This is a genomic window from Mesorhizobium sp. M4B.F.Ca.ET.214.01.1.1 (assembly GCF_004791545.1).
In the GTDB taxonomy this organism is placed as follows: Bacteria; Pseudomonadota; Alphaproteobacteria; order Rhizobiales; family Rhizobiaceae; genus Mesorhizobium; species Mesorhizobium abyssinicae.
Genome location: NZ_SRUX01000012.1, coordinates 1 through 109,006 on the forward strand (window position 1 = coordinate 1; position 109,006 = coordinate 109,006).

A 109,006-nucleotide genomic window follows, 5' to 3' on the forward strand; every position below is an offset into this window, starting at 1 on the left:
AGGCCGCCAGGGATCGACACGGCGACGCCGACATCGGCGTGCTTGTGCTTGACCATGGCGCTGTCGGTCCACGAGGCATTGGCATCCGGCACCGCCATCAGCGCCATCGCCATCGCCTTGATCACCATGTCGTTGACCGAGAGCTTGTAGGCGGGAACCTCGCCCTTCTCGGTCTTCTTCACCGGTGCCGCCGCATTGAGCTGCGTGCGCAGCGCCAACAGCGCGTCGAGCTCGCAGTCGAGCGTCAGGTAGAAATGCGGGATGGTTGACTTGGCCTCGACCAGGCGGCGCGCGATGGTCTTGCGCATATTGTCGTGCGGCACGAGTTCGTAGGAGCCGTCGGCAAACAGCTTCAGCACCTGGTCGTCCGACATCGCCTTCGGCGCTGCAGCCGGAGCTGCCGCCGGAGCACCGGCAGGCGCCTTGGCAGCGGGCGCGGCCTTCGCGCCGCCGCCGGCAATCGCCGCCTCGACATCAGCCTTGACGACACGGCCATGCGGCCCCGTTCCCGTGACATTAGCCACATCGACGCCGGCATCCTTGGCGATGCGGCGGGCAAGCGGCGAGGCGAAGGTGCGGTCGCCGCCAGCGTGGCCATTGGCGGCCGGAGCAGGCTCTGCCTTCGCCGGCGCGGGCGCCGCCGCGGCTGCCGGCTTCGGCGCTTCCGCCTTTGGCGCTTCGGCTTTCGGAGCCTCGGCCTTGGGCGCAGCATCGCCACCACCCTTTGCGGCAGCGCCGGCATCCTCGCCTTCGCCGGCCAGGATGGCTATCAGCGCGTTGACCTTGACGCCTTCGGTACCAGCCGGAACTACCAGCTTGGCGACCGTGCCTTCATCGACGGCTTCGACCTCCATCGTCGCCTTGTCGGTCTCGATCTCGGCGATCACGTCGCCCGGCGAAACCTTGTCGCCCTCTTTCACGAGCCACTTGGAAAGATTGCCTTCTTCCATCGTGGGCGAGAGTGCCGGCATGGTGATGTTGATTGGCATGTTTCCCTCCCGCCCGGCTCAGCGATACGTGACGGCTTTGACCGCCTCGACGACCTCGCCGACATTGGGCAATGCCAGCTTTTCGAGGTTGGCCGCGTAAGGCATCGGCACGTCCTTGCCGGCGATGGTGATGACCGGCGCATCGAGGAAGTCGAAAGCGCGCTGCGACACCTGGTTGGCGATATGGTCGCCGACCGAGCTCTGCGGGAAACCTTCCTCGACCACGACCAGGCGATTGGTCTTCTTGACCGAGGCGATGATGGTGTCGAAGTCGAGCGGACGGATGGACCTCAGATCGATGATTTCGGCGTCGATGCCCATGCCGCGCAACTCTGCTTCGGCCTTGACCGCGTAGGTCATGCCGATGCCGAAGGAGACGATGGTGACGTCCTTGCCCGGCTTATGAATGCGCGCCTTGCCGATCGGCAGCACGAAATCGTCGAGCTTCGGCACATCGAAGGACTGGCCGTAGAGAATTTCGTTCTCGAGGAAGATGACCGGGTTCGGATCGCGGATCGCGGCCTTGAGCAGGCCCTTGGCGTCGGCCGCCGTGTACGGCATCACCACCTTCAGCCCGGGAACATGGCTGTACCAGGCGGCGTAGCACTGCGAGTGCTGGGCGGCGACGCGGGCGGCGGCGCCGTTCGGTCCGCGAAAGACGATCGGTGCGCCCATCTGGCCGCCCGACATATAGAGCGTCTTGGCGGCCGAGTTGATAATCTGGTCGATCGCCTGCATGGCGAAGTTGAAGGTCATGAACTCGACGATCGGCTTCAGGCCAGCCATCGCGGCACCGACGCCGACGCCGGCAAAACCGTGCTCGGTGATCGGCGTGTCGACGACGCGGCGCGGTCCGAATTCCTGCAGCAGGCCTTGCGTGATCTTGTAAGCGCCCTGGTACTCGGCGACCTCCTCGCCCATGACAAAGACGTCGCCGTCGCGGCGCATTTCCTCGGCCATGGCGTCACGCAGCGCCTCGCGCACCGTGGTCGACACCATCTCGGTGCCGGCCGGAATGTCCGGATCGGCGGCGACTTCCGCTCTCGGCGCTGCGGCGACCGGTGCCGCGGCCTCGCTCTTGGCCGCAACAGACGCAGGTGCTGCCGCCTCAGGCCTGGCGGGCTCCTCGCCGATGCCTTCGCCGGCCTTGTCGACGTCCTCGCCGTCAACCGCGATCACGGCGATCACAGCGTTGACCTTGACGCCTTCGGTACCGGCGGGAACCACGATCTTGGCGAGCGTGCCCTCGTCGACGGCTTCGACTTCCATCGTCGCCTTGTCGGTCTCGATCTCGGCGATGACGTCACCGGCGACGATCTTGTCGCCCTCGTTCTTCAGCCATTTGGAAAGATTGCCCTCTTCCATCGTCGGCGAGAGAGCGGGCATGAGAATTTCGATCGGCATGTCCTTGCCCTCCCTTTACAGTACGATGTCGGTCCAGAGCTCGGACGGATCCGGCTCGGCGTCGTTCTGGGCAAATTCGGCGGCGTCGGCGACGATGTCGCGGACCTCCTTGTCGATGGCCTTGAGCTCGTCCTCGCTGGCCCATTTCTTGTCGAGCAGCCGCGCCCTGACCTGCTCGATCGGGTCATGCTCGGAGCGCATCTTCTGCACTTCTTCCTTGGAGCGGTACTTCGCCGGATCGGACATCGAATGGCCGCGATAGCGGTAGGTCTGCATCTCCAGGATCAGCGGGCCGTTGCCGGCGCGGCACCATTCGGTGGCGAGATCGGCGGCGGACTTCACCGCGCGCACGTCCATGCCGTCGACCTGGATGCCGGGGATCTTGAAGGATGCGCCGCGATGCGAGAAATCGGTCTCGGCCGAGGAGCGCGACACCGAGGTGCCCATGGCGTAGCGGTTGTTCTCGATGATGAAGATCACCGGCAGCTTCCACAGCGAGGCCATGTTGAAGCTTTCGTAGACCTGGCCCTGGTTGGCGGCGCCGTCGCCGAAATAGGTCAGCGAGACGTTCTTGTTCTCGCGATAGCGGTTGGCGAAGGCGAGACCGGTGCCGAGCGACACCTGCGCGCCGACGATGCCGTGGCCACCATAGAAATGCTTCTCCTTGGAGAACATGTGCATGGAGCCGCCCTTGCCCTTGGACAGGCCGCCCCGGCGCCCGGTGAGCTCCGCCATGACGCCGCGAGGCGACAGGTCCATCGCCAGCATGTGGCCGTGGTCGCGATAGGCGGTGATCATCTGGTCGCCTTCGATCAGCGCCATCTTCATGCCAGTGACGACAGCCTCCTGGCCGATATAGAGGTGGCAGAAGCCGCCGATGAAGCCCATGCCGTAGAGCTGGCCGGCCTTTTCCTCGAAGCGGCGGATGAGCAGCATGTGCCGGTAGGCGGCAAGCTCATCGTCCTTGGTGAAGTCGGCAGGCTTCGGGGCGGAGAGCCCTTGTGATTTACCGTCGTTTTTGGATTTGGCAGGCGCTTTTCTGGCGGCGGTGGCCATGCATCACTCCCTGTTGGCGTCTCTTCGCGGACATTTAGAGCAGGATGAAATCCGCTCCGAGGGAGATCGTCTCTCCCCACCGATTTATACGAGGCTAACACGCATAAAAGCATTGCGCCATGCCGAAAAATGCATGGCTGGCATGCGTCTAAGCAATTAAAATCATTGAAAATAAAGACGATTAACTGGAATTCAGTTATTTCGCTGGAGCCGGCAGCATGATGGTGATTTCGTCGGCATGCGAGAGATTGAGCGCCTTGCGCGCCTGTTCGTCAAGCATGTCCTTTTCCAGCGTGCCCTCGTGCATCAGCTGGACACGCCGCTCGAGATCGACCCGGCGCGCCTTGACGGCATCGAGCTGCCCCTGCAGTTCGACTGCCCGGGCTTCGAGCTGATATTTGGAATAGATGCCGAATTCGCCGTGATAGGCATGGAAGCCGAAATAGGCCAGGAACAGCACGCAGAGCGAGGGGACGATCAGCCGGCCGGTGTTTCGCTGCTTGTGCTGACGTGTCCACATGATCCAGATCCTCGTGGCCGCGAACCCGAACGGCCCAGGCTCTTTTTCGCTCCATTGTGCTTAATGGACGGTTACGGACGGGCGTACGCGAAGCCTCAAAACGAAAAAGGGCGGGGAACGCCCCGCCCTTCCTCGATATCCCGATTGGTTGCCGGATCAGCCCTTGACCACCGACTTGCCGGCGTAGCGGGCCTGCTTGCCGAGCTCTTCCTCGATGCGGATCAGCTGGTTGTACTTGGCCATGCGGTCGGAGCGCGACAGCGAGCCGGTCTTGATCTGTCCGCAATTGGTGGCGACGGCGAGATCGGCAATGGTCGAATCCTCGGTCTCGCCCGAACGGTGCGACATGACGGCGGTGTAGCCGGCCTTGTGCGCGGTCTCGACGGCGTCGAGCGTTTCGGTCAGCGAGCCGATCTGGTTGACCTTGACCAGGATCGAATTGGCGACGCCCATGCGGATGCCGTCGCGAAGCCTGGCCGTGTTGGTGACGAACAGATCGTCGCCGACCAGCTGTGTCTTCTTGCCGATGAGGTCGGTCAGGATCTTCCAGCCCTCCCAGTCGTCTTCGGCAAGGCCGTCCTCGATGGTGATGATCGGATAGTCGGATGCGAGCTTGGCGAGGTACTTGGCCTGCGCCTTCGGATCGCGAGTCTTCTTCTCACCCTCATAGACGTAGTTGCCGTCCTTGAAGAACTCGGTCGCGGCGCAGTCGAGGCCGAGAGCGACGTCCTCGCCCGGCTTGAAGCCGGCCTTCTCGATCGATTCCATGATGAAATCGAGCGCCGACGGCGCGCTCTTCAGGTTGGGAGCGAAGCCGCCCTCGTCACCGACATTGGTGTTGTGGCCGGCGTCCTTGAGCTTTTTGCGCAGCGTGTGGAAGATTTCCGAGCCCCAGCGCACGCCGTCGCGCAGCGTCGGCGCGCCGATCGGCAGGATCATGAATTCCTGGAAGTCGATCGGATTGTCGGCATGCGCGCCGCCATTGATGATGTTCATCATCGGCACCGGCAGCACATGCGCCTTGGCGCCACCGACATAGCGGTAGAGCGGCAGGCCGGCCGCTTCAGCCGCCGCCTTGGCGACCGCCAGCGACACGCCGAGGATGGCGTTGGCGCCGAGCCGGCTCTTGTTCGGCGTGCCGTCGAGCTCGATCATCGTCTGGTCGATATGGATCTGGTTCTCGGCCTCCATGCCGCCGATCGCCTCGAACAGCTCGCCGTTGACGGCCTCGACCGCCCGCAGCACGCCCTTGCCGAGATAGCGCGGGCCACCATCGCGCAGCTCGACCGCCTCATGCGCGCCGGTCGAGGCGCCTGACGGCACGGCGGCGCGGCCCATCGAGCCGTCTTCCAGCACCACGTCGACCTCGACGGTCGGATTTCCACGGCTGTCCAGGATTTCACGCCCGATTATGTCGACGATGGCGGTCATTGCAATGTCCCCGATTGATCGATTGAAGCGTCGCGCCCCTCTTAGCCAAAGTGCCGCAAAAGGCAATCGGGGCGCCCGCAAATATTGCCCGCCCGCCGATTCACGAAGCGCAAATTTCTGTCATCATAAGTCATGCGCGGCGCGCAACGTTCTGGTCTATGATTCTGCTTGCGCGGGGCGAAACAGGAGGAGTTTCGCCATGTCCCAGTTGAGCGGTATCGTGAGTTTGTTCCTGATCGCGGCTGCGTTCCTGACGTCGTGCGACAACCAGCAGCCCCAGCAGGGCGCCGCGCAACTGTCGACACTTCAAGCAGCGCAGTAGGATCTTGCAGAAGAAAGGCCCTCGCATGTGCGGGGGCCTTTTTTGATTCCGCTCCGGGCTGGCCGAACGCTTCAGTGCCAGTAGGGCTCGACCCGGTAGTAGCTGTACGACTCGTCGCGTGCCGCCTGGCCGTCGGCGCCCGCCAATTCGTTGATCGAATAGGCCGGCGCGGCCTGCAACTGCTCTTTGGAGAACGGCACGACATAGCCGCCCCTGTCCTCGTCATAGTCGAGGCTCGCCCACGGGATGGCGTGGTACTTCTCGCCAACGCCGAGGAATCCGCCAAAACCGATCACCGCGAACATGATGCCGTTCGAGGTCTTGTCGAGCATGATGTCTTCGACGCTGCCGATGCTCTTGCCTTCGGTGTTGTAGACCGATGTGCCGATGACGCGCGAGGCGGCAATGGCTTCGGTGTGCCCGGTCAGGGTGCTCATGGTGGAACTCCTCTCGATTGAATGCCTGCATGGACAATGAGAGGGGCGGACGAAGGTTCCCGACTTTGTTTTTAGGCAATTCCGGACGGAAAACCGCTACGCACTTTTCCTGAAATTGCTTAGTTGTCGGTGAGGATGAAGGTGACCTTCATGTTGACGCGGTAAGCGGCGATCTTGCCGCTCTCGACGACGATCTTCTGGTCCTGGATCCAGGCGCCCTCGACGTTCTTCAGGGTCTTTGCGGCGCGCGCGATGCCCTTTTCGATGGCATCCTGAAAGCTCTTCTTGGACGATGACGTGATCTCTGTGACGCGGGCGACGGACATGGCTTCCTCCTGCCAGGGCGCTCAGTTGCGGCAGGAGCCTACAGCCGGCGGTTGCCTGCGACAAGCCGATGGGACGCCGAGTCGGGTCAGCGTCCCTTGGCGATGCGATCGAATGCCATCAGCCGTTCCAGCAAGGCTGGCATGTCCTTCAAGGGCACCATGTTCGGGCCATCGGAAGAGGTCGAGTTGTCCGGATCCTGATGCGTCTCGATGAACACGCCGGCGACGCCGACCGCGACCGCGGCGCGCGCCAGCGTCGCGACAAAGCGACGTTCGCCGCCCGAAGAACCACCCTGCCCGCCAGGCTGCTGGACCGAATGCGTGGCATCGAAAATCACCGGCGCCCCGATCTCGGCCATGATCGGCAGCGCCCGCATGTCGGACACCAGCGTGTTGTAGCCGAAGGAGGCGCCACGCTCGGTGGTCAGCACATTGGCGTTGCCGGAACCGGTGATCTTGGCGACCACGTTCTTCATGTCCCAGGGGGCGAGGAACTGGCCTTTCTTCACGTTGATCACCTTGCCCGTCCTGGCCGCCGCGACCAGCATGTCGGTCTGGCGTGAAAGGAAGGCGGGGATCTGCAGGACATCGACATGCGGCGCGACGATCGCGCACTGCTCCTCGGTGTGGACGTCCGTCAGCACCGGAAGGGAAAACGTCTTCCGCAGATCGTCGAAGACCGGCAGCGCCGCTTCCAGCCCGGCGCCTCGCGTGGCCGACAGCGAGGTGCGGTTGGCCTTGTCGTAGCTGGTCTTGTAGACGAGCCCGATGCCGAGCCTGTCGGTGAGCTCCTTCAGCGCGCCGGCCATGTCGAAGGCGTGCTGGCGCGATTCCAGCTGGCAGGGGCCGGCGATCAGCGACAGCGGCGCGGCGTTCGAGAAGACGACGTTGCCGACGGTCACGGACGGATTGGGCGCCAGGGGTTTGTTCATTTTGTCTCCCGGAAGATGAAGGCGGCGCCCTGCCCGGGCGCCGGCCTGACGACAATATCATTGCCGCTCATGTGATGTGCGATGGCGTTGGCCGCAAGCAGGCGCGCTGCGATGGCGGCGCTGCGGACCGAGAAAACGATGGCGGCAAAGCGCAGATGCGGCGACGCTCCGGTCGGAAGGTTGCAGCGCGAGGCGAAGGCCGCCGGCTCCAGGACGGTCAGGGTTGCGTTCGGCAATTCGATCGCATCACCTTGCGCAGCTTGCTTGGTGGCAGCCGTCGAGAGCAGCCCGACCTGGCCAGAAGGCCTGTCGCTGACAGCGACGACTTCGATGATGCCTGTCACGCCGTTGGCATGGGCCTGCAATGCGGTACGGTCGATCTTCGGTCCATTGATGCGCTCACACGCGAAAAGGAAAGCCTCATCGGCATCCTTGCTGGCGCAGAAGGCCAGCTTGAAGGACGCCAGGTCGCTCTTGCCGCTCGTATCGGTGAAAGTGCGCGAAAAACTCAGCATCTCCCCCGCCGACATCCCGGCCCCGACGTAACGAACGTGGTCGGCATCGGCATCGCCGGTTCCGAGCACGACAGCGGAAAAGCCCTCGTCGCCGAGGTTCTGCCGGTAGAGACGATCGCGCGCGACGAACACGTTGCCTTCGCCTATCGCCAGGTCCGCGTCCTGGTCGTTGCCAACCGCCAGCGGCTCCAGATAGGTGCCATCGGCGAAAAAGACACAGCAGTTTTCGGTGCCGAACGGGTGGATGCCGGTCGGCGCGACGACGAAGCCGAGTGAAACCAGCCGCGCCCGCGCGGCATCGAGGCGCGCTGTCGGCAGCACCAGATGGTCGAGCGGATGAGCCTGCGTCGCTTTGGTCATGCCGGCGCGGTGTGCATCATTCCGGAAGTCGGTTCAAGGGGGCTCGGCCAACCGCCCGGCGGGCTTTGGCGGTCTCGATCTCGGCGGCGTGTCCTTGTCGTCGAACGAAGCCACCCTAACTTACAACCATGGGAAGAACTGTGTTCATCGCAATGACGATTGCGGCGATTGCAATTGTCGCCGCGCTGGTGCTGGTCGCGCCCAAGCGAGGCGGCGTCGACCCGGCCGAGACTTCGGCCGTTCAAACAGAGTAAGGCCGCCTGGCGCGCCTGCGTTTCTTGCGAATACAGCGGTATTGCTGATATACGAATTTCGCTTCAGTTTGATGTCTGGCAACGTTTCGTCACCGACCGTATGGGCTAACGGCTGATCGCGCATCGCAACATGGTCGACTTTCGCTGGGCGGCAAAGGCCGGCTTCTGCCGCACTCGACCCCTTACGCACGAGTTCCGCCGGTGACAGTCTCGCCGAATACCTTTCCAGTCGCGCAGGGAGCAGGCGTCACCCCCCGGCTCGCCGTCGTTATCCCGGCCAGGAACCGCCGCGGCAGCCTGCCCCGCACGCTGGCATCGGTCCTGTCCGATCCGCGGCCCGATATCGAACTGGTGGTCGTCGACGACGGCTCCGAGGACGATACCGAAGCCTATCTTGCTTCGCTCGCCGATCCGCGCCTGGCCTGGCGCCGTTTGCCGGTGCCCTCCGGCGCCAACCGGGCGCGCAACGAAGGCGCGGCGCTGACCAGCGCGCCGCTTATTGCGTTTCTCGATTCCGACGATGCCTTCTGTCCCGGGCGCATCGAACGGCTGATCGCCTTCTTCGATGCCAATCCGGATGTCGCCTGCACGATCGACGGTTTCAAGGACGTTGCCGACAGGCGCCAGCGCCTGCATCGATTGCCCGACCCGACGCCTGACGCGGAGCGACTGCGTCGGCTCCTGCTTTGCCACTGCGTGCCGCTGACCAATTCGACCGTAACAGTGCGCCGTTCCGCCTTCGCGTCGATCGGCGGCTACGATGACGGTTTGTACCGCCATCAGGACCGTGAGTTCCTGGTCAGGCTGGGACGGCAGCACCGCATCGCCTTCGGCAAGGCCGTCGACGTCCTCAAATACCGCGAAGCCAATTCGATGTCGCGCAGCCATGCCGGCTACATCGCCGGGCTGAGCGATTTCGTCGCCCGCTGCGAGGACTATCAGACGCCGGATTACGCCACGATCCTCAGCTACCTGACGCTGCGCGGCGTCCTGAAGGCTCTGGCGCAAGGCAGCTTCGGCGTGGCGCTGGCGGAAATCATGGCGTGGCGCGGGGCGAGCAACCTGCCCGGCGGCTTTCGCGTGGTGACTGGCTATTTCGCCGGGCGGCGGCAAAGGCGCCAGCTCGAACAGTCGCTCGCTCAGGCGGCCACGACGTCGGCCGAATAACGCAGTTCACGCAACGGTTTGACCCGGCTGGTCGTCTCGGCATAGAGCGGATGCGCCTTGTAGGCGGCGAGCGCGGCGTCATCCTCGAATTCGGCGTAGACGACGACGTCGATCGCGTTGGAGAACAGATCGACCTTGGTGTTGAGAGTAACTTCGAAATGCGTCGAATACGGGATCCTGCCCAATTCCAGCAGGCCCGATCGAACGGCCTCCACATCCTCCTTGCGTCGCACGCTGAAGAAAACGATGTGCCGGATCAATCCAGCCTCCCTGATCGTCAATTCAGGCGTGTTTTGTGGGAGCAAGGGCGCAGCGTCAACCGGCAACGATGTCGCGCCCGCCATGCGCGGCGTCAGACCGCGCCGGTGACGTAGCGCACGATACGCGATACCTCCCTGACCGTCGTGTCGAGGTAGCGGCCCTGGTTGTAGAGACCGTCCCAGATCAGGGCGAAGGTGATGGTGATGATGACGATGACATAACGCATGACTAAAGTTATCGCATGCGGGTGGCGGCAACCATAGAGATTCCAAGGGCCGAGGACATTCTCCTCTGGATTTGTTGGCTCCAGAACCGACTTCGCCTGCCTCTTGAAGTTGACCCTGATGCCGTGGAAGATTGTGTCGGGAACTCAACGGAAAATGTAGCCGCGGCTGCATTTGTGCCGGATGAATGAACCTCAAGAGGGGTGCGGGGTCGGCCATGTGTGCTGGCCTCCTGAAAGTCGGGGGCAGGAAATGGCTTTCAAGCAAGACTTGGGTGTTGCGCCCGGCGACGCGGTGCTGCTTGACGAATTGAACTTCGCCGAGATCGTCAAGGGCTTGCCGGCAAAGGCGCGCCTGGTGCTTTCGGCCGCCATGGGCCTGCCGCGCGGCTCGCTCAAGGTCCGGATGCCCGACGGCCGCGCCGTCCTCGTCGGCGGCAAGGCACCCGGCCCCGACGCCGAACTGGTGCTGAAGAATTGGCGCCTGCCGGGGCGCGCCTTTTCCGGCGGCACCATCGGCCTCGCGGAATCCTACATGGACGGCGATTGGGACAGCCCGGACGTCACCAGCTTCCTCGAACTGTTCGTGGTCAATTCAGCCCTCGGCGAGAAGGTCGCCGGCGGCGCCAACTGGCTCATCAACACCGTCCAGCGCATCCGCCATTGGTTCAACGAAAACACGCATACCGGATCGCGACGCAACATCTCGGCGCATTACGATCTCGGCAACGCCTTCTATGAGAAATGGCTGGATCCGAGCATGACCTATTCGTCGGCGCTGTATGCGACGGGCGCCAACGATCTCGAAAGCGCGCAGGCCGCCAAATATCGTGCACTGGCAAAAGATACCGGCATCGGCAGGAAGGACCATGTGCTGGAGATCGGCTGCGGCTGGGGCGGCTTTGCCGAATTCGCCGCGCGCGAGATCGGTTGCCGCGTCACCGGATTGACCATCAGCCGCGAGCAGCATGATTTCGCGAAAGCGCGTATCCAGAAAGCCGGGCTTGCCGAAAAGGTCGACATCAAGCTGCAGGATTATCGAGACGAGACAGGCACTTACGACCGGATCGCATCGATCGAGATGTTCGAGGCGGTCGGAGAGAAATACTGGCCGGTGTTCTTCGGCAAGATGAAGACCTGCCTGAAGCCCGGCGGCACGGCCGGCCTGCAGATCATCACCATCAACGAGGCCGCCTACGAGGCGTATCGCGCGCGCCCCGATTTCATCCAGCGCTATGTCTTCCCTGGCGGCATGCTGCCGACACCCTCGATCCTCAAGGCTCTCGGCAAGGATCACGGCCTCGCGCATCTGCGCGAGCGCGTCTTCCCGCAGGACTATGCCCGCACCCTCGCCGAGTGGCGCCAGCGTTTCTGGGGCTCGTGGGAAAAGATCGTCCCGCTCGGCTTCGACGATCGCTTCAAGAAGCTCTGGGAGTTCTATCTGCACTATTGCGAAGCCGGCTTCCGCGCCAGCTACATTGATGTCCGCCAGGTGGTCTACAAGGCCTGAGTGTCTGGCCGGCAGAGCCGGCCCGACCCGCGTCAGAGGAGGATGCGGTATCTGGCGAAGCCCGCATCGCCCTCACCCGCCGGCTCGATCTTCAGCGACCTCACGTCCGCGATGAAATCCTTTGCCCTCGGGCCGGTGTCGAACACCACGCTGGTTCCGGGCAGCGGCGCGAACGACCAGTTGTCGTCCGCCGACGGGTTGATCGTGCCCTCGCTGATGACGTAGCGCACGATCACGTCGCGGTTGGTGTCCGGTGCCTCGTAGATGATCTTGGAAGCGTTTATGTCCGGGAAATTGCCGCCGCCGCCGGCGCGGTAGTTGTTGGTCGCGACGACGAATTTCTGCGCGGGATCAATTGGTTTGCCGTCGAACATCAGATCGACGATGCGGCTGGAGGCATTCGCCGGCCCGCCCTTGGCATCGTATTTCGGCGGTTGCGAAAGGTCGATCTTGTAGGTGACGCCGTCGATCACGTCGAAATTGTAGGACGGGAAGTCGGTGTTGATGAGCGGCTGGTCGGCCTTGCCGGGCTCGATCCGGTTGAAGATGCCGGCCGACATCTCCAGCCATTCCTTGACCTGCGCGCCGGTGATTTCGACGGCTCGCACAGTGTTGGGATAGAGATAGAGGTCGGCGACGTTTTTGATGGCGATGTCGCCCACCGGGACGTCGGTGTAGTAGTCGGCGCCGCTGCGCCCGCCCGCCTTGAAGGGTGCGGCCGCCGACAAAAGCGGCACGTCCTTCCACTGCGTGCTCTTCAGTATGTCCTTCAGGTACCAGCTCTGCGCCTGGTTGACGATCTGCACCGACGGATCATCGGCCACCAGCGCGAAATAGGAATAGAGCGGCGCCGAGGTCTTGCCGACGGGACGGCGCACATAGGCGAGCGTCGCCTCATGGTCCTGCTCGAGCGCGGCGATGATGCGCCTGTCGTCGCCGACGGTCGCCTTGTTCTTGTTGTCGACCCGCTCGTAGATCGGCCGCGCCTCGGACGTCGCGGAAACCACCCGCCACTTCGAGCCGTCGCGCTCCAGAAGCAGATCGATTAGGCCCATATGCGAGCCCCAGAAGCCGCCCATCACCGCCGGCTTGCCTCGCAGCGTGCCCTTGCCGGTGTCTACGCCATCGAGCGCCTGGAAATCCTTCTTGCCGGGGAAGACGAGATGCTGATGACCGGTGAAGACGGCATCGATGCCCTCGACGCCGGCGACGAAGAAGGAGGCGTTCTCCATCATGTCGCCCTGCTTGATGTCGATGCCGGAATGCGAGAGCGCGATGACGATGTCGGCGCCCGCCTCCCTGATCTCAGGCACCCACGCCTTCGCCGCCTCGACGATGTCGCGCGTCTTCACGTTGCCTTCGAGGTTCTTCAGGTCCCAGACCATGATCTGCGGCGGCACGAAACCGATGATGCCGATCCTGATCGGCTGCTCGGCGCCCGACCCGTCCTTGATCTTCCTGTCGAGGATGACATAGGGCTTGAGGTAGAGCTTGTCGTCGCGCGGGTTGGCGGCAAGCGCGGTGCCGCGGATGAGATTCGCGCAGACGAAGGGGAAATTGGCGCCGGCCAGCACCTTGTCGAGGAACGACAGGCCGTAATTGAACTCGTGGTTGCCGAGCGTCGAGCACTCGTAGCCGAGCAGGTTCATGCCCTTCATGATCGGATGCAGGTCGCCGTCCTTCAGGCCCTTCTCGTAGGCGATGTAGTCGCCCATCGGGTTGCCCTGCAAAAGGTCGCCATTGTCGATCAGCATCGCATTGGTTGCCTCCTTGCGCACCGCGTCGATCAGCGAGGCGGTGCGGGACAGGCCCATCGTGTCGTTCGCCTTGTCGGCGTAGTAGTCATAGGGCAGCACGTTCACATGGATATCGGTCGTCTCCATGATCCTGAGATGTGCCTGGTTGGCCTCGGCTCGAGCGGAGAAAGGATGCAGCATGATCAGCGCCCCGGTGGCGGCGGCACCGGCCAGGAATTCGCGACGGGAGACGGGCAGTCGTGACATTGTTTTCTCCTCTTCGACAACGCGACACCCCTGCCAGCGAGCGCGGAGCTTGCCGGTGAAAGACGCATGAGTCCATGTCCGGCGAAATGCCTGTCGATCACGACAAGGTGACGTGTCGATGAAGCGAGACGAGGCGCGCGATGTCAGCCCTTGTCGTCGTCGCCCTGGGTGATCAGCCGCGCGCTGCGCTGGCCAGTGAAGTAGATCCATAGCCAGCTAAGCGAGACCGCGAGCCGGTTGCGGAAACCGATCAGGAAATAGATGTGGGCAACGCCCCACAGCCACCAGGCAAGCCAGCCGGTGAGTTTGATCCAGCCGAAGTCGATCGCCGCCGCGCGCTTGCCGATCGTCGCCAGGTCGCCGGCGTGTTGATAGCGGAAAGGACGCGAAGTCGTATCGCCGGCGAGCCGCGCCTTGATCGTCGCCGCGACGTGGCGCCCCTCCTGCTTGGCGGAAGGCGCCACGCCAGGCACCGGTTTTCCATCCGGGCGCAACACATGCGCGGTGTCGCCGATGACGAAGATTTCCGGGCTGCCCGGAACGGTGAGATCGGGCTCGACCAGCACCCTGCCCGCCCGGTCGGCGGTCGTTCCCAGCCATTCCGCCGCCGGCGAAGCGGCAACGCCCGCGGCCCACAGAATTGTCTTTGCCGGCAGGCGCTTGTCGCCAAAGACAACGCCATCCGCATCCAGTTCTGTGACCGCCTGGCCGAGCTCGACCGTGACGCCGAGCCGCTCCAGCGCCTTCTGGGCATAGGCGGAGAGCTGCGGCGCGAAGTTGGCGAGGAGGCGATCGCCGGCCTCGATCAGCACCACGCGCGTCTGCCTGGTGTCGATGTTGCGGAACTCGTCGCGCAGCGTGTCATGCGCCAGTTCCGCGATGGTGCCGGCAAGTTCGACGCCGGTCGGTCCGCCGCCGACGATGACCAGCGTCAGCAGCGCCTGGCGCCTCGCCGCATCGGTTTCGCGCTCGGCCTGCTCGAAGGCGAGCAGGATGCGGCGCCGAATCGTGGTGGCATCCTCCAGCGTCTTCAGCCCGGGAGCGAACGGCTCCCATTCGTCATGGCCGAAATAGGCGTGGCGCGCCCCGGTGGCAAGCACCAGCGTGTCGAAGCCAACGGCGCTGCCATCCTCGAGCAGCACGCGTTTGCCGGCGCGGTCGACGCCAGTGACGTTGCCCAAAAGCGTCGTCACATTCTTGCGCTTGCGCAGCAGATGGCGGATCGGCCAGGCCACTTCCGAAGTCGCCAGCGATGTCGTCGCCACCTGGTAGAGCAGCGGCTGGAACAGGTGATGGTTGCGCTTGTCGATCATGGTGATGCGCACCGGCGCGCCGGCGAGCGCATGGGTCAGTTCGAGGCCGCCGAACCCGGCGCCGACGACCACGACATGATGGCTGGCTTCGTTCATTCACTTACCTCGCCAAGCAAATCCACCGGACCCAATCTAGGTATTATTGTGCATTGCAGCAATAGCGGGAAGACCGTCCAATTGCCCGGGACTCGCCGCCGGATGTCGTGAATGCACATGTCGACCGGTTTGCACGAGGTATAGCGTCACTGCCGGAATACAGGAGTGAAGCATGGCTGATGATCGTGACGAGCAGGGCCCGGCCCAATACGCCTCCCCGCCCTGTTTCATGCATGAACTCGATCCGCAGTTCTTGGCGCCGCTGACCGACTGGACCGATGTCAGACGCTGGCGCAAGGCCGAGCGCGAACGGTTGATCTCAGCGCGGCTAGCAATCACCGCCGATGCCCGCGCGGCAATGTCGACGCGCATCGCCGAGGGCCTCGACGCTTTGATTGGCGACATTGGCGGCCGCATGGTCAGCCTCTACTGGCCCTTCCGCGGCGAGCCGGATCTGCGGTCCTGGATGGCGTCGATCAACGAACGTGGCGGGCGGACCGCACTGCCGGTCGTCATCGAGAAAGGGCAGCCACTGGTGTTCCGCGCCTACAGACCGGGCGACCGGTTGGAGAAGGGCGTCTGGAACATCCCGATCCCGGCGGAAGGCGATCCGGTGCTGCCAGACATCGTCATTTCGCCGATCGTCGGCATCGACCCCGGCAAATATCGTCTGGGTTACGGCGGCGGCTTCTTCGACCGCACGCTGGCGGCGATGCCGTTCAGGCCGCTGGTGATCGGCGTCGGCTACGAACTGCAGCGCATCCCGACGATCTACCCGCAACCGCACGACATCCCGATGAGCGAGGTGGTGACGGAGGCCACAGGCGCTTAGCGGCGCCTAGGCCATCTCCGGCCGCAAGCCGACCGCTGTCCGGTCGACGATCTCGCGCAGCGCGAAGGACGAATTGATCTTCGTCACATGCGGCATCGCCGACAGCCATTCCTTGTGGATGCGCTCATAGTCGACCAGATCCTTCGCGGCGATGCGCAGGATGTAGTCGTATTCACCCGACATCAGGTGGCAGGACAGCACGTTCGGGCAGCGCTTGATCGCCGCCTCGAAATCCGACAGCGTCTTCTCGAACTGGCCCGACAGCGATATATGCACGATTGCCGTCATCTGGTGGCCGAGCGCGGCGTTGGACAGCCGCGCGTGATAACCGCGGATAGTGCCCGACTTCTCCAGATTGTCGAGCCGCCGCGAGCAGGCCGATTGCGACAGGCCGACCTTCTCGGCAAGCGCGGCGTTGGGTATCCGCCCGTCTTTCTGCAAAGCCTCCAGAATGGCGATATCAATCCTGTCGAGCGGCATTCTTCGTGTTTCCTGCGAAAATAGTGAGATTTCGCGCAACGATTATCGAAGTGCGCCCGTTCTCGCAAGCGCATTCGCAAACACTTGCGGGCCGATTCATGGTTCACTCCGCCAATACAGGGAACGCGCCCGCAAAGGGCCGGATCAGGAGACAGAAAATGCGCGTCGGTTGCCCCAAGGAAATCAAGAACCACGAATATCGCGTCGGCCTGACGCCTGGCTCCGTCCGCGAATATGTCGCGCATGGCCATGAAGTGCTGGTCGAGACCGGCGCCGGCGCCGGCATCGGCGCCGACGACAACGCCTACCGCGCCGCCGGCGCGACCATCGCCAAGACGGCCGCCGACGTGTTCGCCAAGTCCGACATGATCGTCAAGGTCAAGGAACCGCAGCCCAACGAATGGGTCCAGCTGCGCGACGGCCAGATCCTCTACACCTATCTCCATCTCGCTCCGGATCCGGACCAGACCAAGGGGCTGCTCGCTTCGGGCGTCACGGCGATCGCCTATGAAACCGTCACCGACGACCGCGGCGGCCTGCCGCTGCTTGCGCCGATGTCGGAAGTTGCCGGCCGCCTGTCGATCCAGGCCGGCGCGACCGCGCTGCAGAAGGCCAATGGCGGCCGCGGCGTGCTGCTCGGCGGCGTACCCGGCGTGCTGCCCGGCAAGGTCACCGTGCTCGGTGGCGGCGTCGTCGGCCTGCATGCGGCCAAGATGGCGGCCGGCCTCGGCGCCGATGTCACCATCATCGACCGCTCGATCCCGCGGCTGCGCCAGCTCGACGACATTTTCGGCGGCCGCGTCCACACCCGCTACTCGACCGTCGAGGCGCTGGAGGAAGAGTGCTTCTCCGCCGACATCGTCGTCGGCGCCGTGCTGATCCCGGGCGCCGCGGCGCCGAAGCTGGTGACGCGCGAAATGCTGTCCGGCATGAAGAAGGGTTCCGTGCTCGTCGACGTCGCCATCGACCAGGGCGGCTGCTTCGAGACCTCGCACGCCACCACCCATGCCGAGCCGACCTACGAGGTCGACGGCGTCATCCACTATTGCGTCGCCAACATGCCGGGCGCGGTGCCGGTCACCTCGGCGCATGCCCTCAACAATGCGACGCTGCATTACGGCCTGCAGCTTGCCGACAAGGGCCTCAAGGCGCTTGTCGACGACCACCATCTGCGCAACGGCCTCAACGTCCACAAGGGCAAGATCACCAACCGCGCGGTCGCCGAAGCGCTCGGCTACGAGCTCGTCGAGCCGAAGGCGGTCCTCGCCGCCTGACAGGCACGCGAAGAGAGTTCCTCCTGTCGCCCGCCGGCTCCGTCCGGCGGGTTTTTCTTTGCGCGGAACAATTTAGCCAACAAAAAAGCGGAGCCAAAGCCCCGCTTCCTCGACGTTGAGACGTGCCGCCGGTCCATCCGCGGTCGGCAATCGATCAACACTTGCCTTTTAGCAAGTAATTGCGACGGCTATACGACAGTCTCGCCCGACATTCACGCAGATCCGTGGTGCCTTTGTGAAGCACTTCACATTCGGCATTCGAAAACCATGCCTAGTCGCATCGGCCTGTAGGCGGCTTTCTCTTCTGTCGCAGGCTTTTTCCCCAACTGCCCGCCAGCCTATCGGCGGGCATATTTTTTGGAACGCGTCAGGCGCGTTCGATGCGGCACTGGTAGCAATTGTTGCGCGCCGAGCGGACATGGATGTAGGCGATGTCGTCGCGCTCGAGCAGCGTTTCGGCGCGAGCTGCGATGTCCGGCGTCGCTATGACCCCGCCGCTGCCATAGACGATGCGGTCGTTGCGGCCATAGCCACGCACGATGTAGTCGCTGCTCTCGAGCATTTCGGGAAGCGCCGCGTCCTCCGGCGCGCGTGCGCATTCCTGCGCATGCAGGAAGATCGGCCCGGTCTCGGCATAGGGCTGCAGCTCGGGAAACGGCCGGTAGGCCAAAACGAGATAGGCATCGCCCGCGGCGACGTTCTTCAGGCAGTGGCGGCAGGGCACGCCGTCGCCGTCGGAAACCTGGCGCTCCGGCGTATGGCCGTACGCGTCCGCCCCGCCGCGCTGCAGGGCTCTCACATTGTCGGTCGGCAGCGCTTTGAACTGGATGGTCATGGCATGTCTCCGCTATCGCTGACCGGAAATTACGCGGTCCCCGGCACGCTTCCCACCCGATTCCTGCCAAGCAGCGTCAGTCGATGAGCGCGTCGAGCCCGCGCACCAGCGCCTTGCCGGCCCAGCCGGTCGCGCCGGCCATTATCACACGTATCGCCATCGTCGGATCCTCTTGCGCGATCTTCGTTGGCCCTGGACATCAAGCGATATGGAAAGAGCCGGCTCATTCAAGCCGGGCTCTTCCAGGCGAAGGCCTGACGCGGGCGCTATCGGATGAAGTCGTCGAAGCGGCGCAAGGTCACCCTGCGGTTGCGCCAGTTCTCCTGCTGTGTCGGCACCAGCAGGAACTCCTCGCCATAGCCGACGGTTTCGAGCGCATGGCCGGGCACGCCGAACTCGCGCACCAGCGTCCGCTTCAGCGAGGCGGCGCGCTGCTCCGAGAGGATCTGGTTCGACTGGAAGGAGCCGACCGCATCGGTATGGCCCTCGATCAGGATGCGGGCGCCGCGATCGCGCCGCAGGATGCGGTGCAGCGCATCGGCGATGTTGTCGATCTTGCCGTATTGCGACTCCGAGATCGCAGCCGAGCCGAAGGCGAAGTTGATCGACTGGATGTCGATCGAGCGCGCCATGCGCCTGAGATCCGGCCGGCGCTTGAATTCGCGGATGGTGACGCGCTGATTGGGGCGCAGCTTCACCCGGGGCGCGGCCTCGAGCTGGCGCTCGATCGTCGCGGCGGAAGGCGTGGTGGCCTGTGCAAATGCAAGGCTCGGCATGGCAAGTGCCGCAATCATGGCAACGGCAAATGTACGTCGGGTCAGCATGTCTTTCTCCTTCGGCCCGTCCTTCTGACGGGCGCGTTGATCTTGCCGACACCTTGGCAAAGTCAGCCTGAAGCGAGGATGAACGAACAGATGCCAAGTTTTCCGACTGGCCAGACATGTCGCTCCGCGCCATGATGCTCCCGGACGAACGCGGCGCGGTTGAGGGGCCTGGCGAGGATCCGAGCATGATCACCGGAGGATGCCTGTGCGGCGCAGTCCGCTACGAAAGCAGCGCGGAGCCGATCACCACGCGCCTTTGCTGGTGCCGCTTCTGCCAGTATGTCGCGGCCGGCAACGCGGCGGTGAGCGTCTGCTTCCTGACGGCGCGGATCAAGATCGCCGGCGAGACGCGCGACTATGAGAGCGTGGCCGATAGCGGCAACAGGATGCACCGGCGCTTTTGCCCGGCCTGCGGCGTGCATCTCTTCAGCGAGGCGGAGTCGCGCCCGCATCTGATTTTCGTGCGCGCCGGCACGCTCGACGATCCGAATATGATCAGGCCCGCGGCGACGATATGGACGGCCAAGGCGCCGGCCTGGGCCTGCATCGACACTTCGCTTCCGACCTTCGAGGGCCAGCCGCCGCCGGTGGCCTAGGCGGCATCGACACTACGGCCGCATGACGCTCGCCGAACGCTCGGCGAAGGAAAGCGGGTGCACGATCTCCTTCTTCTGCGCCACCGGCGTGAAGCCGAGCTTCTGGTAGAGCGGCAGCGCCGCCGGGTGGTCGAGCGTGCAGGTCTGCACAGTCACCCGCTTCGGGCCATGCGACCAGGCAGCCGATATCGCAGCGCCCAGGAACCAGCGGCCGATGCCTTGCCCTTGCGCATGCTCCATCATGCCGAAATAGGCGAGTTCCACCTCTTCCGGCAGATGCGGCTTGAGATCGAAGAAGCCGGCCGGCGCACCGTCGAGATAGAGCACCCTGATGTCGCGATCCTCGCGGTGGAGGCCGGCCGAAAGCTCCTCGTCGCTCAGCCTCAGCACGTTCACCCAATGCCATTTGCGCCCCACCCGATCCATCAGGTAGCGGTAGAAATGCAGCGGAATATCCTTGGTCTTCAGGAGCGCGATCTGCCGGTTGTACGGGACAGGCGGCGACGCGGCCGGCGGCGCATGCATTTCGAGAAACGTTACCGTGACGTCGATGTCCTGCAGCGCTCCGTTTTCCATCACGGTCATTCCTTGCCCGTCACCACGGGCGTATCGGCAAGCCCGCCCCATTCGGTCCATGAGCCGTCGTAAAGCCTGTTGTCGGTGTGGCCAAGCGTCTCCAGCGCCAGCGTGATCGCCGCCGCCGTTATGCCCGAGCCGCATGACGTGACGACCGGCTTCGACAGATCTATGCCGGCATCCTCGATCACCTTGCGCAAACGATCCCTGGGCAGAAGCTCGCCGTTCTCGGCCAATGCCGTGACCGGCACGCTGCGCGCGCCCGGCATATGGCCGGAGCGGATGCCGGCGCGGGGCTCCGGATCGGTTCCGGCAAAACGGCCGGCGGATCGTGCATCGGCGATCTGGCTTTCCCGGCCGTCGACGATGCGGCGCATTTCGGCGAGGCCGACGACGCGCGCGGCATCGAAGTCGGCGTGGAAGATGCAGGGCGCGATCTTCGTCGGCTCCGCCGTCACCGGGCGGCCCTGCGCCTTCCAGCGATCGAAGCCGCCGCTCAGTATGTAGACCTGGAAGACGCCCATGACCCGAAACATCCACCAGCCGCGCGGCGCCGAGAAATAGCCCGGGCCGTCATAGATCACGATCGTGTCGTCGGCCGAAACGCCCATGGCGCCGACATACTGCGCGAAATTTTGCGGCGACGGCAGCGTATGCGGAAGCCCGGTATCGGGGTCCGAAATGGCGTCCTGATCTAGGAAGCGGGCGCCGGGAATATGCGCCGCCTCATATTCGGCGCGTGCATCGCGCTTTTGCGCCGGCAGGTACCAGGAAGCGTCGATGATCGTCAGGCCGGGCTCGCCAAGGCGCTGCTGCAGCCAATCCGCGTCGACGATGAAAGGACTATCTTCGGCCATTCTTTCTCCTCCCATCTCGCAACAGTGTCGTCGATCAGATCGCCGGCATCGGTCCGAAGCGGATGCGGAAACGCCGGTTCTCGCGGCCCTTCTTCTCGATCTTGCCGATATGGATCTCGCCGACCTCGCCGGTGCTCTTCACATGGGTGCCGCCGCAGGGCTGGCTGTCGATCGAGGCATTTTCGCCGATGCAAACGAGGCGGATCCTGCCGGTACCGACAGGCGGGCGCACATTCTTTGACTTAACAAGACCGGGATTGGCCGCCAGTTCCGCGTCGTTGATCAGCCGGGTGAAGATCGGATGGTCGGCACGCACCAGTTCCATCAGCCTCGCCGTCACATCTTCCTTGGTGAAATTGGCATCGGGAATGTCGAAGTCGACGCGGCTGTCGTCCTCGGAAACGGCAGCGCCGGTGATCGGGAACGGACACACGACGGTGAGCAGGTGGCAGGCCGCGTGCATGCGCATCAGAAGATGCCGTCGCTCCCAGTCGATGGCGAGCTTGAGCCGCTCGCCGATCGTGGGTGCCGCTTGTCCGGGCGCCGGCACATGGATGATCTCGTCCTTGGTCTCGCCGGTGATGGTGGCGGCGATCGCGACCGGGCTGCCGTCGGCACGCTCAAGCCTGCCGGTGTCGCCGGGCTGGCCGCCCGAGGTTGCGTAGAAGATTGTCCGGTCGAGGATTATGCCCCCGCGCTCGTTGATCGCGACAACCGCCGCCTCGCTCGCCTTCAGGTAGGCGTCGTCACGAAACAGAGCTTCCGTCCGGTGCGCCATCACGCGACCTTTTCGAAGGGCACCGAAATGTCGGCCTTCTCTTCCATCCAGCCCGGCACCGGCAGGTTCTTCTCGCGCAGGAATTCGGGATTGAACAGTTTCGACTGGTAGCGCGTGCCGTAGTCGGCAAGGATCGTCACGATGGTGTGGCCCGGTCCCAGCTCGCGTGCCAGCCGGATGGCGCCGGCGATGTTGATGCCGGTCGAGCCGCCGACGCACAACCCCTCCTCCTGGATCAGGTCGAAGACGATCGGCAGCGCCTCCTCGTCCGGGATCTGGAAGGAGAAGTCCGGCTTGAAGCCTTCGAGGTTGGCGGTGATGCGCCCCTGGCCGATGCCTTCGGTGATCGAGCTGCCCTCGGCCTTCAATTCGCCGCTGGTGTAGAAACTGTAGAGCGCGGCGCCCAGCGGATCGGCGAGCCCGATCTTGACTTGGCCGCTCTTGGCCTTCAGCCCGAGCCCGACGCCGGCCAGCGTCCCGCCGGAGCCGACCGCCGAGACGAACCCATCGACCTTGCCGCCGGTCTGGGTCCAGATCTCCTCAGCCGTCGTCCTGATATGGCCGTCGCGGTTGGCGACGTTGTCGAACTGGTTGGCCCAGATCGCGCCATTCGGCTCGGTGCGCGCCAATTGCTCGGCCAGGCGCCCCGACAGCTTCACATAGTTGTTGGGGTTCTTGTAGGGCACCGCCGGCACCTCGATCAGCTCGGCGCCGAGCAATTTGATCGTGTCCTTCTTCTCCTGGCTCTGCGTGTCCGGAATGACGATCACCGTGCGATAGCCGAGCGCCTTGGCGACCAGCGTCAGGCCGATGCCGGTGTTGCCGGCCGTGCCCTCGACGATGACGCCGCCCGGCCTCAGCAATCCGCGCTGCTCGGCATCGCGGATGATGAACAGGCCGGCGCGGTCCTTGACCGACTGTCCCGGGTTCATGAACTCGGCCTTGCCCAGGATCTCGCAGCCGGTTGCTTCCGAGGCCTTGTTGAGGCGGATCAGGGGCGTGTTGCCGATCGCGTCGATCACAGAACGGGGCATCAAGGATTCCTTGTATGAGCGAGGCGAGACCCTAGAAACCCAAAGGCCCGGTTTCAAGGCAAGAATTCGCCTGGACCAGTCGCATTTCGGGCATTGCAATCTCCTGAATTCAGATGCCGTGTTCCGGCACGCATTTCAACCTTGCGCCGAAAAGCGCTCTTTTCATTCGATTCCTTCGCCGCTAGAGCACTACCGACACACTGGCAGGACTTAGCATGACACTCTATCGGGCCAACCCGAAGCATGGCGTCGCCTGGATCACGGGCGGCAGCAGCGGCATCGGCCGCGCACTGGCCAAGGATCTCGCCTCGAAGGGCTACGCCGTGGCGGTGAGCGCGCTCGCGGACGATCCGATCGACACGCTGATCGTCGAGACGGCGCAGATGCCCGGGCATGTGAAGTCGTTTCCTTGCGACGTCACCGACGAGACGGGGATGGCAAGGACGGCCGCCGCGATCGAGAAGGACATGGGGCCGATCGTGCTCGCGGTCTTCAACGCCGGCAACTACATCGCCACGCCGGGCGAGCATCTCGTGGTGCGCGATTTCCGCCGCTCCTTCGACGTCAACTATTTCGGCATCGTCAACGGCCTGGTGCCTGTCGTCGAGCATATGCGCGTGCGCGGGCGCGGCCATGTCGTTCTCGTCGGTTCGGTCACCGCCTATTCCGGCTGGCCGACCACCGCCGCCTATGGCGGCACCAAGGCGGCGATCAACATCCTGGCGGAATCGCTGAAATACGACTTCGACAAGATGAACATCAGGGTTCAGGTGATGAACCCGGGCTTCGTCGACACCCCGCTGACGGAAAAGAACACGATGCCGATGCCGGGGCTGATGCCTGTCCACCGCGCATCCCGCCGCATGGTGCGCGGCATCGAGAAGGGTGGCTTCGAGGTCACCTTCCCCTACCGCATAAGCTGGCCGCTGAAATTGCTCGGCCTCTTGCCGCGACCAATCTGCCGCTGGGTGATCGGCATCACGACCGGCTGGAGGGCGCGGCCGCTGAATTTCGACCGCAAGCTGCCGGGCGTGGCCGACCAGGCGTCGGACCAGGCGAGCTGATCTGGCGAACGGCGATTGCCTGTTACACGGCACGGCCATAGGTTGAGAATTGTTGCTTGGAGCTTCTGATGGGGCGGCGGATCGTGCTTGCGGTACTGGGGCTCGCTGTCATCTTCTCCATGGCCTTTGTTCTCGGCCCACGCGTGTCCGTCGACACGAGGATCCGTTTCGACCCTTCCATCATTGGCGACGATCCGCAGGCCTATCTGGCGCGCGAAGAGGCCGCCGTGCCCAACATCCGCGACGGGCTGGAAAAGGAGATCATCTGGGCAAATCCTATGGTTCACGCCAAGACGCCGCTGGCCATGGTCTACATCCATGGCTTCTCGGCCTCGAAGGGCGAGGTCCGGCCGCTGCCCGACGACGTCGCCGATGAGCTTGGTGCCAACCTGTTCTACACGCGCCTCACCGGCCACGGCCAGGACGGCGCCGCGATGGCCGAGGGCAGCGTCAATGCCTGGATCAACGACTACGAGGAGGCGCTCGCCATCGGCCGGGCGATCGGCGACAGGGTGATCGTCATTGCCACCTCGACGGGTGGCTCGCTGGCGGCATGGGCCGCGACAGAGCCGCGCGCCTCGGACGGGGTTGCGGCGATCGCGTTTATATCGCCCAACTTCGGCGTCAAGGCGTCCGGGGCGGAACTGCTCACCAAGCCCTGGGGCAAACAGATCGCCGAACTCGTCGGCGGCAAGGAGCGCAGCTTCCCGACCCGCAACGCGCTGCATGAAAAGTTCTGGACCCACCAATACCCGATGGCGGCGACACTGCCGATGCAGGCTCTGACCGAACTCGCCTATGCCGCGCCTGTGGAAAAGGCGACCATCCCTGCCCTCTTCATCTTTTCGGATTCGGACAGAGTGGTGCGGCCAGACCGCACCCGCGAGATCGCCGGGCGCTGGGGCGCGCCGCACGAGCTGGTGCCGGTCGACGACACCGGCGACGCCGACAACCACGTCATTGCCGGAGACGCGCTGTCGCCGTCGACAACAGCCGTCCTCGCGGAGCGGATCGTCGTCTGGGTCAAGGCGCTGACCGGGCAGTAGCCGTCACAAGAAAAAGGGCGACCGAAGCATCGCTACGATCGCCCTCGCATTCACTGGTCGGCAGTCAGCTTAGGCAGGCTTGCCGAACCGCAGGCTTCAAGCCGCCCGCGTCGCCGGCCGCTTGCCGCCGAAGCGGCGCTTGTTGTTGCCCTTGAACGACTTGCGGCCCTCCGGACGCTCGCCTTGCGGCTTTGCCGCAAACGGCCGCTCGCCGTTCGGCTTGCCGCCGAACCGCTTCTTGCCGGAGCCGTTGTTGCCGCCGCCCGGACGCCGGCCGTCGCGGCGACCATTGTGGTCGGCACGATCATTGGCCGGCTCGAAATGGCGCTCGTTCCGTTCCTTGGGATCGCGCTGCGGATCGGGGCTGCCGAGATGGTCGGCAGCGATCGGCAGCTTGGCGCGGATGATGCGCTCCACCTGGCGCAGCTTGGCGTTCTCGGATGGATCGCAAAGCGTGATGGCGATGCCGTCCCTTCCGTTGCGGCCGGTGCGGCCGATGCGGTGGACATAGCTCTCCGCCTCGTCGGGCAGGTCGAAGTTCACGACATGGCTGATGCCGGGAACGTCGATGCCGCGCGCGGCGATGTCGGTCGCGACCAGGATGCGCACCGAACCCTCACGGAAATCGTTGAGCGCCTTCTGACGGGCGTTCTGCGACTTGTTGCCATGGATGACGGCGGCCTTGAAGCCATCACGATCGAGATCCTTGGTCACCCTGTCGGCGCCATGCTTGGTGCGCGAAAAGATGATGACGGACTTCATCGCTTCGTCGGCGAGCATCTTCGACAGCACCTGGCGCTTCTGCTTGGTGCGGGCAAGGACGACGCTCTGGACGATCTCAGCCGCCGCCGTGCTTTGCGGCGCGACTTCGACGCGAACGGGGTTCTTCAACAGGCCTTTGGCCAATTCGGCGATCTCGTCCGGCATGGTCGCCGAGAACAGCGCCGTCTGGCGGTCGGGCGCGGTCGCCTTGGCGATGCGCTTGACGTCGTTGATGAAACCCATGTCGAGCATGCGGTCGCCTTCGTCGAGCACCAGCCATTTGGTGTCGGCGAGGATCAGATCGCCCTCACGCACCAGGTCGGTCAGCCGGCCGGGCGTGGCGATCAGGATATCGACGCCGGGCGCGATCTTCTTCACCTGGCTGAAGCGCGAGACGCCGCCGAGCACCAGCGCGGTCGAGACATGCGCGCCCTTGGCGAGGATCTTGATCGTGTCCTCGATCTGCACGGCGAGCTCGCGCGTCGGCGCCAGGATCAGCGCACGTGTGGTCTTCGGCCGGCGCTTGGTGCCGAGTCCGATGATCTTCGAGAGGATCGGCAGCGCGAAGGCCGCGGTCTTGCCCGAACCGGTCTGGGCGATGCCGAAAATGTCGCGGCCTTCCAGCTGCGGCGGGATCGCCTGGACCTGGATCGGCTTTGGATCCGTGAAGCCCGCGGCATGAGTGGCCTTGAGCAGCGCGCCGGAGATCCCGAGCGCGGCGAAACCATTCTGTTCCGCTGTGTTTTCGTTGGTCAAAATAATCTTCTTTCACGCGGCCTTCTGGCCGCAACATCGATGGCGGCAGGGCGCAACCTGCCGTCGAAAAATTGTCATGGAACGACAAGGCGGCGGACGGAACGTCCGCGCGGCTGCGCTGTCGTGCCCGCAAGCATCATGCCTCGGGGCTTTTTCGCCACTTTGTGATGTACCGGAAAGAGGGGCCGATATACCGGAAAGAGGGAAAACAGACGCAACCAGTCTCATTCGTCGAGAAGGCCGGACAATGCCGGCCCAAGCGCCTATGCCGCCGCATATGGACGAATTCGCCTCGGAATGCAAGGGCTGCATGCTGCAATGCAGCAAAACGGTGGCGAAAGCGGCGCTTGCACTCCCCTGCCCGCATCATTTACGACAAACGCACCTATCCGTTTGGGGGACCGGCGATGAAGGACGTGCTGAAGGAACTCGAGCGCCGCCGCGAGATCGCCCGCATGGGCGGCGGCAAGGCCCGCATCGACGCCCAGCACCAGAAGGGTAAGCTCACCGCCCGCGAGCGTATCGATGTCTTCCTCGACGAGGGCTCGTTCGAGGAGTTCGACATGTATGTCGAGCACCGCTCGACCGATTTCGGCATGGAGAAGACCAAGATCGCCGGCGACGGAGTCGTCACCGGCTGGGGGACCGTCAATGGCCGGCCCATCTACATCTTCGCCAAGGACTTCACCGTGTTCGGCGGCTCGCTGTCGGAAGCGCATGCCGAGAAGGTCATCAAGGTGCAGGAGATGGCGCTGCGCAACCGCGCGCCGATCATCGGCCTCTACGACGCCGGCGGCGCCCGCATCCAGGAAGGCGTGGCGGCACTCGGCGGCTATGCCGAAATCTTCCAGCGCAATGTTCTGGCCTCCGGCGTCATCCCGCAGATCTCGCTGATCATGGGCCCTTGCGCGGGCGGCGATGTCTACTCGCCGGCGATGACCGACTTCATCTTCATGGTGCGCGACACTTCCTACATGTTCGTCACCGGGCCGGATGTGGTGAAGACCGTCACCAACGAGACGGTGACCGCCGAGAGCCTCGGCGGCGCCTCGGTCCACACCACCAAATCCTCGATCGCCGACGGCGCCTACGACAACGACGTCGAGGCGCTGTTGCAGATGCGCCGGCTGGTCGATCTCTTGCCTGCCTCCAACACCTCGGAAATCCCGGAAATCGAGTGCTACCAGTCGGTCACCGACCACGACCTGTCGCTCGACCGGCTGATCCCCGACAACGCCAACAAACCCTACGATATCAAGGAATTGATCCTTAAAGTCGCCGACGAGGGCGACTTCTTCGAGATCCAGCAGAGCTTTGCGAAAAACATCGTCACCGGTTTCGGCCGGGTCGAGGGCCGCACGGTCGGCTTCGTCGCCAACCAGCCGATGGTGCTGGCCGGCGTGCTCGATTCCGACGCCAGCCGCAAGGCGGCGCGCTTCGTGCGCTTCTGCGACTGCTTTTCCATTCCGATCGTCACCTTCGTCGATGTCCCGGGCTTCCTGCCCGGCACCGCGCAGGAATATGGCGGGCTGATCAAGCATGGCGCCAAGCTACTGTTCGCCTATGCCGAGGCGACCGTGCCGAAGATCACCGTCATCACCCGCAAAGCCTATGGCGGCGCCTATGACGTCATGGCGTCGAAGCATCTGCGCGGCGACATGAACTACGCCTGGCCGACGGCGCAGATCGCGGTGATGGGCGCCAGGGGCGCGGTCGAGATCATCTACCGCAAAGACATCGGCAATGCCGAAAAAATCGCAGCGCATACAAAGGCTTACGAGGACCGCTTCCTGTCACCCTTCGTTGCCGCCGAACGCGGTTATGTCGACGAGGTGATCATGCCGCACTCGACCCGCCGCCGCGTCGCCCGGGCGCTGAGGATGCTGCGCAACAAGGACATGCAGAACCCCTGGAAGAAGCACGACAACATCCCGCTGTGACCTGAATGCCGCGCTTCATCATCAGCGCTGGGCGGCGGTTCGGCAGGTTCGCGGTGCTGTCCGCTGCGGCGCGAGATCATGGGAGCCTTGCGACCGCCTCGACCGCCGCTTGCCCGCCTTCTGGAAATGGCCGCAGACTTGTCGCAAAGCCAGTATTTGAATGGTTGCGCCCAAAGGGCGTGGGAACGTCCGGATGACGGCAAGTCGACACACCCGTCATGGGCACAGCGTCTGGCCGCGCTGGGATACGTGGAGACGCCTGAGATCGAACCGATACGGCGGACAGCACTCTCCACGCTGCTTAACCCAGAGACGGCCGAACAACAGATCGCCGGGTTTAACAACAGATGGACCGAGCGGATGGAGGACTATCTCCAGCGCTAAGCGGCGGTCCTACTCGTAGTTTTCGTAGGATTTTTCCTCGATTAGGGAGGAGCTGAGCAACACGTTTATCTCGCGCTTCAGCGCGGCGCGGCGGTCGTTGGTTCGGTAGACGCCGCGGGCGAGTTCGATGAAACGATCACCGAAGCGCTTGTTGAGTTCTTCGACGCGGATATCGTCCTCGATGACCCAGAGCGCCTGGTTGACGGCCTTCAGTTCCGCGTAAAGGCCGGCCAGCGTCTCCGACGCCGGGAGGTGGTCGTCGCGAACGCGCGATAGCTCCTCCAGTTCGTGCTGGACGTTGGCCAGTTTGGACGCGTCGGCGATGCTTGCCGCCTTGATCTCGAGGATCGATATCTTGTCCAGCAGTTCGCCGGGGGCGATCTCGACGCGTATGGGGCGGACCATGCAATTGCCCTTTTCTGATGAGCCTTGTCAAACATCGCCGGCGGGGAATATGGACCCACCGGACGGAGTAGCGGCAATAGGCAGCCGAAACGAGCCAAGTCAATCTCCTGGATGGCGGCGGCTGCGCCGACGCCGATGAATTGAAAGGTATGCGTCTTGGATCCAATCCTCTTGGTCGGCTTTCCGGCGGTCGGCGATTTCGTCCGCTGTCATTCGGCCATCCGCATCCTCGCGGAGCGGTTTCCCGAGCGCCCGATCGACGTCGTGACCTCGCCCGGCAACGTCTCTTTTGCGCGGTTCATGCCGCATGTCCGCAAAGCGTGGCCCCTAAAGAAGCGTCATATGGAGCTCGGCCTGGCGGAGCGCCGCAGCCTGGTGCGCGAGCTTCGCCAGCAGAACTATGGCTCGGCCTATCTCATGACGAGCACGATCAAGGCGGCCCTGATACCGTTCATGGCCGGCATACCGGAGCGCATCGGCTACCCGCAGGAGCTGCAGTTCGGGTTGGTCAATCGCTTCCCAGCCGGCTGGCTGCGCCATTTGTGGGCGTTCGGTCCGCGCAAGACGCGTCTCTATGAGGAGGTTTGCTCCATCGCCACCCTAGACGCGAGGCCGGCCAACGTCGATTGGCCAGCGCCGCAGCTGGTCATCCCGGCCGCGGAATTGGATGAATGGCGCAGCCGTGCCGGGGTCGAGGCCGGCAAGCCAGCACTGGCAATCTTCACCGGAGACATGACCAGCTCCCGATCGTGGCCAATGGAGCGCTTTATCTCGGTCGCCAAGGACCATTCCAATCGCGGCTGGGCGGTATGGATCGTCGGCGGTCCTCGCGAACACGATGCGGCGAACCGAATTCGCGCCGAGCTGCCGCAAGCGGTCGATTTCACCACGACGCCGCTGCTCGACGTGATGTATCAGCTTGGCGCGTCGGCGCTGTTCCTTGGCGTCGATGGCGGCATGTCTCATGCTGCCGCGGCCTTGAATGTTCCCTGCGTGCAGATCTTCGGCTCGAACCTTTCCTACATACATGGGCCGGTCAACGACCATGTTCGCTTTCTCGAGCCGCCCATTTCGACCCCGAGCTGGATCGAGGATACATCGGGGGTCAGCGAGGAACGGGTGCGCGAGGCGCTGGCCGCTGCCTTCGCGGAACCGCGCCGCCAGCAAGGCGCCTGATATCAGCTACTCCTCTTGCGCCGCTCCGAAACCCGCACCCATGGTGGCGCGTGCCGCGCTCGCCCAGGGCGTGGCGTGATTGTCGATGCGCATCTGGAAGATGAAATAGGTCGGCGAGCAGAAGCCGATGCCCTTCACCTTGGCGGCGCCCGGCGTGTCCGCCGGCAGCGACTGGCACATATAGTCCTCGCGGCAGAAATGGTCCGCCGAGCAGGCCGGCCGGTTGCCGCGATTGACGGCGCCGCCGAGGCACTGGTCGAAATTGTTTGTCGCCACGCAGGTATCGAACTTCTTGCCGCCGACCAGTCCGCAGATCTCGTTCGGCATCGGCTTGCCGGCCTTGAAGGCGGCGAAGCTGCGGTCCTTGTCGTCGCAAGCTCGATAGGCGATGCCTGCCGGCACGCCGATCTTCGGCGGCCGGCAAGTGTAGGCGGTCCGTGAAATGTCGGAGGCGAACGCCGCAAACTGCCCGGCGATTGTGTAGCGGTCGTTGAAGGGCTGCGCTTCATTGCTGGCGATCGAGCCGGCCAGGCACGGATGGCCGGAAAACATCGCCTTGCTGTCCTTGGGCAGCAGGCATTGCGCCAGCGTGGTGCGCACGCCCGAAGCCGTGGCGAGCGGTGTGCAGATGGTGCCGCCGCCGCACTGCCAGGTCTGGCCGAAGCGGGCGGCGTCCTCGGGCCCCAGGCACGGCATCGCCATCTCGGCCGGCGCGTAGGCGACTTCGCCGGCACCCCTCCATTCGGCCGGCGGTGCGAATGAGAGCGGGCGGAAACGGTTCGGCTCCTTGCCCTCGGTCACGGCGCGCAGCCAGGCCTCGCGGCGCGTGATCTCGGCATGGAGATGCGGCGAGATGCCGACCTCGATGCGGTTGAGCGGCGACGTCGTCTTGTCGTCGAGGCCGATGAAATGGAAGCCGGCGGTGGAGCCTGCCTGATGGCAGCCCTGGCAGGCGCCATTGTCCAGCCGTTCGACCAGCGCCTCCGGCGTGCGCGCCAGCTTCAACCCGGAATAGTCGAGCCCGGCGAAATCGGTAGGCTCGAACAGCGACGTGAACGGATGGTTGGCCTGCCTGGCGCTGCCGAAGGTCGACCATGAGATGACCTTCTTCGCCAGGAACTCGTCCGGCATCTCATAGACGCCGAGATCGACCGGGCCGACATTGGCCCGGACATAGTCGGCGAGCTTTTTCTTGAGCACGGCATCTTCCGACAGCCGCGCGACGTCAGGCGTGTTCTCCAGCGGCTTTTCGCTGACCGTGGCGCCACCGATCCCAAAAATCCGCATGAGGTAGGCGGCCTGGCCGCCGAACTCGGTCTCTTGGCCGGAGGGAAAGCGCACCACTTGCGCGTTGAGTTCGAGCTGCTTGAAGGTCAGTTCTTCCGGCTCCAGCGGCCCGCCGGCCAGCCAGCCGGCATCGACGGCCTCGTCGAGCTGCGGCGTCCAGCGCCCGGCAACCCCGACGCAACCGCCGTCGGCATCCGGAGCGACGCTGTAGACGGCATTGAAATTGAACGGCAGGCGCGAGGCCAGGACCTTGCCGTTCTTCCTGAAACTGTAGGCCAGGCGGTAGATGAAGCGCACCTCGCCGCAATTCTTGTCGCCGCTCAACGCGGCGAAGTCGCGCCGGTCGAGCCGGTTGACGACACCGACCAGCCGGAAGCGCGCCGCGTTCGTCTTCAGCCAGCGCATGTCCATGATGCGGCCGACATTGCCGTCGGTCACCTCGTAGAGGGTGCGCCCGCCGGCTTTCATCTCGGCCCTCAGCGCGGCGACGTCGGCTGCCACCGTCTCGACGATGGCGTGATAGGCGGGCGCTTCCTGATAGAGCGATTTCAGGTCGTCATCGCCGTCCATGGCGAAAATGCCGGCGAAGCCGAAGCCCTTGGCATCGAGGGCCGCGAGGACCGCCGGATCGTCGACGATGGTCACAGGCTGCTGAGCGCGCGCGCCGCACGGCACCAATAGCGCGACGACAGCCGCAATGACGAGAGCGAACCGCTTCATCAGGTGGCATCCGCCTGCTGTGCTTCAACCAGTTCGTGCAGCACCGGCACCATCGCCAGCGGCAGGTCCTCGGCGATCAGCCCGGGACCGAAGCGGCTGCCGGCCTCGGCGTGGATCCAGACCGCCGCCGCCGCCGCTGCGAACACTGCCATGCCTTGTGCCAGAAGTCCCGCGATGATGCCTGCCAGCACGTCGCCCGACCCCGCCGTGGCAAGCCATGGCGCGCCGTTGCCGTTGATGGCCGCGAGGCCGTTCGGTGCCACAATCACCGTATCGGCCCCCTTGTAGACGACGACCGCATTGGCTCGCTGGGCGGCTGCGCGCGCCTTGGCTAGTTTGGAGAGATTTTTGTCTGCGGCAATGTCCGGAAACAGGCGAGCAAATTCACCTTCATGCGGTGTCATCACCAATGCGGGAGCGTGCGGCTCGTGAGTTGCTTCAAAGAGGCTCGCAGGCTCATCGCGAAACGAGGTGATGCCATCGGCATCGAGGACCAGCCCGCCGATCCCGCTGGCAGCGCCTTGCCGCCCGGCTCGCAGTATCGCCAAGGCAAGATCCCGTGTCCTCTCGCCGACGCCGAAGCCAGGTCCGAGAACAAAGGCCGAAGGCCGGCGCTCGCCGATGAAGTTGTTCAGGTCGGCTACGGTGTCGGTCCTGCGCAGCATGATCGCGGTCAGGTGCGCGGCATTTATCTGCATGGCGTCCGCTGGCGACAGCACGGTTACCGCTCCTGCCCCTGCCCTCGCGGCGGCAAGCGCCGACAACCGCGCGGCGCCGGTTGTCGACGGCCCGCCGGAAAACACCCCGGCATGGCCACGTTTGTATTTGTGCGCGTCGGTGGCTGGAACCGGCAAGTTCCCGAGCCAGAGAGCCGGCTTATTCTCGAACGTTCTTGGAATGAGGTCGTTGACGACACTGTCGGGGATGCCGATGTCGGCAAGCACGATCTCACCGCAGAGTTCGCGACCTGGCAGCAGCAGATGCCCGGGCTTTTTTCGAGCGAAGGTAACGGTGATGTCGGCCCGAAAAGCTTCTTCCCCAAGCACTGCACCGGTATCGCCGGAGACTCCCGAAGGCAAATCGATCGCAACAACCGGCAAGAGCAGGGATTTGGCAAAATCGATGGCGTTCGTAGCGTCGACGGGCAGCGACTTCGACAGCCCTGCCCCGTAGAGCGCATCGACGACGATTGAGCCGAAATCAGGGGCAAATGTCGTCAGCGGTCGGGGCGCGACCGGGCACTCCGCCGCGGCAATCGCGGCGTCGCTGCCGGCCCGCGGCTTGCCCGATACCCACACCGCGACATCGACGCCGGCCTCGGCCAGCAACCGCGCCACGACATAGCCGTCGCCGCCATTGTTGCCGGTGCCGCACAGCACATGCACGCGCGTCGCGGCCGGGTAACGCGCCAGCACAACGGCTGCGACCTCCGCGCCGGCCCGCCGCATCAGGCCGTAGCCGTCGAGCGGGCCAGCAGCGATTGCCAGCCGGTCGGCCTCGGCCATTTCAACCGGAGATAAAAGTTCGTTGCTCATGGATTGCCGTCCGCCCTCCGGTGAAGCATTGTCCAGTTTTCGGTTTGAAGCAAACAGCGAACACTGCCATTGCCTATAAAGGCATCGTTCGATGCGATGCGCCAACGGGCAAAACTGCCTGCAGATTGCGCTATTTGCCTAATTATTGTGCGGACGGGAGGGTCAGCAATGTATAGGCTTCGAGCGTCGATGACGCTTCCAATGCAGCGAATGACGCGAATGCGCATCGGGACGCGGCATGGTAGTGAAATCGCCCAATGGCGCTTCGAATCCGTCCGGACTGGCACAGTTCGTGCTTGATCGAAGCCGCAAGCGGGGCACAAAACCCGTCTTTTGGCAGTGGAGGCCACGTTTTACATGAAAAAGATCGAAGCGATCATCAAGCCATTCAAGCTGGACGAAGTGAAGGAAGCGCTTCAGGAGGCCGGACTGCAAGGCATCACCGTGACCGAGGCCAAGGGCTTCGGCCGGCAGAAGGGCCATACCGAACTCTATCGCGGCGCCGAATATGTCGTCGACTTCCTGCCCAAGGTGAAGATCGAGGTGGTGCTGGGCGACGACGCCGTCGAAGGCGCCATCGAGGCCATCCGCAAGGCGGCGCAGACCGGCCGCATCGGCGACGGCAAGATCTTCGTCTCCAACATCGAGGAAGTCGTGCGCATCCGTACCGGTGAGACCGGGATGGACGCCGTCTGACGCCTTTCTGCAACGTCATCATCAAAAAAACGTCACACAGGGATACATGACATGACGACAGCCAAAGACATCATGAAGCAGATCAAGGACAACGACGTAAAGTTCGTCGACCTGCGCTTCACAGATCCGAAGGGCAAGCTGCAGCACGTAACCATGGATGTCGTCGAGGTCGAGGAAGACATGTTCGCCGACGGCGTCATGTTCGACGGCTCCTCGATTGCGGGCTGGAAGGCGATCAACGAGTCCGACATGGTGCTCATGCCCGATCCCGACACGGTGCACATGGATCCGTTCTTCGCCCAGTCGACCATGGTCATCCTGTGCGACATCCTCGATCCGGTCTCCGGCGAATCCTATAACCGCGACCCGCGCGGCACCGCCAAGAAGGCCGAGGCCTACATGAAGTCGGAAGGCATCGGCGACCAGATCTTCGTCGGTCCGGAAGCCGAGTTCTTCGTGTTCGACGACGTCAAGTACAAGGCCGATCCCTACAACACCGGCTTCCGCCTGGACTCCACCGAACTGCCGTCCAACGACGACACCGACTACGAGACCGGCAATCTCGGCCATCGCCCGCGCATCAAGGGTGGCTACTTCCCCGTGCCGCCGATCGATTCCGCCCAGGACATGCGCTCGGAAATGCTGACCGTGCTCGCCGAAATGGGCGTGCGCGTCGAGAAGCATCACCATGAGGTCGCCGCCGCGCAGCACGAGCTCGGCATCAAGTTCGACACGCTGGTGCGCAACGCCGACAAGATGCTGATCTACAAGTACGTCGTGCACCAGGTCGCCAACGCCTACGGCAAGACCGCCACCTTCATGCCGAAGCCGATCTTCGGCGACAACGGTTCGGGCATGCACGTCCACCAGTCGATCTGGAAGGGCGGCAAGCCGACCTTCGCCGGCAATGAATATGCCGGGCTGTCGGAGAGCTGCCTCTACTACATCGGCGGCATCATCAAGCACGCCAAGGCGATCAACGCCTTCACCAACCCGCTGACCAACTCCTACAAGCGCCTGGTGCCGGGCTACGAGGCGCCGGTGCTGCTCGCCTATTCGGCGCGCAACCGCTCGGCGTCCTGCCGCATTCCGTTCGGCTCGTCGCCGAAGTCGAAGCGCGTCGAGGTCCGCTTCCCCGATCCGGGCGCGAACCCCTACCTCGCCTTCGCCGCCATGCTGATGGCCGGCCTCGACGGCATCAAGAACAAGATCCACCCGGGACAGCCGATGGACAAGGATCTCTACGACCTGCCGCCGAAGGAGCTGAAGAAGATCCCGACCGTCTGCGGCTCGCTGCGCGAAGCGCTGCAGAGCCTCGACAAGGACCGCGGCTTCCTCAAGGCCGGCGGCGTCTTCGACGACGACCAGATCGACAGCTACATCGAGCTGAAGATGGCCGAGGTGATGCGCTTCGAGATGACCCCGCATCCGGTCGAATACGACATGTACTACTCGATCTAAACTTCTGATCGGATTGAGATTTGAAGCCCTCGGAGGTCTCCCTCCGGGGGCTTTTTCATTGTCGTCCATGGTGATTATGCGAGCTATCGCGAGCCGGTGCTCAATAGGCGACGCGCACGTTCGCCGTCAGCGTGTTTCGCCACGTGCGCGATTTCTGTGCCGCCGCTTGGGCGATCTCCATGCAAAAAAGCCCCGGCGTTTCCGCCGGGGCCTTCTGGTCGCAGAGTATTCTGTTGCGGCGCGAACGCGCGCCGAGCGGATCAGGCGGCAGCCGAAACCTGGCCGCTGGCCGGGACCGACGCGATCGTCTTCAGGATCTGCGAAGCGATCTGGTAGGGGTCGCCCTGCGAGTTCGGACGGCGATCTTCCAGATAGCCCTTGTAGTCGTTCTTGACAAACGAGTGCGGCACGCGGATCGAGGCGCCGCGGTCGGCTATGCCGTAGCTGAACTTGTTCCACGGCGCGGTCTCGTGCTTGCCGGTCAGACGCTTGTCGTTATCCGGGCCGTAGACGGCGATGTGATCCATCAGGTTCTTGTCGAACTCGGCCATCAGCGCTTCGAAATAGGCCTTGCCGCCGACTTCGCGCATATAGGCGGTCGAGAAGTTGGCGTGCATGCCCGAGCCGTTCCAGTCGGTGTCGCCGAGCGGCTTGCAGTGGTACTCGATGTCGATGCCGTACTTCTCGGTCAGGCGCTGCAGCAGGTAGCGGGCCATCCACATCTGGTCGGCGGCCTTCTTGGAGCCCTTGCCGAAAATCTGGAATTCCCACTGGCCCTTGGCCACCTCGGCGTTGATGCCTTCATGGTTGATGCCGGCGGCGAGGCACTGGTCGAGATGCTCCTCGACGATCTGGCGCGCGACCGAGCCGACGTTCGAGTAGCCGACGCCGGTATAGTACGGGCCCTGCGGCGCCGGGTAGCCGCTCTCGGGGAAGCCGAGCGGACGGCCGTCCTTGTAGAAGAAATACTCCTGCTCGAAGCCGAACCAGGCGCCCTCGTCATCGAGGATGGTGGCGCGCTTGTTGGAGACATGCGGCGTCACGCCATCGGGCATCATCACTTCGCACATCACCAGCACGCCGTTGGTGCGGGCCGGATCCGGGAACACGGCGACCGGCTTCAGCACGCAGTCGGAACTGTGGCCTTCGGCCTGCTGGGTCGAGGAGCCGTCGAAGCCCCACAGCGGCAGCTGCTCGAGCGTCGGGAACTCGGCAAACTCCTTGATCTGGGTCTTGCCGCGAAGATTGGGGACCGGTGTGTATCCGTCGAGCCAGATATACTCGAGCTTGTATTTGGTCATTCTAGAGCCTCTCGTTGCTTGATCACCGCGCAGGGCGACGACGCATGGCCGGGCCGAGCCGACCTGCCGCGTCTTAAAAAGCAATTCGTGTGCCACTCCGGCAGTGGAGGGTGCGGCAAAATGGTCGTCACAAAGCGCTGAATGTGCTGAGCCGCCTCAGCGATGCGTTCAGATCGATCAAAAGCATAGTTTGCACAAAAATAGTGCAAATACTGATCTTTTTGTGGGCATATTGCCTAAATGAGTCGCAACCACTATCTTGGAAAGTAGATGAATCGACAGGCTCCTGGAGAAGAAGGGAGATCGCCAATGCAAGTCACCCCGTCCCGTCCGTCGGCAAAGATTTTGATGTTCCCCCTGGCAGGGCGCAAATCTGCCTCAAATTTAGGCGCAAAGGCCAAGTTCGCGGCAGAGCTTGCCTCGCTGCGCAACACGCATGCCGATTTTGATGGCTGGTACCACGAGGCGGCGATTGAGGAAGAGAGCACGCAGCGCAAGAGCTGATCGAGCCCTCCAGGGATTTCAGAATGGGAAAAGCCCGGCGTGATCACTCACGCCGGGCTTTTGCTTTGAGCGCCTGAGCAGCGCCTACTGCTTGGTGTTGAGGTCGGTTCCCAGCGTATCCCTGACGAAGATCATGCCGATGATCAGCGACATGGCGGCGATCACCACCGGGTACCAGAGGCCGTAATAGATATCGCCCTTGTAGGCGCTGAGCGCGAATACCGTCGCCGGCAAGAGACCGCCGAACCAGCCATTGCCGATGTGGTAGGGCAGCGACATGCCGGTGTAGCGGATGCGGGTCGGGAACATCTCGACCAGGATCGCCGCGATCGGCCCGTAGACCATGGTGACGAACAGCACGAGGATGAACAGGATGCCGATGGTCATCGGCCAGTTCACCGCCGCCGGATCGGCGAACATGGCAAACGCGCCGCCGCCCGGAATGCTGTAGACGGTGATCTCGGGCGCACCCGCCGCCTCATCCTTGGTCAGCAGCTTGTCTTTGACGGCCTGGTCGACAGCAACCGTCGTCTTCTCGCCGCCGCGGATCGCCGCCGCGTCGAGCTTGAGCTCGGGATTGGCCGCGACAAAGGCGTCGAGCTTCTGGTCCGGCACCTTGGCCGCCGCGCGCTTCAGCGGATAACCGCCGTCCCGCAACGACATGTTGACCGCCTTGACGAAGGCAGCGTCCTTGGCCTTGGCCTGATCGCCGGCGGCGACGGCGTCGTAGGACTCCACCGTCTCATTGCCGATCTTGACCGATGCGGCCGTTCCGGGTGCCGCCGTCGTGACCACGTCGTAAGGCACCGAGTTCTTGGTCAGGAACGAGGTGGCGATATCGCAGGACGTCGTGAACTTCGCCGTGCCGACCGGGTTGAACTGGAACTTGCAGTCGCCGGGCGCCGCGGTCACCGTCGCACGGGTGTTCTGCTGCGCGGTGGCGAGCGCCGGATTGGCAGCCCAGGTCAGTGCCTTGAACAGCGGGAAGGTGCAGACGATGCCCAAGGCGAGGCCGGCCATGATGATCGGCTTGCGGCCGATCTTGTCGGATAGCCAGCCGAACACGACGAAGAAGATCGAGCCGATCGCCAGCGCCACCGCGATCATGATGTTGACCGACTGCGGGTCGACCTTCAGCACGTTCTGCAGGAAGAACAGCGCGTAGAACTGGCCGTTGTACCAGATCACGGCCTGGCCGGCGGTGAGGCCGAGCAGCGCCAGCAGCGCGATCTTGGCATTCTTCCACTGGCCGAAGGCTTCCGAGAGCGGTGCCTTCGAACCCTTGCCTTCCTCCTTCATGCGCTGGAACGTCGGCGACTCCGAGAGCGAGAGCCGGATCCAGATCGAGATGGCGAGCAGCACGAAGGAGACGATGAAGGGAATGCGCCAGCCCCAATCGGCATAGGTTTCCTTGCTCATCGACCCCTGCACGATGAGGATGACGATCAGCGACAGGAACAGACCGAGCGTCGCCGTCGTCTGGATCCAGGAGGTGTAGAAGCCGCGGCGATCGTCGGGGGCATGCTCGGCGACATAGGTGGCGGCGCCGCCATACTCGCCGCCGAGCGCCAGGCCCTGCAGCATGCGCAGCCCGATAAGGATCACCGGCGCGGCGATGCCCCAACTGGCATAGCCTGGCAAGAGACCGACCAGGAAGGTCGACAGGCCCATGATCGTCATGGTGACGAGGAAGGTGTATTTGCGGCCGACAAGATCGCCGATGCGGCCGAACAGCAGAGCGCCGAAGGGGCGGACCAGGAACCCGGCGGCGAAGGCGAGCAGCGCGAAGATGTTGCGCGTCGCTTCCGGCGCCGAGGAGAAGAAGGTGGCGCCGATGAAAGCCGCCAGCGAGCCGTAGAGATAGAAGTCGTACCATTCGAAAACGGTGCCGAGCGAGGAAGCGAAGATAACCTTCTTCTCCTCCCGCGTCATGCCGCGGCTTGTTCCGCCGGCGGTCGATGCCATTGCCATTGAAAAGTCCTCCCGTGAGATCCCGTCTGTCCGCGATGGCTGCGCGCCATCGTCCACCTCTCCTCCGAGAGCAGACTCAAAGACGCAGCCACAGGTAAAAAGTGGCAGAAAGCGCCGGCGAAAGGCACCGCGACGATGGGATTATGACTTTCGTATTAGGTGCAGTGCGAAAGCGGAGCGCTGCGCTCAGGCTTTCAGCGCCTCGAGCAGGCCGATGGCCGCCAACATGTCGCGCTTGCGGGCCGAGCGGCGCGCCACGGCCTCGGCGTCCTGGCCCCAATGCTCGATCTGCCAGTCCTCGTCGACATGGGCTGCGGCCCAGGCCGTTTCGCCATCGAGTTCGCCGAAATCGACAGCCATGGCCAGCAGCGCCGATCCGGTCAGCGAGGTCATGACATGGATGGCGGCGAGCCGCAGCGGCTCGTTGCGCTGCGCAAGATGGGCGCCGAGCACGGCGATGGTCTCGCGCGGCTGCTCGACATGAACGATGCCCTCGGCGAGAAGGAAGCGGGCGCCAAGCGCGCCGCGCGCCCAATCGATGACCGGGTCCCAAAGCTGGTTCTGCCGGTCTACCAGCCCTTGCGGGCCATCGGCGCGGTAGCAGAGCAAGTCGGACGAGGCGAAGCGCAGGATATCCTCCAGCACCGCCTGCGGATCGCTGGCCACGCCGTCGATGGCGGTGTTGACGAGGCGCATGACCGGCATGGTGACGGGGTCGATGACCTCGCCTTGCGCGTCGAACTCGCCGGCAACCAGGGCCGCCGCCTTTTCGGTTGGCAGCGCCAGCAGTGTCTTGCCTGGCGTGCGTACCGGCCTGCCGTCGAGATGGACGGCAAAGCCCTCCTCAACCGGCGCGAGCGAGACGGTCTTGTAGAAGCGCTTCGGCAGCGGCGTCTTCATCTGGATCTGGGCGCGGCGCACGGGATCGGGATCGGAGAGCTGCTTTCCCGCTTCGAGGTCATTGAGGATGTCGCGCATGTCGAACTCCTTACGCTGGAACCTGCCTGCGCGGCCGGTTGACGATGATGAGGCCGGCGGCGATCAGGCCGAGCGCCAGGAAGATCCTGACTGTCGGCGGCTCGCCCAGCAGCACCGCGCCGCACAGAACGCCGAAGACCGGGGACAGGAAGGCGAAGCTCGACAGGCCGGCCGCCGGATAGCGCGTGAGCAGCCAGAACCACAACACATAGGTGAATGCGACGATATAGAAAGACTGGAACAGCAGCGCCAGGGTCGGCAAGGCGGTGACCGCGCGGATGGGCGGGCCGGCGAAAGGCATCACCAGCAAACCGACGACAGCTGCGCCAGCCAGCTGGTAGAGCAGCAGTTTCTCGGCGCTGGTCTCGACCAGTTTCGACCGCTTGATGACGATGCTGGTCATCGCCCACAGGATCCCCGACCCGAGGCTGAGCAGATCACCGGTGAGTGTGGCAGTGTTGCCGGCAACGATGCCGTCGGAGAAGACCGCCGCAAGGCCGCAGAAGGCCAGAACCAGTCCGCCCAGCTTGCGCGCGTTGATGCGCTCGCCGAGCAGGAAATGACCGCCGATCAAGACCCAGAACGGCATGGTGTTGACCAGCAGCGTGTTGCGGGCAACGGTTGTGTATTCCAGCCCGATATAGAGGCACAGGAACTCGACGCCGAAGAGCACCCCGACAATGATGCCGGCGACAAGCGTCCCGTCCGCTTCGAACAGCTTGATGCCGCGGAGCCGACACCATCCGAGCACGCAAAGCCCGCCGAGGATCGAGCGCGCGATCGAGACGAAGACGGGATCATAGCCGGCGTAGGAGACCTTGGCGGCGACATAGTTCAGCCCCCAGGAGAAGGTCAGCCCGACCATGATCGCGGCGGCCGCCATGTCGACCGCATCCCGGCGATCGAGCGCGCCGGTGGCGCCGCTCACCCCTCCTCCTCCGCGCTCTGCTCATCGAAGCCGATCAGATTCCAGCTCTGGCGCATATGCGGCGGCATCGGCGCGGTGACGTCGATGACGCCCTTGTCCGGGTGCGGGATGAGGATGCGGCGCGCATGCAGATGCAGTCGGTTCTGCATGCCGCCCGGAAAATCCCAATTGGTATCGGCCTCGAAATATTTGGGATCGCCGATGATAGGGCAGCCGATATGAGCGGCGTGGACGCGCAGCTGATGGGTGCGGCCGGTATAGGGCTCCATCTCCAGCCAGGACAGCGATTGCGCCGCTTGCTCGACGACGCGGTAGTAGGACACCGCATGGTCGGCGCCCTTCTCGCCGTGTTTGGCGATGCGCACGCGGTCGCCGTCCGGCGTCGGCTCCTTGATCAACCAGGTCGAGATCTTGTCTTCGCGCTTCGGCGGCACGCCCTTGACCAGCGCCCAGTAGGTCTTCTTGGTCTCGCGCGCCCGGAAGGCTTCCGACAGCTTCATCGCCGCAAGGCGGGTGCGGGCGACGACCAGCACGCCGGAGGTGTCGCGATCGAGCCGGTGCACCAGGCGCGGCTTCTCGCCCTTCTGGTTGCGCCAGGCCTCCAGCATGTCGTCGACATTACGGGTGACGCCGGAGCCGCCCTGCACGGCGAGCCCCGCCGGCTTGTTGAAGACGAAGACCTTCGCATCCTCGTGCAGAAGCATCTTGGCGAGCACATCGGCGTCGCCCTGGTTGCGGATCGAATGGCCGGTGAGCGGCGCATCGCCCTTCTTGTCGACGTCGAGCGGCGGAATGCGGACCGTCTGGCCGGGCTCGACGCGGGTGTCGGCCTTCACCCTGCTGCCGTCGACGCGGATCTGGCCGGAGCGCAGGAGCTTCTGCAGATGGCCGAAGCCGAGACCCGGAAAATGGGTCTTGAACCAGCGGTCGAGCCGCATGCCCGCCTCGCCGGCCTCCACCGTGATCTGTTCAACGCCTGCCATTTGTCTCGCTTTGCCTCTTCGGAAGCGGGGGCAATAGCACTAATGCATGTCGCCCAAAAGTGTCTGGCGGTTTTGGGACAACGACATGCATGAACAAACCTAAGGCAGGCTTCTTGCGAGCCAAAGACCCAGAAACAGGGCGAGGATCGCGCCAATGACGCTGGCGAGCGCGTACCCGAACGCCGGTAGCGTCGCGCCGCGCTCCCAAAGCGTGGCGAAATCGAGCGAAAAGGCCGAGAAGGTGGTGAAGCCGCCGAGGATGCCGGTGGCCACGAACAGCCGCACTTCGTTCGAGCCGCCGCGCCGCGCGAGCACGGCGATGAACAGACCCATGACGAACGAGCCGAGGATGTTGATCGCCATCGTGCCCCAGGGATAGTTGGGGCCGACCAGGCGCAGGGTGCCCATATTGGTCAGGTGGCGGATGCCGGCGCCGATGCCGCCGCCGATGACAACGAGAAGTAGATTGGCCATGGCGGCTTTCTGCCGTTGCCGGATTGCCCGGTCAATCCCTCTCGATGGCGGAGGGAACCGTGCAGATCGTCGAGCGCGTCAGAAACCGCCTCTCGCGGCCATTGTCGAGCGAGAACATGCCGCCTCTGCCCGGCACCACGTCGATGATCAAATTCGTGTGTTTCCAGGCTTCGTACTGTGAGGCGCTATATAGACCGGCGTGTCGCCGATCTCGCCCAGCATGACGTCGCCGTCGCCGACGATGAAATCGCCGCGCGGGTAGCACATCGGCGAGGAGCCGTCGCAGCAGCCGCCGGACTGGTGGAACAGGACCGGGCCGTGATCGGCGATGATGTCGGCGAGGAACGCCTCTGCCTCCGGCGTGGCGGACACTTTGCCCAGCGATTTCTTGTCCAAGATGTCCTCCCCCTGTTTGAAGGGGGGACGCGGCGAACCGCGCCCTCCCCGCACCTCGGGAGTCGATCAGAAGAAGCCGAGCTTCTTCGGGCTGTAGCTGACCAGCATGTTCTTGGTCTGCTGGTAGTGGTCGAGCATCATCTTGTGCGTCTCGCGGCCGATGCCGGACTGCTTGTAGCCGCCGAACGCCGCATGCGCCGGATAGGCGTGGTAGCAATTGGTCCACACGCGACCGGCCTGGATGGCGCGGCCGAAGCGGTAGCAACGGTTCGCATCGCGGCTCCAGATGCCGGCGCCGAGGCCGTAGAGCGTATCGTTGGCGATCGACAGCGCCTCGTCATCATCCTTGAAGGTGGTGACCGACACCACCGGTCCGAAAATCTCCTCCTGGAAGATGCGCATCTTGTTGTGGCCGCGGAACACGGTCGGCTTGACGTAGTAGCCGCCGGCAAGGTCGCCCGGCAGGTGGTTCTGTTCGCCGCCGGTCAGCACCTCGGCCCCTTCCTGGCGGCCGATGTCGAAGTAGCTCAGGATCTTTTGCAGCTGCTCGCTCGACGCCTGCGCGCCGATCATCGTGGCGGGGTCGAGCGGATCACCCTGGACGATCGCCTCTACACGCTTCAGCGCCCGCTCGATGAACCTGTCGTAGATCTTCTCATGCACCAGCGCCCGGCTCGGGCAGGTGCAGACCTCGCCCTGGTTGAGCGCGAACATCACGAAGCCCTCGATCGCCTTGTCGAAGAAGTCGTCGTCCTCCACCGTCACATCCTGGAAGAAGATGTTGGGCGACTTGCCGCCGAGCTCCAGCGTCACCGGGATCAGATTCTGGCTGGCATATTGCGAGATCAGCCGGCCCGTCGTCGTTTCGCCGGTGAAGGCGATCTTGGCGATGCGTTTGGACGACGCCAGCGGCTTGCCGGCCTCGAGCCCGAAACCATTGACGATGTTGAGCACGCCCTCCGGCAGAAGGTCGCCGACGAGGTCGGCCCACAGCATGATGGTCGCTGGTGTCTGCTCGGCCGGCTTTAGCACCACGCAATTGCCGGCGGCGAGCGCCGGCGCCAGCTTCCACACCGCCATCAGCAGCGGGAAATTCCAGGGAATGATCTGGCCGACGACGCCGAGCGGTTCGTGAAAATGATAGGCGACGGTGTCGTGGTCGATCTCGGAGATCGAACCCTCCTGGCTGCGCAGGACGCCGGCGAAATAGCGGAAATGGTCGATGGCCAGGGGCAGGTCGGCCGCGGTCGTCTCACGGATCGGCTTGCCGTTGTCCCAGGTCTCGGCCAGCGCCAGCAGGTCGAGATTCTCTTCCATGCGGTCGGCGATGCGGTTGAGGATGAGCGCGCGGGCGGCTGGGCTTGTCCTGCCCCAGGCCTCCTTGGCCTTGTGCGCGGCGTCGAGCGCCGCTTCGATGTCGCTGGCGTCCGACCGGGCGACCTCGCCCAGCGGCCCGCCGGTCACCGGCGAGATGTTCTCGAAGTACTTTCCGGAGAGCGGCGCCACCCATTTGCCGCCGATGTAGTTGTCGTAGCGCTTGGCGAAGGGAACCTTGGCCGTGCGGGAAAATTCCACCTTGTTCATTGTCTGCCTCCCAGCAAAACAGCGCCACGGAATGTGTCGCGTCGCGGGAGACAGTCGCGGATGGCTTTTAGCTTGTCAGCCCGGGGTCGGACGATCGCAGCCGCCGAGTGTCGCAGAACTGCGACAGGTCGGGTCCGGGAAAATCAATGGGTGCGGTGGATGCCGAAACGGGCGAGCTTGCGGTGCAGCGTGGCGCGGGAAATGCCGAGGTTCTGGGCCGCGGCGGAGACGTTGCCGCCGGTGCGTGCAATCGCGCGCTGCACCACACCGCGCTCGGCATCATCCAAATCCTCGGAGGTCTTGGCTGCATCGCCGAGGAGATCGGCGGCAAGCAGCCCCTTGGCAAGGGCTTCTCGGGTTATGCCGAGCGCAAGACGCGCGGAGCGCGTCGCACCGACAACCAGATCGTCGGCATCGACGGCAATGAACGCGCCGGCGCCGCGCTCGGCGACCGGAGCGAGCAGGATGCGGGCGTTGGAGTACACCATGCGGAAATTCTCGGCCTCGATGCGGCGGGCGGCGTCACCGACCGCAACCGCGATGAGCTGGACAAAACCTTCCGTCAGATCCGACCGGCAGGACGACACGTCGAGCGCCGCCGCCAGATTGCCTTCGTGGTCGTAGACCGGCGCCGTGGTGCAGCTGAGCAGCGTGTTGCGTGAGAAGAAGTGCTGGTCGCGATGGATGGTCAGCGCCCGCTGGTCGGCGATACAGGTGCCGATCCCGTTGGTGCCTTCGCTGTCCTCGCTCCACACCGTGCCGGTCCACAGGCCCCATTCGTCGAACGTCTCGTCGTCGGCGACGGCGCCCCTGCGCTCGATGGGGATGCCATTCCGGTCGGCTAGCATCACACAGCAGCCGACGCCGCCGACTGCGAGATAGAGCCGGTTGAGACTTGCCTCGGCGGCGCGGGCCAGTGGCTCCATGCGCTGCCTGGCCAGCATCAGCTCGGCTTCGGTCAACCGCTTCGGCGCCTTGCGCTCGGCCGGATCGAGACGGTGCAGCTGGAGAGAACGCCGCCATGAGGCGACCAGCGCCGAATGGGCCGCGTCGCTCCTGGCGATCGAGGCCTGGACATGATCCGCATGCACGACTGATTGCCGACCGATCAACCTGACCCTCCCGTGAGCGAGACCTCCTCCCGCTCAGTCGTCATGTTGGCTAGAACATATTCGACACCCAAGGCAGTTCAGCTTCGATAGAACGCTGACCCCGAGACGTATTTGATTTTGCGCAATTCGGGACGGAAAATCGCTACGCAATCGTCCCAGAATTGCTCTGGCGTTCTAACGGTGGCTGCCGGCCGGCGCCATTGGACGTTGGTTTAAGACCGATTGGCGAGATCCTGTCGTAGATCAGTTCGCCCCGGCCTTCTTCGGTTTGCTGGAGCCGATCATCTTCCAGTTCTTGTAGAACATGGCGTTGACGCGCTCGACGCTGACCGAGACGACCGCGAGAAGACCGGCGATCAGGCCCGGGAACGGGGACGGACGGATGATGTCCATGAAGACGCAATAGCGTCGCCCGTCATACTCGTTGACCGAGCGGTGCAGCAGCGTGTCGTCGAAAATGTAGAGCGGATTGTCGTGCCAGTAGTTCCTGGCGTCGTTGCACTCGACGAAAACCTCGGCCTTCACCGGCAGCAAATTGTAGAGAATGCGCAGGCTGAGTCGAAGCGGACCGAAATGCCAGGAGGTCGATTCCTTGCCCCTGAAGACGGACACGGCGATGGTCTTAATGTATTTGAAATCCTTGTTGAATTCCGCCACGTTGTCGATCTTGTGCTTGCCGTACCACTGATAGACATACATGCCACGCCGGCCGGTGCCGAAATTGGCGTCGATATCGGCGATGATCTCGTCCTTGCGCGCCTTGAAGACGTCGAGAACCTCGTTGACCTCTCGCTGATAGTCGGCGGGAAACTGCTCCAGCTTCCAGACGCCAGGGTTCCGGTAGCAAAGCAGGTCGACAAGCAGGTTGAACGGCGACAGCAGCCAGGTGAAGAGGCCGTTGCCGAGAAAATAACCGCGGAACAGCGACAGGGTCTTGTTCTTGTTGCGCAGCACGTCGATCAGGCCGCAGACGATCCAGATCGTCGTCAGGATCGGGATGAAGTAGAAGCCGAGCGCGAGAAGCGGAACCGCTATGATCAGCTGGCGGAGGGATTTGCGAAGGGTTTTTGTCATTGGTTGCTCGCGCCGGGCGCGATTCCTGTTCCGAATGATTATCGCCAAAGGCTCTTGGCCGCGACCACCACCCAGGTCGTGCGCCTTGATAAGGTCTTTTGTTGCTCGGCACAATGCCGTCGCATACGGCCCGAATGGTCGACGGCTGTTGCCAACAAGAATATTTGGAGTCGGCCGCTCCACTTAAGGTCAATGCGCTGCCGGCAGGCCGAGGTCGTCCCATTTCGTCTTCGGCACGACATCGCCGACCGGGAATTCGATGCGTCGGCGCTTCGCCTCGCTTGGCCAGCCTCGCGCTCGCTGTCAGCACCATGAAAAAAGCCCCGTTTCCGGGGCTTTTCGATCGTGGGGGCCCTCAGCCCTTGCGCGGCAACTGGGGCACAAGGCTGCGCTTGCCGCCGTCCTTGCCCTTCGGCTCCGGCTTCTGCGCCACCGCCTTCTTGGCTGCGGGTTTCTTTGCCGCCTTGCGGGGCTTCGGCGCTTCTTCCGGCTCTTCCTTCTTCGGCTTCACCGGCGCTTCGTCGGCCAGCGATTCGAGCTTCAGGCCGGTCTCGCCGGTTTCCTTCTTCTCGACGGTGACGCGCACCGTGCCGCCCTTCTTGAGCTTGCCGAACAGCACCTCGTCGGCCAGCGGCTTCTTGATGTGCTCCTGGATGACGCGGCCGAGCGGACGGGCGCCCATGCGCTCGTCATAGCCCTTGTCGGCCAGCCAGGCGATCGCGTCCGGCGACAGGTCGAAGGTGACGCCGCGCTCGGAGAGCTGGGCCTCCAACTGCATGACGAACTTCTGCACCACCTGATGGATGACCGGCACCGGCAGCGAGCCGAACGGGATGATCGCATCGAGGCGGTTGCGGAACTCCGGCGTGAACAGCCGGTTGATCGCCTCGACATCGTCGCCTTCGCGCTTGGTCGAGCCGAAGCCGATCGCCGCGCGCTGCGCATCCGACGCACCCGCATTGGTGGTCATAATCAGGATGACATTGCGGAAGTCGATCTGCTTGCCGTTGTGGTCGGTCAGCTTACCGTGGTCCATCACCTGCAACAGGATGTTGAACAGGTCCGGATGCGCCTTCTCGACCTCGTCGAGCAGCAGCACGCAGTGCGGATGCTGGTCGACGCCGTCGGTCAGCAGGCCGCCCTGGTCGAAGCCGACATAGCCGGGAGGCGCGCCGATCAGCCGCGAGACGGTGTGGCGTTCCATGTATTCCGACATGTCGAAGCGGATCAGTTCGACGCCCAGCGAGGCGGCGAGCTGCTTGGCCACTTCCGTCTTGCCGACGCCGGTCGGGCCCGAAAACAGATAGGAGCCGATCGGCTTTTCCGGTTCGCGCAGGCCGGCGCGCGCCAGCTTGATCGCCGAGGTCAGCGCGGTGATCGCGGTGTCCTGGCCGTAGACGACGCGCTTCAGCTCGACGTCGAGACCCTGCAGCACCTTCTCGTCGTCGGCCGAAACCGTCTTCGGCGGGATGCGCGCCATGGTGGCGATCGTGGCTTCGATTTCCTTGATGCCGATCGTCTTCTTGCGCTTGGCCTCAGGCACCAGCATCTGCGACGCGCCGGTCTCGTCGATCACGTCGATCGCCTTGTCCGGCAGCTTGCGGTCGTTGATGTAGCGCGCCGAAAGCTCGACCGAGGCCTTGATCGCCTCGCTCGTGTAGCGGACCTTGTGGAACTCCTCGAAATAGGGCTTGAGGCCCTTCATGATCTCGATGGCGTCCTCGATGGTCGGCTCGTTGACGTCGATCTTCTGGAAGCGCCGCACCAAAGCGCGGTCCTTCTCGAAGAACTGGCGGAACTCCTTGTAGGTGGTCGAGCCGATGCAGCGGATGGCGCCCGACGACAGCGCCGGCTTCAGCAGGTTCGACGCGTCCATAGCGCCGCCTGACGTGGCCCCTGCCCCGATCACGGTATGGATCTCGTCGATGAACAGCACCGCGCCCGGGTAGTCCTCGAGTTCCTTGACGACCTGCTTCAGCCGCTCCTCGAAGTCGCCGCGATAGCGCGTGCCGGCAAGCAGCGTGCCCATGTCGAGCGCGAAGATGGTGGCGTTGTGCAGCACTTCCGGCACGTCGCCCTCGACAATGCGCTTGGCCAGACCCTCGGCGATCGCCGTCTTGCCGACGCCGGGATCACCGACATAGAGCGGGTTGTTCTTGGAGCGGCGGCATAGCACCTGGATGGTGCGGTTGATCTCCGACTCGCGGCCGATCAGCGGATCGATCTTGCCGGCCTTGGCCTTGTTGTTGAGGTTGATGCAGTAGGCCGTCAGCGCGTCCTGCTGCTGCTTCTTCTTGCCGTTCTCCTCCTGCGGCTCGGCGCCGTTCTGGCCGCCCTGCTCGTCATCGGCGCCGCGCGGGGTGCGGCTCTCCGACGCGCCGGGGCGCTTGGCGATGCCATGCGAGATGTAGTTGACCGCGTCGTAGCGGGTCATCTGCTGTTCCTGCAGGAAATAGGCGGCGTGGCTCTCGCGCTCGGCGAAGATGGCGACAAGCACGTTGGCGCCCGAGACCTCTTCGCGGCCAGACGACTGCACGTGGATCACGGCGCGCTGGATGACGCGCTGGAAACCGGCGGTGGGCTTGGAATCCTCATCATAGCCGGTGACGAGATTGTCGAGTTCGGTGTCGATATAGGTGAGAACCGTGTGCTTCAATTCGTCGAGGTCGACGTTGCAGGCGCGCATGACGGCGGCCGCCTCGGTGTCGTCGATCAACGCGAGCAGCAGGTGTTCGAGTGTTGCGTATTCATGGTGCCGCTCATTGGCGAGCGTCAGCGCCTGATGTAGCGCCTTTTCCAGGCCTTGGGAGAAAGCCGGCATGTTACCTCACTTCTTCTCCATCACGCATTGCAGCGGATGCTGATTCTGTCGGGCGAAATCCATGACCTGGGACACTTTGGTCTCGGCCACCTCGAATGTATAGACCCCGCACTCGCCCACTCCATGATTGTGAACATGAAGCATGATGCGTGTGGCGGCTTCGCGGTCCTTCTGGAAAAAACGCTCCAGCACGTGAACCACGAACTCCATGGGCGTGTAGTCGTCGTTGAGGATGAGGACCCGGTAGAGACTGGGCTTCTTGGTCTTGGTTTTGGTGCGCGTGATGACGGCCGTACCGCGACCGGCCTCGTTGCCGTCGCCTTCACTCTGCATCCGCACCACGCCTGCCGTGGCAGTCAAACCGATCGTCACGTAGTCCTGCCTTTTTCGAATCCCCATGCGAGTTCGACATGTAGGTGTTCGATGGACGATTTTAAGCCCTTCTGTTTAGCTGACAATATGGCTAGGTGGGCAAACTTCAGCGATTTTCGCAATCGTGAAGGCAGCAAAGCCGCCGGATTGAAGCGAACATGAAAAAACCCGGCCGCGCATCCGCGACCGGGTCTGTCATGCAGGCCGGCTGGCCTAATTTCAGTGCCTTGCGGCGAAATTACTTCGCCTTGGCGACGATCGATTCGAACGGCTTGTAGGCTTCCTTGGCGAGTTCGGCATAGAGGTCGCTGATCTTGGCGGCCTCGGCGACGAAGCTCTCGTAGCTCTGCTTGGCGTAGTCGGACTGGATCTCGATCGCCTTGTCCAGCGACTTGGCCGAGAACAGCTTCTCGAAGGCGGCGCTGCCGGCCTCGAAGCTCTTCTTGGTGTACTCGCCCGCTTCGGTGGCGATCGCCTGCGCGCCCTTGGTGAGCGAAGCAAAGCTCTTCAATCCTGTGTCGGCAAATTCCTTGCCGTATTTGCTGAAGTCCTCGTAGGTCTGGGCCATTTCACGCTTCCCTTCGTGGTTGAAACGCCCTTTTGCCCCGGGCGCCCTTGTGCAATGCACCGTAAATATATTGTGCGATGCACAAAAGTCAAGTTTTTGCCTGTTTGCTGGGCATAGGCGGACGGGAAGAGTCCAAAATTCGAATAAAAAGCGGCTCAAATCGCCAGAAAATGGTGAACGCGGCGGTTACCATAAACGGATTGGTAACGCTGCCCGCGATAGCTTGACCGGAAGCGAGGCAGGCTCACGCCGCCGCCTCCGGGGCAACGAAAATTCAGGGAAGTATCAGTGCGTCAGGCGTTGTCGGGCTTCGTCTCCAAATCCTCCTCATTCCTCAAGGCGGCCACGATCGTCGCCCTGGCGATGGGCGTCGTCGTCGCCGATGCCGCCTCGTCGATGGCGGCGAAGTCGGCCGCCATCGTCATCGACGCCAAGACCGGCAAGGTGCTGTATTCCTCCGACGCCAATGGTCGGCGCTATCCCGCTTCGCTGACCAAGATGATGACGCTCTACCTGACGTTCGAGGCGCTGGCGAAGGGCCGGATCTCGAAGAACACGCCGGTGCCGTTCTCCGCCCACGCCGCGGCCGAGCCGCCGACCAAGCTCGGCGTCAAGCCCGGCGGATCGGTGTCCGTCGACACCGCCATCCTGTCGATGGTCACCAAGTCGGCCAATGATTCCGCGACGGCGCTGGGCGAGCTGATCGGTGGCAACGAAGCCAATTTCGCCCGCATGATGACCGCCAAGGCGCGTCAGCTCGGCATGAACGGCACGGTCTTCCGCAACGCCAACGGCCTGCCCGATCCCGGCCAGTTCACCACGGCCCACGATATGGCCATGCTCGGCATCGCGCTGAGGGAGCACTTCCCGCAATATTACGGCTACTTTTCGCAGCGCTCCTTCCTGTACGGCCGCCAGCGCATCAACGGCCACAACCGCTTGCTCGGCCGGATCAAGGGCGTGGACGGAATCAAGACCGGCTACACCCGCGCTTCCGGCTACAATCTGGTCTCGTCGGTCAACGACGGCGATCGCAAGCTCGTCGCCGTCGTGATGGGCGGCGCCTCGGGCCGCTCGCGCGACAACCAGATGGCCGGTCTGATCAACGCCTACATGCCGCGGGCATCGACGCGCGGTGGTGGCGCCCTGGTCGCCAAGACCGGTGGCGGCAATCCGATCAGCGCCCTCGCCAAGGTGTTCCTGCCGAAGCACGATGCACCGACCCCGGACGAAAAGCCGGCGGTCGAAGACGAGGCGACGGTCGCCTCCGCCGACGACAGCGCGCCCGTTGTCGAGGAAACCGCCCCGGTCGTCGAGGAAACCACGCCGGTCGTCCAGATCAAGAAGGTCAAGACCGTGGCTGTCGCCGCTGTGGCTGCGGCCCCGGCGCCGCAGGCCGTCGCCGCCTATGCCGAACCTGAGCCGGCGCCGGCGGTCGATCCGGTCAAGACGGCCTCGGTGCCGTCGGGCTGGGCGGTGCAGGTGGCGTCCTCGCCGAAGCAATCGGAAGCCCAGGCCTTCCTCGACAAGACGAGCAAGCAGGCGCCGAAGGTGCTGGCCGATGCCTCCGCGTTCACCGTCGCCTTCGACAAGGACGGCGTCACCTACTACCGCGCCCGCTTCGGCGGCTTCTCGTCGAAGGACGCCGCGTGGAATGCCTGCACCGCTTTGAAGAAGAAGAAGATCAGCTGTTACGCCGTCCAGCAGTAGGGCGGCATTGGAATCTCCCGGGAAATTTCTGCGTCGAAGGAGACTAGTTGTGGTTGGAGAGCAAGACGTCCTTGGCTTCATTGATCCGCGCCGCAAGGAACGACGTGCCGCCGATATCGGGGTGCAGGCGCTGCATCAGGCGGCGGTGCGCCTTGCGGACATCCGCCGCGGCGGCCCCCGCTTCAAGACCAAGGATCTTGTAGGCCTCCTCCTTAGTCATGGCGCCCGCACCTGGCGCAACACCCAGCCCTTCGCCACTGTCCGGCTCTGCGTTTTTGCGCCAGACGGGAAATCGGCCGTCAAGATACGTCTCTAGCAGCTGGCGGCTCTCCGGATCGCCGGAGAGCTCACGATAGAGGTGCTGCAGCTCGGCCAGGTTCATCGCGCCAAGCATCTTGCCTTCATGGCGGCCGGCCAGAACGAGCCCTTCCAGTCCGCCGGTCTTGTGATCGAGCTCCATTTCCAGCGCGGCAGTGCGCACGGTGGAGCGTTTTCGCGGCGGTGGCTGCGCCGGTCGGTTAATGCGCATCGTACCGTACCAGGCTGCCGCGCCGACCAGCATGATCCCACCGAGGCCGCTGCGCCCGACGGCGAATATCGCTGCGCCGGCCAGGGCAAGGAGAATCGGCCCCAGCGTCTTCAATCCATCCGCCATTTTCGCAGGATCGGCGCGCACGAAAATCGTGACGGCGCCTAGAAGCACCAGAAGCAATGCGACCAATGCGATCAGTATGCCCATCGGTTCCCGTCGCCCTGCAAAGTGACGACAGACCGCTCGTTTGACCGCCATTTCCTGCCGGAGTCATGACCCTTCCGGCAAGCCGGGGCCCGCGCGGGGCGCGCCTGAGCGATCTGCTTATTGTCGCACATAGATTGAAGATGTAGCGCGGCGCCAATGCTTGCAAGTCCCATGTCTCACCATGGGGAGGGCCAGCAGGCGCCGGCGGATCGCAACCCCGGGGCAGAATCGTCCGCCCTACAGCAGGCCCAGCTCGGCCAGTTCCTGCCTGAGCTTCGGCGGCATCTCGACCAGGCCTGTCCTGCCCTTGCCGAGATCGGCTGGCGCGTCGGACGGTTTCAGGTAGCGCCAGCCCTGGAAGGCGCGGCGCGGCTGCCATTCGGTGCGCACGACTTGCGGGTCGAGCATCAGGTGACAGCGGCCGATGCCCTCATCGTCGGTGAACGGCCGGATCTCGGTGATCAACTGGCGGCATTGCACGCTGCCCTTGATCACCCAGTAGAGCGAGCCGCCGTCGGTGACCTCGTCGCCGCGCGACGGCACCATGCGGGTGGTGTGCCAGTGCTCGGCCGGCTCGCCGGCGCGCCGCCGCTCGTCGAGGCGAAAGTCGATCCACTCTTCGAGATCCTCGACGCTGTCGCAGCCGACGCAAAGTTTTAGAAGATTGAGAGCCATCGCTTAAGGTTTAGTCCGGCACGCGAAACCGTCAACGCCCCTGCCCGACTTCTCCACAGTGCCAGCGACGGCGTTCAGCACTCGACGACGTTGACGGCGAGACCGCCGAGGCTGGTTTCCTTGTACTTCTCGTTCATGTCGAGGCCGGTCTGGCGCATGGTCTCGATCGCCGCGTCGAGCGGCACGAAGTGGGTGCCGTCGCCCTTGATGGCGAGCGAAGCGGCGGTCACCGCCTTGACGGCGCCGAGCGCATTGCGCTCGATGCATGGCACCTGCACCAGCCCGCCGACGGGATCGCAGGTCATGCCGAGATGATGCTCCAGCGCGATCTCGGCTGCATTCTCGACCTGCTCCGGCGTGCCGCCCATGACGGCGCAAAGGCCGGCCGCCGCCATGGCCGAGGCGGAACCGACCTCGCCCTGGCAGCCGACCTCAGCGCCCGAGATCGAGGCGTTCGACTTGATGATGCCGCCGACGGCGGCGGCGGTGAGCAGAAAGTCGCGGATGCTCGGCTGGTCGGCCTCGGGATGGAAATGCAGCCAGTAGCGCAGCACCGCCGGCAGCGTTCCGGCCGCGCCATTGGTCGGCGCGGTGACGACGCGTCCGCCGGCGGCGTTCTCCTCATTGACCGCCATGGCGTAGATCGACAGCCAGTCATTGGCGAGCAAGGGGTTCGGCCGGTTCTGCTGCCACTGTTCCTGCAGCTTGTCGTGCAGTTGCCGGGCACGACGGCGCACCTTCAACCCGCCCGGCATGATGCCGTCCTGCGACAGGCCGCGGTCGATGCAGCCCTTCATGGCGCCCCAGATGGCGTCGAGACCGGCGTCGAGGTCCTCGCGCGACATCTGCGTCTCCTCGTTGACGCGCTTCATCTCGGCGATGGAAAGCCCGCTCTTGGCCGCCATCTTCAGCATCTCGACGGCATTCTTGAAGGGATAAGGCACCTTCTTGCCTTCCGTCGTCACCGAGCCCTTGGCCTTTATCCGCTGCAGCTCTTCCTCGGAAACGACGAAGCCGCCGCCGATCGAATAATAGATGCGCTTGAGCAGCAGTCGGTCGCCGGCGTCGTAGGCATAGAACGCCATGCCGTTGGCGTGGCCGGTGAGCGGCGTCTTGCGGTCGAGCACGAGATCGGTCGCGGGATCGAAGCGGTAAGTCGGGTGACCCGGCGGCGCGATGCGCTTCTCGGCTGCGATCCCGGCAACGATGCCGTCGGCGAGGTCGGGATCGACCGTCTGGGGCGTCTCGCCGGCAAGGCCGAGAACGACGGCGCGGTCGGAGCCATGGCCGATGCCTGTATAGGCGAGCGAGCCGTGCAGGCTGGCGCCGATGCGGTCGACTTTTGCGCCTGCCGGGCGTGGCCAGTCACCGGCGAGGATCTCGTCCAGAAAACGCCGCGCGGCGGTCATCGGCCCCATCGTGTGCGAGCTCGATGGGCCGATGCCGATCTTGAACAGGTCGAAAACCGAAAGGAACACGCGCCGTTGTCTCCTGAATCCGTCTCGGCATACATATAGGAATTGCTGAGATGTTTCCGCTGTTTTGCGGATCGCGGCTGAGCGCCCGCCGACCTTGTCTGCTCCGGCAGCGACATTGATTGTCGGGTCACGCCGGCGGGGCTATTCTCCGAGACGCCAGGTAATCGTTGGGGAGGAAGCAATGCTTGCGTTGGATGCCTAGCCGGAACCGGTGTGCATCGTGCCGGCGCAGACGGCCATCATCGTGGTGGACATGCAGAACGCCTTCGCCTCGGCGGGCGGCATGTTCGACCTGGCGGGCTTCGACATATCGGGTGCTGCACCGGCCATCGAGGCCAACAAAAGGCTGCTTGCGGCCGCGCGCAAAGCTGGCCTCACCGTGGTCTATCTCCAGATGTCGTACAGGCCCGACCTCGGCGACGCCGGCGATGCCTCCTCGCCGAACTACCACAAGGAACTGGGAATGGTGCTGATGCGCCAGCGCCCCGAGCTACGCGGCAATCTGTTGATCGACAACAGCTGGGACTGGCAAATCGTCGATGCGCTGAAGCCGGAGCCGGGCGACCAGATCATCCGCAAATCCCGCTACAGCGGCTTTTGCAACACCGGTCTGGAAGCGTATCTGCGGGCTCGCAATATCCGCCATCTGCTGTTCAGCGGGGTCGCCACCAATGTCTGCGTCGATGCGACCGCGCGCGACGCCTACATGCTGGAATTCTGGCCTGTCCTGGTCGAGGACGCGATGAACCATTCGGGCCCCGACTTCAACCGCCAGGCAACGCTGTGGAATTTCGAGAACGCGTTCGGATGGGTCACCAGGACGGACATGGTGGTCGAGGCCCTGCGCGCGAAAGCCGCCCAACCCCTGCCGGCCTAGCCGACCGTCGAAGCGGCCGGCTCGCCTGTGGTACAAGGGGACATGGGCGATTCCTTCCATCTTTCGACGGCCGACCTCGCGGCGCTGGCCTTCTTCCTCATCGTCTGGGTGCTGCATACGCTGGCCTCCGACGGCAAGCTGGTCAGCCGCGTCTCGTTGACGACGGCGATGAACGCCCAGCGCACGGCCTGGATGCGAACCATGGCCGAGCGCGAGATCCGCATCGTCGACACCGCCATCATGACCGGTCTGCAGCAAGGCACCGCCTTCTTCGCATCCTCTTCGCTGATCGCGCTTGGCGGCTGTTTCGCGCTGCTCGGCGCCTCCGACCAGGTGCTTACGGTGCTGAGCGACCTGCCGCTGAGCGCGACCTCCTCGCGCGAGGCTTTCCAGATGAAGGTTTTCGGCCTGGTGCTGATCCTGGCCTTCGCCTTCTTCAAGTTCGGCTGGGCCTACCGTCTGTTCAACTACTGCTCGATCCTGATCGGCGCGGTGCCGATCCCGTACGGCGAGGCTTCGCGCAATCCGGTCACCGAGACCGCGGTCTGGCGCGCGACGCGCATGAACATGCTGGCCGGCAAGCATTTCAATTCCGGCCTGCGCGCGGTGTTCTTCTCGATCGGCTATCTCGGCTGGTTCATCGACCCGGTGATTTTCGTGCTGTCGACGCTGCTGCTGCTGGCGGTGCTGGTCCGGCGCCAGTTCTTCTCTGCGGCCAGGGAGGCCGTCCTCGGTCAGCCGCCCGGGAAGGGCCGGTCGATGCGGCCGGACAGCCAGTAAGCGGCAAGCCCGATCCATTCGCGGATCGCCATGGTTGCCACCTGCAGCGAATCGGCCGGGTTGTCGCGGAACAGGCCGATGCCTTCTTTGCCCGAGGTGCGGTAATCCACCGGCCATGGGATGGTCGGGAAGCCAGCCTTGTCGAACAGTGCCTTGGCGCGCGGCATGTGGAAGGCCGAGGTCACCAGCAGCCAGGTCTCGCCCGGCTTCGGCGCCACCAACTGCCTGGTGAAGACGGCGTTCTCATAGGTGTTGCGCGACTTGTTCTCGAGGATCAGCCGATCGGCGCCGACGCCGAGCGCGCCAAGCAGGCGCGGCGCGGTGTCGGCATCGCCCTCGCCGTCCAGGAACAGTTCTCCGGTCCCGCCGGATACCACCACCTTGGCCTGCGGGAACCGCCGGGCGAGGATCGCGGTCTCGACCATGCGGTCACCGCCGCTGTTCAACTCATAGCCGCCGCGTGCGAGGTTGATGGCGCCCTCGAAGCCGCCACCGAGCACGACGATGCCGTCGACTCTTTGCGGCAGCGACGGTTTGGCAAAGCGCTCCTCCAGCGGGTTGAGCATCATCGCGCCAAGCGACGTCCAGGCCGAAAGCGACAGGATCAGGAAGGCGAGCATGCTACCGGAAGCGGCCAGCCGCCGACGGCCGAACACTGCCGCGAGCAGGCCCGCCAGCAGCAGGAAGATCGCCAGGTTGAGCGGCTGGATGAAGAACCAGAAGATCTTGGAAAGATAAAAGAACATCCCTCACCCCATTACAGCGCCGCGCGCCCCCTGGACGCGCAAAGGACGCTGTAACACTTTGATCTTGCGCACGTTCCTTTCCGAAAATCGATTCCGATTCTCGGAGCCACGAGCTAGATGAGGGACGATCCTACCACCACTTTTCCGGCTGAAATGTGCCGGCCGCCTGCTCGATGACATGCGCCGTCTGGAACAGGGTTTCCTCGTCGAAGGGACGACCGATGAGCTGCAGGCCGAGCGGCAGGCCCTTGGCGTCGAGACCGGCGGGCACGCTGATGCCCGGCAGGCCGGCCATGTTGACGGTCACCGTGAAGATGTCGTTGAGGTACATCTTGACCGGATCCGACGCCATGTCCTCGTCGGCAACGCCGAAGGCGGCCGACGGCGTTGCAGGCGTCAGGATGACATCGACGCCAGCGGCAAAGACGTTCTCGAAGTCGCGCTTGATCAGGGTGCGGACCTTCTGCGCCTGCAGGTAGTAGGCATCGTAATAGCCGGCCGACAGCACATAGGTGCCGATCATGATGCGGCGCTTGACCTCGCGGCCGAAGCCGGCGGCGCGGGTCTTCTCGTACATGTCGACGATGTCCTTGCCCGGCACACGCAGCCCGTAGCGGACGCCGTCATAGCGGGCGAGGTTCGACGAGGCCTCGGCCGGCGCCACGATGTAATAGGCCGGCAGCGCGTATTTGGTGTGCGGCAGCGAGATGTCGACGATCTCGGCGCCGGCTTCCTTCAGCCAGGCAATGCCCTTCTGCCACAGCGCCTCGATGTCCTGCGGCATGCCGTCGACGCGGTATTCCTTCGGAATGCCGACCTTCATACCCTTGATCGGTTTGCCGATCGCGGCCTCGTAGTCCGGCACCGGACGATCGACCGACGTGGTGTCCCTCGGGTCGACGGAGGCCATCGACTTCAACAGGATCGCGGCGTCGCGCACGTCGCGCGCGATCGGGCCGGCCTGGTCCAGCGACGAGGCGAAGGCGACAATGCCCCAGCGCGAGCAGCGGCCGTAGGTCGGCTTGATGCCGACCGTGCCGGTGAAAGCCGCCGGCTGGCGGATCGAGCCGCCGGTGTCGGTGGCGGTGGCTCCGGCGCAGAGGAAAGCGGAAACGGCCGAGGCCGATCCGCCGGACGAGCCGCCCGGCACGAGCTGGGCATTGTCCAGCGTGCGCTGGGTTTTCGCGCCGCCGGCCGAGACGAAGCCGCCGTCGCCCTGATGCGTGGTCGGCATTACCACCGTATCGAGGCGCGAGCGTCGCCACGGATTGATGACCGGGCCGTAGTAGGAGGTCTCGTTGGACGAGCCCATGGCGAACTCGTCCATGTTGAGCTTGCCCAGCATCACGGCGCCGTCGGCCCACAGATTGGCGGTGACGGTCGATTCGTAGCGCGGCTCGAAACCGTCCAGCACGTGGCTGCAGGCCTGGGTGTGGACGCCCTTGGTGCCGAACAGGTCCTTGATGCCGAGCGGAATGCCTTCCAGCGCGCCGCCCTCGCCCCTGGCGAGCTTGGCGTCGGAGGCCTTGGCCATGTCGCGCGCCTTGTCGCCGGTGACGGTGACATAGGCATTGAGCACCGGATTGGCGCGCTCGATCGCCTGGAGATAGGCCTCGGTGATCTCGGCCGCGGTGATCTCCTTGCCGCGCAGCCTGGCGCGGGCCTCGGAAATCGTCAGATGTGTCAGGTCGCTCATCAGGCAAGGCTCTTTTCGTAAAACACCGACCACTCGGAGTCGGGATAATCCAGCACCGGGCCGCAACGCGAGAATCCGGCGCGTTCATAGACGGTCCAGGCGGCGGGGTGGCGGTCGCCGGTTTCCAGCACAAGGCGCGTCATCCCCTCGCCACGCGCCAGCGCCTCGACCCGTTCGACGATTTTCGCGCCGATCTTCTGGCCGCGATGCGAGGGCCTGGTGTACATGCGCTTGACCTCGCCAACGGCGCCGTCATGACGCTTCAGCGCGCCGCAGCCGATGGCAAGACCATTGTCGCGGGCGACGAAGACGGTGGTGTCCTTGCCTGCCATCTGCTCGACGGTCATGTGGTAGCAGTGTTCTGGCGGCGTCAGTTCGAGCAGCGTCGCGTTGAGCTCCTCGACCAGCGTGCGCACATCGTCCTGCAAGGCGGTCTCGACGGCGATCTCGATTGCCATCGGCCGGTTACTCCACGACCTTCGGAACGAGGAAGAAGTTCTCTTCGGTGGCCGGCGCGTTGGCGACGATGTCGGAGGCCTTGTTGCCGTCGGTCACGATATCCAGCCGCTTCTTCATCTCCATCGGCGTCACCGATGTCATCGGCTCGACGCCGGAAACGTCGACCTCGTTCAATTGCTCGACGAAGCCGAGGATGGTGTTCAGTTCGCCGGTCATGCGCTCGGCGTCCTCCTCGCTCACCGCAATGCGGGCAAGGTGCGCGACACGCTTCACTGTCTGAAGATCAACGGACATTTCTGTTGCCTCTGGAAAACCAGCGCTATAGCGGCGCCGCGCGCGCCGCGCAACCTGCATCGTCGCGCGCGGACGGCTGAGATCTGGGCTTAGGGCGACGTCACGCCTTCGCAGAGGAAATAGCTGCCGCTGTTGCCGGCCTGCTCGCTTTCGTCATCGACGGGGCGGACCGAAACAAGATCGAGCTGCTTTGGGCTCATCTGCGTTACCGACAGCACATCGGGAAAGACAAAGCCCGGCTCCTGGCAGATGGCGGTGACCGCCCAGCTCGGCGAGCGTGTCGCCCTGGTGACCTGAAGGAACTCGCAATTGTATTCGATGCCTTGTAGGCCGTGGGCCGACAAAACGATGTTGCCGGCCTCGATCACGTCCTGCAGCTTGCCCTTCTTGGCCTGCGCGCACAGCTCTTCGGATTGCAGGTAGACACCGTCGATGAAGTCCTCCGCCGCCGGCGCGGGAGACGCGGCAACCAGCATCGAAACGCAAAGTGTCTGCCTCAAAGCCATGATTTCATTCCATTTCTCTCATGAATGATCTCGGCTCGTCGCGCCCCTATATCGTGATGGTCTGGCCGATTGCCGGCAAGGCCACTTGCACGCCTGAGCCCTCCATTCCCGCGACGAATTTGTCGGCGGTCTGGTCGATGATCGGAAAGGTGCCGAAATGACAGGGCACGACTGTGTCGAAATGGAAGAAGCGCCGGCAGGCGAGCGCCGCCACCGCGCCGCCCATGGTGAAACGGTCGCCGATCGGCACGAGGCCGATCTTCGGCTCATGCAGTTCGTTGATCAGCGCCATGTCGGAGAAGATGTCGGTGTCGCCCATATGGTAGAGCGTCTTGTCCTCCGCGAAATGCAGGACCAGACCGCCGGGATTGCCGAGATAGGTGTTGGCGCCGCCCTCGCCGCCGAAGGACGATGAGTGCAGCGCCTGGACGAAAGTGGTGGTGAAGGCGCCGCAATCGACGGTGCCGCCGATATTGCCGGGATTGATCCTGCTGCCGTTGGCGCCCTGGCCGACCAGATACATGCAGATTTCGTAATTGGCGACCAGCATGGCGCCGCTCTTCTTCAGCACCTCCAGCGCGCCGCTGACATGGTCGTTGTGGCCATGCGTCAGGAGCACATGGGTCACCCCTTCGGCCGGTCCTTCCCAGCCGCCCGTCCAGGACGGATTGCCGACCAGATAGGGGTCGATCAGGATATTGGCTCCCGCCGTCTCGACGCGGAACGCCGAATGTCCATACCAGGTCAGTTTCATCAACGACTTCCTCGATTTTTGTTGCGTCAGAGGATAGAACGCCTCCGGCAAAATTAAAGGGCCATCACATTCGGTGCGTCAAAAAGGATGCGCCGCACCGTGCGTCTGAAGGAAAGCCATTTGGGCATCATATCGATCGAGGACTTGCCGGCGCGCCTCGTCGGCGGCAGGACGCTCGCCGGGCTCGACCTCGGCGACAAGACGATTGGCGTGGCGGTCTCCGACCGGGGCCTGGCCTTCGCCCATCCGCGCCCCGTCATCATGCGGCGGAAATTCTCGCTCGACGCGGCGCTGCTGCTCGCGCAGCTGGAGAAGGACAATGTCGGCGCGATCGCGCTCGGCCTGCCGGTCAACATGGACGGTTCGGAAGGCCCGCGCGCGCAGAAATCGCGCGCTTTTGTGCGCAACATGGCTGCCCTGTCGGACCTTCCCTTCGTGCTTTGGGACGAGAGGCTGTCGACGGTCGCGGCCGAGCGGACGCTGATCGAAATGGATTTTTCGCGCAGGAAGCGTGCCGGCAAGATCGATTCGGCGGCGGCCGCCTTTATTCTGCAGGGAGTACTGGACCGGCTTCAGTCGCTCGGTCCAGACGCTCTTGCGGAACCGGATTTCCCCAGCGAGTCCTGACCCAGGCGGCGATGTTGCGGCGGCGTCGGAACGCCCACAGCGCCATCAGCAGGAAGCTGTCGAAAACGCAGGCCTTGGCCACCATGCCGGGAATGAGCGCGGGATCGATGCCCAGCATCTCGCCGTAAAGCTGGAATACCAGGTCGTGCAGCGGGCGGCTCAGCATCACATAGCCGAAATTCATGTCGTTGAGCGACAGGAAGAACCAGCCCCAGAACAGGAGCAACGGAGCAGCCCAGAGCGCGAACAGCGTGCGCATCAGCGGCCATCCCTCGAATTCGCTTCCGGCCGCCCGGAAATGCGTGACAACAGCGAACTGTGCGCGGCGCCTCGTGCCATGACATGGGCGGTCGCGCGGACTTCGGTGTCAGCCGCAAACGCCTCGACCCGCGCCGTGCGCTGCTCGGCCAGCACCGCGACATAGGATGCGAGCAGCGCGGTCAGTTGCACGGCGACGACCATGAACAGTCCGTCGATTCCTTGCGCCGCGCCGCCGACCAGAACCAGCGACAACACAGCAGAGGCGGAAATGAAGGCGACGCGCACGACACTGTCCGTGGCGTCGGGACTGGCCGCTATGTTGATCAGCGTCTCGACGAAGGCCCAGCAGAACAGCACCGCCACCACCAAAAGCGCGATCGCCAGCGGCGCCACGATGGCGGCGTTCTCCAGTCCGGTGATGCGGCCGTTTTCGACCTCAAGGCCGAGCACCGCAAGGGCCGCGGCGACGCCGCGATTGCCGTCGATGCAGATATACGCCAGCAGGGCGAAAACGATCGCCCAGTGCAAGGCCAGAAAGGAGGTCAATACGTGCCGCATGGCGTTCCTGCTTCGCAGGGCAAGGAACGGCATGGTTAACCAATCCTTGCTCCGGTGAGAACAGTGGGCCCTTCGGGCCGCCGCCGCAATGGAAACCATTCGTTAAGGTTAATGTGTATCCACAGGCCACGCGAAGGCCTGGCGGAGCTCGCTCAGTTCACCGGCGGATAGAGCGTGTCGACGATCATCCGCGCATCGTGGCGCGAATCGAGCATGCCATAGGTGTTGCGCCATTGGCCGGCGAGACGCGTCTCGACGAAGGCGTCGGCGATCCGCCCTGCCCCCAACCGGCGAAGCTCTGCTGCCGCCGCCGACAGCGCCAGTTGCTCGGTAAGCAGGCGCGCCGAACCCTCGTCGGTCGCCGCCACCTGCATGGCTGCCTTGAGCACGCCAATGGTGCCGCGGCCGCCGGCGCCGAGATCGCGGTCGATGCCGGCGAGCACCTCCTCGAACAGGCCCGGCGCGCGGCCGAGCACGCGCAGCACGTCGAGCGCCATAACGTTGCCGGAGCCTTCCCAGATGGCGTTGACCGGCGCCTCGCGATAGTAGCGGGCAAGCGGCGCCTCCTCGACATAGCCATTGCCGCCGAGGCATTCCATGGCTTCGTAGAGCAGCGGCGGCGTAATCTTGCAGACCCAGTATTTGACCACCGGCGTCATGGCGCGGGCGAAGGCCGCCTCGCCGCGATCACTCGCCGCCTCGTCGAAGGAACGCGCCAGGCGGAACGACAGCGCCGTGGCGGCTGCGACATCGAGCGCCATGTCGGCCAGCACGCGCTGCATCAGCGGCTGGTCGATCAGGTTGGCGCCGAAAACCTGGCGATGGCGGGTGTGGTGGATGGCCTCGGCCAGCCCTGCCCGCATGATCGCCGACGAGGCGACCGCGCAATCGAGCCTGGTCAGCGTTACCATATCCATGATCGTCTTCACGCCGGCGCCCGGCTCGCCGACCATCTCGCCGATGGCGTTGACGAACTCCACTTCCGAAGAAGCGTTGGAGCGGTTGCCGAGCTTGTCCTTCAGCCGCTGGAAGCGGAAGCCGTTGCCGGAGCCGTCGCCGAGGATGCGCGGAACAAGGAAGCAGGAAAGCCCTTCCGGCGCCTGCCCGAGCACCAGGAAGGCATCCGACATCGGCGCCGACATGAACCATTTATGGCCGGTGAGCCGATAGAATCCGCTGCCGGCGCGTTCGGCCCTGGTGATGTTGGCGCGCACGTCGGTGCCGCCTTGCTTCTCGGTCATGCCCATGCCGAGCGTCAGTCCGGTCTTCTCGACCGGCGGCTTCTGGCTCTGGTCGTATTTGCGCGTCGTCACGCGTGGCGCCCATTCGCGGAACAGTTTCGGGCTCGCCATCAGCGCCGCCAGCGAGGCGCTGGTCATGGTGATCGGGCAGAGGTGCCCGGTCTCCAGCTCGGCGGTGATGTAGAAGCGCGCGGCCCGCACCTGGTGGCGGCGGCCGATCTCCGCGTCGCCGTTTTCCCAGACCGAGGAATGCAGCCCGTTCGCGACGGAACGGCGCATCAGGGCATGGTAGGCGGGGTGGAACTCGACCTGATCGATGCGCCGGCCCTGGCGGTCATGCGTCCGGAGCTTCGGCGTCTCGACATTGGCGAGGCGGGCCAGTTCCTGCGCTTCCTGCGTCAGCACGAAACGGCCGAGCCCGTCGAGATCCTTGCGCACCGGTTCGGAAAAGCGCTCGGCAAGCTGGATCAGCAACGGATCGCCCCGCCAGGCGTTGCCGCCCGTCAGCGGCGGCGGCTGGTTCGTCACGTCGTCGGTCACGCCCTGTCCCTATCATGCGAAGGCCACGAATCCGAAGCCATCGGGCCTTATAGCCCAAGCGATGCAAGGCGCGCGACGAAAATACCGGGGAGAATGGCCGCAATCCAAAGCTGGTGCTTGCGGCTGGGGACACCGCACCCTATAGCAGCGCCTTGAGATGACCGACGCTTCGTCCCTGCCGCTCTATCCCCACCGCCATCTTCTGGGCATCCGCGATCTTTCCCCCGCCGATATCGAGCTTTTGCTCGACCGGGCGGACCGGGCCGTCGCCATCTCGCGGCAACCCGAGAAGAAGACCTCGACGCTGCGCGGCCGCACCCAGATCAACCTCTTCTACGAAGCCTCGACCCGCACGCAGTCGTCGTTCGAGCTTGCCGGAAAGCGGCTCGGCGCCGATGTCATGAACATGTCGGTGGCAAGCTCTTCGGTGAAGAAGGGCGAGACGCTGATCGACACAGCGATGACGCTCAACGCCATGCGCCCGGATATCCTCATCATCCGCCACCAGTCTGCCGGCGCGGCGGCCCTTCTGGCGCAGAAGGTCGGCTGCTCCGTGGTCAATGCCGGCGACGGCGCGCACGAGCATCCGACGCAGGCGCTGCTCGACGCGCTGACCATCCGCCGCGCCAAGGGGCCGCTGGCGAAGCTGATCGTGGCGATCTGCGGCGACATCCTGCATTCGCGTGTCGCCCGTTCCAACATCATGCTCTTGAATGCGCTGGGCGCGCAGGTGCGCGTCGTCGCGCCCTCGACGCTGCTGCCCTCGGGCATAGACAGAATGGGTGTGATCGTCGCCCGCTCGATGGCCGAAGGGCTGAAGGACGCCGACGTGGTGATGATGCTGCGCCTGCAGCGCGAGCGCATGGAAGGCGCCTTCGTGCCGTCGATCCGCGAATATTTCCGCTATTTCGGCCTCGACGCCGAAAAGCTCAAGGCGGCCAAGGACGACGCGCTGGTCATGCATCCCGGCCCGATGAACCGCGGCGTCGAGATTGCGTCCGAAATCGCCGACGGGCCGCAGAGCGTCATCCAAGAACAGGTGGAGATGGGCGTCGCCGTGCGCATGGCGGTGATGGAAGCGCTGCTCGACCCGCGCCGCAACCACGAAGGGCGCGGCGCATGACGACAACGGTCTTCAGCAAGGCGCATGTCGTCGATCCTTCGCGCGGCATCGACGAGGTCGGCACGGTCATCGTCGACGGCAGGAAGATCGTCGCCGCCGGCAAGGCGGCGCTGAACCAGGGCGCGCCGGAAGGTGCCGTCGTCATCGACTGCGCCGGCAAGGCGATCATCCCCGGCCTCATCGACAGCCGCGTCTTCATCGGCGAGCCGGGCGGCGAGCATCGCGAGACGATCGCCTCGGCAAGCATCGCCGCGGCGGCCGGCGGGGTCACCTCCATCGTCATGATGCCCGACACCGATCCGGTGATCGACAATGTCGCGCTGGTCGAATTCGTGCTGCGCACCGCCAAGGACACGGCCAGCGTCAACATCTTCCCGGCGGCGGCGATCACCAAGGGGCTCGACGGCCGCGAGATGACCGAGTTCGGCCTGCTGCGCGAGGCCGGCGCCGTCGCCTTCACCGACGGGCGTCACACCATCGGCAACTCCCTGGTGATGCGCCGGGCGCTGACCTATGCCCGCGATTTCGGCGGCGTCATCGCGCACGAAACGCAGGACGCCGACCTCGCCTCGGCCGGCGTGATGAATGAGGGCCTCTATGCCAGTTGGCTCGGCCTTGCCGGCATTCCGCGCGAGGCGGAATCGATCCCGCTGGAGCGTGACCTCGCCCTGGCGCGGCTGACGCGCGGCGCCTATCACGCGGCCAAGATCTCGACAGCGATGGCGGCCAATGCGGTGAGCCGGGCGAAAGCCGACGGTGCCAATGTCACGGCCGGCGTCGCCATCCACAATCTGTCGCTCAACGAGAACGACGTCGGCGAATACCGAACCTTCTTCCGGCTGACGCCGCCGCTGCGCGCCGAGGAGGACCGGCTGGCGATGATCGAGGCCGTGAAGGACGGTACCGTCGACATCATCGTTTCCTCGCACGATCCGCAGGACGTCGACACCAAGCGCCTCCCCTTCTCCGACGCCGCTGCCGGCGCGATCGGGCTCGAAACGCTGCTCAGCGCCGCGCTCCGTCTCTACCACAATGGCGATGTCCCGCTGCTCAGGCTGGTCGAGGTGCTGTCGACCGCACCGGCGAAACTGTTCGGCCTACCCGGCGGCACGCTGAAGCCGGGCGCGATTGCCGACCTTGCGCTGGTCGATCTCGACGAACCTTGGATCGTCAGCGAGAGCGGCCTTCGCTCGCGCTCGAAGAACACCTGCTTCGAGGGCGCGCGGCTGCAAGGCAAGGTCTTGCAAACGATGGTATCGGGCCGCACAGTGTTTTCAATCTAGGCCGATGGCGGCATAGTCCGCCATTTCGTGCGGTGAAGGAAACGCGGGGGGAAACAATGAGTTATGGCGGTATCCTGGCGCTGCTGTTCGGCTATCTGCTGGGCTCGATTCCGTTCGGGCTGCTGATCACCCGCGCGGCCGGCCTTGGGGACGTGCGCAAGATCGGCTCCGGCAATATCGGCGCAACCAATGTGCTGCGCACCGGCAACAAGGGGCTCGCCGCCGCAACGCTTCTGCTCGATGCGCTGAAGGGCACGGCGGCGGTGCTGATCGCCGGCCGCTTCGCGCCGGAGCTTGCGCTGTTGGCCGGCTTCGGCGCTTTTATCGGCCACCTCTTTCCGGCCTGGCTCGGCTTCAAGGGCGGCAAGGGCGTCGCCACCTACCTCGGCGTGCTGATCGGCCTTGCCTGGCAGGTGGCGCTGATCTTCGCCGTCGTCTGGCTCGCCGTCGCCGTCCTGTTCCGCTACTCCTCGCTCGCAGCGTTGACCGCGGCGGTCGCGGTGCCGATCGCGCTCTACTTCCTCAGCACGCCGGCGATTGCCGGACTGTTCGCGGTGATGAGCCTGATCGTCATGGTAAAACATCGCGCCAACATCTCGCGGCTTACCGCCGGCACCGAGGGCAAGATCGGGGCCAAGGGATGACCAAGCCCGCCGCCGGCCCGCGCCTCAGCGACCGGCAGCGGCTGAGCTGGCTTCGCCTGATCCGCACGCCGAATGTCGGTCCTGCCTCGTTCCGCGAACTGATCAACCGCTTCGGCTCAGCCGAAGCCGCACTCGAAATGCTGCCCGAGTTGATGATGTCGGGCGGCGCCAGCCGCATCGTCCGCATTCCCACGGTGGCCGAGGCCGAGGCGGAGCTGAGGCGGCGAGGCGGGCCGGCGGCCGTTTCGTCGGCATTGGCGAGGCAGACTATCCGCCCTTGCTGAAGAACATGGACAACCCGCCGCCCCTGCTTGCGGTGAAGGGCGAAGGTGCGGTCTTCCGTCTGCCGGCGGTCGCCATCGTCGGCGCCCGCAACGCCTCGCTCGCCGGCGTCAAGATGGCGCGGATGCTGGCGGCGGACCTTGGCCGCGACGGCTACGCGATCGTCTCCGGCCTGGCGCGCGGCATCGATACGGCGGCGCACCAAGGCAGCCTCTCTACCGGCACTATCGGCGTGCTGGCCGGCGGGCTCGACATGCCCTACCCGCCCGAGAACGCCGGGCTCTGCAACGAGATCGCCGAGCGCGGCGGTGCCGTCGTCTCGGAAATGCCGTTCGGCTGGCAGCCGCGTGCGCAGGATTTTCCGCGCCGCAACCGGCTCGTCGCCGGCATGGCGCTGGGGCTGGTGGTGGTCGAAGCCGCGCAGCGCTCAGGCTCGCTGATCAGCGCCAGGCTGGCCGGCGAGATGGGCCGACTGGTCTTCGCCGTGCCCGGCTCGCCGCTCGATCCGCGCGCGGCCGGCTCGAACGGCCTGCTCAAGGACGGCGCCACCCTGGTCACCGAAGCGGCCGATGTTGCCAGCGCCATCGCGCCGTTGGCTGGCGTGCGCGCCCCGAGGGTTGCGCCGCTGGCAGAGCCGCCCGACCTCTCGGCGACGCCGCCGCCGCGCGAGGATGATCGTGCCGGCGTGCTCGAGGCGCTCGGCCCGACACCGGTGGCGGTCGACGAGATCATCCGCCATACCGGCTTGAGCGCCGCGCAGGTGTCGATGGTACTCCTGGAACTCGACCTCGCCGGCAGGATCGAGCGTCACGCCGGCGGCAATGTCTCGCTGGTCTTCGGAGAGGCTTGATCCTTGAAGCCTGTCGCCGGCGAGCAGTCGAAGCAAACACGGATCACACGCATGGCCGCTCTTGCCTGGGCGGGCTTGAGTGTCGTGCTGGCCCTGCAATGGTCCATGGACCTCAGCATGGTGGGTTTTCCGGACGGCTACATAAACCCCGTTTGCAAAAACCACGAGCCCGCTCCTGGGGGTTCTGACGGCCGCTTGCATGGCTCAGGGTCTCTACTTCCTGTTCGCTGGCCTGCTCGGCAGAACGATGAGCGCGATCGGGCTCGGCCTGCGAATCCTGATCGCCGCCATCCTCACGGTGGCGCCGGTGTTGGTCGTAAAGGATTGTCCGCATTCCGCGACATGCAGCGCGGCCTATGAGGCGCTCACCAACACAATGATGGACGATGGGACAGGCGGCTAGGGCGGTTCAGCGTTTCATAGTCGCCGAACCGCCCTAAGTTTTTGTTTTGACGCAATTCCGGACGGAAAACCGCTGCGCACTTTTCCTCGAATTGCTCTAGCGGAACAGATATTTGGACACTTCCGGGTTGCCGCGGCGCCACATCACATTGTCCAGGAAGTAATGATGGACGTTGATGAATATCAGCACGATGAAGAAGAACAGCGATGAGCCGAGGACCTGCCTGTCGTAGGGGATCAAGGCAGTCAGCACGAACGGGATCAGCCAGAAACCGAGATAGCCCAGCGCACCGCCCCCGACGATGAATCCGAGGACACGAAGCCGGTAGAGAGGGCCGAGAAACGACAGGATCTTCGGTTGCGGATCCTTTCCGGCATCCTGGCCGTCGCGCTCGACGTTCGTCTGATAGCGCCAGACCACCGCAAGGTACTGGAGCGAGTGGAGCGCGGGCACTACCAGCAGCCAGAGCGGGTTTATCCTCGCGATCAGGATCCAGAGGTAGAGCGATGCGACATACGCCACGATGCCGTTGTACGGCAGGCCGCCGCCGTTCTTCCGCCAGCGCCTGGCCAGCATCAGGACCGTGGCCGCGGTGGATGCCAGGGCCACCAGCAGGGCAATGTCGGTGATCCACGAAGGGGCCGCGAATGTGTAATATTCCAGGCCATAGTATTTGCCCGCGGTGACCGCCGTGTTCGTCTGCAGCCAGGCCAGGATCCAGACGGCATAGCTGTTGACCAGCAGCACCTTCTTGTCCCGGTCGTCGAAGAATTTGCGCTTGAGCACGGCATCCACCATCAGCATGCCGTAGCCCTGCTTGACGTAGTGCCAGCCGACGAAGAAGAACATGGCGTTGGTCGCATAGCCCAGCAGCCGTGTGTTCGCCGTCGCCGCGCCGTAGGCAAAGAAGGCGCTCATGATCAGGGGAACGGCGATGCCGGCGAAAATGTAGCGGATCTGGAGGCCCTTGTCGTATCCGTCGCCGCTCACCTTGCGCCCGAAATTGCGGTAGAAAATCTGATATGAGTGGGCGAAGTGGGGATAGTTTACCAGGTAGGCCACAACGACCATCGTAGCGGCAACGAGGCCTTCGTATTCGAGCGGCACAAGAAACAGAAGCGGCAGGATGAGAAACGCGCTGCCGCCGAGCATGAGGAAGTCGGCGATCGGGCCGAACAGATATTTTTGGGGTTTCGTCACCGCGGGGGCCAGAGTGTCCGCCGAAAGGTGAAGTGCCATGTATCGCCTCCCTTGCGAACGCCGACTCTAGCCGCCGCCCCGTCTGACGACAAGCTTGGCCCTCGCGGTCCACGCCCCCTTTGTGGATATCGAAGCCATCAAGAGACGCGTTTCGGCGACTGCAGCTCGCGCCCCATCCTGGCTGCCTGAAAGATCGTCATCAAAACCAGGACCGGCTCGCCATCGGTCGGATTGATCATCAGGGCGACACGGCCAAGCTCGTCGCTCATGGCACAGTTCCAGTCCTTGACCGCGATCACCTTTGTCTCGGACAATTATTGCCCTCCCCTGGTGCCCTTTCGCTGCGCGCGAGCCGACGGCCGGAGAACTCCGGGATGTACTTCAATCCGCATGATCCAGCAGTTTGGTGGTGATCGTGGCTTCGCGACGGTGTTCGGAATTGGCCCGATCGATGCCTTCCACGGTGATGGCGAACGTCCCGTTTTCGGTCCTCGCTATCCAGCTCTTTGCCTTCAGATACCAGAGATGAAAATCCAGATGCTCCCGCGGGCAGCCTGACAGGCGTTCGAGCTCGTCATCGCCAATGCCTGGATTGTTGACGTCCTGGCGGCGTCTTACATAGAGAAGTGCCAGGAGTTTCGCCTGGATCACGACATCCCGCTCAAGCCCCTTGGTATTGCTGGCCTCCTCGGTCAGCTCACGGCGCAGGCCCAAATTGTCTCTATACTGGATGTCGTACTGCGCGCGCTTGACCGGATCCTTGAGCGTGTTGTGGGCTTCCACGATTTCGCTGAAGCGTGAATCATCGCCGGTGTCCCGATTGTCGGGATGATAGCGCATGGCAAAATAACGAAATATCCGCTCAATCGTTTCCGAGTTGGCGTTCGGGCTGATTTCAAGAAGTTCGTAGTAGTCAGTGAACATTGGTGGTGCTGCCTCGAATCTACACCACTCCCCCGCGGTCAGCTTCGCGCAACTGGTACCCACATGCAAGCTCGCTTCCCGCGAGGGACTGGCTGGCGACCAGCGCCAACTGGCGCACGGCTACCTCTGTCCCGGTTCGGGACCAAAAGCTGGCACCTGTCTTGCGTTGGAGAGATTGCCGGGACACCTCCACCGGTCCTGATCGTGGGGTCGGGTTGTCAATCTCGCCGGGCCATGGGTTTGGGGTTTCATGCCCGGCGAGTCTTTCTTTCAACGGTCCAACAATGCTGAAGCTCCGCCAAAAGCCGCAACACAACTATCCGAGCAGCGATCGCTTCGGCGAGGACGGCCTGCGCCTCTATAGCGCCTACGAAGCGGCGAAGGTTCGACAGCGATTGCAACAAGGTGGGATGAAACGCATCCGGGCAGCCGCGATCGTCCTGGCCGCCATCGCTTTTGTGCTACTCCTGATCGCTTTCCAACTGCCCGGCGGCTAAGGGCCAGGGCGCTCGCAGTTTGGGCTGGTGCCTCGATGGCGCCGGTTGGCGAGCTTTTAAGGCTCAATGGCTATCCGGCCAAGCTACCGGCGTCCCTGCCGGCGCTGACTCCTCGATTCAACGCTTGTAGCCGGTAGGCAGATCGGCCACTGCCAAGCGGTAGCTGCGCTCTACTGCCGAAGAATATCGGCCTTCGTTGGCCAGATTGTCCCATATGAAGAACACGGCCACGACGGCAAGGATCAATAGAACCGCTCGCATCGGAAAGCCTCCCTCATAGCGGCCCGGCACCCGCGGCGGGGTAGGCCAGTGAGGCCGGGCCTGACCGGTGGGCCTTGGTTGGGGGCGTCGCCGGCTGAGCTATTTTAGGCCATTTCATGCATCATTGCTAATTTAGTAAAATGCGGCATGTATTGCCTGGCCGTCAGTAAACCGGGGCCTGACCGTAGAGCGACTGAGCTTCCCGATCGACTCCCGGTGCGGCGAATTGGTTCGCAAGCGTCTGCTAATATGTGGATAGCCTGTCGTCGAGCCGCCGTGTTAAATTAGGCGGACATGGCGAAGCTCTTTTTAATCGCGCTCACCGTCGCTCACAGCTGGTACACCGGCTACCACGATCCGGTCACCGGCTATGAATGCTGCGACGCCAAAAAGGACTGTGGGATCATCGCTCCGCGCTTTGTCGAGCCGTTGCCAGGTGGCGGTTTCAATGTCCGGACCGGATCCAAGTCCCGGTATTTCATCCCCAAGAACCGCGTTATAGAAAGCGAAGACAGCCAGTATCACATCTGCCTGTCCCCGCCGTTTTCCTACATTCGGTGCTTCTTTGCGCCCCGTACCGAAGCGAGCCGGGAGAGGTCGGCACTGGATCACTTCGAGTGAGTGTAATCAAGCTACAGCTAATATAGCTCGCTACGCAGCCTCGCCGGGTGTAGGGTGCCTCGTCGTCCGACCTAAGGCCACGGACGATGGAGCATGCACGGAGCATAGCTATGCGTGGTTTGATCCTTGGCCTGGCTGCCCTCGTGGTCAACTCATCATTTGCGCAGGCAGCAGGCGACAGCATCGCCGGCCGGAAAGTCATGGTGCAATGCCAAATGTGCCACGGCACGGATGGCCTCGGCAAAATGTCTTACACGCCCAATATCGCCGGGCAGAAGTACGACTATCTGGTCCACGCGCTGATGGCTTACAAGGCCGGAGAGCGCAAGAGTTCAATGATGTCGCTGGTCGTCAAGAAGCTGAGCGACGAAGACATCGCCAATGCCGCGGCCTACTATGCCGCGATCAAGATTACCGTCGAAGTTCCGCCCTGATAAGGCACGATCCTGTCGCGCATTGACGTCTTGCGCTGCGCTGCCTGAAAAGCACCGCCGAAGAAACGTCTTCGAGTTTCGCCGCGAAACTTGCTCCCTCACGAGCGTGGCGGCCCAGCGGCCGGGGGTGTGGGTGGGGTGGCGCGACCGCCGGGCCTAACCGGCAAACAGCAAGTTTGGGGGACGTTTGTCGGCGGCCGCAATTATAGGCCGATATAACGGGATATAAAAGCAGAAGGTGGCCGACGCCTTGTTGGGGCGCACGGCCCGAGAGGGCGAACCTCTCATATTTGATCTTTCTTGATTCCATAGGTCCCAGCCCAACAGACACGCGTCGCGCTCGCCCCTGACTAGATGATCGATCGCGCTGGACGCACGTCGCGAAGAACTTCAAGCAGCCCGTTAGCCTCGTGGGAAACCAGCTGCGTTCGTTTCAGGCGAAACGATATCTTTCGGAATTCATTGATTAATTTGGTGAGCGCGATGGGATTCGAACCCATGACCTACTGATTAAAAGTCAGTTGCTCTACCGGCTGAGCTACGCGCTCCCGCGGGCTCGAATAAGGCCGCCCTCGAAATTGGGCGGAACATAGGGAGAGTGCATCGACCGGTCAACCGGAAAAACATGGCCTCCAGGCCGTGTCCGGCGCGGCATTGTGAGCCATGCGAGCGTGCGCGGCACAGCGCGCGAGAGGGTCGAAGGCTGGGCCTTGCATCCAAGCGCTGCTACCATCGGGGCGCATTCTGCAATCTGGACGGGAACGTGGGAACAATTGCCTACGTCACCCGTTTTTTTCCCACAAGGGACATCAACACCCTTCGAGGAGAAGAGCGATGAACAGGATCGCATCAAGCCTGCTGGCGGCCGCGCTGTCGGCTTCGTTCGTGGCAGCGGACGTCATGTCCGTGAATGCCCAGCCAATCTATGCGCCGCAGCCGCAAGGGCTTTCGTCTGATGTCCAGACCGTCCAGTACCAGGAGTGGCGACGGCACCGCACCATCTCGCGCAACCGCGTCTATTCGCGCAACGGTGACATGTACTGGAATGGCCATCGCGGGTATCGCGAATATCGCCGCGGCTATCGCCGCCATGGCGACTTCTGGTTCCCGCTGGCTGCCTTCGCGACCGGCGCGCTGATCACCGGCGCCATCGTCAACAGCAACCGGACCCGTGTCTATCGCGGCGGCGATGCGCATGTGCAGTGGTGCTACGACCGGTACCGGTCCTATCGCGCCTGGGACAACACGTTCCAGCCGTATAATGGCCCGCGTCAGCAGTGCTATTCGCCCTACTGACCTGATCATCGGAACACGGGAGGCTGCGAAGGCCCGTGCCGGCAACGGCACGGGCCTTTCGCGATATCCCTGTCGCAAAGGAAGCGATGCGCGAATCAGCTGGCCCAGCTGATGGTCTTGATAATCAGATACAAGCCTCCGCCCTCCCCGCGTGGGGAACGGTAGGCTCCGAGCGCTTCGCAAATTCGAACCATGGCGCCGGTCAGTTCCCAGCCCAGCGCCTCAAGGTCGTTGTTCGTATCGAGCACATAGGCCTGAGCCAGCTCGTCGATGCCTTTTTCCTCGCCGAAGGACCGAACCCGCTTGGCATCACCGAGAAGCTCGCCGGGCAGGTTTGAATTTGCCCAGGCCCACAGCCAGTTGTCGGCTTTGGCGCTCGTAGAGCCCGCAATCTGGATCTCGCTGACCACCTTGACGACGCCTTGGTCTGAAAACAGGAGCTTTCCTGCCTCCAGATCGTAGTCGTAGCGCGGCCAGCTGCCGAGGCGGAAATCCTTCTGCAAGCGGTCGTTCTTGGCGTTCAGCTGATCGAATGCCTCTTCGCGCCAGCCAGCATACCAGTCCGGATCCATCCCCCCTCGCCCCCAGCACTCAGCGCCTGATGGGGCTTCTTATGGCACGCTCAGCGTCCTGCGCACAGCGTCGCGCCAGCCCGCCAGCTTGGCGGAGCGTGTCGCAGCGTCCATCTCCGGCTTGAAGCGGCGGTCGAGCGCCCAGGTCTTGGCGAAGTCCTTCGCCTCCGGCCACACGCCCGCCTTCGACCCAGCCAGCCAGGCGGCACCGAGCGCGGTCGTCTCGAGGATGGTCGGCCGGTCGACCGGCGCATCGAGGATGTCGGCCAGCCGCTGCATGGTCCAGTCGGAAGCGACCATGCCGCCATCGACCCGAAGCACGGTTTTCGCGGACGCCCCCTTCCAGTCCTTGCGCATGGCGTCAAGCAGGTCGCGGGTCTGGTAGGCGACGGATTCCAATGCCGCGCGGGCAAACTCCGCCGGGCCTGAGTTGCGGGTCAGGCCGAAGATCGCGCCGCGCGCCTCGGCGTCCCAATGCGGCGCGCCGAGGCCGACGAAGGCCGGCACCAGATACACATTCTGCGCCGGATCGGCGGCTGCCGCGAGCGCGCCGCTCTGCTCGGCCTTGCCGATCACCTTGATGCCGTCGCGCAGCCATTGCACGGCGGCGCCGGCGATGAAGATCGAGCCTTCCAGCGCATAGGTGGTCTTGCCGTTCAGCCGGTAGGCGATCGTGGTCAAGAGCCGGTTCTTCGAACGCACCAGATCGGCGCCGGTGTTGAGCAGCGCGAAGCAGCCGGTGCCGTAGGTCGATTTCATCATGCCGGGCTCGAAACAGGCCTGGCCGATGGTCGCCGCATGCTGGTCGCCGGCGACGCCGAGGATTCTTATTTCAGCGCCGAACAGGCCCTTCTCGGTCACGCCATAGTCATCGGCGCAATCCTTCACCTCGGGCAGCAGCGCGGCCGGGATGCGCAGGATCGACAGCAGCTCGTCATCCCACACATTCTTCTCGATGTTGTAGACCAACGTGCGCGAGGCATTGGTTGCGTCGGTGGCGTGAACCTTGCCGCCGGTCAGCCGCCAGATCAGGAAACTGTCGATGGTGCCGGCGAGCAGTTCGCCCTTCTCGGCGCGCTTCCTTGCGCCTTTCACCTTGTCCAGCATCCAGGCGATCTTTGTGCCGGAGAAATAGGGATCGAGCAGCAAGCCGGTTTTCTTGGTGAATGTCTTTTCCAGCCCCTGTTTCTTCAACTTCTGGCAGAGCGGCGCGGTGCGGCGGTCCTGCCAGACGATGGCATTGTGGATCGGCTTGCCGGTCGCCCTGTCCCAGATGACGACGGTCTCGCGCTGGTTGGTGATGCCGATCGCCGCCACATTCGAGGCACTGCGGCCGGCAGCCTTCAGCGCGGCCTTCACCGTCGCCACCACGCTTGCCCAGATCTCCTCCGGATCGTGCTCGACCCAGCCTGAGGCCGGATAATGCTGGGTGAATTCCTGCTGGCCGGTGCCGGCGACTTTCATCTTGTCGTCGAACAGGATCGCCCTGGTCGATGTCGTCCCTTGATCGATGGCAAGCACAAAGCCGCTCATTGCCGTTCCCTCCACTCTTCATGCAACAGGGGAGACGGCAAAAGCCGCCTCCCCCGCAGGATCCATGCGGGCGCTGACGCCCGCATCAGTCAGTCTTACTTCTGCCAGCTCTTGACCAGCTCATCATAGTTGATGGTGATCGGCTTTTCCTTCTCGTTCTCGATCTTCAGCTGAGGCGCGAGATTGCCCTTCTTGACCGCGTCGGCGTTCCAGTAGGCGAGATCATGCTCTTCGGCCATCTTCGGGCCGATATCGCCCTGGACGCCCGACTTCTCGATGCGGCTCATGACCTTTTCCTGCTCGGCGCAGAGCGAGTCCATGGCTTCCTGCGCGCTCTTGGCGCCGGACGAGGCATCGCCGATCGCCTGCCACCAGAGCTGAGCCAGCTTCGGATAGTCAGGCACGTTGGTGCCGGTCGGCGACCACTGCACGCGGGCCGGCGAGCGGTAGAACTCGATCAGGCCGCCGAGCTTCGGAGCACGCTCGGTGAAGCTCTTGTCGTGGATCGTGCTCTCGCGGATGAAGGTCAGGCCGACATGGCTCTTCTTGACGTCGACGGTCTTCGAGGTGACGAACTGCGCGTAGAGCCAGGCGGCCTTGGCGCGGTCGGTCGGCGTCGACTTCATCAGCGTCCAGGAACCCACGTCCTGGTAGCCGAGCTTCATGCCGTCCTTCCAGTAAACACCGTGCGGCGACGGAGCCATGCGCCACTTCGGCGTGCCGTCGTCGTTCATAACCGCCTTGGCGCCGGCGTCGACCATCGAAGCCGTGAAGGCGGTGTACCAGAAGATCTGCTGTGCGACCGCGCCCTGCGCCGGCACCGGGCCGGATTCGGAGAAGGTCATGCCCTGGGCTTCGGCCGGAGCGTAGGCCTTCAGCCAGTCGAGGTACTTCTGGATCGAGTAGACGGCAGCCGGGCCGTTGGTGTCGCCGCCGCGCGCGGTGCAGGAGCCGACCGGACGCGAATTCTCGTCGACCTTGATGCCCCATTCGTCGACCGGCAGACCGTTCGGGATGCCCTTGTCGCCGTTGCCGGCCATGGACAGCCAGGCGTCGGTGAACCGCCAGCCGAGCGACGGGTCCTTCTTGCCGTAGTCCATGTGGCCATAGACCTTCTTGCCGTCGATCTCGCGGCCGGTGAAGAACTCGGCAATATCCTCATAGGCCGACCAGTTGACCGGCACGCCGAGGTCGTAGCCGTACTTGGCCTTGAAGTCGGCCTTGTTCTTCTCGTCGTTGAACCAGTCGTAGCGGAACCAGTAGAGGTTGGCGAACTGCTGGTCGGGCAACTGATAGAGCTTCTTGTCGGGCGCCGTGGTGAACGAGGTGCCGATGAAGTCCTTGAGGTCGAGGTTCGGATTGGTGACGTCCTTGCCGTCGCCTTCCATCCAGTCGGACAGGTTGCGCACCTGCTGGTAGCGCCAGTGGGTGCCGATCAGGTCGGAGTCGTTGACCCAGCCGTCATAGAGGTTCTGGCCGGTCTGCATCTGGGTCTGGATCTTCTCGACGACGTCGCCTTCCTGAATCGTGTCGTGCGTCACCTTGATGCCGGTGATGGCCGAGAAGGCCGGTGCCAGCACCTGCGATTCATAGGAATGGGTGGCGATGGTTTCGGAGACGACCTTGATGTCCATGCCGGCGAAAGGCTTGGCGGCGTCGATGAACCACTGCATTTCCTTTTCCTGGTCGGCGCGCGAGAGCGTCGACAGCGGACCGATTTCCTTGTCCAGGAAGGCCTTGGCCTCGTCCATACCGGCATAGGCATTGCCTGCCCCGAGCAATAGGACAATGGCGGTCGTTGATGTTAAAATTTGCCGTCGCATAAGTTTCCTCCACATTTAGGTTTCAAGTGCGATCTGGAGCGGCCGCCGGCACGCGACCGCTCCAACAGTTTCCCCCTCTATACGTAGCGGAACACGCCGATGGCGTAGACTACGGAGAGAGCGAGAGCCCACCACAGGTTGGGTCCAACCAGACCCAGCCAAGCGAGATGGATGAAGGCGCTGCCAAGCAGCGAAAGGAAGAGACGGTCGCCGCGCGTCGTCTCGAAGCGGAGCACGCCGATGCGCGGATTGCCGCCCGGCGAGGCATATTCCCACGCCGCCATGCCGCAAAGCAGCAGGAAGACGGTGCCGAAGAAGGCCGCCGTCGGCCAGGTCCACGCCATCCAGGAGAGGTCGAGGTTCATGGTCATACCCTCCCGAGGGCGAAGCCCTTGGCGATGTAGTTACGGACAAACCAGATGACCAGCGCGCCCGGGATCAGCGTCAGCACGCCGGCGGCGGCGAGCAGGCCCCAGTCCATACCGGCGGCCGAGACGGTGCGGGTCATGGTGGCGGCGATCGGCTTTGCGTCGGTGGTGGTCAGCGTGCGCGCGATCAAGAGTTCCACCCATGAGAACATGAAGCAGAAGAAGCAGGCGACGCCGATGCCGCTGGCGATCAGCGGCATGAAGATCTTCACGAAGAAGCGCGGGAACGAATAGCCGTCGATATAGGCGGTCTCGTCGATCTCCTTTGGCACGCCCGACATGAAGCCCTCGAGGATCCACACCGCCAGCGGCACGTTGAACAGGCAGTGCGCCAGCGCCACCGCGATATGGGTGTCGATCAGGCCGAAGGCCGAATAGAGCTGGAAGAAGGGCAGCGCGAACACCGCCGGCGGCGCCATGCGGTTGGTCAACAGCCAGAAGAACAGATGCTTGTCGCCGAGGAAACGGTAGCGCGAGAAGGCATAGGCCGCCGGCAGCGCCACGGCGACCGAGATCACCATGTTCATCACCACATAGGTGATCGAGTTGATGTAGCCCGAATACCAGGACGGGTCGCTGAAGATGGTGCGATAGTTGGCGAGCGTCGGCGCATGCGGATAGAGCGTCAGCGACGAGACGATCTCGGCATTGGTCTTGAAGCTCATGTTGATGAGCCAGTAGATCGGCAGCAGGATGACGATGATGTAGACCGTCGGCACGATCCACCACCAGCGCGATTCCTCGCCGCGGCGCCGCATCAGCCGCGCCACCTCGTCCTGCGACAGGGCGCTGCTCAGCCCTTCCGAAACCGCCGTCTCGCTCACTCTGTTTGTTCTTTCGTTGACGCCGCTCATCTCAGCGCTCCGCGTCGTAGTTGGTCATCACGGTGTAGAAGACCCATGACAACAGCAGGATGATCAGGAAGTAGACCAACGACATGGCCGCCGCCGGACCGAGGTCGAACTGGCCGAGCGCCGTCTTGACGAGGTCGATCGACAGGAATGTCGTCGAATTGCCGGGGCCGCCGCCGGTGACGACGAAAGGCTCGGTGTAGATCATGAAGCTGTCCATGAAGCGCAGCAGCACGGCGATCAGAAGCACGCGCTGCATCTTCGGAAGCTGGATGTAGCGGAACACCGCCCAGCGCGAGGCACCGTCGATCTTGGCCGCCTGGTAGAAGGCATCCGGGATCGAGACCAGGCCGGCATAGCAGAGCAGCACGACGAGGCTGGTCCAGTGCCAGACGTCCATGATGATGACGGTGACCCAGGCGTCGATCGGATCCTGGACATAGTTGTAGTCGATGCCGAGCGCATTGACGTAGTAGCCGAGCAGGCCGATGTCGTTGCGGCCGAAGACCTGCCAGATCGTGCCGACGACATTCCACGGGATCAGCAGCGGCAACGCCATCAGCACCAGGCAGACCGGCACGCCCCAGCCCTTCTTCGGCATGTTGAGCGCAATGAAGATGCCGAGCGGCACCTCGATGATGAGGATGATGAAGGAGAAGATCAGGTTGCGGACCATCGCTTCCCAGAAGCGGTCGGAGGACAGCAGCTCCTCGAACCACTCGGTGCCTGCCCAGAAGAAGACGTTGTTGCCGAAGGTGTCCTGCACCGAATAGTTGACGACGGTCATCAGCGGGATGACGGCCGAGAACGCCACCAGCACCAGCACCGGCAGGACAAGGAACCAGGCCTTGTTGTTCCAGGTCTTTTCCATCTATGCCCCCATCTCGACGCGCCAGGAATCGGCATAGATGTTGATGCCTGCAGGGTCGAAGCGAACCTTCGGATCGGCCGGCACGGTGTCGTCCTCGCCGATGACGGCGGCGATCTCGCGGCCCTCGAGGCTGGCACGGACCACCTTATGGCGACCGACATCCTCGACCTTGCTGACCTTGACGGCCATGCCGTCGCGGCCGAGCCTGACATATTCGGGGCGGATGCCGAGCTCGATCGAGCCGGCGCCGGCGTTCGCACCGACAGTCTTGGGCACGCCCGGCAGTTCGATGCGCTGGCTGCCGATCGTCGCGGTCCTGCCGTCGATCGCCACCGGCATGACGTTCATGCCGGGCGAGCCGATGAAATAGCCGACAAAGGTGTGGCGCGGGCGCTCGAACAGTTCGGCCGGCGTGCCGATCTGGACGATCTCGCCGTCATACATGACCACCACCCGGTCGGCGAAGGTCAGCGCCTCGGTCTGGTCGTGCGTGACGTAGACCATGGTGTAGCCGAAGCGGCGGTGCAGCTGCTTCAACTGCGAGCGCAGCACCCATTTCATATGCGGATCGATGACGGTGAGCGGCTCGTCGAACAGAATGGCGTTGACGTCGGAGCGGACCAGGCCGCGGCCGAGCGAGATCTTCTGCTTCTGGTCGGCGGTCAGGCCGCGCGCTTTCCTGTTCGCCCATGACGCGAGATCGATCATCTCCAGCGTCTCGCGCACCTTGCGGTCGACATCGGCTTCCGGCACGCCGCGGTTGCGCAACGGGAAGGCCAGATTGTCGTAGACGGTCATCGTGTCGTAGATGACCGGGAACTGGAACACCTGAGCGATGTTGCGTTCCTGCGTCGACAGCCTGGTGACGTCCTTGCCGTTGAACAGCAACTGGCCGTGCGAAGGGTGCAGCAGCCCCGAAATGATGTTGAGCAGCGTGGTCTTGCCGCAGCCGGAAGGCCCGAGCAGCGCATAGGCGCCGCCATCCTCGAAGGTGTGATGCACCTCCTTCAGGGCAAAATCTGAATCCTTCTGCGGATTGGGCAGATAGGAGTGGCGGATGTGGTTGACGTCGATGCGTGCCATCGCTTCCTCCTCAAGCCGCGAGCTTCGGCGCGGCGACGGCGCGGCCGTTTCCGTCGAAGACCATGATGTGGCGCGGGTCGATGAAGACCTCGACTTCGGCATCCGGCTCGAAGTCGCGGATGCCGTGGGTCAGCATCACCCAGCGCGCGTCGGCGAAATCGAGATGGATGAAGCTCTCCGAGCCGGTGATCTCGGTGATGGTGACCTTGGCGCGCACCGGCACGGCGGCTGCGTTGGGGCGCTCCAGCGACAGGTGGTGGGGCTGGAAGCCGATCGTATAGCTTGCATCGGCGATGCCGGCGAGTTCCGCCGGCACCGGCAGCGTGACGCCGCCTTCCAGCAGGAAGACCGCACCCTTCTTGGCAAGCACGATGGTGTTGAGCGGCGGGTCGGCGAAGGTCTTCGCCGTCACGAGGTCGACCGGCTTGCGGAACACTTCGATGGTCGGTCCGAACTGGGTGATGCGGCCTTCGGCGAGCGTCGCCGTATTGCCGCCGAGCAGCAGCGCCTCGTGCGGCTCGGTGGTGGCGTAGACGAAGATGGTGCCGGCGGCGGCGAAGATCTTCGGCAGCTCGGCGCGCAACTCCTCGCGCAATTTGTAGTCGAGATTGGCGAGCGGCTCGTCAAGCAGGACGAGGCTGGCGTTCTTGACGATGGCGCGCGCCAGCGCGGTGCGCTGCTGCTGACCGCCGGAAAGGCTGAGCGGCGTGCGGTCGAGATAGGGCGTGAGCTTCAGGAGTGCCGCGGCGTTGCGCACTTCCTTGTCGATCTTCGACTGCTCGGCGCCGGCGACCCTGAGCGGCGAGGCGATATTCTCGTAGACTGTCATCGCCGGGTAATTGATGAACTGCTGGTAGACCATGGCGACGTTGCGCTTCTGGACCGGCTGGCCGGTGACATCCTTGCCGTCGAACCAGACCGAGCCTGACGTCGGCGCGTCGAGACCGGCCATCAGCCGCATCAGGCTGGTCTTGCCTGACAGCGTCGGGCCGAGCAGCACGTTGAGCGAGCCATGCTGAAGTGTCAGCGACACGTCACGGATGTGCTCCGCCGCGCCGACCGTCTTCGACACGTTTCTCAGTTCCAGCATGATGCCTCCTCCCCGGCTCTGTGCATCACACGGCCATCCTATTCGGCCGCCGCGACGTGACGGCGGCTTATTCCACGCATGAATTCGTCGAGCGTCGCCGCCTGCTCTCGGCTGAGATGCAGGCCGCGCTTGGTCCGGCGCCACAATACATCCTCGGCGGTCAGCGCCCATTCGTTTTGGACCAGATAGCGTACCTCAGCCTCATAGAGATCGGCGCCGAAGTTGCGGCCGAGATCGGCATTCGACTTGGCCAGGCCCAGCACGGCCTGCGCCAGCGTGCCGTAGAGCCGGGTCAGCCGGCGCGCCAGGCGCTGGTCGAGGAACGGATAGGCGCTCTTCAGTTTCGCCACTTGCGCCTCGAAGCCGGTGGCAGGGAAGTTGCCGCCCGGCAAAGGCGCGTCCGCCGTCCAGCGCTTGCCGCGCTTGCCGAGGAAGCCTTCGATCTTTTCCAGCATCGATTCCGACAGCCGGCGATAGGTGGTGATCTTGCCGCCGAATGCGTTGATGATCGGCGCTGCCCCCTCGCCGCCATCGGACTTCAGCACGTAGTCGCGGGTCGCTTCCTGCGCCTTGGAGGCGCCGTCGTCATAGAGCGGGCGCACGGCCGAATAGGTCCAGACGATGTCCGAGCGCTTGACGGCCTGAGCGAAATATTCGCTCGCCGCCGCGCACAGATAGTCGATCTCGGTGTCGCTGATCTTCACCTCATGCGGATCGCCCGGATAGTCGCGGTCGGTGGTGCCGATCAGCGTGAACTCTTCCTCGTAAGGAATGGCGAAGATGATGCGGCCGTCCTTGTTCTGGAAGAAATAGGCGCGCGGGTCGTCGAACTTCTTGGCGATGACGATGTGGCTGCCTTGCACGAGACGGACATTGTGGACGTCGTTCTGGCCGACCGTCGCCGACAGCACGTGGTCCACCCAGGGGCCGGCGGCGTTGACCAGAAGCCTGGCCTTGACTTCCTCGGTCTCGCCGGTGCGCACGTCCTCGAGTCGGATTGCCCAGAGGTCGCCGTCACGGCGCGCGCCGACGACCTTGGTGCGGGTGCGGATGATCGCGCCGCGGTCGGCCGCATCGCGAGCATTCAGCGCTACCAGCCTGGCATCGTTGACCCAGCCGTCGGAATATTCGAAGGCCTTGCGGAACAGCGGCTTCAGCGGCTTGCCGGCCGGGTCCCTCGCCATGTCCAGCGTCTTCGTCGCCGGCAGCAGTTTGCGGCCGCCAATGTGGTCGTAGAGGAAAAGGCCGAGCCGAATCAGCCAGGCCGGCCGCAGGCCCTCGGCATAGGGCAGCACGAAACGCATCGGCCAGATGATGTGCGGCGCGTTCTTCCAGAGAACTTCGCGCTCCATCAGCGCTTCGCGCACTAGGCGGAATTCGTAGAACTCGAGATAGCGCAGGCCGCCATGGATCAGCTTGGTCGAGCCGGACGAGGTGCCGCTGGCCAGATCGTTCATTTCGGCGAGAAAGACCGAGAAGCCGCGACCAACTGCGTCGCGGGCGATGCCGCAGCCGTTGATGCCGCCGCCAATGACAAAAATGTCATGGATCGGTGATGCGTCCAAGAAGTCCTCCAGCGATTTCGCATTGCAGCATTTTTGGTCTTTTGCGAAACCGTCACGGAATTAATTCGAAATAAGAACGAATGTCAAACGAAATATCACAGGCGTGTGATGACGCTGCGGAGATGGCCTAGCCGAGCGATGTTTCGATCAGTTGAACCTCGGCTTCGTCGCAGATCTTGCGCACCGAGGGGATGTCGCAGCGGTCGGTGATGAAGGTGTTGACCTGCGACAGATGGCCGATGCGGACCGGCGCGGTGCGCTCGAACTTGGTCTGGTCGGAAACCAGGATGACGTGCCTTGCGTTGGCGATGATGGCTTGCGCAACCTTGACCTCGCGAAAGTCGAAATCGAGCAGCGCGCCATCATGGTCGATGGCCGAGGCGCCAATGACGGCGTAGTCGACCTTGAACTGCCGGATGAAATCGACGGCCGCCTCGCCGACGACACCGCCGTCTGAGCCGCGCACGACGCCGCCGGCGATCACTACCTCGATCGAAGGATAGACACGCATCCTATTGGCAACATTGATATTATTGGTGATGACCATGAGGCCGTTGTGATCCAGCAAGGCCTTGCTGACGGACTCGGTAGTGGTGCCGATGTTGATGAACAGTGAGGCGTTGTCGGGGATCAGCCTGGCGGCGGCGCGACCGATCGCCTCCTTCTCATCGGCGGCGATCTTGCGGCGCGCCTCATATTCCATGTTCTCGATCCCGGACGGGAACAGCGCCCCGCCATGGATGCGGGTGAGCAGCCTCTGGTCGCAGAGGTCGTTGAGGTCCTTGCGGATGGTCTGCGGCGTCACGTTGAAATGCGTTGCCAGGTCGTCGACCAGCACGCGGCCATGGTCCTTGGCCATCTGGATGATCTCGGCATGACGCGGCGACAGAAACATCGCTCTCCCTCCCGTTTTCGTTTTTCTTGTCTATATCGCAAAACGAAAGCAATGAAAAGGGATAAGCCGGCTAACGAAAACCATATGATCGCAAAGCCAAACCGGCCGCAAGCTGCGGCGAGTTGCTTCAGGTGGGGCGGCGAGCGATTTCGGTGATGACGTCGAATGCCGCCTCGACATCGGCCGCCGTCGCCTCGAACTGGCCGGCCTGGAAACGGATCGCGATCGCGCCATCGACCTTTGTCTGCGTCAGGTAGATGCGGCCGTCATCGTTGATGGCATTGACCAGGCGAAGATTGTGCTCGTCGGGGTTGGCGCCCGGTCCTGTCCGATGCCGGAACGAAAACAGCGACAGCATTGGCTCGGTCACGATCTCGAAGTCCGCCTCCCCCGCAAGCCGCGCGGCGAGAGCCTGGCTCCAGGTGACGTGATTGCGGATCATGGTGCGCAATCCTTCCAGCCCATGGGCGCGAAGCAGGAACCAGAGTTTCAGCGCCCGGAACCGGCGACCGAGCGGCACCGACCATTCCGAGTAGTTGATGATGCCGTCGTGGCCGTGGGTCTTCAGATAGTCCGGCTTGATTGCAAGCGTGCGCACGAGATCTTCCGGCCGACGGATGAACTGGATCGAGCAGTCGAATTGCGCGCCCAGCCATTTGTGCGGATTGAACACGATGGAATCGGCGTCCTCGACGCCGGCCCAGAAATGCCGGTACTCCGGGCAGATCATCGCCGATCCGGCCCAGGCGGCGTCGACATGCAGATAGAGCCCATGCCGTTTGGCGACAGCAGCCACGGCGGCGATGTCGTCGGTGCCGCCGGTGCTGGTGCCGCCGACGCAAGCGATGATACCCGCCGGCAGCATCCCGGCCTCGCGGTCGGAGACGATCGCGGCCTCGAGGGCCACGGTGTCCATGGCGCGGAAGCGGCCGGCTGCTGGGATGCGCACGAGGTTCTCCTCGCCGATGCCGGCGACCCAGATGGCGCGATCGATCGAGGTGTGGACCTGGTCGGAAGAATAGACGCGCGGCCGCGCCTGCCCGGCGAGTCCCTTGCGGTTGCCTTGCCAGTCGAGCGCGCGCTCGCGCATGGTGAGCACGGCGGCCAGCGTCGCCGACGAGGCCGAGTCCTGGATGACACCGGAAAACCCTTCCGGCAGGCCGAGCGCCTGGCGCATCCAGTCGACTGTTCGGGTCTCTAGCTCGGTCGCCGCCGGCGAGGTCTGCCACAGCATGCACTGCGCTGCCATCGCGGAGACCAGATATTCGGCAACCACCGAGACGGGCGCAGCATTGGCCGGGAAATAGGCGAAGAAGCGCGGATGCTGCCAATGCGTCATGCCGGGCACGATCTTTTCCTCGAAATCGGCGAAGATCCGCTCCATCGGCTCCGCGGTTTCCGGGGGCGAGACCTCGATGGCACGGAAAACCTCGCCGGGCGCGAGCGCTGGCCGCACCGGCCGTTCGCGCAAGGTGTCGCGGTAGTCGACGCCCCAGTCGGCGGCACGCCTCGACCATGCGCGGAATTCGCTGTTGTCCATGTTTCCTCCCGATAGCCGGCGGCTGCCGGCGAGTTCAGCCGGCTCGAATTTTGATTAACATGTTAAATATATAAAGGCAATGCGCCAGCGAGGTCGCGCCGCCCTAGCCCGGATAGTCCGGCAGGCTGGCAAAGGCGGTCCTCAGGGCGTTCGACCAGCCGTCCGAGATGGTGCGGTAATATTGATCGTCCTGGCCGATGCGCTTCTTCATGCTGACCTTGAAGGCGTCCTTCTCGTAGAACAGGAGATCGAGCGGCAGGCCGACCGACAGGTTCGACTTCAGCGTCGAATCGAATGAGACCAGAAGCAGCTTCACCGTCTCGGCCAGGCTCATCGTGCGCTCATAGGCGCGGATGATGATCGGCTTGCCGTATTTGGTCTCGCCGATCTGGAAGAACGGCGTGTCGTCGGTCGATTCGATGAAATTGCCTTCCGGATAGATCATGAACAGCCGCGGCGGGCTGCCCTTGATCTGGCCGCCGAGGATGAAGGAGGCGTTGAAATAGGAATCGGCCTTGTCGCCGGCCGGCGAGGAATGAGCGATGACCTCCTTGACCGTGTCGCCGACCAGCCGCACCGTCTGATACATGGACGGCGTCTCGAGCAGCGTCGCGTGACGATCGGCAACCGCCTTGGTGCGTTCGTCGAGCAGGCTGACGACGGCCTGCGTGGTCGCCAGATTGCCGGCCGACATCAGCACGATGACGCGTTCGCCGGGCTCCTCCCAGACATGCATCTTCTTGAAGGTGGAGATCGAATCCATGCCGGCGTTGGTGCGCGTGTCCGACATGAACACGAGCCCGCGATCGATCTTCAGGCCGACGCAATAGGTCATGGCTGCACTTCCAGAGCAATTCGAGGAGAAGTGCGTAGCGCCTTTCCGCCCGGAATTGCGTCAAAAAACCTGGAGCGGATCGGCGAATCTATCAAAGCCGCACCGCTCCAGCGGCGAATCTTGCTGAATTACTGCTCTACCGTGACGGTGACGGCAAGCTTCTCGTCCGCTTGACCGAGCAGAATCCCCGATATGGGCGAGGCATCGCGGTAGTCGCGACCCGTCGCCACCCTGACATAGCGTTCGTCGGGAGAGATGCCGTTGGCGGCATCGAAGGCAACCCAGCCGAGGCCCTGAACATGCGCCTCGGCCCAGGCGTGGCTTGCTGCCTGCTCGACAGCCGCGTCCATCATCAGATAGCCGCTGACATAGCGGGCCGGAAACCCCATGGCGCGCGCCGCGGCGGCGAAGATATGGCTGTGGTCCTGGCAGACGCCGGTCTTCAACGCCAGCGCCTCCTCGGCCGGCGTCATCACGGTGGTGGCGCCAGGCTTGTAGGCGACACGCTCGCCGATCGTGCCCATCAGCCGGTGCAGCCGCTCGATATCGGTGCCCTTCCCCGCCGAGCCGGCAAGCTCGCGAATGCCTTCGCCGGCGGCGGTCAACGGCGTTTCCTGGGCAAACAGCCAGAGCGGCGCGAAACCATGATGCGGACCGGATACGCCAGTGGTGTCGCGCGTGAGCACATCGCCCGACGCTTCGATGGTGATGGCGTGAGGCTCGCCTTCGACGCTCAGAAGCCTTGTGTCGTTGCCGAAGTGGTCGGTGAAACGCACCTCCTCGCGCGCGCCGTCGATATTCAGGCCCCAGGACTGCACGGTCTGCGTGTGGCCGCTGACCGGCAGCAGGCGCAGCCGCTGCAGCAGATATTGCACCGGCGCATCGTAGCGGTACTCGGTCCGATGGGTGATCTTGAGCCGCATGGCTTCATTTTCCGTTTGCGAGCATGAAGCTCAATAGAACCTGTAGTCCTGCGCGATCTCGTCGCCGAGCCTGGTGTTGTCGCGGATGAAGTTGGCCAGGAATTCATGCAGGCCGGCGTCGAATATATCCTTGATCGAGCCTGCCCGCAGCATCGCCTGGGTCTTCTCGGCCGTGGCATGGCAGGCGTGGCGCTCGCCATAGTCGTCGCCCAGGAATTTCAGATGCTCGGCGAGGAAGCGGTAGCAGAAGGTGAGCGAACGCGGCATGCGCACGTTGAGGATCAGGTAGTCGGCAATGTTGGTCGGCTTGTAGTCGGCATCGTAGACCCACCGGTAGGAGCGATGCGCCGACACCGAGCGCAGGATCGATTCCCACTGATAGTTGTCGAGCGTCGAGCCGACCCAGGAGATCGAGGGCAGCAACACGTAATATTTGACGTCGAGGATGCGGGCCGTGTTGTCGGCGCGCTCGACATAGGTGCCGAGTTGCGAGAAATCGAAGATCTCGTTGCGCAGCATGGTGCCGTAGAAGGAGCCGCGGATCAGCGCCGTCTCGCGCTTGATGGCGTCGAGAACGGTCGGCAGGTCGCGTTCGTCGATGGGCTTGGCCAGCATGCGCTTCAGCGACATCCAGGCCTCGTTGATGCTTTCCCAGGTCTCGCGCGTCAGCGCGGTGCGCACCATGCGGGCATTGTTGCGGGCGGTCTCGATCGCCGACATCGTGCTCGACGGGTTCGAGGTGTCGCGCAGCAGGAAGTCCGAGACGTTGGCCGCGGTATAATCCTGATACTTCTGGGTGAAGGCGACGTCGGATCCGGCGCTAAGCAACACGGAATTCCATTCTTCCGACGCGTTCTGCGTACGGGTGAGCGCCATGCGCAGGCCGGCATCGACAAGGCGGGCCATGTTTTCGGCCCGCTCGATGTAGCGGTTCATCCAGTAGAGCCCGTTGGCGGTGCGGCCGAGAAGCATGGGAAGTGGCCCTTCGGGCTAGTGAGTAGGGAATAAGGAGTAGGCAGTAGTAAGAGCTTGAATTTCAATGAAATACGGCATTCCCAGTCCCCTATGCTTTCACACTACTGCTTACTGCCTACTCACTAATCCCTACTCACTCAGCTCAATCATCCAGCACCCACGTATCCTTCGTCCCGCCGCCCTGCGAGGAATTGACCACCAGAGAGCCCTCTTTGAGGGCCACGCGCGTCAAGCCGCCGGGCACGATCTGGATACGGTCGGAGACCAGCACATAGGGGCGCAAATCGACGTGGCGCGGCGACAGGCCCTTCTCGGTCAGGATCGGACACGTCGATAGCGCCAGCGTCGGCTGGGCGATGTAGTTCGACGGCTTTGCCGCGAGCTTCTTGGCGAAATCCTGGCATTCCTTCTTGGTCGCCGCCGGCCCGACCAGCATGCCGTAGCCGCCGGAGCCGTGCACTTCCTTGATGACGAGTTCGTTGATGTGCTCCAGCACATATTTCAAGCTGTCCGGCTCGGAGCAGCGCCAGGTCGGGATGTTGCCGAGGATCGCCTTGCGGCCGGTGTAGAACTCGACGATCTCCGGCATGTAGGAATAGATCGCCTTGTCGTCGGCGATGCCGGTGCCCGGCGCGTTGGCGATGGTGATGTTGCCGGCGCGGTATACGTCCATGATGCCGGGCACGCCAAGCGCGGAGTCCGGCCGGAAGGTCAGCGGATCCAGGAAAGAATCATCCACCCGGCGGTAGAGCACGTCGATCTGCTTGTAGCCTTCGGTGGTGCGCATCGCGACGTGGCCGTCGACGACGCGCAGGTCCTGGCCCTCGACCAGTTGCACCCCCATCTGGTCGGCGAGGAAGGCGTGCTCGAAATAGGCGGAGTTGTAGCTGCCTGGCGTCAACACGGCGATGGTCGGCGCGCCCTTGGTGCTTTGCGGCCTGACCGCTGCCAGCGACTGGCGTAACAGCTGCGGATAGTTTTCGACCGGCCGCACCTTGATCTGCTGGAACAGCTCGGGAAAGAGCTGCATCATCGTCTCGCGGTTCTCCAGCATGTAGGAGACGCCGGAGGGTGTGCGGGCATTGTCCTCGAGAACGTAGAACTCGTTCTCCGAAATGCGCACGATGTCGACGCCGATGATGTGGGTGTAGACGCCCGCGGGCGGCCTGACGCCGATCATCTCAGGCAGGAAGGCCTCGTTCTTGGCGACCAGTTCCCTGGGCACGCGGCCGGCGCGCAGGATCTCCTGGCGGTGGTAGATGTCGTCGAGGAAGGCGTTCAGTGCCTGGACGCGCTGCTCGATGCCTTGCGTCAGGCGGCGCCATTCATTGCCCGAGATGATGCGCGGAACGATGTCGAAGGGGATCAGCCGCTCCGAGGCTTCCTGCTCGCCGTAGACGGCAAAGGTGATGCCCGTCTTGCGGAAGACGCGTTCGGCGTCCTGCATTTTCTCGGTAAGCCTGGCCGGGTCTTGCTCCTTCAGCCAGCGATCATAAGCCGAATATGGTCTTCTCAGTCCGGAAACTTCCGGAAGCATTTCATCGAACGCTGCCAATCGCGTACTCCCCTGTAAGACCATTTCACTGGCGTCGCCGGAGAAAATCAAGCGCAATCGGTGATTTGATGAGTGACGGCGGTCGTTATGTCAGGACTGCCCAAGATTAAGGCAGGGCCGACGGGACCGGGTCAGGCTTTGCCTTGCTCCCGGGCAAACGACAAAAGGCGACTCAGAAGGCGCGGAAGGTCACGATGGTGAAGGTGTCCTTGATGCCGGGCAGAATCTGCACCTTCTCGTTGATGAAGTGGCCGACATCCTGGTCGTCCTCGACATAGAATTTGGCGAGCAGGTCGTAATTGCCGGCAGTCGAGTAGATTTCCGAGGCGATCTCGGCATCGGCAAGCGCGCTGGCGACCTCATAGGCCTTGCCGAGATCGCACTTAATCTGCACGAAAAATGCCTTCATTGCCCGGTCCTGCCTAGCCTGTGAGCGAATAAGCGGCCCTTTTGGCAGACTGCCGCCCGGCTTTCAAGCATCAGCCGGCCATGCGCAACAGTTGGCTGCTCGGCAGCGCCGAATGGCTGATGCTTGCGAGCTGCTGAAACCACCAAGCGATGCCATGCGTATGTTAGGATGCATCTTCGGACTGCGATTTCCCCCGGGGACAACGGAGACAGGCCATGCGCCGCTCATTATTCGCATTCGCAATCATTCCATTCCTGTTCATGTCCTCGGCCTTCGCCGGCGACGCCGAGATCAAGGCGGCGCAGACGGTCATCGACAGCCAGCTGAAAGCCTTCGTCGCCAATGACGGCGCCAAGGCCTACAGTTTCGCCGCGCCGAACGTGAAACGCGTCTTCCCGACCGTCGACATGTTCATGAACATGGTGACCAACGGCTACGCGCCGGTGCGCAAGCCGCAAAGCTATGCCTTCGGCAAGGTCGAGCAGACGGGCCCGACCTCGATCATCCAGCAGGTGATGATCGTCGGGCCCGACGGCAAGGACTACGAGGCGGTCTACACGCTGGAGCAGCAGCCTGACGGCAGCTTTCAGATCACCGGCTGCAGCCTGCGGGCGTCGACGTCGCTGAGCACCTGATCCGGTCAGACGACCGGAATATCGCCGCGGGCCCAGCCCTCGGAAATCTCGGCCGCCTGCGCCTCGAAGGCGCCGGCCTGGATGGCGGTGCGGATATCCTGCATCAGTTTCTGGTAGTAGGACAGGTTGTTCCAGGTGAGCAGCATCGCCCCCAGCGATTCCTGCGAACGCACCAGGTGGTGCAGATAGGCGCGCGAATAGTCGCGCGCGGCCGGGCAATCGCTCTCTTCGTCCAGCGGGCGCGGATCGTCGGCATGGCGGGCGTTGCGCAGGTTGACCTTGCCGCGGCGCGTGTAGGCGAGGCCATGGCGACCGGCGCGGGTCGGCATCACGCAGTCGACCATGTCGATACCGCGAGCCACCGATTTCAAGATGTCGTCCGGCGTGCCGACGCCCATCAGATAGCGCGGCTTGTCGGCCGGCAGTTCGGGACAGGTGATGTCGAGCATCTCCAGCATCACCGCTTGCGGCTCGCCGACCGCCAGCCCGCCGACGGCATATCCTTTCAGATCCATCGCGTTCAGGGCTTGCGCCGAGCGCACGCGCAAATCGGCAATATCGCCGCCCTGGACAATACCGAACATCGCCTTGCCCGGCTGGTCGCCGAAGGCCGTCTTGCAGCGCTCGGCCCAACGCAGCGACAGTTCCATGGCGCGCTCGATCTCCTTCGGCTTGGCCGGCAGTGCCGTGCATTCGTCGAGCTGCATCTGGATATCGGAATCGAGCAGGCCCTGGATCTCGATCGATCGCTCTGGCGACATCTCGTAGGGCGCGCCGTCGATATGCGAGCGGAAGGTGACGCCCCTCTCCGAGAGCTTCCTTAGCTTGGACAGCGACATCACCTGGAAGCCGCCGCTGTCGGTGAGGATGGGATGCGGCCAGCGCGCGAATTCATGCAGGCCGCCAAGCTTCGCCACGCGCTCGGCGCCGGGCCGCAGCATCAAATGATAGGTGTTGCCGAGGATGATGTCGGCGCCGACGCCGCGCACCTGGTCCATATACATGGCCTTGACGGTGCCGCCGGTGCCGACCGGCATGAAGGCCGGCGTGCGGATCTCGCCGCGCGGCATCGATATCACGCCGCGCCGCGCCTTGCCGTCGGTGGCAAGCAGCTTGAAGGAGAAAGCCTCAGCCATTGAAGTCCTTGTCGTGCACAGGCGCGCCGGGTGCCTGCTCGTCGAGCGACTGCCGGTAGCGGATGCAGCCGCGCATGAATTTTTCCCAGGGCGGCACCGCGATGGCAGGTTCGGTCTGTTCCGGCAGCAGGGCCCAGAGGTCGGGGTGATGCCAGCAGAGATCGTGGCCGGTGGAGTCGCGATGGGTGCGAATCCCGGCGCGCAATTTCTTCACCTCCGCGACCAGCGCGTCGCGGTCCATGTGTTCCAGATCATCGTCCATCGCTCGTCTCCGCTCGGTAAAGCAAGCTGGCGTCTCCGTAGGAGTAGAACCTGTAGCCGCTGTCGATGGCATGCGCATAGGCCGCGCGCATCGTCTCCAGCCCGCTGAAGGCCGAGACCAGCATGAACAGCGTCGAGCGCGGCAGATGGAAATTGGTCATCAACAGGTCGGCGGTGCGGAAGCGGTAGCCGGGTGTGATGAAGATATCGGTCGGGCCCGACCATGCGGCGAGTTTGCCGTCTTCCCTGGCGGCGGTCTCCAGCAGGCGCAGCGACGTCGTGCCGACGGCGACGATCCGCCCTCCCCGCGTCCTTGCCGCGTTGAGCGCTTCGGCGGTCTCGGCGCTGACAGAGCCGGTCTCGGCATGCATCTTGTGGTCGGCGGTGTCGTCTGCCTTGACCGGCAGGAAGGTGCCGGCGCCGACATGCAGCGTGACGAAGCGGCGTTCCACCCCCTTGGCGTCGAGAGCGGCAAACAGCTCGGGCGTGAAATGCAGCCCGGCGGTGGGCGCTGCGACCGCGCCCTCCTCCCTGGCGTAGATGGTCTGGTAGTCGCTGCGGTCGCGCTCGTCGTCGTCGCGCTTGGAGGCGATGTAGGGCGGCAGCGGGATGTGGCCGACGGCGTGCAGCGCCTCGTCGAGGAACGGGCCGGAGAGATCGAAGCCGAGCAGAACCTCGCCGGCCTCGCCCTTCTCGATCACCGTGGCGTCGAGCTGGCCGAGGAAGCAGGAATTGGCGTCATGGCCGAAATGGATGCGGTCTCCGGCACTGATGCGCTTGCCAGGCCGCATGAAGGCCTGCCAGCGGTCGGGCGCCACCCGCATGTGCAGCGTCGCCTCGACCTGCGCCTGTGCCTCGCCGCGCCTGCGAATGCCCTTGAGCTGCGCCGGAATGACCTTGGTGTCGTTGAAGACGAGCACGTCGCCGTCGCCGAGCAGCGACGGCAGGTCGCGCACCGTACGGTCGGCCAGCCCTTCCCCCGGCCTGACGACCAGCATCCTGGCGCTGTCGCGCGGCTCGGCGGGGCGCAGCGCGATGCACGCTTCCGGCAGGTCGAAGTCGAAGAGGTCGACGCGCATTAGAAGAGCCGGATGAGCAGCGCTCCGGCGAGCAGCAACACGGCGCCGGCAATGCGGCCGAGCGAGATCTCGCGCACCGCCACGCCGAGGAAGCCGGCACGGTCGATGAGCATGCCGGCCAGCAGCTGGCCGGCGACCAGGAACGCCATCAGCGCGGCGGCGCCGATGCGCGGCGTGAGAATGGTCGAGAGCGTGACGTAGAAGCCGCCGAGCATGCCGCCGGCGATGAACAGCCATGGCGCCGGCGCCTTCCAGTCGAGCGAAATGCCCTGCAGCTTCACCACGACGACAGCGATGACGCCGAGCACGACCGCGCCCGACAGGAAGGAGAACGCAGCCGCCGCGACCGGGAGCCCCAGGCCGCGCGCCAGCTGCGAATTGATGGGCGCCTGAACGGCGATGAAGGCGCCGGACAGGATGCCAAGCAGGGACCAGACGGCGCCCATCATCGTTATGCCGCCTTTACTTGACGTCGGCCGCGACCTTCAGCGACACGATCTTGTCGGGGTCCTGCACCGGCTCGCCGCGCTTGATCTTGTCGACATTGTCCATGCCTTCGAGGACCTGGCCCCAAACCGTGTACTGGCGGTTGAGGAAGGAGGCGTCATCGAAGCAGATGAAGAACTGCGAGTTCGCCGAATTCGGGTTCTGGGCGCGCGCCATCGAGCACGTGCCGCGGCCATGGTTGGCGTTGGAGAACTCGGCCTTCAGGTCCGGCTTGTCGGAACCGCCCATGCCCGCGCGCGAAGGCGCGAAAGAGGGCTTGCTCGAATTGCCGAACTTGACGTCGCCGGTCTGCGCCATGAAGCCGTCGATGACGCGGTGGAAGACAACGCCGTCATAGGCGCCTTCGCGCGCCAGCTCCTTGATGCGGGCGACATGGCCGGGCGCCAGGTCGGGGAACAGTTCGATGACGACCTGGCCCTTGGTCGTTTCCATGATGAGGGCGTTCTCGCGGTCCTTGATCTCAGCCATGTCAGATATCCTTTTGAAAAAACAGATTTACTTGTCGGTGGCGATGCGCACTTTGATCATCCGGTCAGGATCGCTGACGGTCCCGTTGTCCGCCTCGTCGCCCTTCTTGATGTTGTCGACCAGCTCCATGCCGCTGACGACATTGCCGACGATGGTGTACTGGCCATCGAGCGACGACGCCGGCGCGAACATGATGAAGAACTGCGAATTCGCCGAATTCGGATCCTGCGAACGGGCCATGCCGACCACGCCGCGCTTGTAGTGCTCGGTCTGCGAGAATTCGGCCGGCAGGTCCGGCAGGTCGGAACCGCCGGTGCCGACGGCCTGGGGGTTGAAGCCCTTCTTCATGTTGCCGAACTTGACGTCGCCGGTCTGCGCCATGAAGCCGTCGATGACGCGGTGAAAGGCGACATTGTCATAGGCGCCCTCGCGCACCAGCTTCTTGATCTGCGCGACGTGCTTGGGCGCCAGATCGGGGCGCAGCGCGACGGTCACGTCGCCATCCTTCAGCGTGATGATCATGGTGTTTTCGGGATCGGCGGCGAAGGCCGAGACCGAGGCGGTCACGAGACCGGCCAGCACGACAAGGAACGTAGCGAGCTTCCTCAGCTGCATGGTATTTCTCCGAAGATCTTTTGTTTGGTGCATGTCGTCACCCCAAAACCGGCATCCACTTTTGGGCGACATGCACTATTTCGCGAATTTTGCTGTCAGCGCCCCGGCGACGGCCGCCGGCACGAAGGGGCGGATGTCGCCTCCCATCGAGGCTATCTGGCGGACAAGTGTGGCGGTAATGGTTCTGACCGACGGGCTGGCGGGCAGAAAAACCGTCTGCAGTTCCGGCGCCATGGTCTCGTTCATGCCGGCCATCTGCATCTCGTAGTCGAGATCGGTGCCGTCGCGCAGGCCGCGGATCATGATCGAGGCGCCCTCCCGCCTTGCCGCGTCGATGACCAGACCGTCGAACGCCACGACCTTGATGCGGGCACCGTCGCGGCCGAACTCGGCCTTGGTCGCCGCCTCGATCAGCTTCACCCGTTCCTCGAAGGAAAACAGTGGCTTCTTGCCGGGATGAATGCCGATCGCCGCATAAACGATGTCGGCCACGGCGAGCGAGGCCTTCAGCACATCGAGGTGGCCGTTGGTCAGCGGGTCGAAGGAGCCGGCGTAAAGGGCGATGCGTTCGGTCATGGCAGGCTTCTAGCGGGCGCGCGGACGGAAGGCAAATCCGATTGATCAGGCATCCGTGAACCTTTTCGCAGACGTGAACGACAGATGAATGCGACGATCAGCAACGTTTCACGTAGCGTTCACTAGGTTGCCGCTTCAGGAGATGAAACCAAAGTCCCATCTATCCGTTATTAGGCGCAGGAGAACACGCACATGCTGATCTACATGCTAGCCACCGCAATGACAGTCGCCATGCTGATCGCCACCGCGTTCGGCCTGCATCAGGAAGCCGTGCGCGTTCGCGCCAAGACGAACACGCGGCGCTTCGAAGCCCGCAAACCCTACCGCCACTACTGAATTCGACCCGCCTGATTGCGGCGACAGTCCTGATTGCGCCGGCCGTCTGGCCGGCGTTGCCGTTTTAAGGCCTATTCGGCGGTATCGGGAGCGGCGTCCGTGGCGTCCGTCTCGCCTTCGGCGCTCTCTTCCTCGTCCGATTGCGGTTCTGAAATCCGCTCCACCGAGACGACCTTCTCGCCCTCGGCCGTGTTGAAGATGGTGACGCCCTTGGTGGCGCGGCTGGCAAAACGGATGCCGAAGACCGGAACGCGTATGACCGTGCCGCCATCCGAAACCAGCATGATCTGGTCATCATTGCCGACCGGGAAGGTCGCCACGAGCTGGCCGATCTCGGCCACCTTCGACACGTCGGTGGCGCGGATGCCCTTGCCGCCGCGCCCGGTCAGGCGGAAGTCGTAGGACGACGACCGCTTGCCATAGCCATATTCCGTCACCGTCAGCACGAAGCGCTCGTGCTCCTTGAGGAATTCGTAGCGTTCGTCGGAAAGCTCCGCCTCCTCGCCGATCTCCTCGTTGGTCAGCGCGATCTCTTCTTCCTCGCCGGCCACACCGGCTGCAAGCCGCCGCTCCGCCGCCGCCCGCTTGAGATAGGCGGCGCGCTCGGCCGGCGATGCGTCGACATTCTCAATCACCGACATGGAGATGACGCGGTCGGTGTCGGCCATGGCAATGCCGCGCACGCCGACAGAATTGCGGCTCTGGAAGACGCGCACGTCGCTGACCGGAAAGCGGATGCACTGGCCCGAATTCGCGGTCAAAAGCACATCGTCATTGTCGGTGCAGGTCTCGACGCCGAGGATCTCGTCGCCCTCCTCCTCCAGCTTCATGGCGATCTTGCCGTTGCGGTTGACCTGGACGAAGTCGGACAGCTTGTTCCTGCGCACGGTGCCGCGCGTGGTGGCGAACATCACGTCGAGCTCGCCCCAGCTCGCCTCGTCCTCGGGCAGCGGCATGATGGTGGTGATGCGCTCGCCCTGCTCCAGCGGCAGCATGTTGATCAGCGCCTTGCCGCGCGACTGTGGGTTGCCGATCGGCAGGCGCCACACCTTTTCCTTGTAGACGATGCCGCGCGAGGAGAAGAACAGCACCGGGGTGTGCGTGTTGGCGACGAACAGCCGGGTGACGAAATCCTCGTCCTTGGTCGACATGCCGGAGCGGCCCTTGCCGCCGCGGCGCTGCGCCCGGTAGAGCGACAGCGGCACGCGCTTGATGTAGCCGGAATGGCTGACGGTGACGACCATGTCCTCGCGCTGGATCAGGTCCTCGTCTTCCATGTCCGCGCCGCCGTCCGAGAGCTCGGTGCGGCGCGGTGTGCCGAACTCGTCGCGAACCGCGATCAGCTCGTCCTTGACGATCTGCTGGATGCGTGCGCGAGACGACAAAATATCAAGATAATCAATGATTTCCGCACCAATCGTGTTCAACTCGTCGGCGATCTCGTCACGACCGAGCGCGGTCAGGCGCTGCAGGCGCAATTCGAGGATGGCGCGTGCCTGTTCCTCGGAGAGGTTGTAGGTGCCGTCCTCGTTGATGCGATGGCGTGGGTCGTCGATCAGCAGGATCAACGACTCGACGTCGCCGGAGGGCCAGCGCCGCTCCATCAACTGCTCGCGCGCCGTCTGCGGATCGGGCGCGGTGCGGATCAGCTTGATCACCTCGTCGATGTTGGCGACGGCGATGGCCAAGCCGACCAGGACGTGGGCGCGTTCGCGCGCCTTGCGCAACAGATACTTGGTGCGGCGGCTGATCACCTCCTCGCGGAAGCTGACGAAGGCCTTCAGCATGTCGATCAGCGTCATCACTTCCGGCTTGCCGCCGTTCAGCGCCACCATGTTGGCGCCGAAGGAGGTCTGCAGCGGCGTGAAGCGATAGAGCTGGTTGAGGATGACGTCGGCGACGGCGTCGCGCTTCAGCTCGACGACGACGCGGTAGCCCTGGCGGTCGCTCTCGTCGCGAATGTCGGAAATGCCTTCGATGCGCTTGTCGCGCACCAGCTCGGCCATCTTCTCGATCATCGAGGCCTTGTTCACCTGATAGGGAATCTCGGTGATGACGATCGATTCACGGTCATTGCCGCGGGCCTCGATGTTGACGCGGCCGCGCATGACGATGGAGCCGCGCCCCGTCGAATAGGCGCTGTAGATGCCGGAACGGCCAAGCACGATGCCGCCGGTCGGGAAATCCGGCCCGGGCACGATCTCCATCAGCGCCGGCAGGTCGATGGCCGGATTGTCGATGAGGGCGATGGCGCCGTTGCAGACTTCGCCGAGATTGTGCGGCGGGATGTTGGTGGCCATGCCGACGGCGATGCCGCCGGAACCGTTGACCAGCAGATTGGGAAAGCGCGCCGGCAGCACCTTCGGCTCGCTGCCCGACGCATCGTAAGTGTCCTGGAAATCGACGGTTTCCTTGTCGATATCCTCCAGCAATTCATGCGCGACCTTGGTCAGACGCGACTCGGTGTAGCGCATGGCCGCCGGCGGATCGCCGTCGATCGAGCCGAAATTGCCCTGCCCGTCGATCAGCGGCACGCGCAGCGACCAGTCCTGCGCCATGCGCACGAGGGCGTCATAGATCGAGGCGTCGCCATGCGGGTGGTATTTACCCATCACATCGGCGACCGGGCGCGCCGACTTCACATATTTGCGGTTCCAGTGGTAGCCGCTCTCATGCGAAGCGTAGAGGATGCGGCGATGCACCGGCTTCAGGCCGTCGCGCACGTCGGGCAGCGCGCGGCTGACGATCACGCTCATGGCGTAATCGAGATAGGAGCGCTGCATCTCCTCGATGATCGAAATCGGCTCGATGCCGTTGGGGCCGCCGTCCGGCCCGCGCGGTGTCTTCTGGTCGGTCAAATCAGGTCACAATCCAGTCGGGAATCACTTGCTGCTTATATAGGAAGCGGCGCCGAAACTCCAATCTTCATGGCGCTTTTCCAGAGACAATTTTGACGGCAATTTCAAAAGGATACCGCTGATTGCGACGATATGGCCACGGCGCGTTTTGCAGCCGCCGCGGCTGGTTCGCAACCGATCGCCTCATCGAGCGGGAACCGCAAATACGCTGAACCGGCCCCGTTGGCGGCCTTGCGGGTGTCCTCAGCGGCGGCCCGTTCGGCCCGCGCGGTAGGCGCCGGGCGCTTCTCCCATCTCGCGCCGGAAGCGGCGGTTGAAAGTCGACAGGTCGTTGAAGCCGGCGTCGAAGGCGATCGTCGAGATCGCCGTGTCGGAGGTTCGCAGCCGCACGGCGGCCCTGTGCAGCCTGGTCCTGAGCAGGAACTGGTAAGGCGTCATCCCGGCCACCTGTCGGAAGGTGCGCAGGAAATGATAGGGGCTGGTCGCCGCGCTGCTGGCGAGGTCGCAGAGCGACAGCGGGCGGCCTGCATCGAGTTCGATCAGCCGCACCGCCTCGGCGACGCGTTTCTGGTCGCGCCGGCCCGGCGCGCGGCCGGCATCGGCGGCATCCGAACTCGCCGTGACCACCGCCCCGGCGATGCGCAGGCCGATTTCCTCGAATGCATCGGTATCGCCTGTCTCCCGCGCGGCCTCCGCTTCAGCAAGCAGCGGCGCGAGCGCCGGCAAGGGCGGCAGGCGCGGGCCGGTGAAGCCAAGCCGCCTGGCGCCAGGCACGCCGGCAACAACGCGTTCCATGTAGGCCGGCGAAAAATGGAAGGAGAGGCAGCGGTCGCCGGCGCCGTGCTCATGCCCGCACTCATAGCAGGTGTCAGGATTGCCGAGCAGGATCGCGCCGGGCGCCAGCATCGCCGTGCCTTCGCGCGTCCGGTAGCGGAAAGTGCCCTCGGTCACCGCGGCGACACAAAAGCCGCGATGCTCCTCCTCGAATGGGCTGTCGCCCGCGCCGGCGGTGCATATGACGTCCGACACCTGCCAGCCTTGCCCGAAGGCAATTTCCTTGTCGCGTGTCGTCATGGCCGGAAAGATAGCAATTTTCCCCAAGCGCAGAACCGTGTCCGGCCGTTATTGCTCGTCCTCTCCTGACAAACGAGGCAGCAGTCATGACCGATCCCTTCACCGAGGCCCTGCACAGCGACGGCCCAAACGCCGACCTAGCCGAAAAGCTGGAGCTCTATGGCCGCTTCGTCGGCGCCTGGACGTTCGACGCCACGCGCCATCTCGAAGATGGCACGGTTCTTACCGGGCGTGGCGAGGTGCATTTCGGCTGGGTTCTGGAGGGCAAGGCGATCCAGGATGTGTGGATCCTGCCCGCGCGCAAAACTGGTGTGCAGACATCCCTCGGCGCGTGGACGTTCTACGGCACGACGCTGCGCGTCTACGATCCCGGGGTCGATGCCTGGCACATCTTCTGGAGCGATCCCCGTAACCAATACTACAGCCGGCAACTCGGCCGCGCCGAGGGCGATACGATCGTGCAGATCGGCGCCGATGGCTCCGGCGCGTCGGTGCGTTGGAGCTTTTCGCGCATCACCGAGAATTCGTTCCGCTGGCTCGGCGAGCGCTCGCCTGACGGCGGCGCCACCTGGCGGCTCGAGGTCGAATTCCTCGCCCGCCGCACGACTCAAGGCTGATCGGCCAACTTATTGCAAAAACGGAGAAAACGATGCTTGACCACATCTCGCTCGGCGTTCGCGACGCGACTGTCTCGAAGCGCTTCTACGATGCCGTGCTGCAACCGCTCGGCTATAGCTGTCTCAGCCAGTCGCCCGGCTCGCTCGGCTATGGCGCCGATGCGGTGGCGCTCTGGGTGAATGAAGCGGCGCGGCCGGTTTCGGCCGACACGGAGTCCGGCCTGCATTTCTGTTTCGCCGCGCCGACGCGCAAGAGCGTCGATGCCTTCCATGCGGCTGCGTTGCGTGAGGGCGGCGGCGACAATGGCCCGCCTGGCCTGCGCGCCGCCTATGGCGACAACTACTATGCCGCCTTCGTCATAGACCCTGACGGGTACCGGCTTGAGGCTTACTGCGGCAAAGCCGAATAGCCGGCTGAAATCCCCTCCTTCCTGTTCCCACCGCTTCCGCTTTGCTCTACCAATTGGCGAGCTTGGGCTTCGCCCGGCAGGAGGGGACCAGCGATGCCGAGCTTCGACAGCCTGTTCAACGCCTTCGTCACCATACTGGTGACCATCGACCCGCCGGGGCTGGCGCCGCTCTTCCTCGCCGTGACGCGCGGCATGAACCGCGAGGAGCGCCAGCAGGTTTCGGTGCGCGCCTCGGTGATCGGCTTTCTGGTGATGGCGCTGTTCGCGGTTGCCGGCGCGTCGATCCTGTCGGTGTTCGGCATCACGCTGCCGGCCTTCCGCGTCGCCGGCGGTTTCCTGCTCTTCTTCATCGCCTTCGAAATGGTGTTCGAGCGCCGGCAGGACCGCAAGGAGAAGATCGGCGACGTCGCCATCACCAAGGATATGATCCACAACATCGCCGCCTTCCCGTTGGCGATCCCGCTGATCGCCGGCCCCGGCGCGATCTCGGCTACGGTGCTGCTGTCGGGACACTTCGACGGGTTCGCGGCGCAGGCGGCGCTGGTCGGCATCATCTTCGTCTGCCTCGCCATCACCTATCTGGTGTTCGTGCTGGCGGAGCGCATCGACCGCATCCTCGGCCAGACCGGCCGCTCCATCCTGACGCGCCTGCTCGGCGTCATCCTAGCGGCGCTGGCGGTGCAGTTTGTCGCCGACGGGATCAAGGCGCTGATGGCTGCTTGAGCCGTACCCTACTGCCTACCCCTATTTCGCCGCCGTATCGACGACCTCGAAATCGTGGGTGACGGTGGCCGTCTTGGCCATCATGGCGGTGGCGGAGCAATATTTTTCGATCGAGAGGTCGATCGCCCGCTTGACCTTGTCATGCGAGAGCCCGCGGCCCTTGACGATGAAATGCATGTGGATGCGGGTGAAGACCCTGGGCTCCTTCTCGGCCCGGTCGGCGTCGAGCTCGACGACGCAATCCTCGATCGCCTCGCGGCCTTTTTCGAGAATGTGGACGACATCGTAGGCCGAGCAGCCGCCGGTGCCGATCAGCACCAGCTCCATCGGGCTCGGCCCCGGCGTTTTGCCCTCCGGGCCGGACGCTGTTCCCAGGACAACCTTGTGGCCGCTGCCGGACTCACCGACGAAGGTGCGTTCCTCGACCCATTTGACGCGTGCTTTCACGGCATTTTTCCTTGCGAGGCCTTGGCCAGCCTATTGACCGAACATGACCGTGTGCATGATCCGGCCAGGCAGCAGCGTGAAGATGCCTGCGCCGATCAAGGCGAAGACATAGAGCTTGATCATAGCGCCGCGATGCGCGGCGACGCGATGGGTGTGCGCATACCACACCGCCAGCGGCGCGGTGACCAGCACCAGGATCGACAGCAGATGGATCGGACTGAACGGGCCGATCAGGCGGATCTGCTGGATCCAGAAACTCGAGACGGCGATGACCAGCATCAGCGCCGCCCAGGCATAGCCCATCACGCGGTGGCTCGGCGTGCCTTTCGGCAGCGCCAGCTGCGCGCCGCCAATCGCCAGGGCGGCAAGGGCCGCGAATGCATGCCACGGAATGGGAGGGGGCGCGGATAGCAATGGTCCGAGCGACATCTCCCCTCCTCAATGCCGGTTGCGTAGTCCTGGCGCTCAGAACGGGATCTCGTCGTCGAGTTCGCGCGACGCACCGCCGCCGCCACCCCTGGAGCCGCCACCACCGCCGCCGCGGCTGAAGCTGTCGTTCGGGCCGGACTGGCCGAAATCCGAGCCGCGGCTGCTGTTGCCGCCACCGGCATAGCTGCCGACCTGGCCGCCGCCCTCGCCGCGCGCGTCGAGCATCTGCAACTCACCGCGGAATTTCTGCAGCACGACCTCGGTCGTGTAGCGGTCATTGCCGGTCTGGTCCTGCCATTTGCGCGTCTGCAACTGGCCCTCGACATAGACCTTCATGCCCTTCTTCAGATACTGCTCGGCCACCTTGGCGATCTGGTCGTTGAAGATGACGACGTTGTGCCACTCGGTCTTTTCCTTGCGCTCGCCGGAATTCTTGTCGCGCCAGCTTTCCGAGGTGGCGATGCGGATGTTGACGACCGGCTCACCCGAGTTCAGGCGGCGGATTTCCGGGTCCGCCCCGAGATTGCCGACCAGAATGACCTTGTTGATGCTACCCGCCATCGTACTTCTCCGCGCTCATCCGAAACAAATTTTTGACGCTGCACCTTACAGCTTGCGGGCAATCGCCGCCCGTCGTGACTGGCTTTTCCCACAAGGTTTTTGTTCTCTTTTCGTTCTAGGATGTGGGCGACGCGCTGTCAATGGTTGTCAGCAGCATGTAGTGTTCCGGCCCGGAATTTCCACGTGATCGGGAATGGATGGAGTGCCAGGTGAATTCGATCGCACATGGGGACCAGCCGCGCGAACAGTGGCGCGCCGGTGTCGAGACACGCATGCACGTCTCGGCCAGAAATGGCGCCGCGCAGCTTTGCATCTTTGAGCAGTGGGTCGAACCCACGGTCGGCGCCCCGACGCATTGGCATTCGGTCGAGGAAGTGCTCACCGTCATCGCCGGCACGGCCGAGATGTGGATCGACGACGAGCACAGCGTGCTCACCGCAGGACAGTCTCTCATCATCCCTGCGCACAGGAAGCACGGCTTCCGCAATGTCGGCAACGAACCGCTTCACATCCATGCGGTGCTCGCTTCGCCGATCTTCGAAGCGACGTTCGACGGGCCGGCCGGACTGGTGAGACGCTGGCTTGCTGACGGTTCGTAAACAGCGCTTGCCAAATCAATAAGTATCGACTTATGCTTCAGCCATGATCGAGGCAGAGATTTTCCGCGCGCTGGCCGACCCGACGCGCCGCGCCGTCTACGAGCGGCTCGCCGCCAGCGAGATGACCGTGTCGGAGCTGCGCACCGGCATGACGGTATCGCAACCGGCGGTTTCCCAGCACCTGGCGGTGCTGCGCGGCGCCGGCCTGGTGGTCGAACGGCGCGCCGGCCGCAACGCCTATTACCGCGCCGACCCGCAAGGTCTCGAGCCGCTGCTCGGCTGGATCGAACGCTACCGCGCGTTCTGGCCGGAACGCATCGAGAAACTGAAGACAGTTCTGAAGGGAATGGACCAATGACGGAACGTCCTCCTGCCGAAGCGCCGCTCGACTTCGAATGCGAGCTTGCCGATCCGCCGGAGAAGGTCTGGCGCGCGCTGACCGAACCGGAACTGCTGGCGGCCTGGATGATGCCGAACGACATCACGCCTGAAGTGGGCAGCCGTTTCGCCTTTGCCGGACCCGAGGCGCCGATCGAATGCGAAGTCCTTGAAGCCGAGCCTGGACGACTGCTGCGCTATTCGTGGCGCGAGCGGCCCGGTGCCGACGATGCAGACAAGCTTCCAGCATTGGACAGCATCGTCACCTTCACGCTTGCCCGCACGGTTTCCGGCGGCACGCATCTGCGCATCGTCCATGACGGCTTCGCCCGCACACCCGCCGTCGTCATGGCTGGCGCCGGCTGCCGGCTCGCTTTCAACGCGCAAGGCGCAGGACGCGCGATCGCGGCGAATGCGCCGCTGTTGCGGCGCGCGGCCTGAGCAAGGGAGAAACGAGATGAGCGGGCTTGCCAATCTGGTGCCGATGGTGATCGAGCAGTCGAGCCGCGGCGAACGCGCCTTCGACATCTTCTCGCGGCTGCTGCGCGAGCGCATCATCTTCATCAACGGAGAGATCAACGACGGCATGTCGGCGCTGGTCTGCGCGCAGCTCCTGTCGCTGGAGTCCGACAATCCCGACAAGGAGATATCGCTCTACATCAACTCGCCTGGCGGGGTGGTGACCAGCGGCTTCGCCATCTACGACACGATGCGCTACATCTCCTGCCCCGTGTCGACCGTGTGCATGGGCTTTGCCGCCTCGATGGCGTCCTTCCTGCTGATGGCGGGCGAGCCGGGGCGCCGCATCGCGCTGCCCAACTCCAGCATCGTGCTGCATCAGCCGCTGGGCGGCTTCCAGGGCCAGGCTTCCGAAATCCAGCGTCACGCCGAAGGCATCATGCGCACCAAGCGGCGCATGACCGAGCTCTATGCGCATCATTGCGGCCGGACCTACGAGGAGGTCGAGCGCACGCTCGACCGCGACTATTTCATGACTGCCGAGGAGGCGAAGGCCTGGGGCCTCGTCGACCATGTCTACGACACCCGCAAGAAGGCCGCGTGAAGGAATGCCGGCGCGCGGCAATTTGATCGCGTGCGATCTGGCATCGCTGCCGTGCCGACCCTATAGTCCGGCAATGATTGGCAAGCATTCTTCCACACTCCTGGGAATCGTGGCGGTCGCGTGCGTGTTGGCGGGCGCCGCCGTCGCCGATGACAGCGCGACGCAGAAGGGCGCGCTGCCCGGCGTCAGCAGCGACTATCGCATCGCCAAGCCTGCCCCGCAGCCCGAACCCGACGACGCGCTGCCCGCCGGCGGCAACGGCCAGTTCAAGATCGGCGATACCGACGTCAGGATTTCCGGCAGCATAACCATCGACATGGCGACGGGCGGGATCAGGCCGCCGGGCCACTAGCCGGCTACCGTCCGGGCGCTTCGCTGCCTAGACTGCGATTCCAATGTTTCCAATGGCAATGGGGTGTAGCGTGCTTGCACAAACGAACAGCCCCGCCGTTGCTTCCGCAAAACGGACGGGGCTTTTCTGGATTTGAAATCCAAACTTGCCGGGAGTGTTCTGCCGGCGTTTGATTTCGGATGCATCGCGGCATTCAGCCGACGATCCGACTATCGTCTCTAATTGTGAGGATTCGACAGGTCACGGTTTGTCGGGCTGACGCTCACGCCTGCCCTGGCACTTATGCCCGCCGCGGCTCCATCTTGGTGTGGAGCCTCAAGGGACTGTCCGGTGGCGTCATGCTCCGCTCCTGGGTCCGTTGCGACAATTGTCGTCCAGAGCGCAAATCGCAAAACCTGCGGCGTCTCGCAGGCCACCTTTGGGCGGCGAGGCCATCGAAAGACAGCCGGCTCCGTTGGACCTGTGGACACTGCTCCCCTCGCTCGGAGACGTCAACCATCGAATAGCCGGTTACCGAAAAATGTGATCGCCGGGAGGTTACGTCCAGGTCAAGTCGAGACCGGATTTCCACACCGCTTTGTCAGGAGCGTGTTCGGCCTTTGTTCTTTCCGCTTGCTCGCCCGCGCGAAAGACGCTTAAACGCTTTTGTCGAGAATTGTGGCGTCTCTCGACGTGGCGGGAAAATTACCTACATAGGGGATGGCCGGGAGAAACCCGCCGATCCCACGAATTCCAGACCTGAGGCGGCGACCGGCGATGGCCGACCATAAATACCTTTCCATTCGCGGGGCGCGCGAACACAATCTGAAGAACGTCGATCTCGACCTGCCGCGTGACAGCCTTATCGTCATGACCGGCCTGTCAGGGTCCGGCAAGTCGTCGCTCGCCTTCGACACGATCTATGCCGAAGGCCAGCGCCGCTACGTCGAGAGCCTGTCGGCCTATGCGCGCCAGTTCCTGGAAATGATGCAGAAGCCTGATGTCGACCAGATCGACGGGCTGTCTCCCGCCATCTCCATCGAACAGAAGACGACGTCGAAAAATCCGCGCTCGACGGTCGGCACCGTCACCGAGATCTACGACTACATGCGCCTCCTGTTCGCGCGCGTCGGCGTTCCCTATTCGCCGGCCACCGGCCTGCCGATCGAGAGCCAGACGGTCAGCCAAATGGTCGACCGGGTGCTGGCGCTCGAGGAAGGCACGCGCCTGTTCCTGCTGGCGCCGATCGTGCGCGGCCGCAAGGGCGAGTACCGCAAGGAACTCCTGGAGCTGCAGAAGAAGGGTTTCCAGCGCGTCAAGGTCGACGGCGTCTTCTACGAGATCGCCGACGTGCCGGCGCTGGACAAGAAGTACAAGCACGACATCGACGTGGTCGTCGACCGCATTGTCGTGCGCGGCGACCTGGCGACGCGACTTGCCGATTCCATGGAGACGGCGCTTAAGCTCGCCGAGGGCCTGGCCGTCGCCGAATTCGCCGACAGGCCGCTCGACGCCAGCCTGACCGGTGAGGACTCGGTCAACAAGTCGAAGAACGAGACGCATGAGCGCATCCTGTTCTCGGAGAAATTCGCCTGCCCGGTTTCGGGCTTCACCATTCCGGAGATCGAGCCCAGGCTGTTCTCCTTCAACAATCCGTTCGGCGCCTGCCCGACCTGCGACGGTCTCGGCAGCC

The 109,006-nt window shown here is 63.9% G+C and carries 116 protein-coding genes, 1 tRNA gene and 2 pseudogenes (1 of these 119 cut by a window edge); 37 read left to right on the plus strand and 82 right to left on the minus strand.

Features of this window, described 5'->3' with window-relative positions:
• From EN857_RS22540 to eno, 5 genes are all read right to left on the minus strand, one after another.
• Nucleotides 1-989: 2-oxo acid dehydrogenase subunit E2 (locus EN857_RS22540; protein ID WP_135859272.1), on the minus strand; the 989-nt coding region annotated here is incomplete at its 3' end.
• Between the two features lie 18 nt (nucleotides 990-1,007).
• Nucleotides 1,008-2,393 (minus strand): pyruvate dehydrogenase complex E1 component subunit beta, encoded by a 1,386-nt coding sequence (locus EN857_RS22545; RefSeq protein WP_127393515.1) that lies wholly within the window; start codon nucleotides 2,391-2,393, stop codon nucleotides 1,008-1,010.
• A gap of 15 nt (nucleotides 2,394-2,408) precedes the next feature.
• Nucleotides 2,409-3,449 carry a pyruvate dehydrogenase (acetyl-transferring) E1 component subunit alpha gene (gene pdhA, locus EN857_RS22550; RefSeq protein WP_127286906.1) on the minus strand — a complete coding sequence of 347 codons (1,041 nt, stop codon included), beginning with the start codon at nucleotides 3,447-3,449 and terminating at the stop codon, nucleotides 2,409-2,411.
• Between the two features lie 196 nt (nucleotides 3,450-3,645).
• On the minus strand, nucleotides 3,646-3,969 hold the full coding sequence (locus EN857_RS22555) for a septum formation initiator family protein (RefSeq protein WP_127286905.1): 324 nt from the start codon (nucleotides 3,967-3,969) through the stop codon (nucleotides 3,646-3,648).
• 156 nt (nucleotides 3,970-4,125) lie between these two features.
• Nucleotides 4,126-5,400: a phosphopyruvate hydratase gene (eno, locus tag EN857_RS22560; RefSeq protein WP_128346554.1), complete on the minus strand. Its 1,275-nt coding sequence runs from the start codon at nucleotides 5,398-5,400 to the stop codon at nucleotides 4,126-4,128.
• A 199-nt stretch (nucleotides 5,401-5,599) separates the two neighbouring features.
• Here eno and EN857_RS36200 point away from each other — a divergent pair, with 199 nt between their 5' ends.
• Complete coding sequence (locus EN857_RS36200) at nucleotides 5,600-5,722, plus strand: hypothetical protein (RefSeq protein WP_274608485.1); 123 nt, start codon at nucleotides 5,600-5,602, stop codon at nucleotides 5,720-5,722.
• Between the two features lie 71 nt (nucleotides 5,723-5,793).
• Here the strand turns inward: EN857_RS36200 and EN857_RS22565 are convergent, their stop codons facing one another.
• The 4 genes from EN857_RS22565 to EN857_RS22580 all read right to left on the minus strand — a co-directional run bounded on the left by EN857_RS22565 (nucleotide 5,794) and on the right by EN857_RS22580 (nucleotide 8,292).
• Complete coding sequence (locus EN857_RS22565) at nucleotides 5,794-6,159, minus strand: PRC-barrel domain-containing protein (protein ID WP_127286802.1); 366 nt, start codon at nucleotides 6,157-6,159, stop codon at nucleotides 5,794-5,796.
• 119 nt (nucleotides 6,160-6,278) lie between these two features.
• Complete coding sequence (locus EN857_RS22570; protein WP_127286801.1) at nucleotides 6,279-6,485, minus strand: dodecin family protein; 207 nt, start codon at nucleotides 6,483-6,485, stop codon at nucleotides 6,279-6,281.
• Nucleotides 6,486-6,571: 86 nt separating this feature from the next.
• Nucleotides 6,572-7,417, minus strand: a complete 846-nt coding sequence (kdsA, locus tag EN857_RS22575; protein WP_127393430.1) for a 3-deoxy-8-phosphooctulonate synthase — start codon at nucleotides 7,415-7,417, stop codon at nucleotides 6,572-6,574.
• On the minus strand, nucleotides 7,414-8,292 hold the full coding sequence (locus tag EN857_RS22580) for a VOC family protein (protein WP_127393429.1): 879 nt from the start codon (nucleotides 8,290-8,292) through the stop codon (nucleotides 7,414-7,416). Before EN857_RS22580 ends, kdsA begins: the two co-directional genes overlap by 4 nt.
• A 455-nt stretch (nucleotides 8,293-8,747) precedes the next feature.
• On the opposite strand from EN857_RS22580, the gene EN857_RS22585 reads away from it, so the two are divergent.
• Nucleotides 8,748-9,713, plus strand: coding sequence for a glycosyltransferase family 2 protein (locus tag EN857_RS22585; RefSeq protein WP_187331404.1), 966 nt, complete (start codon nucleotides 8,748-8,750; stop codon nucleotides 9,711-9,713).
• Here the strand turns inward: EN857_RS22585 and EN857_RS22590 are convergent.
• The gene (locus tag EN857_RS22590; protein WP_127311475.1) at nucleotides 9,686-9,973 is read right to left on the minus strand and encodes a Dabb family protein; all 288 of its coding nucleotides are present in this window, start codon (nucleotides 9,971-9,973) and stop codon (nucleotides 9,686-9,688) included. The two genes, EN857_RS22585 and EN857_RS22590, sit on opposite strands and share 28 nt — an antisense overlap.
• 92 nt (nucleotides 9,974-10,065) lie before the next feature.
• A complete protein-coding gene (locus EN857_RS36205; RefSeq protein WP_281015748.1) occupies nucleotides 10,066-10,200 on the minus strand; it encodes a hypothetical protein in 135 nt (44 codons plus the stop codon).
• 250 nt (nucleotides 10,201-10,450) lie between these two features.
• On the opposite strand from EN857_RS36205, the gene EN857_RS22595 reads away from it, so the two are divergent.
• Entirely contained in the window at nucleotides 10,451-11,707 is a 1,257-nt protein-coding gene (locus tag EN857_RS22595; protein ID WP_128346556.1) for a cyclopropane-fatty-acyl-phospholipid synthase family protein, read from the plus strand.
• A gap of 32 nt (nucleotides 11,708-11,739) precedes the next feature.
• On the opposite strand, the gene EN857_RS22600 is transcribed toward EN857_RS22595, so the two are convergent.
• Both EN857_RS22600 and EN857_RS22605 read right to left on the minus strand, forming a co-directional pair.
• The gene (locus EN857_RS22600; protein ID WP_127394093.1) at nucleotides 11,740-13,710 is read right to left on the minus strand and encodes a bifunctional 2',3'-cyclic-nucleotide 2'-phosphodiesterase/3'-nucleotidase; all 1,971 of its coding nucleotides are present in this window, start codon (nucleotides 13,708-13,710) and stop codon (nucleotides 11,740-11,742) included.
• Nucleotides 13,711-13,853: 143 nt separating this feature from the next.
• Nucleotides 13,854-15,119, minus strand: a complete 1,266-nt coding sequence (locus EN857_RS22605) for an NAD(P)/FAD-dependent oxidoreductase (protein WP_135859271.1) — start codon at nucleotides 15,117-15,119, stop codon at nucleotides 13,854-13,856.
• A 172-nt stretch (nucleotides 15,120-15,291) separates the two neighbouring features.
• Here EN857_RS22605 and EN857_RS22610 point away from each other — a divergent pair, with 172 nt between their 5' ends.
• Entirely contained in the window at nucleotides 15,292-15,951 is a 660-nt protein-coding gene (locus EN857_RS22610; protein ID WP_127393537.1) for a 5-formyltetrahydrofolate cyclo-ligase, read from the plus strand.
• A gap of 6 nt (nucleotides 15,952-15,957) precedes the next feature.
• On the opposite strand, the gene EN857_RS22615 is transcribed toward EN857_RS22610, so the two are convergent.
• Nucleotides 15,958-16,431, minus strand: coding sequence for an Lrp/AsnC family transcriptional regulator (locus EN857_RS22615; RefSeq protein WP_126054644.1), 474 nt, complete (start codon nucleotides 16,429-16,431; stop codon nucleotides 15,958-15,960).
• A gap of 158 nt (nucleotides 16,432-16,589) precedes the next feature.
• Here EN857_RS22615 and ald point away from each other — a divergent pair, with 158 nt between their 5' ends.
• Complete coding sequence (ald, locus tag EN857_RS22620; protein ID WP_127393536.1) at nucleotides 16,590-17,705, plus strand: alanine dehydrogenase; 1,116 nt, start codon at nucleotides 16,590-16,592, stop codon at nucleotides 17,703-17,705.
• A gap of 367 nt (nucleotides 17,706-18,072) precedes the next feature.
• On the opposite strand, the gene EN857_RS22625 is transcribed toward ald, so the two are convergent.
• Together EN857_RS22625 and EN857_RS22630 are read right to left on the minus strand one after the other, a co-directional pair.
• On the minus strand, nucleotides 18,073-18,540 hold the full coding sequence (locus EN857_RS22625) for a DUF1203 domain-containing protein (RefSeq protein WP_127393535.1): 468 nt from the start codon (nucleotides 18,538-18,540) through the stop codon (nucleotides 18,073-18,075).
• A gap of 266 nt (nucleotides 18,541-18,806) precedes the next feature.
• On the minus strand, nucleotides 18,807-19,364 hold the full coding sequence (locus EN857_RS22630; protein WP_127393534.1) for an OmpA family protein: 558 nt from the start codon (nucleotides 19,362-19,364) through the stop codon (nucleotides 18,807-18,809).
• A 185-nt stretch (nucleotides 19,365-19,549) separates the two neighbouring features.
• Between EN857_RS22630 and EN857_RS22635 the strand changes: the two genes are divergently transcribed.
• Nucleotides 19,550-19,960: a GFA family protein gene (locus EN857_RS22635; protein WP_127393533.1), complete on the plus strand. Its 411-nt coding sequence runs from the start codon at nucleotides 19,550-19,552 to the stop codon at nucleotides 19,958-19,960.
• 12 nt (nucleotides 19,961-19,972) lie between these two features.
• Here the strand turns inward: EN857_RS22635 and EN857_RS22640 are convergent, their stop codons facing one another.
• From EN857_RS22640 to EN857_RS22655, 4 genes are read right to left on the minus strand one after another with little or no spacing between them, the layout of a single operon-like run.
• Entirely contained in the window at nucleotides 19,973-20,536 is a 564-nt protein-coding gene (locus EN857_RS22640) for a GNAT family N-acetyltransferase (protein WP_127309988.1), read from the minus strand.
• Between the two features lie 5 nt (nucleotides 20,537-20,541).
• Nucleotides 20,542-21,393 carry a 3-mercaptopyruvate sulfurtransferase gene (gene sseA, locus EN857_RS22645; protein ID WP_128346739.1) on the minus strand — a complete coding sequence of 284 codons (852 nt, stop codon included), beginning with the start codon at nucleotides 21,391-21,393 and terminating at the stop codon, nucleotides 20,542-20,544.
• A 34-nt stretch (nucleotides 21,394-21,427) separates the two neighbouring features.
• Nucleotides 21,428-22,171: an alanyl-tRNA editing protein gene (locus tag EN857_RS22650; protein ID WP_127394302.1), complete on the minus strand. Its 744-nt coding sequence runs from the start codon at nucleotides 22,169-22,171 to the stop codon at nucleotides 21,428-21,430.
• On the minus strand, nucleotides 22,171-23,205 hold the full coding sequence (locus tag EN857_RS22655; protein ID WP_127283776.1) for a cysteine synthase A: 1,035 nt from the start codon (nucleotides 23,203-23,205) through the stop codon (nucleotides 22,171-22,173). The genes EN857_RS22650 and EN857_RS22655 overlap by 1 nt, the downstream gene beginning before the upstream one ends.
• A gap of 215 nt (nucleotides 23,206-23,420) precedes the next feature.
• Between EN857_RS22655 and EN857_RS22660 the strand changes: the two genes are divergently transcribed.
• Nucleotides 23,421-24,269: an SDR family oxidoreductase gene (locus EN857_RS22660; protein ID WP_127391276.1), complete on the plus strand. Its 849-nt coding sequence runs from the start codon at nucleotides 23,421-23,423 to the stop codon at nucleotides 24,267-24,269.
• A 68-nt stretch (nucleotides 24,270-24,337) separates the two neighbouring features.
• Complete coding sequence (locus EN857_RS22665; protein ID WP_128346740.1) at nucleotides 24,338-25,315, plus strand: alpha/beta fold hydrolase; 978 nt, start codon at nucleotides 24,338-24,340, stop codon at nucleotides 25,313-25,315.
• 96 nt (nucleotides 25,316-25,411) lie between these two features.
• Here EN857_RS22665 and EN857_RS22670 read toward each other — a convergent pair whose 3' ends face one another.
• Nucleotides 25,412-26,833, minus strand: a complete 1,422-nt coding sequence (locus tag EN857_RS22670) for a DEAD/DEAH box helicase (RefSeq protein ID WP_187331403.1) — start codon at nucleotides 26,831-26,833, stop codon at nucleotides 25,412-25,414.
• 407 nt (nucleotides 26,834-27,240) lie between these two features.
• Between EN857_RS22670 and EN857_RS22675 the strand changes: the two genes are divergently transcribed.
• Entirely contained in the window at nucleotides 27,241-28,773 is a 1,533-nt protein-coding gene (locus EN857_RS22675) for an acyl-CoA carboxylase subunit beta (protein WP_127391279.1), read from the plus strand.
• A 393-nt stretch (nucleotides 28,774-29,166) separates the two neighbouring features.
• On the opposite strand, the gene EN857_RS22680 is transcribed toward EN857_RS22675, so the two are convergent.
• Nucleotides 29,167-29,562 carry a DUF6165 family protein gene (locus EN857_RS22680; protein ID WP_127391273.1) on the minus strand — a complete coding sequence of 132 codons (396 nt, stop codon included), beginning with the start codon at nucleotides 29,560-29,562 and terminating at the stop codon, nucleotides 29,167-29,169.
• A 156-nt stretch (nucleotides 29,563-29,718) separates the two neighbouring features.
• Between EN857_RS22680 and waaF the strand changes: the two genes are divergently transcribed.
• A complete protein-coding gene (waaF, locus tag EN857_RS22685; protein WP_127309992.1) occupies nucleotides 29,719-30,738 on the plus strand; it encodes a lipopolysaccharide heptosyltransferase II in 1,020 nt (339 codons plus the stop codon).
• Between the two features lie 6 nt (nucleotides 30,739-30,744).
• Here the strand turns inward: waaF and EN857_RS22690 are convergent, their stop codons facing one another.
• Together EN857_RS22690 and EN857_RS22695 are read right to left on the minus strand one after the other, a co-directional pair.
• The gene (locus EN857_RS22690) at nucleotides 30,745-32,745 is read right to left on the minus strand and encodes a hypothetical protein (protein ID WP_127309993.1); all 2,001 of its coding nucleotides are present in this window, start codon (nucleotides 32,743-32,745) and stop codon (nucleotides 30,745-30,747) included.
• Nucleotides 32,745-34,280: an NAD(P)H-hydrate dehydratase gene (locus EN857_RS22695; protein ID WP_127391278.1), complete on the minus strand. Its 1,536-nt coding sequence runs from the start codon at nucleotides 34,278-34,280 to the stop codon at nucleotides 32,745-32,747. Before EN857_RS22695 ends, EN857_RS22690 begins: the two co-directional genes overlap by 1 nt.
• A 357-nt stretch (nucleotides 34,281-34,637) precedes the next feature.
• Between EN857_RS22695 and EN857_RS22700 the strand changes: the two genes are divergently transcribed.
• A complete protein-coding gene (locus EN857_RS22700) occupies nucleotides 34,638-34,976 on the plus strand; it encodes a P-II family nitrogen regulator (protein WP_006205430.1) in 339 nt (112 codons plus the stop codon).
• 51 nt (nucleotides 34,977-35,027) lie between these two features.
• Entirely contained in the window at nucleotides 35,028-36,437 is a 1,410-nt protein-coding gene (gene glnA / locus EN857_RS22705) for a type I glutamate--ammonia ligase (RefSeq protein ID WP_127286113.1), read from the plus strand.
• A 260-nt stretch (nucleotides 36,438-36,697) separates the two neighbouring features.
• Here glnA and EN857_RS22710 read toward each other — a convergent pair whose 3' ends face one another.
• On the minus strand, nucleotides 36,698-37,738 hold the full coding sequence (locus tag EN857_RS22710) for a glutamine synthetase beta-grasp domain-containing protein (RefSeq protein ID WP_127312043.1): 1,041 nt from the start codon (nucleotides 37,736-37,738) through the stop codon (nucleotides 36,698-36,700).
• A 309-nt stretch (nucleotides 37,739-38,047) separates the two neighbouring features.
• Here EN857_RS22710 and EN857_RS22715 point away from each other — a divergent pair, with 309 nt between their 5' ends.
• Nucleotides 38,048-38,242, plus strand: coding sequence for a DUF2735 domain-containing protein (locus EN857_RS22715; protein ID WP_127286111.1), 195 nt, complete (start codon nucleotides 38,048-38,050; stop codon nucleotides 38,240-38,242).
• 84 nt (nucleotides 38,243-38,326) lie between these two features.
• On the opposite strand, the gene EN857_RS22720 is transcribed toward EN857_RS22715, so the two are convergent.
• The 12 genes and pseudogenes from EN857_RS22720 to EN857_RS22775 all read right to left on the minus strand — a co-directional run bounded on the left by EN857_RS22720 (nucleotide 38,327) and on the right by EN857_RS22775 (nucleotide 51,503).
• Nucleotides 38,327-40,213, minus strand: coding sequence for an MFS transporter (locus EN857_RS22720; protein ID WP_127286110.1), 1,887 nt, complete (start codon nucleotides 40,211-40,213; stop codon nucleotides 38,327-38,329).
• 186 nt (nucleotides 40,214-40,399) lie between these two features.
• Complete coding sequence (locus EN857_RS22725; RefSeq protein ID WP_127286109.1) at nucleotides 40,400-41,191, minus strand: ATP12 family chaperone protein; 792 nt, start codon at nucleotides 41,189-41,191, stop codon at nucleotides 40,400-40,402.
• A 10-nt stretch (nucleotides 41,192-41,201) separates the two neighbouring features.
• Nucleotides 41,202-42,074 carry a DMT family transporter gene (locus EN857_RS22730; RefSeq protein WP_187331409.1) on the minus strand — a complete coding sequence of 291 codons (873 nt, stop codon included), beginning with the start codon at nucleotides 42,072-42,074 and terminating at the stop codon, nucleotides 41,202-41,204.
• A gap of 41 nt (nucleotides 42,075-42,115) precedes the next feature.
• Nucleotides 42,116-43,102 carry an RluA family pseudouridine synthase gene (locus EN857_RS22735; RefSeq protein ID WP_127391271.1) on the minus strand — a complete coding sequence of 329 codons (987 nt, stop codon included), beginning with the start codon at nucleotides 43,100-43,102 and terminating at the stop codon, nucleotides 42,116-42,118.
• Between the two features lie 99 nt (nucleotides 43,103-43,201).
• Nucleotides 43,202-43,576, minus strand: coding sequence for a fluoride efflux transporter CrcB (gene crcB / locus EN857_RS22740; RefSeq protein ID WP_127284624.1), 375 nt, complete (start codon nucleotides 43,574-43,576; stop codon nucleotides 43,202-43,204).
• A gap of 31 nt (nucleotides 43,577-43,607) precedes the next feature.
• Nucleotides 43,608-43,975 (minus strand): annotated as a pseudogene (locus EN857_RS22745) (DUF779 domain-containing protein).
• Nucleotides 43,976-44,038: 63 nt separating this feature from the next.
• Nucleotides 44,039-45,556 (minus strand): aldehyde dehydrogenase, encoded by a 1,518-nt coding sequence (gene adh, locus EN857_RS22750; protein WP_127284623.1) that lies wholly within the window; start codon nucleotides 45,554-45,556, stop codon nucleotides 44,039-44,041.
• 143 nt (nucleotides 45,557-45,699) lie between these two features.
• Nucleotides 45,700-46,665, minus strand: coding sequence for a helix-turn-helix domain-containing protein (locus tag EN857_RS22755; RefSeq protein WP_128346752.1), 966 nt, complete (start codon nucleotides 46,663-46,665; stop codon nucleotides 45,700-45,702).
• A gap of 246 nt (nucleotides 46,666-46,911) precedes the next feature.
• Nucleotides 46,912-47,742, minus strand: a complete 831-nt coding sequence (locus EN857_RS22760; RefSeq protein WP_135859270.1) for an aspartyl/asparaginyl beta-hydroxylase domain-containing protein — start codon at nucleotides 47,740-47,742, stop codon at nucleotides 46,912-46,914.
• 355 nt (nucleotides 47,743-48,097) lie between these two features.
• On the minus strand, nucleotides 48,098-50,563 hold the full coding sequence (clpA, locus tag EN857_RS22765; RefSeq protein ID WP_127284621.1) for an ATP-dependent Clp protease ATP-binding subunit ClpA: 2,466 nt from the start codon (nucleotides 50,561-50,563) through the stop codon (nucleotides 48,098-48,100).
• Between the two features lie 6 nt (nucleotides 50,564-50,569).
• Nucleotides 50,570-50,896, minus strand: coding sequence for an ATP-dependent Clp protease adapter ClpS (gene clpS, locus EN857_RS22770; RefSeq protein WP_187331408.1), 327 nt, complete (start codon nucleotides 50,894-50,896; stop codon nucleotides 50,570-50,572).
• A gap of 277 nt (nucleotides 50,897-51,173) precedes the next feature.
• Nucleotides 51,174-51,503: a phasin family protein gene (locus EN857_RS22775; protein WP_127392146.1), complete on the minus strand. Its 330-nt coding sequence runs from the start codon at nucleotides 51,501-51,503 to the stop codon at nucleotides 51,174-51,176.
• A 288-nt stretch (nucleotides 51,504-51,791) separates the two neighbouring features.
• On the opposite strand from EN857_RS22775, the gene EN857_RS22780 reads away from it, so the two are divergent.
• Nucleotides 51,792-53,213 (plus strand): D-alanyl-D-alanine carboxypeptidase family protein, encoded by a 1,422-nt coding sequence (locus EN857_RS22780; RefSeq protein ID WP_127392147.1) that lies wholly within the window; start codon nucleotides 51,792-51,794, stop codon nucleotides 53,211-53,213.
• A gap of 43 nt (nucleotides 53,214-53,256) precedes the next feature.
• On the opposite strand, the gene EN857_RS22785 is transcribed toward EN857_RS22780, so the two are convergent.
• The 3 genes from EN857_RS22785 to EN857_RS22795 all read right to left on the minus strand — a co-directional run bounded on the left by EN857_RS22785 (nucleotide 53,257) and on the right by EN857_RS22795 (nucleotide 56,105).
• Nucleotides 53,257-53,952 (minus strand): DnaJ domain-containing protein, encoded by a 696-nt coding sequence (locus EN857_RS22785; protein ID WP_127392148.1) that lies wholly within the window; start codon nucleotides 53,950-53,952, stop codon nucleotides 53,257-53,259.
• A gap of 237 nt (nucleotides 53,953-54,189) precedes the next feature.
• Nucleotides 54,190-54,627, minus strand: a complete 438-nt coding sequence (locus tag EN857_RS22790) for a DUF1489 family protein (protein ID WP_127392149.1) — start codon at nucleotides 54,625-54,627, stop codon at nucleotides 54,190-54,192.
• Nucleotides 54,628-54,701: 74 nt separating this feature from the next.
• Nucleotides 54,702-56,105, minus strand: coding sequence for an L-serine ammonia-lyase (locus EN857_RS22795; RefSeq protein ID WP_127392150.1), 1,404 nt, complete (start codon nucleotides 56,103-56,105; stop codon nucleotides 54,702-54,704).
• Nucleotides 56,106-56,325: 220 nt separating this feature from the next.
• Here EN857_RS22795 and EN857_RS22800 point away from each other — a divergent pair, with 220 nt between their 5' ends.
• Complete coding sequence (locus EN857_RS22800) at nucleotides 56,326-56,982, plus strand: cysteine hydrolase (RefSeq protein ID WP_348630792.1); 657 nt, start codon at nucleotides 56,326-56,328, stop codon at nucleotides 56,980-56,982.
• A 42-nt stretch (nucleotides 56,983-57,024) separates the two neighbouring features.
• Complete coding sequence (locus EN857_RS22805) at nucleotides 57,025-57,762, plus strand: DUF599 domain-containing protein (RefSeq protein ID WP_127392151.1); 738 nt, start codon at nucleotides 57,025-57,027, stop codon at nucleotides 57,760-57,762.
• Here the strand turns inward: EN857_RS22805 and EN857_RS22810 are convergent.
• The 6 genes from EN857_RS22810 to EN857_RS22835 all read right to left on the minus strand — a co-directional run bounded on the left by EN857_RS22810 (nucleotide 57,717) and on the right by EN857_RS22835 (nucleotide 62,217).
• A complete protein-coding gene (locus EN857_RS22810; RefSeq protein ID WP_127392152.1) occupies nucleotides 57,717-58,508 on the minus strand; it encodes a YdcF family protein in 792 nt (263 codons plus the stop codon). The genes EN857_RS22805 and EN857_RS22810 overlap by 46 nt on opposite strands.
• A 130-nt stretch (nucleotides 58,509-58,638) precedes the next feature.
• On the minus strand, nucleotides 58,639-60,204 hold the full coding sequence (locus tag EN857_RS22815; protein WP_127286213.1) for an amidase family protein: 1,566 nt from the start codon (nucleotides 60,202-60,204) through the stop codon (nucleotides 58,639-58,641).
• A complete protein-coding gene (locus EN857_RS22820) occupies nucleotides 60,204-60,662 on the minus strand; it encodes a GNAT family N-acetyltransferase (protein ID WP_127392153.1) in 459 nt (152 codons plus the stop codon). The genes EN857_RS22815 and EN857_RS22820 overlap by 1 nt, the downstream gene beginning before the upstream one ends.
• A 7-nt stretch (nucleotides 60,663-60,669) precedes the next feature.
• Entirely contained in the window at nucleotides 60,670-60,957 is a 288-nt protein-coding gene (gatC, locus tag EN857_RS22825; RefSeq protein ID WP_127286215.1) for an Asp-tRNA(Asn)/Glu-tRNA(Gln) amidotransferase subunit GatC, read from the minus strand.
• 89 nt (nucleotides 60,958-61,046) lie between these two features.
• Nucleotides 61,047-61,463, minus strand: coding sequence for a hypothetical protein (locus EN857_RS22830; RefSeq protein ID WP_128346564.1), 417 nt, complete (start codon nucleotides 61,461-61,463; stop codon nucleotides 61,047-61,049).
• 46 nt (nucleotides 61,464-61,509) lie between these two features.
• On the minus strand, nucleotides 61,510-62,217 hold the full coding sequence (locus EN857_RS22835; protein ID WP_135859269.1) for a metal-dependent hydrolase: 708 nt from the start codon (nucleotides 62,215-62,217) through the stop codon (nucleotides 61,510-61,512).
• Nucleotides 62,218-62,337: 120 nt separating this feature from the next.
• On the opposite strand from EN857_RS22835, the gene ruvX reads away from it, so the two are divergent.
• Nucleotides 62,338-62,844 (plus strand): Holliday junction resolvase RuvX, encoded by a 507-nt coding sequence (ruvX, locus tag EN857_RS22840; protein WP_127394090.1) that lies wholly within the window; start codon nucleotides 62,338-62,340, stop codon nucleotides 62,842-62,844.
• Here ruvX and EN857_RS22845 read toward each other — a convergent pair.
• The 3 genes from EN857_RS22845 to EN857_RS22855 form a co-directional block, all read right to left on the minus strand.
• On the minus strand, nucleotides 62,762-63,103 hold the full coding sequence (locus EN857_RS22845; RefSeq protein WP_127286219.1) for a DUF6105 family protein: 342 nt from the start codon (nucleotides 63,101-63,103) through the stop codon (nucleotides 62,762-62,764). The two genes, ruvX and EN857_RS22845, sit on opposite strands and share 83 nt — an antisense overlap.
• Nucleotides 63,103-63,663: a hypothetical protein gene (locus EN857_RS22850; RefSeq protein WP_127394089.1), complete on the minus strand. Its 561-nt coding sequence runs from the start codon at nucleotides 63,661-63,663 to the stop codon at nucleotides 63,103-63,105. The genes EN857_RS22845 and EN857_RS22850 overlap by 1 nt, the downstream gene beginning before the upstream one ends.
• Nucleotides 63,664-63,815: 152 nt before the next feature.
• The gene (locus tag EN857_RS22855; protein ID WP_127286221.1) at nucleotides 63,816-65,444 is read right to left on the minus strand and encodes a DNA alkylation response protein; all 1,629 of its coding nucleotides are present in this window, start codon (nucleotides 65,442-65,444) and stop codon (nucleotides 63,816-63,818) included.
• A 157-nt stretch (nucleotides 65,445-65,601) separates the two neighbouring features.
• On the opposite strand from EN857_RS22855, the gene EN857_RS22860 reads away from it, so the two are divergent.
• From EN857_RS22860 to EN857_RS35835, 5 genes and pseudogenes are all read left to right on the plus strand, one after another.
• Nucleotides 65,602-66,567, plus strand: coding sequence for an aspartate carbamoyltransferase catalytic subunit (locus EN857_RS22860; protein WP_127286222.1), 966 nt, complete (start codon nucleotides 65,602-65,604; stop codon nucleotides 66,565-66,567).
• Nucleotides 66,564-67,850: a dihydroorotase gene (locus EN857_RS22865; protein ID WP_128346565.1), complete on the plus strand. Its 1,287-nt coding sequence runs from the start codon at nucleotides 66,564-66,566 to the stop codon at nucleotides 67,848-67,850. The genes EN857_RS22860 and EN857_RS22865 overlap by 4 nt, the downstream gene beginning before the upstream one ends.
• A gap of 56 nt (nucleotides 67,851-67,906) precedes the next feature.
• Entirely contained in the window at nucleotides 67,907-68,494 is a 588-nt protein-coding gene (gene plsY / locus EN857_RS22870) for a glycerol-3-phosphate 1-O-acyltransferase PlsY (protein ID WP_127394194.1), read from the plus strand.
• Nucleotides 68,491-69,626: pseudogene (dprA, locus tag EN857_RS22875) on the plus strand (DNA-processing protein DprA). The gene plsY and the pseudogene dprA overlap by 4 nt, the downstream one beginning before the upstream one ends.
• A 199-nt stretch (nucleotides 69,627-69,825) precedes the next feature.
• Nucleotides 69,826-70,029, plus strand: coding sequence for a hypothetical protein (locus EN857_RS35835; protein ID WP_245493532.1), 204 nt, complete (start codon nucleotides 69,826-69,828; stop codon nucleotides 70,027-70,029).
• A 96-nt stretch (nucleotides 70,030-70,125) separates the two neighbouring features.
• Here the strand turns inward: EN857_RS35835 and EN857_RS22885 are convergent, their stop codons facing one another.
• The 3 genes from EN857_RS22885 to EN857_RS22895 form a co-directional block, all read right to left on the minus strand.
• Nucleotides 70,126-71,268: a hypothetical protein gene (locus tag EN857_RS22885; protein WP_127393242.1), complete on the minus strand. Its 1,143-nt coding sequence runs from the start codon at nucleotides 71,266-71,268 to the stop codon at nucleotides 70,126-70,128.
• 98 nt (nucleotides 71,269-71,366) lie between these two features.
• Nucleotides 71,367-71,543: a hypothetical protein gene (locus EN857_RS22890; protein WP_127393241.1), complete on the minus strand. Its 177-nt coding sequence runs from the start codon at nucleotides 71,541-71,543 to the stop codon at nucleotides 71,367-71,369.
• Between the two features lie 67 nt (nucleotides 71,544-71,610).
• A complete protein-coding gene (locus EN857_RS22895; protein ID WP_127393240.1) occupies nucleotides 71,611-72,153 on the minus strand; it encodes a J domain-containing protein in 543 nt (180 codons plus the stop codon).
• 284 nt (nucleotides 72,154-72,437) lie between these two features.
• Between EN857_RS22895 and EN857_RS22900 the strand changes: the two genes are divergently transcribed.
• Nucleotides 72,438-72,650: a hypothetical protein gene (locus EN857_RS22900; protein ID WP_128346456.1), complete on the plus strand. Its 213-nt coding sequence runs from the start codon at nucleotides 72,438-72,440 to the stop codon at nucleotides 72,648-72,650.
• A 117-nt stretch (nucleotides 72,651-72,767) separates the two neighbouring features.
• On the opposite strand, the gene EN857_RS34855 is transcribed toward EN857_RS22900, so the two are convergent.
• A complete protein-coding gene (locus tag EN857_RS34855; protein WP_189379657.1) occupies nucleotides 72,768-72,911 on the minus strand; it encodes a hypothetical protein in 144 nt (47 codons plus the stop codon).
• A 294-nt stretch (nucleotides 72,912-73,205) separates the two neighbouring features.
• On the opposite strand from EN857_RS34855, the gene EN857_RS22905 reads away from it, so the two are divergent.
• Both EN857_RS22905 and EN857_RS22910 read left to right on the plus strand, forming a co-directional pair.
• Nucleotides 73,206-73,532 carry a hypothetical protein gene (locus tag EN857_RS22905; RefSeq protein ID WP_127311514.1) on the plus strand — a complete coding sequence of 109 codons (327 nt, stop codon included), beginning with the start codon at nucleotides 73,206-73,208 and terminating at the stop codon, nucleotides 73,530-73,532.
• 110 nt (nucleotides 73,533-73,642) lie between these two features.
• Nucleotides 73,643-73,966: a cytochrome c gene (locus EN857_RS22910; protein WP_127311513.1), complete on the plus strand. Its 324-nt coding sequence runs from the start codon at nucleotides 73,643-73,645 to the stop codon at nucleotides 73,964-73,966.
• A 472-nt stretch (nucleotides 73,967-74,438) separates the two neighbouring features.
• Here the strand turns inward: EN857_RS22910 and EN857_RS22915 are convergent.
• A tRNA-Lys gene (locus EN857_RS22915) sits at nucleotides 74,439-74,514 on the minus strand.
• A 286-nt stretch (nucleotides 74,515-74,800) separates the two neighbouring features.
• Between EN857_RS22915 and EN857_RS22920 the strand changes: the two genes are divergently transcribed.
• Complete coding sequence (locus tag EN857_RS22920) at nucleotides 74,801-75,262, plus strand: BA14K family protein (protein ID WP_127311977.1); 462 nt, start codon at nucleotides 74,801-74,803, stop codon at nucleotides 75,260-75,262.
• A 95-nt stretch (nucleotides 75,263-75,357) separates the two neighbouring features.
• Here EN857_RS22920 and EN857_RS22925 read toward each other — a convergent pair whose 3' ends face one another.
• From EN857_RS22925 to EN857_RS23000, 16 genes are all read right to left on the minus strand, one after another.
• On the minus strand, nucleotides 75,358-75,834 hold the full coding sequence (locus tag EN857_RS22925) for a DUF6882 domain-containing protein (RefSeq protein WP_127311978.1): 477 nt from the start codon (nucleotides 75,832-75,834) through the stop codon (nucleotides 75,358-75,360).
• 39 nt (nucleotides 75,835-75,873) lie between these two features.
• A complete protein-coding gene (gene glpK / locus EN857_RS22930; protein ID WP_128346457.1) occupies nucleotides 75,874-77,367 on the minus strand; it encodes a glycerol kinase GlpK in 1,494 nt (497 codons plus the stop codon).
• A gap of 95 nt (nucleotides 77,368-77,462) precedes the next feature.
• Nucleotides 77,463-79,190, minus strand: coding sequence for an ABC transporter substrate-binding protein (locus EN857_RS22935; protein WP_127392623.1), 1,728 nt, complete (start codon nucleotides 79,188-79,190; stop codon nucleotides 77,463-77,465).
• A 77-nt stretch (nucleotides 79,191-79,267) separates the two neighbouring features.
• Nucleotides 79,268-79,561 (minus strand): DUF2160 domain-containing protein, encoded by a 294-nt coding sequence (locus tag EN857_RS22940; protein WP_187331401.1) that lies wholly within the window; start codon nucleotides 79,559-79,561, stop codon nucleotides 79,268-79,270.
• Entirely contained in the window at nucleotides 79,558-80,472 is a 915-nt protein-coding gene (locus tag EN857_RS22945) for a carbohydrate ABC transporter permease (RefSeq protein WP_127287343.1), read from the minus strand. The genes EN857_RS22940 and EN857_RS22945 overlap by 4 nt, the downstream gene beginning before the upstream one ends.
• Nucleotide 80,473: 1 nt before the next feature.
• Nucleotides 80,474-81,340, minus strand: a complete 867-nt coding sequence (locus EN857_RS22950; RefSeq protein ID WP_126054723.1) for a sugar ABC transporter permease — start codon at nucleotides 81,338-81,340, stop codon at nucleotides 80,474-80,476.
• Nucleotides 81,341-82,423: an ABC transporter ATP-binding protein gene (locus EN857_RS22955; protein ID WP_127286739.1), complete on the minus strand. Its 1,083-nt coding sequence runs from the start codon at nucleotides 82,421-82,423 to the stop codon at nucleotides 81,341-81,343.
• Between the two features lie 10 nt (nucleotides 82,424-82,433).
• On the minus strand, nucleotides 82,434-83,513 hold the full coding sequence (locus EN857_RS22960; protein ID WP_127392625.1) for an ABC transporter ATP-binding protein: 1,080 nt from the start codon (nucleotides 83,511-83,513) through the stop codon (nucleotides 82,434-82,436).
• Between the two features lie 38 nt (nucleotides 83,514-83,551).
• Nucleotides 83,552-85,078, minus strand: coding sequence for a glycerol-3-phosphate dehydrogenase (glpD, locus tag EN857_RS22965; RefSeq protein ID WP_127392626.1), 1,527 nt, complete (start codon nucleotides 85,076-85,078; stop codon nucleotides 83,552-83,554).
• A 127-nt stretch (nucleotides 85,079-85,205) separates the two neighbouring features.
• Nucleotides 85,206-85,973, minus strand: a complete 768-nt coding sequence (locus tag EN857_RS22970) for a DeoR/GlpR family DNA-binding transcription regulator (protein WP_127286741.1) — start codon at nucleotides 85,971-85,973, stop codon at nucleotides 85,206-85,208.
• Between the two features lie 127 nt (nucleotides 85,974-86,100).
• Nucleotides 86,101-87,513, minus strand: a complete 1,413-nt coding sequence (locus tag EN857_RS22975) for an aspartate aminotransferase family protein (protein WP_135859268.1) — start codon at nucleotides 87,511-87,513, stop codon at nucleotides 86,101-86,103.
• Between the two features lie 103 nt (nucleotides 87,514-87,616).
• Nucleotides 87,617-88,348 carry a peptidase gene (locus tag EN857_RS22980; protein ID WP_127285977.1) on the minus strand — a complete coding sequence of 244 codons (732 nt, stop codon included), beginning with the start codon at nucleotides 88,346-88,348 and terminating at the stop codon, nucleotides 87,617-87,619.
• Between the two features lie 128 nt (nucleotides 88,349-88,476).
• Nucleotides 88,477-89,271 carry a transglutaminase family protein gene (locus EN857_RS22985; protein ID WP_127391927.1) on the minus strand — a complete coding sequence of 265 codons (795 nt, stop codon included), beginning with the start codon at nucleotides 89,269-89,271 and terminating at the stop codon, nucleotides 88,477-88,479.
• Between the two features lie 30 nt (nucleotides 89,272-89,301).
• A complete protein-coding gene (locus EN857_RS22990; protein WP_127285975.1) occupies nucleotides 89,302-90,243 on the minus strand; it encodes an alpha-E domain-containing protein in 942 nt (313 codons plus the stop codon).
• A gap of 145 nt (nucleotides 90,244-90,388) precedes the next feature.
• On the minus strand, nucleotides 90,389-91,801 hold the full coding sequence (locus EN857_RS22995) for a circularly permuted type 2 ATP-grasp protein (RefSeq protein ID WP_187331400.1): 1,413 nt from the start codon (nucleotides 91,799-91,801) through the stop codon (nucleotides 90,389-90,391).
• A 172-nt stretch (nucleotides 91,802-91,973) separates the two neighbouring features.
• The gene (locus EN857_RS23000) at nucleotides 91,974-92,210 is read right to left on the minus strand and encodes an Lrp/AsnC ligand binding domain-containing protein (protein ID WP_127391929.1); all 237 of its coding nucleotides are present in this window, start codon (nucleotides 92,208-92,210) and stop codon (nucleotides 91,974-91,976) included.
• Between the two features lie 215 nt (nucleotides 92,211-92,425).
• Here EN857_RS23000 and EN857_RS23005 point away from each other — a divergent pair, with 215 nt between their 5' ends.
• On the plus strand, nucleotides 92,426-92,845 hold the full coding sequence (locus tag EN857_RS23005; protein ID WP_127285972.1) for a DUF4864 domain-containing protein: 420 nt from the start codon (nucleotides 92,426-92,428) through the stop codon (nucleotides 92,843-92,845).
• Nucleotides 92,846-92,850: 5 nt separating this feature from the next.
• Here the strand turns inward: EN857_RS23005 and tgt are convergent, their stop codons facing one another.
• The 7 genes from tgt to coaD all read right to left on the minus strand — a co-directional run bounded on the left by tgt (nucleotide 92,851) and on the right by coaD (nucleotide 97,487).
• The gene (gene tgt, locus EN857_RS23010) at nucleotides 92,851-93,981 is read right to left on the minus strand and encodes a tRNA guanosine(34) transglycosylase Tgt (protein WP_127391930.1); all 1,131 of its coding nucleotides are present in this window, start codon (nucleotides 93,979-93,981) and stop codon (nucleotides 92,851-92,853) included.
• On the minus strand, nucleotides 93,974-94,243 hold the full coding sequence (locus EN857_RS23015) for a hypothetical protein (RefSeq protein ID WP_127391931.1): 270 nt from the start codon (nucleotides 94,241-94,243) through the stop codon (nucleotides 93,974-93,976). Before EN857_RS23015 ends, tgt begins: the two co-directional genes overlap by 8 nt.
• Entirely contained in the window at nucleotides 94,233-95,321 is a 1,089-nt protein-coding gene (gene queA / locus EN857_RS23020; RefSeq protein ID WP_135859267.1) for a tRNA preQ1(34) S-adenosylmethionine ribosyltransferase-isomerase QueA, read from the minus strand. Before queA ends, EN857_RS23015 begins: the two co-directional genes overlap by 11 nt.
• Nucleotides 95,321-95,770 (minus strand): DMT family transporter, encoded by a 450-nt coding sequence (locus EN857_RS23025; RefSeq protein WP_127285968.1) that lies wholly within the window; start codon nucleotides 95,768-95,770, stop codon nucleotides 95,321-95,323. The genes queA and EN857_RS23025 overlap by 1 nt, the downstream gene beginning before the upstream one ends.
• A 13-nt stretch (nucleotides 95,771-95,783) precedes the next feature.
• Entirely contained in the window at nucleotides 95,784-96,296 is a 513-nt protein-coding gene (locus EN857_RS23030) for a peptidylprolyl isomerase (RefSeq protein ID WP_127285967.1), read from the minus strand.
• Nucleotides 96,297-96,323: 27 nt separating this feature from the next.
• Entirely contained in the window at nucleotides 96,324-96,911 is a 588-nt protein-coding gene (locus EN857_RS23035) for a peptidylprolyl isomerase (RefSeq protein ID WP_127391932.1), read from the minus strand.
• A 75-nt stretch (nucleotides 96,912-96,986) separates the two neighbouring features.
• Nucleotides 96,987-97,487 (minus strand): pantetheine-phosphate adenylyltransferase, encoded by a 501-nt coding sequence (coaD, locus tag EN857_RS23040; protein WP_126054740.1) that lies wholly within the window; start codon nucleotides 97,485-97,487, stop codon nucleotides 96,987-96,989.
• 192 nt (nucleotides 97,488-97,679) lie between these two features.
• On the opposite strand from coaD, the gene EN857_RS23045 reads away from it, so the two are divergent.
• A complete protein-coding gene (locus tag EN857_RS23045; protein WP_127285636.1) occupies nucleotides 97,680-97,823 on the plus strand; it encodes a hypothetical protein in 144 nt (47 codons plus the stop codon).
• Between the two features lie 71 nt (nucleotides 97,824-97,894).
• Here the strand turns inward: EN857_RS23045 and gyrA are convergent, their stop codons facing one another.
• On the minus strand, nucleotides 97,895-100,681 hold the full coding sequence (gene gyrA, locus EN857_RS23050; RefSeq protein WP_127391933.1) for a DNA gyrase subunit A: 2,787 nt from the start codon (nucleotides 100,679-100,681) through the stop codon (nucleotides 97,895-97,897).
• A 243-nt stretch (nucleotides 100,682-100,924) separates the two neighbouring features.
• A complete protein-coding gene (locus tag EN857_RS23055) occupies nucleotides 100,925-101,755 on the minus strand; it encodes an AraC family transcriptional regulator (RefSeq protein WP_127391934.1) in 831 nt (276 codons plus the stop codon).
• A gap of 86 nt (nucleotides 101,756-101,841) precedes the next feature.
• On the opposite strand from EN857_RS23055, the gene EN857_RS23060 reads away from it, so the two are divergent.
• The 3 genes from EN857_RS23060 to EN857_RS23070 all read left to right on the plus strand — a co-directional run bounded on the left by EN857_RS23060 (nucleotide 101,842) and on the right by EN857_RS23070 (nucleotide 103,505).
• Nucleotides 101,842-102,372 (plus strand): hypothetical protein, encoded by a 531-nt coding sequence (locus EN857_RS23060; protein ID WP_127391935.1) that lies wholly within the window; start codon nucleotides 101,842-101,844, stop codon nucleotides 102,370-102,372.
• Nucleotides 102,373-102,404: 32 nt separating this feature from the next.
• Nucleotides 102,405-102,782 (plus strand): VOC family protein, encoded by a 378-nt coding sequence (locus tag EN857_RS23065; protein ID WP_127391936.1) that lies wholly within the window; start codon nucleotides 102,405-102,407, stop codon nucleotides 102,780-102,782.
• A 93-nt stretch (nucleotides 102,783-102,875) separates the two neighbouring features.
• Entirely contained in the window at nucleotides 102,876-103,505 is a 630-nt protein-coding gene (locus tag EN857_RS23070) for a MarC family protein (protein WP_135859266.1), read from the plus strand.
• 21 nt (nucleotides 103,506-103,526) lie between these two features.
• Here the strand turns inward: EN857_RS23070 and EN857_RS23075 are convergent, their stop codons facing one another.
• From EN857_RS23075 to ssb, 3 genes are read right to left on the minus strand one after another with little or no spacing between them, the layout of a single operon-like run.
• Nucleotides 103,527-103,952, minus strand: coding sequence for an OsmC family protein (locus EN857_RS23075; RefSeq protein ID WP_127394362.1), 426 nt, complete (start codon nucleotides 103,950-103,952; stop codon nucleotides 103,527-103,529).
• Between the two features lie 30 nt (nucleotides 103,953-103,982).
• On the minus strand, nucleotides 103,983-104,381 hold the full coding sequence (locus EN857_RS23080; protein ID WP_127285643.1) for a DUF2306 domain-containing protein: 399 nt from the start codon (nucleotides 104,379-104,381) through the stop codon (nucleotides 103,983-103,985).
• Nucleotides 104,382-104,417: 36 nt separating this feature from the next.
• Nucleotides 104,418-104,942, minus strand: a complete 525-nt coding sequence (gene ssb, locus EN857_RS23085; protein WP_127285644.1) for a single-stranded DNA-binding protein — start codon at nucleotides 104,940-104,942, stop codon at nucleotides 104,418-104,420.
• 209 nt (nucleotides 104,943-105,151) lie between these two features.
• Between ssb and EN857_RS23090 the strand changes: the two genes are divergently transcribed.
• The 6 genes from EN857_RS23090 to uvrA form a co-directional block, all read left to right on the plus strand.
• Nucleotides 105,152-105,541 (plus strand): cupin domain-containing protein, encoded by a 390-nt coding sequence (locus EN857_RS23090; RefSeq protein WP_348627108.1) that lies wholly within the window; start codon nucleotides 105,152-105,154, stop codon nucleotides 105,539-105,541.
• A 43-nt stretch (nucleotides 105,542-105,584) separates the two neighbouring features.
• Nucleotides 105,585-105,899: a metalloregulator ArsR/SmtB family transcription factor gene (locus EN857_RS23095; RefSeq protein WP_127285645.1), complete on the plus strand. Its 315-nt coding sequence runs from the start codon at nucleotides 105,585-105,587 to the stop codon at nucleotides 105,897-105,899.
• Entirely contained in the window at nucleotides 105,896-106,360 is a 465-nt protein-coding gene (locus EN857_RS23100; protein WP_127285646.1) for an SRPBCC domain-containing protein, read from the plus strand. Before EN857_RS23095 ends, EN857_RS23100 begins: the two co-directional genes overlap by 4 nt.
• 16 nt (nucleotides 106,361-106,376) lie before the next feature.
• Nucleotides 106,377-106,982, plus strand: a complete 606-nt coding sequence (locus EN857_RS23105; protein ID WP_135859265.1) for an ATP-dependent Clp protease proteolytic subunit — start codon at nucleotides 106,377-106,379, stop codon at nucleotides 106,980-106,982.
• 73 nt (nucleotides 106,983-107,055) lie between these two features.
• Nucleotides 107,056-107,334: a hypothetical protein gene (locus tag EN857_RS23110; protein WP_127285648.1), complete on the plus strand. Its 279-nt coding sequence runs from the start codon at nucleotides 107,056-107,058 to the stop codon at nucleotides 107,332-107,334.
• A gap of 756 nt (nucleotides 107,335-108,090) precedes the next feature.
• Nucleotides 108,091-109,006: the beginning of an excinuclease ABC subunit UvrA gene (gene uvrA / locus EN857_RS23115; protein ID WP_128346749.1), read on the plus strand. The gene runs 2,006 nt beyond the window's last position; 916 of the gene's 2,922 nt are visible here — the first part of the coding sequence; its start codon is at nucleotides 108,091-108,093; its stop codon lies off the right edge, out of view.

Excerpts from the sequence above, each read along its gene's own strand:
- EN857_RS22730 (WP_187331409.1), bottom strand. The coding sequence starts at position 42,074 with ATGGCGGCCGCCGCGATCATGGTCGGGCTGACCTTCTCCTGGGGGCTG.
- EN857_RS23030 (WP_127285967.1), bottom strand. The coding sequence starts at position 96,296 with ATGGCTGAGATCAAGGACCGCGAGAACGCCCTCATCATGGAAACGACC.
- EN857_RS22805 (WP_127392151.1), top strand. The coding sequence starts at position 57,025 with ATGGGCGATTCCTTCCATCTTTCGACGGCCGACCTCGCGGCGCTGGCC.
- EN857_RS22640 (WP_127309988.1), bottom strand. The coding sequence starts at position 20,536 with ATGGAAAACGGAGCGCTGCAGGACATCGACGTCACGGTAACGTTTCTC.
- EN857_RS22790 (WP_127392149.1), bottom strand. The coding sequence starts at position 54,627 with ATGGCTCTCAATCTTCTAAAACTTTGCGTCGGCTGCGACAGCGTCGAG.
- EN857_RS22830 (WP_128346564.1), bottom strand. The coding sequence starts at position 61,463 with ATGGCTTTGAGGCAGACACTTTGCGTTTCGATGCTGGTTGCCGCGTCT.
- EN857_RS22680 (WP_127391273.1), bottom strand. The coding sequence starts at position 29,562 with ATGGTCCGCCCCATACGCGTCGAGATCGCCCCCGGCGAACTGCTGGAC.
- EN857_RS22735 (WP_127391271.1), bottom strand. The coding sequence starts at position 43,102 with ATGGCAGGCGTTGAACAGATCACGGTGGAGGCCGGCGAGGCGGGCATG.
- EN857_RS22565 (WP_127286802.1), bottom strand. The coding sequence starts at position 6,159 with ATGAGCACCCTGACCGGGCACACCGAAGCCATTGCCGCCTCGCGCGTC.
- eno (WP_128346554.1), bottom strand. The coding sequence starts at position 5,400 with ATGACCGCCATCGTCGACATAATCGGGCGTGAAATCCTGGACAGCCGT.
- EN857_RS22655 (WP_127283776.1), bottom strand. The coding sequence starts at position 23,205 with ATGCCCCGTTCTGTGATCGACGCGATCGGCAACACGCCCCTGATCCGC.
- EN857_RS22690 (WP_127309993.1), bottom strand. The coding sequence starts at position 32,745 with ATGAAGCGGTTCGCTCTCGTCATTGCGGCTGTCGTCGCGCTATTGGTG.
- EN857_RS22960 (WP_127392625.1), bottom strand. The coding sequence starts at position 83,513 with ATGCTGGAACTGAGAAACGTGTCGAAGACGGTCGGCGCGGCGGAGCAC.
- adh (WP_127284623.1), bottom strand. The coding sequence starts at position 45,556 with ATGAACAAGGTGGAATTTTCCCGCACGGCCAAGGTTCCCTTCGCCAAG.
- EN857_RS22985 (WP_127391927.1), bottom strand. The coding sequence starts at position 89,271 with ATGCGGCTCAAGATCACCCATCGGACCGAGTACCGCTACGATGCGCCG.
- EN857_RS36200 (WP_274608485.1), top strand. The coding sequence starts at position 5,600 with ATGTCCCAGTTGAGCGGTATCGTGAGTTTGTTCCTGATCGCGGCTGCG.
- EN857_RS22955 (WP_127286739.1), bottom strand. The coding sequence starts at position 82,423 with ATGGCACGCATCGACGTCAACCACATCCGCCACTCCTATCTGCCCAAT.
- EN857_RS22980 (WP_127285977.1), bottom strand. The coding sequence starts at position 88,348 with ATGACCTATTGCGTCGGCCTGAAGATCGATCGCGGGCTCGTGTTCATG.
- EN857_RS22600 (WP_127394093.1), bottom strand. The coding sequence starts at position 13,710 with ATGTCACGACTGCCCGTCTCCCGTCGCGAATTCCTGGCCGGTGCCGCC.
- EN857_RS22990 (WP_127285975.1), bottom strand. The coding sequence starts at position 90,243 with ATGCTTCTCGGCCGCACCGCCAACGGGCTCTACTGGATGAACCGCTAC.
- EN857_RS23015 (WP_127391931.1), bottom strand. The coding sequence starts at position 94,243 with ATGGACGATGATCTGGAACACATGGACCGCGACGCGCTGGTCGCGGAG.
- gatC (WP_127286215.1), bottom strand. The coding sequence starts at position 60,957 with ATGTCCGTTGATCTTCAGACAGTGAAGCGTGTCGCGCACCTTGCCCGC.
- EN857_RS22950 (WP_126054723.1), bottom strand. The coding sequence starts at position 81,340 with ATGGAAAAGACCTGGAACAACAAGGCCTGGTTCCTTGTCCTGCCGGTG.
- EN857_RS22975 (WP_135859268.1), bottom strand. The coding sequence starts at position 87,513 with ATGGACAACAGCGAATTCCGCGCATGGTCGAGGCGTGCCGCCGACTGG.
- EN857_RS22970 (WP_127286741.1), bottom strand. The coding sequence starts at position 85,973 with ATGTTTCTGTCGCCGCGTCATGCCGAGATCATCCAGATGGCCAAGGAC.
- EN857_RS22630 (WP_127393534.1), bottom strand. The coding sequence starts at position 19,364 with ATGCTGACCCGACGTACATTTGCCGTTGCCATGATTGCGGCACTTGCC.
- EN857_RS22920 (WP_127311977.1), top strand. The coding sequence starts at position 74,801 with ATGAACAGGATCGCATCAAGCCTGCTGGCGGCCGCGCTGTCGGCTTCG.
- EN857_RS22625 (WP_127393535.1), bottom strand. The coding sequence starts at position 18,540 with ATGACCATCCAGTTCAAAGCGCTGCCGACCGACAATGTGAGAGCCCTG.
- EN857_RS22725 (WP_127286109.1), bottom strand. The coding sequence starts at position 41,191 with ATGCGCGACATCCTCAATGACCTCGAAGCGGGAAAGCAGCTCTCCGAT.
- ald (WP_127393536.1), top strand. The coding sequence starts at position 16,590 with ATGCGCGTCGGTTGCCCCAAGGAAATCAAGAACCACGAATATCGCGTC.
- EN857_RS22835 (WP_135859269.1), bottom strand. The coding sequence starts at position 62,217 with ATGAAACTGACCTGGTATGGACATTCGGCGTTCCGCGTCGAGACGGCG.
- EN857_RS22850 (WP_127394089.1), bottom strand. The coding sequence starts at position 63,663 with ATGCGGCACGTATTGACCTCCTTTCTGGCCTTGCACTGGGCGATCGTT.
- kdsA (WP_127393430.1), bottom strand. The coding sequence starts at position 7,417 with ATGAACAAACCCCTGGCGCCCAATCCGTCCGTGACCGTCGGCAACGTC.
- EN857_RS34855 (WP_189379657.1), bottom strand. The coding sequence starts at position 72,911 with ATGCGAGCGGTTCTATTGATCCTTGCCGTCGTGGCCGTGTTCTTCATA.
- EN857_RS22900 (WP_128346456.1), top strand. The coding sequence starts at position 72,438 with ATGCTGAAGCTCCGCCAAAAGCCGCAACACAACTATCCGAGCAGCGAT.
- coaD (WP_126054740.1), bottom strand. The coding sequence starts at position 97,487 with ATGACCGAACGCATCGCCCTTTACGCCGGCTCCTTCGACCCGCTGACC.
- EN857_RS22905 (WP_127311514.1), top strand. The coding sequence starts at position 73,206 with ATGGCGAAGCTCTTTTTAATCGCGCTCACCGTCGCTCACAGCTGGTAC.
- EN857_RS22785 (WP_127392148.1), bottom strand. The coding sequence starts at position 53,952 with ATGGGCATACTGATCGCATTGGTCGCATTGCTTCTGGTGCTTCTAGGC.
- EN857_RS23070 (WP_135859266.1), top strand. The coding sequence starts at position 102,876 with ATGCCGAGCTTCGACAGCCTGTTCAACGCCTTCGTCACCATACTGGTG.
- EN857_RS22935 (WP_127392623.1), bottom strand. The coding sequence starts at position 79,190 with ATGCGACGGCAAATTTTAACATCAACGACCGCCATTGTCCTATTGCTC.
- EN857_RS22660 (WP_127391276.1), top strand. The coding sequence starts at position 23,421 with ATGACACTCTATCGGGCCAACCCGAAGCATGGCGTCGCCTGGATCACG.
- glpK (WP_128346457.1), bottom strand. The coding sequence starts at position 77,367 with ATGAGCGGCTTTGTGCTTGCCATCGATCAAGGGACGACATCGACCAGG.
- plsY (WP_127394194.1), top strand. The coding sequence starts at position 67,907 with ATGAGTTATGGCGGTATCCTGGCGCTGCTGTTCGGCTATCTGCTGGGC.
- EN857_RS22555 (WP_127286905.1), bottom strand. The coding sequence starts at position 3,969 with ATGTGGACACGTCAGCACAAGCAGCGAAACACCGGCCGGCTGATCGTC.
- EN857_RS22865 (WP_128346565.1), top strand. The coding sequence starts at position 66,564 with ATGACGACAACGGTCTTCAGCAAGGCGCATGTCGTCGATCCTTCGCGC.
- EN857_RS22885 (WP_127393242.1), bottom strand. The coding sequence starts at position 71,268 with ATGGCACTTCACCTTTCGGCGGACACTCTGGCCCCCGCGGTGACGAAA.
- EN857_RS22570 (WP_127286801.1), bottom strand. The coding sequence starts at position 6,485 with ATGTCCGTCGCCCGCGTCACAGAGATCACGTCATCGTCCAAGAAGAGC.
- EN857_RS22545 (WP_127393515.1), bottom strand. The coding sequence starts at position 2,393 with ATGCCGATCGAAATTCTCATGCCCGCTCTCTCGCCGACGATGGAAGAG.
- EN857_RS23025 (WP_127285968.1), bottom strand. The coding sequence starts at position 95,770 with ATGATGGGCGCCGTCTGGTCCCTGCTTGGCATCCTGTCCGGCGCCTTC.
- EN857_RS22775 (WP_127392146.1), bottom strand. The coding sequence starts at position 51,503 with ATGGCCCAGACCTACGAGGACTTCAGCAAATACGGCAAGGAATTTGCC.
- clpA (WP_127284621.1), bottom strand. The coding sequence starts at position 50,563 with ATGCCGGCTTTCTCCCAAGGCCTGGAAAAGGCGCTACATCAGGCGCTG.
- EN857_RS22945 (WP_127287343.1), bottom strand. The coding sequence starts at position 80,472 with ATGAGCGGCGTCAACGAAAGAACAAACAGAGTGAGCGAGACGGCGGTT.
- EN857_RS22820 (WP_127392153.1), bottom strand. The coding sequence starts at position 60,662 with ATGGCAATCGAGATCGCCGTCGAGACCGCCTTGCAGGACGATGTGCGC.
- EN857_RS22810 (WP_127392152.1), bottom strand. The coding sequence starts at position 58,508 with ATGTTCTTTTATCTTTCCAAGATCTTCTGGTTCTTCATCCAGCCGCTC.
- EN857_RS23105 (WP_135859265.1), top strand. The coding sequence starts at position 106,377 with ATGAGCGGGCTTGCCAATCTGGTGCCGATGGTGATCGAGCAGTCGAGC.
- EN857_RS22650 (WP_127394302.1), bottom strand. The coding sequence starts at position 22,171 with ATGGCGCACCGGACGGAAGCTCTGTTTCGTGACGACGCCTACCTGAAG.
- EN857_RS22760 (WP_135859270.1), bottom strand. The coding sequence starts at position 47,742 with ATGACAAAAACCCTTCGCAAATCCCTCCGCCAGCTGATCATAGCGGTT.
- EN857_RS22720 (WP_127286110.1), bottom strand. The coding sequence starts at position 40,213 with ATGGCAATGGCATCGACCGCCGGCGGAACAAGCCGCGGCATGACGCGG.
- EN857_RS22695 (WP_127391278.1), bottom strand. The coding sequence starts at position 34,280 with ATGAGCAACGAACTTTTATCTCCGGTTGAAATGGCCGAGGCCGACCGG.
- EN857_RS22815 (WP_127286213.1), bottom strand. The coding sequence starts at position 60,204 with ATGAGCGACCTGACACATCTGACGATTTCCGAGGCCCGCGCCAGGCTG.
- clpS (WP_187331408.1), bottom strand. The coding sequence starts at position 50,896 with ATGCAGAGTGAAGGCGACGGCAACGAGGCCGGTCGCGGTACGGCCGTC.
- EN857_RS22700 (WP_006205430.1), top strand. The coding sequence starts at position 34,638 with ATGAAAAAGATCGAAGCGATCATCAAGCCATTCAAGCTGGACGAAGTG.
- EN857_RS22605 (WP_135859271.1), bottom strand. The coding sequence starts at position 15,119 with ATGAACGAAGCCAGCCATCATGTCGTGGTCGTCGGCGCCGGGTTCGGC.
- EN857_RS22895 (WP_127393240.1), bottom strand. The coding sequence starts at position 72,153 with ATGTTCACTGACTACTACGAACTTCTTGAAATCAGCCCGAACGCCAAC.
- EN857_RS23000 (WP_127391929.1), bottom strand. The coding sequence starts at position 92,210 with ATGAAGGCATTTTTCGTGCAGATTAAGTGCGATCTCGGCAAGGCCTAT.
- EN857_RS23110 (WP_127285648.1), top strand. The coding sequence starts at position 107,056 with ATGATTGGCAAGCATTCTTCCACACTCCTGGGAATCGTGGCGGTCGCG.
- EN857_RS35835 (WP_245493532.1), top strand. The coding sequence starts at position 69,826 with ATGGCTCAGGGTCTCTACTTCCTGTTCGCTGGCCTGCTCGGCAGAACG.
- glnA (WP_127286113.1), top strand. The coding sequence starts at position 35,028 with ATGACGACAGCCAAAGACATCATGAAGCAGATCAAGGACAACGACGTA.
- EN857_RS22615 (WP_126054644.1), bottom strand. The coding sequence starts at position 16,431 with ATGCCGCTCGACAGGATTGATATCGCCATTCTGGAGGCTTTGCAGAAA.
- EN857_RS23055 (WP_127391934.1), bottom strand. The coding sequence starts at position 101,755 with ATGACGACACGCGACAAGGAAATTGCCTTCGGGCAAGGCTGGCAGGTG.
- EN857_RS23095 (WP_127285645.1), top strand. The coding sequence starts at position 105,585 with ATGATCGAGGCAGAGATTTTCCGCGCGCTGGCCGACCCGACGCGCCGC.
- EN857_RS22580 (WP_127393429.1), bottom strand. The coding sequence starts at position 8,292 with ATGACCAAAGCGACGCAGGCTCATCCGCTCGACCATCTGGTGCTGCCG.
- EN857_RS23060 (WP_127391935.1), top strand. The coding sequence starts at position 101,842 with ATGACCGATCCCTTCACCGAGGCCCTGCACAGCGACGGCCCAAACGCC.
- EN857_RS22925 (WP_127311978.1), bottom strand. The coding sequence starts at position 75,834 with ATGGATCCGGACTGGTATGCTGGCTGGCGCGAAGAGGCATTCGATCAG.
- EN857_RS23100 (WP_127285646.1), top strand. The coding sequence starts at position 105,896 with ATGACGGAACGTCCTCCTGCCGAAGCGCCGCTCGACTTCGAATGCGAG.
- EN857_RS23045 (WP_127285636.1), top strand. The coding sequence starts at position 97,680 with ATGCTGATCTACATGCTAGCCACCGCAATGACAGTCGCCATGCTGATC.
- tgt (WP_127391930.1), bottom strand. The coding sequence starts at position 93,981 with ATGGCTGAGGCTTTCTCCTTCAAGCTGCTTGCCACCGACGGCAAGGCG.
- EN857_RS22710 (WP_127312043.1), bottom strand. The coding sequence starts at position 37,738 with ATGACCAAATACAAGCTCGAGTATATCTGGCTCGACGGATACACACCG.
- EN857_RS22610 (WP_127393537.1), top strand. The coding sequence starts at position 15,292 with ATGGCTGATGATCGTGACGAGCAGGGCCCGGCCCAATACGCCTCCCCG.
- EN857_RS22940 (WP_187331401.1), bottom strand. The coding sequence starts at position 79,561 with ATGACCATGAACCTCGACCTCTCCTGGATGGCGTGGACCTGGCCGACG.
- EN857_RS22845 (WP_127286219.1), bottom strand. The coding sequence starts at position 63,103 with ATGCGCACGCTGTTCGCGCTCTGGGCTGCTCCGTTGCTCCTGTTCTGG.
- EN857_RS23080 (WP_127285643.1), bottom strand. The coding sequence starts at position 104,381 with ATGTCGCTCGGACCATTGCTATCCGCGCCCCCTCCCATTCCGTGGCAT.
- EN857_RS22910 (WP_127311513.1), top strand. The coding sequence starts at position 73,643 with ATGCGTGGTTTGATCCTTGGCCTGGCTGCCCTCGTGGTCAACTCATCA.
- EN857_RS23035 (WP_127391932.1), bottom strand. The coding sequence starts at position 96,911 with ATGCAGCTGAGGAAGCTCGCTACGTTCCTTGTCGTGCTGGCCGGTCTC.
- EN857_RS22635 (WP_127393533.1), top strand. The coding sequence starts at position 19,550 with ATGATCACCGGAGGATGCCTGTGCGGCGCAGTCCGCTACGAAAGCAGC.
- EN857_RS22595 (WP_128346556.1), top strand. The coding sequence starts at position 10,451 with ATGGCTTTCAAGCAAGACTTGGGTGTTGCGCCCGGCGACGCGGTGCTG.
- queA (WP_135859267.1), bottom strand. The coding sequence starts at position 95,321 with ATGCGCGTCGACCTCTTCGACTTCGACCTGCCGGAAGCGTGCATCGCG.
- EN857_RS22675 (WP_127391279.1), top strand. The coding sequence starts at position 27,241 with ATGAAGGACGTGCTGAAGGAACTCGAGCGCCGCCGCGAGATCGCCCGC.
- EN857_RS22665 (WP_128346740.1), top strand. The coding sequence starts at position 24,338 with ATGGGGCGGCGGATCGTGCTTGCGGTACTGGGGCTCGCTGTCATCTTC.
- crcB (WP_127284624.1), bottom strand. The coding sequence starts at position 43,576 with ATGGCCAATCTACTTCTCGTTGTCATCGGCGGCGGCATCGGCGCCGGC.
- EN857_RS22715 (WP_127286111.1), top strand. The coding sequence starts at position 38,048 with ATGCAAGTCACCCCGTCCCGTCCGTCGGCAAAGATTTTGATGTTCCCC.
- EN857_RS36205 (WP_281015748.1), bottom strand. The coding sequence starts at position 10,200 with ATGCGTTATGTCATCGTCATCATCACCATCACCTTCGCCCTGATCTGG.
- EN857_RS23005 (WP_127285972.1), top strand. The coding sequence starts at position 92,426 with ATGCGCCGCTCATTATTCGCATTCGCAATCATTCCATTCCTGTTCATG.
- EN857_RS22860 (WP_127286222.1), top strand. The coding sequence starts at position 65,602 with ATGACCGACGCTTCGTCCCTGCCGCTCTATCCCCACCGCCATCTTCTG.
- pdhA (WP_127286906.1), bottom strand. The coding sequence starts at position 3,449 with ATGGCCACCGCCGCCAGAAAAGCGCCTGCCAAATCCAAAAACGACGGT.
- sseA (WP_128346739.1), bottom strand. The coding sequence starts at position 21,393 with ATGGCCGAAGATAGTCCTTTCATCGTCGACGCGGATTGGCTGCAGCAG.
- EN857_RS23065 (WP_127391936.1), top strand. The coding sequence starts at position 102,405 with ATGCTTGACCACATCTCGCTCGGCGTTCGCGACGCGACTGTCTCGAAG.
- ssb (WP_127285644.1), bottom strand. The coding sequence starts at position 104,942 with ATGGCGGGTAGCATCAACAAGGTCATTCTGGTCGGCAATCTCGGGGCG.